Below are 115,343 nucleotides of genomic sequence, written 5' to 3'. Positions count from 1 at the left end.
AGAAATCTCCGCGTTTTGTGTGCCCGACGATCGGGTTGATCAGCAGGCCGTCGGCAAAGGTGCGTTCCATGGCCTGGAGTTGAATCATCTCGTGCCCGCGATGGACGAGATTGCGACTGTGGAACGCGACCACGCGGCTCCAGCCCTTGTGGGCAAAGACCGTTCGTAATTGCGACGGGGTCAGGTCATAGCGTCGGCAGGGCAAGTCCAGAGCTTGTGCAAGCGTGACGTGGCCGGCAAGAAAATGGCCACCGCGCGCAAGGACGCGGGCAACACCGGGGTGTTCGCGCGCTTCTGTGCCGAACCATTTGCGCGCCAGAAGATCAGGTCTGAATTCATAGGATTCTGACACATCGAGGACCGAATGTGGCGAGCCGCCTTGGTTGCATAAGAGGACACGGTCGCCTCTGGCGTAGCGACTTGCTGCTTCTTTCGGTACAGCGAGCAAAACTGGCATTGTCCAAATTGGTCCATTAGGCAGACGCCTCTCTTCCAGCACGCTCTCCAGGCAGGCCTTGTCCATGAAACCAGACAAGGGCGAAAACGTACCGCGGGCGATTTGCTCGACGTCAGTCAGTTCTTCATCAGCAACCGTGATGGTCGGCAACCGCTTGATGTCGGGAATTTCGAGCGGGCCGGCAGCCTGACAAACGAGACGCCCGCCATGGGGCTCGACACCCGACATCAGCACCGAGGGACGCACACGGATGGGCCGCCCACCATTGGTCGTGTTCCGCAGAAATTGCAGGGAGACCTTTGCCACCATCCGTGCGCAGTTGACCGGATATTGACCGATGGCCGTCTCCGCCGCCAAGACGAGACCGTCTGCGCCATCCGCCAGCGTGTTGTAGATATCGTTGACCTCGGCCCGGGTGGGCGTTGGTGCACTTGTCATCGACTCGAGCAGGTTGGTCGCAACATAGGCCTTGGCACCATGCGCTTTCGCCTGGCTGATGATCATCTTTTGTATTGCAGGGATCTGCTCGATCGGAACCTCTCGCGAGAGGTCGCCACGGTCGATAAGGATTGCCTCGGACTTTTCAGCGATGGCGGCCAGATACCGTAACCCGCTCAGGCACTCGATCTTGGATATGATCGTTGCGTCGTTGCCGGCGTGGGAGCGGATCACATCCACATCGGAGGCCCGGTGGGCGAACGAAAGTGCGAAGTGCCGGACGCCCATGCGCCGACCGATGGCAATCGCAGCGACGTCCTTCTTGGTGAGCGGCGGCATATCGATCGTCCGCTGCACCGTCACCGCCTTGTTTTGCCCGATCTCGCCTCCGTTCAGCACCCGAAGGACGACCTCGTCGTCGCGCTTTTCGACGACCTGACAGAGGACGGCATTAAAGTCGATGCTGACGAAGTCGCCAACTTCAAGCTTACTGACAATATAGGCCGGGTAGAGACTGATGGCGGACTGATTGCCTGTGACCGGCCGGGCGTGAGCGGTCAGGAACCGGTTTTCCCGCACAGTTATCTTGCCGTCGGCAAGCGGCCCGGTGCGGATCTGGGCACCTTCTGTATCAAGGCAAAGCGGTACGGACGTTCGCTGCTGGATGAAGCCGACGATCCGCTCGATATCCTCGACCTTCGTGTGCGACAGATTGAGGCGCAGCAGCGAAGTGCCTGCCCGTTCCAACCAATGGATGACCCTGTCGTTGAGGGATGCCGGACCGAGCGTGCAGAGGAGTTCGACTTGTCTGGCTTTCATGGTTTCACCTTTGATCGTGTTCATTGCATTGATGGGATCAAGATTTGCCCGAAGCGCATGTCGCGCGAGGTGCGCAATCGTCACAACTCGTCGTCGGGGAACCGGGGAACGTCTGGGTGGGCGCGGATCCATTGCTGGCGAGCCTTGTGCCAGAATTCGCGTGCCTCGTTGCCGCTCAGCACGTCAAATCCTTGGGAGGGAAGCGGCAACTCTGCTGGTATCGGTTCGTCCGGCAGCCACAGAAGCGTGTTCCCATGGCTTTCAAGCAGTCTCTGCCAGGTGCGCTCCATCCGTCGAAATCCCCGCATCTTCGGCGATGAGAATGCAAAGACCGAATCTGTAATCTTCAATGTCGGAGATACGTCGGAGGCTTTGACGGGCACCTGATGGACCACTTCGCCTTTGGCCAGGTAGGGTTGCATCCGGATCAGCGAACGCTCTATCGCCACGACCTCTTTGCTGCCGTCGCGGGCATTTGATGCCGGGTCGAGACTTATCCCCGAAAAGCAACCATCCAGCAGGCAATCATCGATGACACCGCCGAGAAGGTGATCGTCTTCAACGGCATCGTCCCTGACCTCGCTTAGCCAGCAACTCTTGATGAGAAAGCCTTTCGCCTCGTCGGTCAGGCGGACGCCATCCCAACAACGGCGGACCCGCAGACCCTCGATTGTCGGCCGCCTCGTTCCGCCTTTGACGAGTAGACCGGCGCTGTTGCAATAGGTTGGCGCCCAGTCCGATTGAAGCGGCACTTCGCCGTTGATGCGCCCTCCCAAGAAATGGACATCAGGGCAATCGCGAAGGACGACCGGATAGGGATTGACCGGCCGCATGCCGATTTGGCAGCCAAGGAGTGCATTCGGAGCGGTATTGCGGCTGTTGGCAACTGTGAAAAGAGCCCGCCTGGCATCGACCGTGGTTTCGGGCGGAAGGTCGCGGATGGTCTTCTGCATGTAACCATATTCGCCGATCAACACGACACGCGTACCGACCAAATCGTCTTCATCGGTCGGCGCCGGCCGGTCACCGATGACACTCGAACCGCTCAAGAGTGCTACGGCCGGACCAACTCCAGCAAGGCACATGAATGACCGGCGATCCAGTTCCACGATCAGTGAACCTCCGGCTCGATAGCGTTGTGCCTGCGCTGATAGGCCAGAAGCACTGCCTGCAGCGTCTTGTCGGCCACGGTCTCGGGCGAGGCCGAGGCTGTCATATCCACGACTGCGAACATCGGCATGCTGCGCGGCGCGTTCTGTCTCTTCCACAGTTCGGCGGCGATCGTGCAATAGGCGCTCTCCGCCTTGGTCCAGAGAGACCCCTCACTCGTCGAAGGTTCGCGCTGCATCCGGGAAGCGCGGTCGCCTCGGCCTTTAATCCGTTCGCGTGCGAGATCGACGCCACCACGCAGATCGACAAAGACGATGTCGTCCAGTCCAATGGCAGACATCACATCCAGCCAACTCTCGGAGGTACCCCGATGCCGGCTTTTCAGCAGAATCGACCAAAACCCTTGTAACAGTCCCTGGTCGAGGATCGTGACGCAGCCCCCCTTGGACCGCTGCTCGGCAATGTATGCAGCAACCGAGCAGAGCCCCCAAGTCCATCGCAGCAGATCCACAGGCGACTCCTGCCCGTCCTCAGCAACAAATCTCGCAATGCGCGACGCTATCGAGCGAAATTCGCGGTTGCGCAGCCTTGGCAAGACGAGACTCAGCCGATTCAACTGCCGTTCAAGGAGCGCCTCTTCTTCCCATGTCAACCGCTTCTCGTAGACAACAGAACCGGCGCGCTGCAGCTTTTCAGCCACAAGGCGGGAGGCTGTCGTCTTTCCTATGCCTGGAAGACCGAAGAACTCGATGAAACGAATATCCGCTGGCAGGGGGTGCGTGCCGGCTTGCTGCCGATCACCGCCCGCTATTGCGCTAATTCGCTGTGGTGGTTCAGGATCAGGATCCAAGGCGGCCACCCTCATGTTCCCGACGTCTGCGCTGCGTGCGGCGCGACGCTATGGTAAGCTACACGGCCCTGATCCAGTTGCGGCACGGACGATCGCTGCATGCTGCGATAGGCAATCAAGAGGGCCAGCGGAATCCAGAAGAACGGCGCCGTAGACGGACCGAAGGAATCGCTCATCTGGTTCGCGACGAGATAATTCCAAGTGCAAACGGCAGATCCGAGAACCATGACATTGGTTTTGGTCGCATACCTGCTTTTGCCTTTACCTCTCAAGGTCGCAACCACAGAGCTGATGAGGAAAATGACGACGAGCAATACCATAATGGTAATCAGCCCGGCGCCGGGAACGCCCAGGGTGCGGAAGTATTCGATGAACAGGTTGTGGCTATGGGGCGCGATCTCTCCGATCGGCTGGCCGGCGCCGACGCCCGCGAACGGGTGGGCGAGACCCAGGTCAATCGAGATGCTCCACAACCGCTCACGCGAGACCATCGAATGGGCTTCTCCGCCGGACAATTGCATCATCAATAACCGATGCGCCCGTGGATTAAGGGCTTGCAGGATAAACACAGCCGCCTGGAGCACCAACGGTGCTGCGATCACGCCAGCGATGACTGTCAAGGGGCGCTGCCTTCTGACCACGAGATAGGTCGCGTACAAGGCGAAAAAGAGCCCGAGGCCTGCAACGCCAACGACGAAATTGGTCTTGGATCCGGACTTCACCAAGCCGAGAAGTACGGCGACCAGGCAGCCAGTGAGCAGCATTCGGTGTTTTCGCACGGTAACCAGCCGAGCGGCGACAAGTGGCAGGCCAGCAGAAAGCGCTATTCCCAACTGGTTCGCGTGTTTGAAGTAGCCTTCCGCTCTATCCGCGAATTTGGCACTACCGAGCCCGAGGACAACGAGACACGCTGTAGCAACGCTCATGAAGATCATCGCCGATACCAATCTGTCGATCGCAGCCAAGCCATCTGGCCTCGTGGAAATCGCCGCAATCGCTGGGATCGTGGCGAAGCCGAAAATCTGTGCAAAGACAGCCCGCATGGCTCGCGTCGGATTGTCGGCGTGCAGCATCGACAACATCGACAACATGATGATCAGTGCGGCTGTAGCGAGCAACGCCATCGCCAAGGTCGCCTCGGTGCGGTAGACGCGTTTTCCGAGCGTGCCGTACGATGCGACGCCGACGGCAGCACAGAACAGAGCCAGAAGAAAGGAAACCGAGCCGTCTGTGCCGGCAAGCCGCGTGGCGCCCGGAAACCAGATCGATACAATCAGCAGCAGGAGGGAGACTTGCAGCAAAGATCGCTCCGCCGCCGAAGGAACGTAACTCGATCAAGCGTGAAACTTGCGGATTCGAACCCTGCGGAGGGTGCCTCTACAGCGGATGACATCCGCTCCGACCGATACCCATCAACACGCCGGACCTAGTAGGTCTTGAGATTGTTATGGAAAGGTAATTCCAGATACGCTGCCGCACTGCAGGTGAGTTTCCCTGCATTCCAGTGCTTTTGTCGCTCTGAGCGCTGGTCGGATATCTGTTCCAAACACGCTCACGCTAAACTACCCGAAAGCTTGAGAGTAAACGGAAGCCTTTGCTTATGCAAGCGGTGTGCGCCAGAGCCGGTTCTTGTCACTCGAAACAACGCAGCCAGCCCTCCGCAGGCTGCATCAGCTATGCGGCGCCGTCTGACGAACTGTCGCCAGGAAACAGGTCATTTATCTTGTATGCAACCTCGGTCCTGTTCGTTGCCTTGATTTTCTTCATGATGTTGCGGATGTGAACCTTAACTGTGCTCTCGCGCAGATTGAGTTCATAGGCAATGATCTTGTTGGCCTTTCCGCGCCGCAGCGCCTCCACAACCTCCGCCTCTCGAGCGGTGAACATGCCGGCAAGCGGTCGCTTGGCCGCATTGCTCGTTTCCAGCAGCTCGCGCATTGCGAACACACTGCTGGCGGGGACGAATATACCGCCCGCCAAAGCAAGGTAGACGGCCTCGATGCAAACATCGATGCTGACAGAGGAAGGTATGTAGCCCTTCGCCCCACATTCAAGCGCCCTCATGATTTGACTGAGCTCGTCCGTGTCGGCCAGCACGATGACCGGTCCTGGTCCAAATTCCGACGACAGCCTGCGAATGTCTTCAGCAACGGCCTGCTCAGAGAGCTTTCTGCCGCCTATGTTCAACAGGATCGCGGACAATCGCGGCCATTGACTGCGCCGCTGTCGCCATTCGTCAATTGAACCGAGGGCCAGAACCTGCATGTCCGACTTGAGGGCGACGATGCTCTGCGCCAGGCATTGTCGGTCGAGCGCCCGACCGTCGATGATCAACAGCAGGCGCTCCTGCTGAGGCGACAGCGCTGTGCGCAAATCGCCACCTTCGAAGTGTTCTTTGGACAAGTTGTGTGCGTTACTACCAGCTATTTGCTTTCCGTTGGCCGATTTCAAGATCATACCTACGTTGCTCCTAGAACCGAAAATATTAAGGCCATGCGCTGCAATGAACCCATCAGGGTTGCGCAACTCGGCTACACAAAATACTTCGGAAAATACTTAGAGAGCGCACCGGAACACCAACTTGAACGCAGCTCTCCACTACTGCGAAACACGCAGACTTTACAGCTTTCGCATGCGGGAGCCTACTACAAAGGCCGCCTTCAGAATACGATCAAATTGCTGTGCCGCGTATCAAAAAAGAGGTAGGCAGTGCGTATTTGCTCCTATGAAATAGCTATTGGATATCGCACCTAAGTACTATCCGGCCGCTCCGACAGTCATGACCGCCCACCAGTTCGTTGCGCCCCGACAAACAAGAAGCCGACACAACAATTCGGGACGAGAGCAACCTAGGCTAGAGGACTGAGAAGTAACGTTCTCTTCGCCAAGCGGAATGGCAGGAAACAAGCAGCAGCCGCTTTCGTCCGCGCTCATGCAGCGGCACCGCCAGATTGAGGCTGGCGTCAGCCAAACAAAGCGCCCAAGCTGGCCGCGTTGACATCGTGATTGTCGAAATCATGAAGGAGCTGGCGGCCATCAGTCACGTCCACGATATGGATATTATGCGGGCCGCGCATAACAAACGCACGGCTGATGCTCCGGACAAGTGACCGTGATCGGCGCTACGCCCTTCGCATAAGCGGATACAGCGATGATCCGACTGCTAGCGTCTGAACCGCCTGTGTCGGCGTGAAATCCACGAACCGATTGAAGTGGGTTCCGGCGGCCGATCATGACGTCACAACCTCAGTATCGAGAGTGCCGCTCGCGGCGTTGGATCGCTGGCGAGCGAATGGCGTTGCAACGACTCAAGTCACAGGTCGGCAGCGGCCCTCCACCGGATGGACATTAGCTCTAAAAAACCGACAACTGATTGGCGCGGTTCAAGAGTGCTTTCGCATTTGCTTATCAGGCGATACTGTATTTTTCTGGCGGAGGGGCAAGCGTGGAACGTCGCCTTACCACAATAATGGCGGCCGATTTGGTCGGCTATTCTCGTCTCATGGCGGCGGACGAGGAGGGCACCATTTCGCGGCTGCGCGACGCGCGAACCTGCGTGATTGACCCGGCGATTATCAAAGGCGGTGGCCGCATCGTCAAAACCATGGGCGACGGGCTCCTAGTCGATTTCCCATCGCCAGTGTTGGCGGTAAGAGCGGCTCTTCTAATGCAGCGTAGCTTGATCTCGCGCGAATCTCCTCAAGGGGAAGACCGACGTCTGCGTTTCCGAATCGGTCTTCATCTCGGAGACGTGGTGGTCGATGGGGACGACATCCTCGGCGACTGCGTCAACATCACCGCGCGTTTGGAAACCATCGCACCCGCCGGAGGCATCTGCATATCTCGTGCAATCTACGATCATGTGCAAGGCAAGATAGAGGCTGGGATGACGTGGCTCGGCCCGCAGTCCGTTAAGAACATCCCCGAACCAATTGACGTGTGGCAGGTCGAGGTGGACGGCACGGCGCCGAGCCCGGTTCGGCTCTCTGGGCAGGAACGTGCTTCGATCGCGGTTCTCCCATTTCAAAATTTCTCTGCCACCCCCGATCAGGACTTCTTTGTCGATGGACTGGTCGAAGACGTCATCACGGAACTAGGTCGCTTTCGATGGCTGTTCGTGATCGCTCGCAATTCAACTTTCGCCTACAAGGGAACAGTCAAGGACGTACGCAAGATCGCCCGAGAACTTGGTGTGCGCTATGTCGTGGAAGGATCGGTTCGGCGGTCAGGTGATCGGTTGAGGATCACCGTACAGCTAATCGACGCGCTGTCCGGAGTACACATCTGGGCCGAGCGGTGGGATCGACCGATCGCGGATTTTTTTGATGTGCAGGATGAGATAACCCGCCGGATTATCGCGGGCATCGAACCAGAACTGGGAGCGCACGAACGGGGCCTCGCTCTCGCCAAATCGACCGACAACCTTACTGCTTGGGAACTTTGTCACCGCGGCCTTGCTGAATTGCTTTCCTTCGAAGCAGGTTCTCAAGCCACTGCCGAGAAATTCCTGCGACAAGCGCTCGAACACGATCCGAATTTCGCGCTTCCCTACGCCTATTTGGCTCGTCACCGATACGCACTCGTCCTTTGGGGACGTGCCGCAGACGTGCCCGTCGCTGTCAAGGAAGGATTATCGTTCGCCATGAAGGCATTAGAAATCGACAGGCGGAGCGATATCGCGTACGCGATGATGTCGCTCCTTCTGACGGTGGCCGGGCGAGCGGCTGAGGCCATGCCTGTCGCTGAACAGGGCCTTGCATTAAATCGCAACTACGCGTTTCTTCACTTCGCACATGGAATGGCAGCCGTGCGGCTCAGGGACGCCGATACGACGATTAGAGCCGCACAAAATGCCATCGATCTCAGTCCTCACGATCCATCCACGTTTGCGTTCAAGACACTGCTCGGTATTGGCTTGATGCTGAGGGGCGAGCCCGATGACCTCTCAACGGCCCGGATGCACCTAAGGGAGGGCGCGTCCTTCGAACGCACAACCTATTATCCATTCATTGGGGCAGCGTTGCTCGCCCTCAGGGCGGGCAATACCGATGAAGTAAAGATCTGGATCTCTGACGCTTTGAAGAAGTTTCCAAACCTGAATGCGGAATACGTCCGAGAGGCGGCCCACCCATTCTATGAAGGCAGTCCTTACTGCGACTACCTCGACAGGTTGATCGAGCATGGGCTTCCCCCGGGAGAGAAGCGTCGTATCGAAGAATAATCGCGTCGAAATGCCAGCACAAAAGCACCGACGAAATCATCAGGCGGATGCCGGACCAGCACCGCTATCCCTGACCAACCGCTGAAGCCGCCTTCCTCATGCTTCGCCTAAGCCCCCATCTCGGTCTCCGCCTCGTTGATGACGCGCAGTTCGTTTCGCACGCCCCCGATCCCGCATACCGCTTCCGCTGCAACACGAGCAGCCAGGCGTTTGACCCCGCTTTCGACACTGCCGCGCAGTGCAACGACACCGCCCTCCACCCTGACGTCGATAGCGCCTGCATCAAGATTGAGATCGGATAGGAGGCGCGCCAGTACTGCACGCCTGATGGCTTCGTCACCGGTGGCAAACCGTTCGGGCTTGGGAGAAACGACAACCTCGAGAATGTCGCGACGGCTGACGATCCCAATCAGGCGGCCTCGTTGAACAACGGGCACACGCTTAATGGAGCGGGCCGACATCAGCGCTGCAATTTGGTCTACCGTTGCGTCCGTTTCTATCGTCACCGGGTCTTTGGTCATCACGTCTCCGACGCGCCAGCTGCGTGCCTTGATGTAAGTTTGGGGATCCCGTTGATTACGGTTGCCTGTTTCGTTCAGCGTTGCCGATCCCAACTCGGAGCGGCGCAGCAAGTCCCCCTCGGACAAGATACCAACGAGGTTTCCCTCGTCATCGCAGACTGGCAAGCCGCTAACCCGATTGTCGAGCATCAGTCGCGCGGCATGTCGCACGCTATGGTCCGGTCTTATGGTTAAGACCCTTCGGGTCATGATGTCCGCAGCATGCATTTGCGACCCCGTAGGAAGACCGGAACCTAGACAATATAACTCAACGGCTGGCATCGGAGATTGACGCCGATCAAGGAACGATGAGCCCCTTCGATCGTCACCAAATGAAGAATCTTTGATCGGCATCAAGGACGAAGATGGCGGGTTTCGATAGGTTCCAGATGTAGTTTCCAGGCCGTTTTGGCGTCCTGTTCAGCCACCGGGACTGAGTCTTTTCAGCAACTGGAGCGATGCCCATGCAACGAGCAAATCCGCATCAATCAAGCACGCCTTTTTGGTTCTTTCCCTCACCCGCAATTCCCTCGGTCGAAGTGAGGGGCACCTTGTGGCCGCTCGGGCATATGCAGGCGGCGGCCATTGAGGCCACCCTTCGTTATCAGATTGAGGCGTTGAAGTTCTTGCAAAATCGTCTCAACAGCGACTTACGCTTTTTGGAAGACTGTCAATCGCCAGATCACAAAAACGATCTGTTCGACTTATGGTGCACCTTCTGGCAAGACGCGCTGCTCGACTATGTCAATGGAGGAGCGCGCTTCGCAGAGATGGGCTCGGTCTCCATGCGGAAGACGACCAAACGTCTTCACGACGACGAGAAACGTCTCGTCGAAAACATGGCTGCACAGGTGGTAATGTAAATGCCGGCCTTACCATGGGAGCGAACCAGGGTTTTGCAGGTTGCCGCCGTCTTATTGTTGCTGCACAGCGGTCAAAGCGGCGCGGCCGATCTCGCGCGCGGTCGCGCCATCGCCAATCGATGGTGCAGTGAATGTCACGTGACAGCTCCCGGACAGCTACGTGGATCAGACAACGTTCCGACATTCTCCGAAATGAAAAAATCGGGAAAATTGGATGCTGCCCGTTTGTCGACATTTCTGTCGGCGCCGCAGCATTCACGGATGCCGGATCTCTCACTAACGCGCGCAGAAATTGCCGATCTGACCGCCTACATCATGTCGCAGGGACAACGACCGTGAGGCCGAGAGCCTGACGATGAGATAGGCGGGCGTCCCAACGCTCAGGCAAATGCTCGTCGCAAACGATGGCGGTGTAGTGCGGCCCATCCAGATCCAACGTCGACGCAGATGCAGAGATGCAGAGGACCCGAATGCGAAGAGCAGCCTGCGCTCTCCGCTCGGCACTCTGGCGCAAACCGGTGGCCGAAGACGGGGCTAGCCGACTGTGAGTTGGTCACCGACCGACTTCACCTCAGCGGCGGACCATGCCGCGCGTTCCGCAGCTTCTCGCTCGGACCACGAATTGACCCGCCCTGCCAGCTAAATCCTTCCGCCATCAAGGATATCCACCTTGATGGCGTGCGCCTCGATTTCCGCATTTCGCTTCAGAGCATCCGCGATGCGCTTCTTGACGTCGGCCGCGAAAGCGCGCGGATTGATTTCGATCCGGTTCGTGACACCAACGACGCCAGCAAGGGCGCGAGCGAAATGCTCCGGCCCTTTGATGTTGCCAATCGACTCTCCCAGACCGGGTCAGCCAGCCACTTTGAACCTGGATCTGCGCGCTATCGGTCCCACTCAGTTCAGCAAATCTGGCCGTGAAATGCTGTCAGCGAATTCAATACCTCCCGATCCAAGAGCAGAGTGGCCTTGCAGTGGCCGCTGCAACTGAGGCGCGCCCGACGGATTCCGGGTACGATTTCAACGACAGTCTCGACTTGAACAGGATGATGCTCGGGTTCGACGACCTCTATGTCCAGGATGATGTGGTCGTGCACGACCGAGCGATGCCACGGAAACCGGGGCGTCAGCGCGATGCCGGTCAACGCGAGGAGATGAGAGCCAAGGGGCAGACGCGGACCGCCCAACGATTGGTTATAGCCCGTGCTTCCGAGTGGCGTCACCAGCGCCAAACCATCGCCCGCAATCGTCGCCGGGGCGCTCCCTCCGTCTACTGTCAGCTTGAAACGCGCCTGTTGCAGGCGCTGTCGAGTAAGCACAATCTCGTTGATTGCAAAGACAGTCGTTCGCTCGCCTCCCAATCGTTCGACATCGGCTTGCAGCACCGGCAGATCAACGGGGATGGCTTTGATCAACCGGTCCATGAGATCGGACAACTGCAACGGATTGCAAAGAGACCCGATCGAGCCCTGCGTCCGCATTGGGAAGACCGGCTTCGCCGACCCTTCGAGCAGCGCATGAAGGGCTTTCAGAGCGGTACCATCGCCTCCTATGGCTACGACATAGTCGGCACCCGAAACCGAACTCTGACCGTACCTGCAGACGAATTGCTCAAGCGCCTCCTGTGCAGCTGGTCTCGGAGAGGCAAGAAATGTGATCTTCATGGCCAAACCACAAGCAGGATTCTGTCTTCAACTTAACGGGCAGGCATGTCGGTGCCCCACCTTTACAGGCTCCAGGATCTCGTCAACCATCTCGCCAACCGGCTGCTGCGCATCGATCAAGCGCCAGGCAGGTGGCCTTTGCTCACTTGACAGCTGCCTGGCCAGAACGCGCAGATCTGCATCGGAGGGCCCCTCGTGCCTGCTGGATATGCGCTGCTGCAACACCTGCGCGTCGGCTTGCAGCCAGACGGCCTCGCACCTGGTACCTGCAGCCGCAGATGCAACCTCGATAAGCCTGCGGTTTTCCAGACGGTCGAACACGGCATCGGCGACAACAGACCCGCCGGCCTTCGCTATAGCCAGACTGCGGCGAACTATTTCGGAATAGACCTTGTCAGAGACTTCTGGCCGATAGGCATCCGCATCAAGATGCACCTCAGCTGCAACGCCGTGCAACGCCTTGCGAATGCGATCACTCTCGATAATGCGCGCGCCGGGAGGGGCGCCAAGCCGAGCGGCTAGCGCATCGGCTACGGTCGTCTTACCCGAGCCGCTGAAGCCGCCGATCACGATGAGACGTGGTTGAACCTTTGTGAGGAGCGAGCGTGCCAACTCAAAGTAGGAACGTGCTTCAGAGGTAAGATCAGCCGCGTTTCCGCCCTCGGCAACCTGAGTGGCGATCACGTGAGCCCTGACGGCCGCTCTTATGGCCATGAAGAAGGGTAAAAGCACAAAGCCTTTTTCATCATCCGTTTCATCAAGATAGCGGTTCATGACCAGGTTGGCGAATTGTGGAAATCCTCTGTGCCACAGGTCCATCAAAAGGAACGCCAGATCATAGAGTGTGTCGACGGTCGCAATCTGATCATTGAACTCGATGCAATCGAATAAGCGAGGTTCTCCCTCAATAAGACATATGTTGCGCAGGTGAAGATCACCGTGGCAAAGCCTGACTTTGCCAGCTGCCTCTCGGCTATCGAGAAGCGCCGCATTCTCTTTCAGCATTTCTTCGAAGAGCTGAGTGATCTTGGCGACTTCGGTTTCTTCGAACACGCGGCTTGTGGCAAAACCAGCTCTGTTGATGGCGAGCACTGCGCCAATGTTTGCAGATCCTGAACTCCGATGAACGACAGGTGCGCTCTGGTGGTAGCGGGCAATCATGCGCGCCGCTTGGGTCAGCAGCGTCGCGTTCAGCCGTCCCAGCGTGGCCATCCGATCAAACAGCGCATCCTGCTCGAAGCGAACCATCTCGACAACCGGCTCGACCAGCTCGCCGTCGCCGAAGCGAAGTCGGCCCGCCAAGTCGCGCGAGATCGTCCGGATGCCCCGATATAGGCCGGGAGCCGTGGCCGCATTCAGGCGAACCTCGCGTTTGCAGGCTTCCAGCCGCAACTCCGGCGTCGAGAAATCAACGTACGGAAGCTTGACGGCGCGTTTCATCTTGAAAGCGCGATCGTCAGTGAGAAAAATATGGGAAATATGAGTCTCGATGTGTTCGATCTCATCGCTTCCGTGCGTTTGCCGGTCGCTCAAGAATGCGATTGCGTTGGTCTGGTCCTGAACGAGCATGTTGCCTCGCTTGCGTGGCGAATGGCGGCGACCCGCGATGAACCGCGCCGATACTTCTGCAATCATGCGCGTCATCCGCCCTTGTCGCGTTGACGCTGATCAATCCTTCCTGCGAAATCTTCAGGGCCAAGAGGGATATTCCTCCCAACGTCCTGGCCACTTTGACGGTCATCAAAGCGTTCCGGTGCCAGCCTGCGATTATGAACACGAACGTTTGGCCGCTGAACTGAGCGCTGTGACAAGACGAAAGTGGGCCATTCGGCAAGCTTGGAGAATTCAGATGACCAGAACCTGGGACCTGTCGATCTCGCCCGATACAGTTTGCTATCTCATCATCAAGGCGCGCGAATTCGACGCCAAGGATGTTGCTTCCGACGTTGACCCTGCCTCCAATGCCTCTGACGACAATATGATCTCCGTGCTTGAAGACCGACCGGATGATCCCGTCGAATCCGAGCTGGAGAGCACGATCTCCGCAATGAACGAGGACGAGCAGATCGACCTCGTCGCCCTTTGCTGGCTCGGCCGCGGAGACGACACGGTGGGCGACTGGGAGCGAATTCGCGCCGAGGCCGCCGACGCTCACAATGAACACACGGCCGCCTATTTGATCGGAACACCGCTTCTTGCGGATTACCTGGAAGAGGCGATGGCTGAGTTCGGAGAGTCTTGCCAGGAGTACGAGAAGGGACGCCTGTAGCGTTTGAATGGCGTCTGCGGTCCACGCGCAAACTTGAGCGATGCGAGTAGGAGGACGTTGTGGCGAGAAAGACCGGTCCGATCGCCCAGGATAAGCTCCGGAACGACAACAGGGTGATCGCTGAGCAACTGCATGAATACGCAGGCTTGCTCGAGGAACAGGGAGAGGAAGACTTCCGATCCCGTGCCTATCGGCGCGCCTCCGACGTTGTCGCCGCGCTCAATCGACCGATCGCTGCAATTCTTGAGGAAGGGGGCCGGGAAGCCGTCGAAGCTTTGCCTGCGGTCGGAGAGGCAATCGCCGGCGCCATCATTGAAATGGTCGCAAGCGGCCACTGGGGGCAGCTGGAAAGGCTGCGTGGCCAACTTGCGCCGGAGGTGCTCTTTCGCACCATACCCGGAATTGGGCCGCGATTGGCTGGCGTATTGGCGGAGGATGGAACGCTTAAGACCCTGGAAGATCTGGAGCACGCCATCCATTTCGGCAACTTCGTTTTTAAAGGCATCGGGCCCAGGCGAAAGCAAATGATCGCTTCCGCACTGTCTGAGCGCCTCGCACGGCGATCAACTGATTACCTTTGGAAAAAAAGCGAGCCCACCGCCTATTGCGCTTTTGCTCGAAGTCGACCGTGACTACCGAGACAAGGCTGCTTCGGGCGCGCTACGCCTGATAGCCCCCAAGCGTTTCAACCCGAAACATGAACACTGGCTTCCTGTCATGCACTCCCAAGTGGGCGACTGGCATTTCACCGTTCTGTTTTCCAACAGCAGGCGTGCCCACGAACTGGGAAAAACGAAAGACTGGGTGGTCATTTACCATCAACGGGACGACGAGCCTGAGGGGCGGAGCATCGTGACGACGAGCACGCATGGGCCGACGGAGGGAAAACGCGTGGTGCGGCGCGATCTGTTGCAGTGCGACGCCGAGCCGACTGAGCCGTTCGCGCCAGCATGACCGCAAGCTTTTCCGAGCAAAAGTTTTGGATCCTTGACCATCGTCAATGAGCGTCGGGACACCATGCATCATGCTAGCTCTCATGAAGATTTTCGCACTCAATGGAACGATGGCTCTTGGAAGAGCCATCGCGAAAGAACTCGAGATCCCCCTTGCCGAGCACGAAGAGCGTGACTTTGAAGGCGGGGAGCACAAGGCACGTCCGCTTGTCAGCGTGCGCGGCAACGACGTTTTCATCATACATACCTTGAATGGTTCGCCTCAAGGTTCGGCGAATGACAAGCTGTGTAAATTGCTCTTTTTCGCAGCCACGTGCCGCGAACACGGCGCGGCGCGCGTAACCGCCGTCGCACCCTATCTCGCTTACTCTCGCAAAGACAGGCAGACCAAGTCAGGCGACCCGGTGACGACACGATACGTGGCACAACTGTTCGAGGCAGTGGGCATCGACACGGTCGTGACTTTGGACGTCCACAACCTTTCGGCATTTCAGAACGCCTTCCGCTGTGCAACGGTTCACCTCGACACCCGGAAACTCTTCAGTGAGACCATTGCAAGCCTCTCCGGTTCCGAGCGCACAATGATATTGTCGCCCGATGCCGGCGGCATAAAGCGCGCGCAACTCTTGCGGGAATATTATGAGCGCCTGTCCGGCAATGAGGCTCAACTTGCGATCATGGAAAAGCGTCGCAGCGGTGGGATCGTCTCGGGACACCTGTTCGCAGGTGACGTCGAAGGGGCGAACGTTTTTATTGTGGACGACATGATCGGGACGGGCAGAACGATGCTCAGAGCAGCCGAAGCCTGTCGCCAGCGGGGCGCGAATTCAGTTTATGCCCTTGCTGCCCATGCGCTCTTCGACCGGGGCTGCGAGGCGGTTCTCGCTCATCCTGCGATCGACAGGACGATCGTTACGGACTCAGCTTCTCCATTCCATATACCGGAAGACCTCCTGCGCAACTGTGTGAAGGTCGTGAGCAGCGCACCGCTTTTTGCCGAAACCATTCGTCGCCTGCATACCGGCGTTCCGCTTGCCGCACTCTCAGGAGACGACCAGTGACGAGCGAAGCCTTGCCACCTTGAGGTAGGTGAGCGCGAGATTGTTTCATCAAAGCACCAATCGATCGGCTTCGCCTTGACCGCCGTCAAAGGTGCGACGGCGTGAATGAAGAAGTCTTTGACGCCCATCAAGGCCGCATCCCTCCTCCCGTGCTAGACGGTAGTTGACGGAGGGCCGGAACCATGGCGCACAAGCAAGTTCTTTTCCACTCAGCGGCGCGCGAAAAGATCCTGAAGGGAACTGCTCAGCTCGCCGACGCGGTTCGGGTTACACTCGGACCTCGATCCAAGGCGGTGCTGATTGAGAGAAAGTGGGGTTCGCCGATCGTCTGCAATGACGGTGTGACAATCGCCAAGGAATTCGATCTCAAGGACCCGGAGGAAAATCTTGGTGCGCGGATGTTGCGGCAAGCCGCAGAGAAGACCGGCGAAATCGTCGGCGACGGAACAACCACATCGACCATTATTGCCCACGCGATCTTTGCCGACGGCCTACGCAATGTTGTGGCCGGCGCAAGCGCAATCGATATCAAGCGGGGCCTCGACCGAGCGCTCAAGTGCGTCGTTTCCGAACTCAAACGAAAATCGCGCCCCGTTTCTTCGAAGCGCGAAAAAGAACAGGTCGCAACCATCTCGGCGCACAATGACACGCACATCGGCAGCCTGATCGGGGAAGCAATGGAGCGGGTCGGCGACGAAGGTGTCATCAGCGTCGAAGAGTCTAAATCTACGGAGACGGTCCTTGATGTACTCGAAGGCATGCAGTTCGATCGCGGCTATCTTTCGCCCTACTTCGTCACTGACACGGAGCGGATGGAAGTGTCGCTTGAAAATCCTGTCATTCTGCTTCTTGACCGGAAGATCACGTCGCTAAAGGACTGCGTCGGCCTGCTCGAGGCCGTCGCCAAGTCCGGAACCCCGTTGCTGATCATCGCCGAGGACGTTGAAACGGAAGCGCTGGCCACGCTGATCGTCAACCAGATGCGGGGAACGCTTCGAAACTGTGCCGTGAAGACACCCGGTTTCGGCGACCGGCGAAAGGCGCTGCTTCAGGACATAGCCATACTCACGGGCGGTCAGCTTATTTCCGAAGAATTGGGCATCAAACTGGAAACGGTGACAGCCGAACAATTAGGTCGCGCCGAACGGGTGGTCATCACAAAAGATACGACGACGATCATCGGCGGCGCGGGAGATAAGAAGGCGATAGCCGGCCGCGCCGACCAAATAAGGCGGGAAATCTCCACGACGACGAGTGACTACGACCGAGAAAAACTCGAGGAGCGACTGGCAAAACTTTCAGGCGGGGTTGCCGTCATAAAGGTGGGTGCTGCCACGGAAGCGGAACTCAAGTCGAAGAAGGAAGCGCTCGACGACGCCATCAGCGCAACCAAGGCGGCGGTGGCCGAAGGTATTCTTCCCGGAGGCGGCCTTGCCCTCTTGCGATGCGTAAATGCCCTTACCGATGAGGAAAGGGCTTGTGAAGGCGACGAGCGCACCGGCGTGCAGATCCTGAAGCGCACGCTCGAACTCCCGGCACGCCAGATCGCGGAGAACTCGTCCACGGATGGCGGCGTCGTCGTGGCGAAAATGATGGAGGCGGAAGGCAATTACGGTTTTGACGCCGGGCGGAAGGAGTATGTCGACCTGATGTCTGCCGGCATCATCGATCCCACAAAGGTCGTTCGCGTAGCGCTTGAGAATGCGGTGTCGGTCGCAAGCGTTCTATTGCTCACCGAAGCCACCATGACAGAAATACCGGAGCCGGCAAGGGACGGCCTTGTCGAGGCCGGCATGCAAGCTTAGCCCCCAGAAGATGTCGGAGCATCATGATGACCGCATTGAACGAACGTCAAAAAGCGCTCGAAGAGAAGTATTTCCTGGATTTCGAAAGAGCAATACGAGTTCGTGATCGACGCAATCGCATCCTGGCGAGGTGGGCGGCGCAGGTTATCGGTCGCGCGGACGTATCGGGTTATGTGGAAGAGGTGATCACCGCTGGCCAAACCGATCCGGGAGATGATGATGTCTTGCTGAAGGTTCTCGACGATCTGCGCGCTGCCAACGTGGCGGCCGACAAGGCCATGCTACAGGAGAAAATGCGCGCGCTCCTTTATGTGGCAGCCGAGCAGCTCGAAGCCGAAGAATGACGCTTTACGCTCCGTTCGCCTCGATCCCCTACCCTTTCACCTGTTTCGCTTCCACAGTCGCGACCATTCGTTTGACAGCAACGAAACTGTCGGGCGTAACGGAGATTGAATCAATTCCGCAGTCGACGAGGAAGGCGGCGAATTCGGGATGATCGCTCGGTGCCTGTCCGCAAAGCCCGATCTTGGCGCCCGCTGCCTTTGCATCGCCGATGACCTTGCGGATCATCCACTTCACCGCAGGATCTTGTTCATCAAAGACGGCGGCGAGGTCCTCGCAGTCACGGTCGATGCCAAGCGTCAATTGGGTCAGATCGTTCGAGCCGATCGAGAACCCGTCGAAGTGCCGCGCGAAATCGGCTGCCAGAATGACATTGGAAGGGATTTCGCACATGATGTAGATCTCAAGCCCGTTGCCCCGCTTCAATCCATTCTCGGCCATGGTATCCAACACCTTTTCCGCCTCGTGCGGAGAGCGGCAGAAGGGGATCATGAGCGCGACATTCACAAAACCCATCCTCTCTCTCAGGCGCCTTATGGCACGGCACTCCAGCACGAACCCATCCCTGTAGCGGGGTGAATGGTAGCGGGAGGCTCCACGAAAGCCGATCATCGGGTTTTCCTCTAGCGGTTCAAACTGCGTTCCGCCGCAAAGACCGGCATATTCGTTGGTCTTGAAGTCGCTCATGCGAACGATGATCGGTTTCGGAAACGCGACAGCGGCAAGTCGCGCCAGCCCGGCTGAGAGCTTGTCCACGAAGTATTCTGTCTTGTCGGTGTATTCCCTCGTCAGGCTTTCGATCATCTCCCTGGCGGCTTGATCCCGCAAGCCGGCGAAGTGGACTAGCGCCATCGGATGGATCTGTATGGTATTCGATATCACGAACTCCATGCGCGCCAGCCCGATGCCGTCGGCCGGCAACCGCCACCACCTGGATGCAGCTTGCGGATCGGCCAGGTTCAGCATCACCTTTGTTCGCGTCTCAGGTATGTCGGAGAGGTTAGTTTCCTCGGCGGCGAAGTCCGCCCGTCCCTCGTAGATCGTGCCCTCATCACCTTCGGCACAGCATACGGTGACCACCTCCCCCGGGTGAAGCAACTGCGTTGCGTTTCCAACGCCGACGATCGCAGGAACACCGAGCTCCCTGCTGACGATTGCGGCATGTGACGTCCGGCCGCCATGGTCGGTGACGATAGCGCAGGCACGTTTCATCAGCGGAACCCAGTCCGGATCCGTGGTCGCTGCAACCAGAACAGCGCCGTCGACAAAGCGATCAGGGTTGCCCGCATGTTTGACAAGGCATACGGGCGCCGACGCTATGGCGTTGCCGATCGCAAGTCCCCGAGCGATCGGTCGTCCCTTGGATTTGATGCGGTACGTCGACAACAAGTTGGTCGCCGCCTGGGACTGCACCGTCTCCGGGCGCGCCTGGACAAGCCATATCTCCTGGTTTTGACCATCTTTCGCCCATTCGATGTCCATGGGACATTCATAGTGCGTCTCAACTGCAACGGCCCACTGGGCCAGCTTGACAATCTCCTCGTCGCTCAAGACGAGCCCCGCCCTCTCCTCGACGTTCGTCAAGACGCCTTGCGTCGGGGATGACCGATCGCCGTAGACGAGCTTGCGTTCCTTGGAGCCACGTCTCTTTTCGATTATCGGCACAACGTCAGGAATGCCGAGCAACGGTTTGAAGACGCGATATTCATCCGGATCGACGGTGCCCTTCACGACATACTCGCCAAGTCCCCAGCTGGCATTGATGACGGCAACCTTGTTGAACCCGGTCTCCGTTTCGATCGAAAACATGACGCCGGCTGCGCCAAGGTCGGAGCGTACCATCTGCTGGATGCCGATCGAGAGCGCCACTTTCATCTGATCGAAAGCGTTTGCCTGGCGATATGCCATGGCACGATCCGTAAAGAGGGAAGCGTAGCAGCGGCGGCAGGCATCCATGAGTGCTCGATCGCCGGCGATGTTGAGGTAGCTTTCCTGTTGCCCTGCAAAACTCGCCGCTGGCAGATCCTCAGCGGTGGCGCTCGAGCGCACCGCGACGGACGCGGCCTCGACGCCAAGCCTTTTCGACAAATTGCGATAGGCTGATATCAGGTCTTCCTCGATGTCGGGGGGCCAGGCACCCTGCAGGATAAGGGCGCGGATCGCCGTACCGGTTTGGGAAAGGGTGTCGCGTCCGGATTCCCATGCGGCCACAAGCGCGCGGATTGGTTCGCGCAAACCGTTGAAATCGATGAAGCGCCAATAGGCTTGCGCCGTCGTGGCAAATCCGCCTGGAATCTTGATACCGCTCCCGGTGAGCCCGTAGATCAATTCGCCGAGCGAGGCATTTTTACCGCCAACGTCACCGATGTCGCCTCGTCTGACGTTTTCGAGCCAAATAACGGATCTCATCCCAAAGCCTCCAGCATTCAGAACCGGCAAATCCTAAACCCCGAGGTGGGGTCTGACCTTGACGGCCGTCAAAGCGCATTCGGCGGACTTGCGGCACAATCTCGTGAACGACATGGGAGGACCTGCGGTGGGCAAGTTGGCGCGTCAGGCAATCGTTGCGGAGATAGGCGAAACACACACACGCCTTGCGGTCACAGATTACGACCGGCTATCGATCGACCACTACGTACAGTTCGACAACAACGCCTTTTCGTGCGTGACCGACGCGCTGGCCGCCTATATCCGGTCCACGCCCGTAGCGACTTCGGCAATCGGCATCGCGGTCATCAACGGCGGCCCGGCTGCCGACGAAGATCGCCTTCATCATGATCTGGCAGAACAACTCGATTGGGGCACTTCCCCCTCGCGAGTTTTCAAGGTCGAGGCGCTCGACGCGCTGGCATTGGTTCTCCCCCATCTGACTTTACACGACACAAAATTGATCAGCGGACAAAAGGTCGAACCTGACACGTCGAAGGCGATCATCAGCGTCGGGCAGGCGCTTGGCGTTACGTCGCTGACGTCGAGCGATGGCGCATGGACCGCGCACCAAACCCATGCGGGAAGTATCTCCTTTGCCCCCCAGACGCGTGGGGAATTTGATATTTTCGAGCGCATCCGCTGCGCGACCGACTACGTCTCGGTCGAGAACCTCCTGTCGGAGGCCGGTCTTTGCCATCTTTATGAGTTGCTGCTCGAAAGTGCCGGTCAGGCCGTGCGCGGCTCGCCGGCCTCCAGCATTATCGACGCGGCACTAAGCGGGAGCGACGCGGTGGCCGCGAAGGCCGTGGACAATTTCGCCACCTGGCTGGCCAGGTTCGCTGGTGACATAGCTCTTCTCTATGATGCTAGGGGCGGCATTTATCTCTGGGGGGCCATTCCGCGAAAAATGGAACGACGGTTGAAGGCCGATCTGTTTCGAGCAGCTTTCGAAGCGAAGGGCCGACGGTCCGCCTGGCTTGCGGAGATACCAATTTTCATCATCCGCAGCGACGAGGCGATCTTGAAGGGCGCGGCTTTGGCACTCGCCGGGCACCTGGATTGAGCCACTGCCCAATTACGAGGCAACGGGTTCGGCGATGAACGGAGTCTCCGCTTTCAGGAAGCCTGAACGGTGCAACAAGAGGCGACCAAACCTTGAGGCGGCTCGACGCTTACCTGTTTCTCCTTGAGAAGACCCCCTTTTATCAGGAGCACACTGAAGACCGAAGCGATCATGAGAACGATCAGGATCAGCAGAATCCAATTCAACAGGACCGCCTGTATCATGTGCCGTATGTCACGCCCGGTCATTTGGAAATCCCTGAACGTCGCTCTTTGGGGAACAACAACACGAACGGCAATGCCTTGCATTGCTCTGCGTCAAAGCAGCGACGGGGCCAGCTTTGACGGGCGTCAATGCGCCAGCTTGCAGATCGCGGTCTAATTGTCCGGTCTACTGGTCGAAGGCCAAAGGAGGCGAGCGGGTCAACGCGTCTCTTTCTCATGTCCTTTGTCGGTCGCCGGCCAGGCCCCACGTTTACTCAAAGGAGAACCCAGTCATGACCGAGACAGCGACGAAACTCCCCATCAAGCAGGACGAACAGGCCCCTCGTTCCCGCGCGCAATCGTGGATGCCCTTTGAAGGTTTGCGGGCCGAAATCGACCGCCTGTTCGACGACTTCACTCCGAGCTTCTGGCGCCGTTCGTTTGACCCCGTGCATATTCACAGCTCAACCGTCCTGCCGACCTGGGCCCTCGCGCCGGCCATTGATCTCGTCGAGAAAGAGGCGAGCTACGAGATCACCGCCGAGTTGCCCGGGATCGAGGAAAAGGACATCGAGGTTAAGGTCTCGAACGGAAACCTGACGATCCGCGGCGAAAAGCTGGAGGCCAAGGAAGAAAAGGACAGGGAATACGTCCTGTCCGAGCGGCGCTATGGCTCGTTCCAGCGCACCTTCAAGATGCCTCAGGGCGTGAAAGCCGAGGATATTGCGGCGACGTTTTCGAAGGGCGTGCTGACGGTCACGTTGCCAAAAACCAAGGAGGCTCAACAGAACGATCGCAAGATCCAGGTGAAGGCCAGCTAACGGGCTCGGCGCTCCGCTTCGCAGGGGCTCAAGCGCCTTGCGGAGCGCTGACCGCCAAAGGGAGGATATCATGTCATTCAAGACAATTTTGAACGTGCTCGCAGACGATGGAGCCGCCGATGATCTGGACATCGCGACGAACCTGGGCGGCGAGGTGAGCGCACATCTCAGCACCCTGGTCGTCACCATGGCCCCCGTGCCTACCGGACGCTATCAGACGCTGTCGCCGAGCTGGCTGGAAGTGCGCGAGCGCAACCTGCAGCGGCTTTCCGATCACATTGTCAAGATCCGCGAGCGTCTCGCTACGGCCGGATTGTCGTTTGATGTCGACAGCGTGTACGCGGAGGTCGCAGGTCCCGCCTATGATATCGGCGAAAGAGCCCTCTACGCGGATCTGATCCTCGCCGGCCCCGGCGTATTTGCGAACGACGAGTTGAAGTCTCAGGTTGTCAGCGGCGGACTTTTCCAAGCGGGTTGCCCAGTCCTGTTCGTTCCGCCCGGTGCGATCGCGACATTGCGGCCGAGGACGATCCTGCTTGCCTGGGATTCGCGTCCGAGCGCGGCCCACGCCGTAAGAGATGCGCTCGAAATGATGAAGATGGCTCAGTCCGTTCACGTCACCATGGTCGACCCGGTTGCGGCCTCGAGGGTGAGCGGTGGCGAACCGGGCGCCGATATCGCAACGTATCTCGCGCGCCACGGCGTCAATGTCTCGGTGGAGACCCTGCCGAGCGCAGGTCACTTTGTGACCGAGACGCTGCAAAGGCATGCAATGGACATCAACGCCGACATGATTGTCATGGGCGCGTACGGGCATTCCAAGCTGTTGGAGCTCATCCTCGGGGGTGTTACGAAATCCATGCTCAACGAGGCGAAGTTGCCAATCCTCATGGCACACTGAACGGTCGGTTGCTGAGCCGAGCATCGCAGATGGAGAGGTGAAGCGACGAAACCAAGAAATCCGCACGATTGCTGGGTTTTGGCCTGCGACGGAGGCCGTGTCCTTATGATGCGCAACGCCGGGGGCTCCGAACTCCTCAATCTGATCGTGATCGAGTCTGTCGCAAATCCAGGGGCACCGGCGCACATGCTGGGAAGTGAGCGCGAGGGAACGGCCTTTCAATCGGTCGGCGAAGCGCAAAGCAAGGTCGAGCAGACCGACTTGCACCGGCAGGCCGAAGAAAGGTTCGTCGCCAATGTTGCGGAAAGGGTATCGGCCCTTGTCCGCAACGAACGTATCCAGCGCCTCGTGCTGGCCGCGCCCCCACGCGTGCATGGCCAGTTGCGCACCGAACTCGGCCCCCACACGCGGTCCGTCATCAGCGGAGAACTGGGAAGGACCGCGTCAGTTTCGAGGTCGCGGATATTGAAAGGTACCTTACCGATTAGGGCACAGACGGAATGCCGGGCGCACGATGGTGCAATCTGAAGGGATGGTCAGTGGGAAACGGAAAAAGGGTCATCGCACTTTCGGCGCGCGACCTGACGAAGATCTATCGAATGGGCGCAGTTGAAGTTTCTGCCGTTCGCGGCGTCGATGTCGATTTTTTGCAAAGCTGAACTCGTGGTGCTGCTCGGACCGTCCGAAAGCGGCAAATCCACCTTGCTCAATATACTGGGCGGTCTCGACACACCCACCTCAGGCCAAGTTCGCTTCGGCGATCATCCGCTTTCGCTGGGCAGTGAACGTGCGCTCAACCAATACAGGCGAAACCACGTCGGCTTTGTGTTTCACTAACGTTGTCATCAATTTCGCCGATGCACCGGTCCCTGGCGGCCGCTTGGGCACGGTTATCGCGCCGACGTTCAGATCATCCTTTTTGAAGGTGAAGTCCTCAAACTCCCATTAGGCACATTGTTCCGGGCAGAAAGACGAATGGGCGGTTTTCACAGTTTGAGGAAGGCGCGAACAAAAACGGTCCATGTGGGGCAACGCAACAATCTGGAAGTGGAGATCCTCAATGGCCTGGTTTCGGGAGAGAGGGTCATTCTTTATCCGAGCGATCGGATCGCGGATGGGGTCGCAGTCGTTGAGCGAAAGAAATCAACTCGGAATGTTTAGGGCGAGCGGCGAGCGCGGCGGCCGGGACGAAAGCGTTCATCGGCGTTGCGAAGCATCATCAACTCTCCAATGGTCTCATAATTCATGAGACCGACAACGCGCTGGCTGCAATCCACGATGGGTACGGCGGGCGAACGGGCATCCTGCATGAGCTTCATGCTGAAATCGATCGGGGACTGCTCATTCACTGTGGGGACATCTCGACGCATCACTGCGCTTACGGGAGCGCCCGCCCCTCTTTCTTTCATTGCTTGGACGATACTCCCGCGGGTCACTAGCCCTTCGAACCGGCCGGCCTCGTCAACAACGGGAAACTCGCTCTGGCTCGTGGCCAGCAAGAGCTCTACGGCCTCGCCGACACGGGCCTGGGGACCGAGCGTCGCGAAATCTGTGATCATTACGTCCGAGAGACTCGTGCCGTCCGAGATCGCCTGAAGTTCAATGCCTTGCGCTTCAGTCTCCGCAGCGAAATAGACGAAGATGGCAATCAGGATAAGCAATGGACTGAAGAAGATGCCAAAGATTCCCATGACCACCGCGATGGATTGTCCGATCCGAGCCGCAAGCGTGGTGGCCCGCGCCCAGGGCAGACGCCAAGCAAGAATTGCCCGGAGGACGCGCCCGCCATCCATGGGGAAGGCAGGGATCATGTTGAACAAGACGAGGAAAATATTGACCCCCGCGAGCCGCGCCAGGAAATCAACGCGGGGATCTTGCGGCGCCAACAGCTGTTCCAAGCCCAAGGCGCCCCCGACGGCCATGACGATAAGGCCAGCGATCACGACGTTTACGAGCGGGCCTGCGATGGCGATCACGAACTCCTCAAGCGGCCCGGCGGGGTTGCGTTCCAATCGCGCTAGACCGCCGATTGGCAAAAGAGTGATATCCGGTGTCTTGATGCCGAAGTGGCGGGCGGCTGCGATGTGCCCGAATTCATGAAGCACCACACAGAGGAAGACACTGATGACGAAGGCAACGCCTTCCCAGGCGGCAGGCGGACCGCCGATCCGGTAATGCATCACCCAGATCCAAATGAGCAGAAGGGCGAATGTGACGTGCACGCGGACTTCGGTCCCCGCGACGGTGCCCAGTTTCAAGGACCATTTCATGGTGTTCTCGCTCCGATATTCTTTTCCCAAAGCCGATCGTCGAAGAATTGCGTCTACGGAACCACAAATCGATACGCCGTGCCTGCGCGCAGGATATCGAACGAAACGTTGCCATCTACGGTGTCCAACAGGTCCTGCATCCGAGCCGCCGAGACGGCCGGCTCACCATTGATCGATGTCAGGTAGTCGCCCGCTCTGAGCCCAGCTGCATACGCTACGCTATCGGACGGCACCTCCAGGAGCACCGGCCCGCTGGGCGTACACGCGCGCGAAGCCGATGAATCCGGCAAGGCAAGGGTCACCGAGTCCAGGGCGCTATTGACCGGGACGCCGTGCATGCTCGCGGGATCGTCAAGCTTCAGTTCCAGCCGCTGCGTCCTCCCCTCCCGGCGGATATCGAGAGTGACCTTCATACCAGGCCCCAGCAGGTTGAGCGCATTTCTGAAGGCGGCCTCGGTCGAGACCGCGTGGCCGTTGAGCGCAGTCACGGCATCGCCGAGCCTCACCCCTTGGCGTTCGGCGGCCGAGTTGCAGGAGAGCCGGTCAACGACCAGATCCGCCATCGCGTCGTCGCCTGCCTGCGAAAGGATGACGGACACGCCGAGCCGTCCGCGCCTAATTTCTCCATCCTTTATGAGAGCGCGAACGATCTTGGACGCGAATTCGGAAGGGATGACAAAACCAACGCCTTGGGCGCCTTCGTTTGGCGGCGGTGCCCCCCGTACCACTCCCAGAAGCTCGCCTGCTGCATTGACAAGCGCGCCACCAGAGTTTCCCGGGTTGAGTGCGGCATCAGTCTGGATATAGTCCTCATAGTCGTCGATCCCGAGACCGGACCGGCTGAGCCCGCTTACGATTCCGAAGCTTGCTGTCTGCTCCAGGCCAAGGGGACTGCCCACCGCTACCACGAAATCGCCAACCCTCAGAACGGACGATCGCCCCCAGTCAAGGGCGACGAGGCCCGGCGCCCCAATCCTGATCACGGCAAGATCGGTTGGCGGATCGCTGCCGACAATTTCGGCCGGCAGAACGCGGCCGTCGTTGAGCGTGACGGCGATGTCATCGGCATCGGCGATCACGTGGCTGTTTGTAACGATGTAGCCCTCTTCGGCGTCGATGATGACGCCGGATCCCGTAACGGTAGCACCACTCTCAACGATGAGGACATGTTCGGGCAGGCCCAGGATCTTTCGAACGTTCGCATCGTCCAGCAAGTCGTTCGTCAATACACGGTTGGCGGTACTGCTGATACCAACGACCGCTGGGGTTACCCGAGCCAGGGCGTCAGAGAACCCGACGCCACCACTTGCCGAGGCTGGCGAAGTGGTGACCGCATAGATCATGGTGGCAAGCAGGAAACATGGGAGATTCTGCATATCCTGCACTCCTGACTAAGGTGTCAGGATCTCATCTCTCTGTGCGGGTGCATTGATGCGCATCAAGAAATATCGAATGTCAGTAGGCGAGCACCTGGACGTCCGCTGCAGCCAGACGACGATAGAGCCGGCCGCGTCGCATGATTGGCCACCAATCGTAGAGAAAGATCTCCAGCGCCCGCCAGTTTGCCACCCAACCGAAAATCACCAGGCTTTCGCTGGCGACACGCGAGAACGCGCCCTCACCCGAAAGATTGGTCACGAGCTGACTTGCGATCAAGCTGAAAGCGAGGATCGGCACGCCGATGAACAAGGCGCGCCGCCCCTCCCTTAAAAGCTGCCGCAACTCGCGACTGGCTTGCTTGGCGCGGCTTTCAAAATTGTAGCGTATCGCGTCCTGGACAACACGCTTCACCGCCGTGTCGGCTTCTCCCGAAGGCAACTGCACGACAATCGCAATTGGTCCATCATCGGGGGCCTCCTCAGCCCAATCGACAATGAAACGCTCGGCATCCTCGTCCAGATCCCGCTCATGAAAGGGTGTAGGATCAAGCGAATTGAAGAGCCGAGCCAACTGATCGATGCGGATCGGGATCGTATGGCGCTCGCCGGTTGATGATATCGCGTCCAACATGCCTGCTCCAGGTCGATTCACTTCGTCGCTGGCATGAGCGACGGCTCAAGCGTCCTCGTTCAGTGCCCGCCGCACGCGGCGAATGACCACGCCCCGGGCTTTGTCGTCGGCTGCCTTCGCCAATTCCGCCTGCAAGTCGAGCACCAGCGATTGCAAATCGTTGTTCCAGTCCGTCCGCCCCGCGCGAAATGGGTCGATGCGTGGCGGGGCGACGCCTTCAACTATCTCGACGGCTCCCTTCGCTTCCAGTCGGAACGAAGCATCCAATCGGGGACGAACCACCTTTTCCTCAGTCAGGAACGTCTGGAGTCGCTGTCTCATTCCTTGAAGAGCCGCATCCTCCCCGTGGACAAGAAAGACGCCGGCGCCGATCGGCTCGCGCGCCCGCACCCATTCCGCAAGCTCCTTGCCATCGGCATGCCCGCTATAGATATCCAGCTTCCTGATACGCGCGCGCACGCGAATGTCATCGCCTTGGATGCGCACCACCGATGCCCCGTCTTCAAGAATGCGTCCCAAGGTACCGGCGGCCTGGTAGCCGACAAGGAGCACCGTTCCCTCGTCCCGCCAAAGCCAGTTCTTCAGGCGATGCCTTATCCGGCCGGCCTCGCACATTCCGCTGGCGGCAATGACGATGTGAAAGCCTTTCATGAAATCGATTGCTTTCGATTGCTCGGGGGTCTCCGTGAACCGGACGTTCTTCGCTTGCAGAGCCTTGGCAAGCAGTTCCCCGTTCTCCAGTTCCCGAGCATGCCGTCGAAAGATTTCGCTGGCGCGTGTCGCCAGAGGCGAATCGATGATGATCGGACATCTTTCGATCTTGCCGGTGTCCATCAGGTAAACGAGATCGGTGAGGAGCTCCTGGGTTCGTTCCACCGCGAAGGATGGCACGATCAGGGCGCCGTTTGGATGGGTCGCCTCCAGAACTTCCGTGCGCAAAATGCGTCGCCTCGTTTCGTCGGTTGCATCTTCCCTCTCGACGTCGCCGTAAGTGCTCTCGCAAACAACATAATCCCAGCCAGTCGGCGCGACCGCGTCATATTGAAGAAGCTTGTGGCGCGGGCCAATGTCCCCCGAAAAAAGCAATCTGAGCGGCGTTGGGGACGTGTTGAGCTCGACTTCAACGGACGCCGAACCCAGCAGGTGGCCCGCGTTCCAGAACCGAAACCGTACTCCTTCGGACGCCGTCTCCCATTTGCCGAGCCGCACCTGCCTGAACAGAGTGACCGCAACAGCTGCGTCACGAGCGCTGTAGATAGGTGTCACCGGTTGCCGCCCACGTCTGAGGTTCCGGCGGTTGAGTTGATCGACTTCGCTCTCCTGGATATGGGCAGAGTCGGGCAGCATGACGGAACACAGATCGGCCGTGCCCGGCGTTGCGAAAATCGGGCCCCCGTACCCGAGTTTGGCGAGCTTCGGCAAGAGGCCGGAGTGGTCGATATGCGCATGCGTAAGGATCACGGCGTCGATGCTGTCGACATCGAAGGGGAACGGACGATAGTTGAGTTCCTTTTCCGTCTTGGACCCCTGGAACAGCCCGCAATCGATCAGAACTTTCGATTCGCCGAACTCAATCAGTTGGCATGAACCGGTGACGGTGCCAGCGGCTCCATGAAAATGAAGGAGTGGTTGATCGATCATTAGCATAAACCTCGTTCTGGTCGTCGTGGTGTAGGCCCCGGAAACTGGTTCGCGTCAATCGCAAAGCTCACAGCTCGCAGGCGCTGTTGCGATCGCAGCGATCAATCGGCAAGCGTGGCTACAAGAAGCGCCTTGATTGCGGGCATACGGTTCTCTGCCTGATCGAAGACGATCGAGGATTTGGATTCAAAGACACCATCGCACACCTCCATGCACTCGACGCCGAAACGCTTCGCGATACGGGCGCCCGCCTCGTCTTCCCGCCAGTGCCAGGCGGGGAGACTGTGCATCAGCTTCGTTTGCGGGTTGTCGGTCGCCTCCATAACATTCTCTCTGACGGCAAAGGGCGCGAGCTGCCTCACCCGCTCGGCCCAACGCACGTCTCCCTCCCCAAACCACGGCGCCGTGCAGATAAAGTCTGCCCCCAGAATGCCGGTGCCGACGTGCTCAAGGACCGTTACCCGGCCGCCGCTATCCCTTGCAGCCGACGTCACACATTCAATGAAGGGCGCCTCCGGCCAGAAAATCGGCGGTGAAACGATGCGAAGGTCGATGCCGAGTTTCGAGGATGCCAATGCCAGTGATCGAGCGACGTTGCTGCGTCCATCGCCAAGGAAGGCGACGATCATGTCATCGAGAGGCTTGTCGCTGCATTCCTGCATCGTCACGAGGTCGGCCAAGGTCTGCGTGGGGTGTGACGTGTCGGTCATTCCATTCAAGACGGGGACATGCGCCCATTTGGCGACCTCTTCCACGGTGGATTGGGAATGCCCGATGTATCCAATGGCATCATACAGCCGGCCGAGAAAACGGGCCGTGTCCTTGACCGATTCCCGATAGCGGGTGTGACCGGTTGATGGTCCGATCAAGGTCACATTGGCACCTTGGTCGTAGGCTGCGACTTCAAAGGCGGCGCGCGCATGGATCGAATCTCGTTCGCAAAACAGCACGACGTTCTTGGTGCTCAATTGCTTGAGCTCAGTTCCAGTCCGCTTTTCTCCCTTGAGGTCAACGACGAGCCGAAGCAGGTAGTGGATTTCCTCGGCAGTCAGGTCATCAAGGGTGAGCACGCTGCGACCGCGCAGATCAACCGTCATGGTGCTCCCCTCCTTACTGAGGCGCTCTTTCAAACAAATAAAAGACAGATCTCGGTTGTCGGCATTGATGCTCGTCAATGACGACTTCCCTGTTCACGGGAAAACTACGGTCACAGTGAACCTTACCAACCCATCCTGTGTGGCGAGCCTGCAATCGCACGGCACAAAACTCAGAGTTTGGCCGGTCCGTTCAATCCGATCCAATCATCGGGAAGAATATCATGGCTTTCGCCTATGCCGTCGCCCCAATCAAAGCAGCGCAGATCGAGCGGGCTTATTGCCTGATCGTCGCCGTGGGCTACGACATCGCGCTCGATGCCTGGCGACAGATCTGCACAGCGGCTGTCATGCGTAAATATCCCTCCCCTTTCGTCGAGGAGATCGCTGTTGCCGAAAATTCGCTCGGTTACATCAGGGGTATCGCTGTCCTGCGTGCCAGGCATAGTGAACGACGGGGCAGATACCTCTCCATCCCCGTTTTCGCCATAACCAGCGCCGGCGACGCACATGGCGTCTGCGATGCCCTGCTTCGATATTTGAGGGCGCGGGCGCTCGATCAACATTGCGTCGCCATGCATATCGCAAGCATTGAGCCGCACCGATGGCCGGCTGCCAACGGAGCGCTTGATCGGGAGGAGGACGGGGTATTTATCCCGCTACGCTGAAAGCCGCTGCAGGACTTGACCGCGCAAGCCGAAAGCCTAAGCGTCCTCTTTCACCGTCCGCGCACTGAACACGTAGCCCACGCCTCGGACCGATTTGATCAGCTCCGGACGGCGCGGGTCCTTTTCGATTTTGCGGCGCAATCTCGCGATCTGGGCATCGATCACACGGTCGTAGGCCTCCAGAGATCTGCCGCGGGTCAGGTCCATCAATACGTCCCGATTGAGGACACGGCCGGCATGCCTCACCAGGGCGCAGAGCATGTCGAACTCGGCCGTCGTCAAGGCGATCTCGCGGCCGTCCTTAGCTGTCAACCGTCGACAAGCGACGTCGAGGCGCAGTCCTTCGAAACAAAAGATTTCGCTCGATTGAAGCTCCGGAACGAACGCGGCCGGAGGACGCCGACGGCGAAGCGCGCCCCTCACCCGTGCAAGAACTTCACGAAGGTGGAAGGGCTTCGTGACATAGTCATCAGCGCCGATTTCTAGGCCAACAACACGATCCACCACGTCGTCTCGGCCGGTCAGCATGATAATGGGAATCTCGGAATGGGCGCGAAGCTCGCGGGCCAGCGACAGCCCATCTTCTCCGGGAAGCCCCAGATCCAGCAAAACGATATCCACAGGGGCCTTATCGAGCCTGTTTCGCATTTCCCGACCATCGCCGGCGAGGCTTACCCGATAGCCTTCCCCTTCGAAATAGCGTGCCAACATCTGCCTGATACGTGGATCGTCGTCCACGACAAGCACCAGTTCCGGCTCGTTTCGAGCGTTTGCCATAACCTCCCCCGCAGTCTGGTCGGCCGCGAAATGCTGTTACATTCCGTCACAATATAGCATCAATTGTTGCACGTGCGTCGATGGCCGTTCACGCACAGATGTTGAAATCCTCCCTACTCGGCGTCAGATGGAGGATGTGCGATGCCCCTTCAATCAGTCGCTTTTCAGGGCGGTCTTGGAGCATTCGAGTGTTCCCTTGCTCCACCGGATCTATCGTCCGTCTTTAGTCTTCAACCCATGATCGATGTTGCGCCGGGCCAAGCGCTTTTCTGGGAAGGGGACGATGCCAAATACGTGTTTCAGGTTGAAGACGGCATGCTGCGCGCATTACGCCTGCTTGCCGATGGTCGCAGGGTCATCGTGGGGTTTCTCCATGCCGGTGATCTCTTGGGCGTCTCACTCAAGGACCGTTACCTCTATACTGTCGAAGCGATAACTGAAGTCAGGCTGCGTCGATATCCTCGCCGTCGCTTCGAAGATGAAGTGGCGCGCCGGCCGCACCTTCGCGAGCAGCTCTTTTCCAAGCTATGCGACGAAATGACTGCAGCCCAGGACCAGGCGGTATTGTTGTCACGCCGCAGTGCCGACGAAAAGGTTGCAAATTTTCTGCTTCTTATGGCGAAAGACAGAGACGCCGAACCGGTTACCTTCGTCGATCTTCCAATGACCCGGCTTGATATTGCCGACTACTTGAACATGACCATCGAGACCGTATCTCGCACCATAACGAAATTCGCGAGCAACGGTATCATCGTTGCGCCCGACCGACGCTCGATCATCATCTTGAAAAGGCATATGCTTCAATCGATCGCGAATGGCGACGGTTGCGATCTTCGTCCAGTTGCGGTGTCGAATAGGATTAGGCGAACCGGTTTCGCCTGAGAACGTGGTAGTGGATGATGGCGCAAACTGCGATCGGGAAAATCGTTGGTCTCCTTAAGGACGCGAACCTGATCGTGCATGAGACCGGCGGAAGGATCAGTCACTGGAGCAAGGGCTGCGAGCGACTTTACGGTTGGCCCGGGGCGGAGGCGCAAGGTGAAGTGATCCATCACCTGCTTGCCACCACATTCCCCGAGCCCATTGAGGACATCCACGCAAAGGTTCAACGACACGGGTCATGGTCCGGCGAACTGGCGCAAAAGCGCAAGGATGAAAGCAAGGTCTTCGTTGCGAGCCTCTGGATCGGTCTGCCAAACGGTCAAAGCGATCATATCATGCGGTTTGACAGCGATATCACCAACTTGAAACACGCCCAGGCCGACCTCGCCTCGCGAGAAGCCCATCTAAGATCAATCCTCGACACCGTGCCCGAAGCGATGGTGGTGATTGACGAGACGGGGCTGATCACCTCTTTCAGCGCGGCGGCTGAACGACTTTTCGGCTTTAAGGAGAACGAGGTCCGCGGCTCGAATGTGAAGATTCTGATGCCGTCTCCCGATCGCGAGGCACATGATCGCTATCTCAACAATTATCTCACCTCAGGCGAGCGGCGGATCATTGGAATGGGGCGCGTTGTAACTGGCAGGCGCAAGGACGGCACGACATTCCCGATGGAATTGTCTGTGGGAGAAGCCCGATCCGCGGGGGGGCGGATCTTCACCGGCTTCATTCGGGATCTGACCAGCCGTCAGCGCATCGACGAGGAACTGCGTCAGGCACAGAAGATGGAGGCCATCGGCCAACTCACCGGCGGGCTCGCGCACGACTTCAACAATCTGTTGACTGTCATTACCGGCAACCTCGAAATGATCGAGGGGCTTGTCGACGATCAGAGCGTCACGGACCTCCTGAAAGAGGCGCAGGCGGCGGCGGACGATGGCGCAAAGCTCACCGCTCAACTGCTTGCCTTCGGCCGGCGTCAGCCCCTTACTCCAAAGCTCGTCGACGTGGGCGGTCTCATCGGCACCTTCGCAAATCTTCTCGGACGCACACTCGGCGAGACAGTGGAGCTGTCAACCTTGGTTCGTGGCGCCGACAATGTCGTTCTGGTCGATGTCGCACAATTCCAGAACGCGCTCTTGAACCTCGCATTGAATGCGCGCGATGCAATGCGAGCGGGCGGACGGCTCACCATCGAGGTCTCGAAGGCGAACCTGGACCAGGATTACGTCCTCATGTATCCGGATTCCAGGATGGGGCGCTATGTGCTGGTCTGCGTCAGCGATACCGGTGTCGGCATGTCGGACGATGTCAGGCGCCGTGCGTTCGAACCTTTCTTTACCACCAAGGTCACCGGAGCCGGTACCGGCCTCGGCCTTAGCATGGTCTACGGTTTCGTCAAGCAGTCGGGCGGCCATGTCCAACTGTATAGCGAACCAGGCCGCGGCACGAGCGTGCGGCTTTTCTTGCCGGCAGCGAAGGAAAAAAACCAGACCGGCGAGACAGGCGAGCCAAACGATCCGCCGCCGGAGCCGCTAGCGCGAGGACACGAGACCATTCTCGTTGTCGAGGACGACGCCCGTGTCCGCCGCATTGTGGTCGCGCGGCTTTTGAACACCGGCTATGGCGTCGTTGAGGCCGAGACCGGTGCTGAGGCTCTTCAGCGCCTCGCCGACCACCCGGAGATTTCTCTTGTGTTCACGGACATGGTCATGCCCGGCGGCATGACCGGTAACGAGCTCGCGCACCACGTCCGCAGATTTCGTCCTGAAACAAAAATACTCGTAACCTCAGGCTACGCGGCTCCGAGCCAAATGTTGCCGGAAGGCGCCTTGTGGCTGCTCAAACCCTACACGGCGAGAAAACTCGCAAAACGCCTGCGAGACCTACTCGATTGATGCGCTCACTTGCATGCAAGTCCTATGCAGTACATTGGGCGGATGAGGGTTCAGGGCGGGTATGTCCCTGAAACACCAAGACGGCAACCTGTGCCAGACGGCGGCTTCTCCATCGCCGATCATCTCTTCGATACCCGCTTGAGAACACGGGCACTCCAGTCGAGCTCCTGAGGATGATCTTTGATGGCCGTCAATGCCGTTTGCCACGCCGTGCGTAGATTGACTGATGGCCCAAACGTCAATTCGGGAGATGGAGCGATGACATACAAGACTGTGCTCTTGGTTGCTGATGCCGAAAACTATGATATCGATTTGAGAACCGCGGCCGATCTTTGCGTGGCCGGGAACGCGCATCTGTCGGTTCTTCTTGTGAAGCTTGCCGCCCCTGTACCGCTGGGCGACTACGCAGCGATGTCGGTCGCGTGGCTGGACGTGCGCGCCGGCGATACCGAGAAACTCGGCGACGCCGTTATGAATTCCCGCGCAACCCTGGAAGCACTTGGTGTCTCGTTTGATGTCCACGGCTGCTACCCCGAAGAAGCGTGGGTGGAGGATGAGATCGGAGAACGCGCACGTTACGCTGATGTGACCCTGATTGGGGCAAGCCTGAAGGCGAGTTCGCGGCTTCGTTCGCACGCCATCGAGGGTGCGCTCTTCCGTTCAGCCCACCCGGTCCTTGTCTCTGGCAACCGCCAATCGGTGACGCTGGCACCGAAAAAGGTCCTGCTTGCATGGAACTCAACGATCGAAGCGACGAGAGCCGCACGCGAAGCGCTTGAAATGATGAAGAACGCCGACAGCGTCAACGTTGTGCTTGTCGATCCCAAAGCTGCGCCGGCAAGGAACGGTGAAGAACCTGGGGCGGATGTCGCGACCTATCTCGCAAGGCATGGCATCGAGGTCATAGTCGACAGGCTGCCGAGCGCTGGGCGTCAGGTCAGCGAGGTGCTTTTGCAGCATGCACTCGACACCGCGGCCGACCTGATCGTCATGGGCGCCTATGGCCATTCCCGTGTTCGCGAACGCATGTTCGGGGGGGTAACCAAGGCCATGATCGAGTCACCGGCAGTGCCGGTGTTGATGGTTCATTGAGCCACCGAATGTTGACAAAGAGGTGCGCCGCTGTCGAGCGGCGCACCTGTCTTGGTTCAGGTCTCATTATCACAGGACGCCCGCCCGGTCATTTCGAGTATATCGATACTGAAGAACAAGTGCGGATAGTGGCCGGATATTTCTTGCGGAACTGGCTTCAGACCACCCGGTTCCCACCAATTTGATCGCTTTTCGAGAAGAGACCAGGCGTGCAGGTACTCCCGGTGCCACTGCCCGGTCGGCGCTAGTTCCTGATAGCGTCCGTAGATCACAACGCTTTTCCACTCGCTCCCTGAAACTGCGTCAATCTGGAGGCAGACATTGGGATTCTTGCGCATCCAGTCGATTTTCAGGCCGGGCATGGAAAATGCGTAAAGGCAGTTTCCGGCGTAGGCGTATGTGATTGGAACGACATAGGGGTGGTCGTCCAGGCAACAGGCTAGACGCGCAACATGGCCACCCTGAACGACGACGCTGCATTCGTGGCGGGACATTTCCTTGACGATCATGATCCACCTCCGTGAACTGTTATTTCGAGATTAATTCCTTGTGCGCCGGGGCGCTTTGACGTCCCTCAAAGACCGATGGGCGACGATCAAGCATACTGTTGGCACAAACTGCATGAGGAGACTTTTGGAGGATGGCCATGAGCGACATCAATTTACGACAGGATATTCTCGACGAACTCGAGTATGAGCCCAGCATCGACGCCGCAAACATCGGCGTCACGGTTGAGAACGGGATCGTGACCCTGACCGGTCATGTTCACAGCTTTGCCGAAAAGCACACCGCCGAGCACGTTGCTCGACGCATCAAAGGCGTCCGGGCGATCGCGGAGGAAATCGCCGTGCGGTTGCCCGCGCACAAGAAAACCGCCGATGACGAGATTGCAAGCCGTGTCTTGAAGATCCTCGACTGGGGTGCGGCTATTTCCGATCCGAGCGATATTCAGGTGAAGGTGGAGAGCGGGTTCGTTACACTCGCCGGCACTGTCGATTTCTATTTTCAACGCTCGGCGGCCGAACATTCCGTTCGCCAACTCTCCGGCGTAACGGGCATCGATAACCAGTTGAGGATCCGGCCGCGGATGGATGTCGTCGACATCCGCCAGGGCATCAAGCAAGCCTTGAGGCGGAATGCCGAAATAGAGGCCGATGACATCGAGGTCGAAGTTTCCGGCAGCCATGTGACCTTGCGCGGGAAAGTCCAAAGCCCACGAGAGCGTATCACGGCCGAGCAGGCTGCCTGGTCCGCAAAAGGGGTGAGCGGGGTAACCGACTATCTAACGGTGTCCGACAAGTAGGCACTTTTCGCAGCTTTCCTCTAAGGGGCTCATGATGGCCGAACCGATGCCGCTCAGCTTCGCCCGGCATCAAATGGAAGATAGCGGCTATGCGGGGCTGACAAGCGAGGAGGCCCTCAGCCGGTTGGCCAAGTGTGGTTCAAACGCCCTGCCCGAACCAAGGGCAGGGTCGGTGGCCGAAACATTCGTGCGCCAGTTTCGCAGTCCACTCATTTACATTCTGCTGGCCGCGGTGCTGGTGTCATTTCTTCTGGGCGATGTGCGGGACGCCTTCTTCATTGGGGTCGTTCTTGTTGCAAATGCCATCGTCGGAACCATTCAGGAACACAGTGCCGGCCGAGCAGCATTGGCATTGCGCAAACTCGCGCAACCAAAAGCCAATGTTGTGCGAGACGGGCATTTGGTCGAGCTCGACGCTCGGCTGATCGTGCCCGGCGACCTGGTGGCTCTGGAATCCGGCGGGCGCGTGCCGGCAGACATGCGGCTGACCGCGGCTGATGGTCTCCTGTGCGATGAGTCCCTGCTAACGGGCGAGTCGTCGCCAGTTGCAAAGTCGCCAACCCCGGTTTGCGCCACAGGCGAAGAGCTACGACGCTGCATGGCATATGCCGGCGCGCTCGTCACACGCGGCCGCGCCCGTGGCGTCGTCTCGGCGACTGGCAAGAACAGCGAGATAGGCAAGATTGCAAGCGACATCGGCAAGACGCCCCTTGCAAGATCGCCGTTGCTGATCCGGTTGGAGGGCTTTTCAAAACTCATTGCCCTGATCGTCGCAACCGTCGTGGTCTTCCTGATCCTTGTCGGGGTCGCCCGCGACATGCCGGCGACAGATCTGTTCATGATGGCGGTCGGGTTGGCCGTGAGCGCGATCCCCGAGGGCCTCCCGATTGCGATCTCGGTCGCTTTGGCGATCAGTATGCGTCGAATGGCCAGGAAACACGTCATCGTTCGCCGGATGCCCGCTGTCGAAGCTCTCGGGTCATGCACGATAATCGCAACCGACAAGACCGGAACGTTGACGCTGAACGAGCTGACGGTCACCGACATTCGCCTGCCTGACGGAACCGACCTTTTCTGCGACACGCATGCCGATATCGAGTCCTGCCACATCCGCGGGAAGGATGCGTCTCCCGACCAGGCACGTGATCGTGCGACGGCCCTTCTGCGGGCCGCCTCTCTACCCAATGAAGGATCGCTCGTAAGGGGTGAAGATGGGTGGACCAGTGTTGGCGACACGGTCGATGTCGCGCTCCTGGCCGCCGCCCACAAGGCGGGCCTGCCGAGAGAGTCCATTGAGGATGATTATCCCTTGATTGCCCGAATCCCCTATGAGCCGGAGATCAAATATGCCGCATCGTTTCATCGACATGGCGATGTGGTGCGTATCTTCGTGAAGGGAGCGGCCGAAACCCTCATCGCAATGTCGGATCGAATGGAGATGAATGGCCGCGCGGTAACGATCGACCGCGACAGGCTTCTGCGCCAGAAGGAAGAAATGGCCGCCCAAGGTTTGCGCGTATTGGCGTTTGCAGAAGGCGAAACGACGGTCGAGGACGATGGCGGATGTGGCCGGCACCTTCTCGTCGACCTGGTTTTTCTCGGACTGGTCGGAATGCGGGATCCAACCAGGCCGGAAGTGCCCAAGGCAATTCGCGACTGTCACGACGCGGGTGTCCAGGTGGTCATGCTCACCGGTGACGATCCCAAAACGGCGTCGGCGATCGCGATTGATGCAGGATTGACATTCACGATTGATCAGCTCGTCACCGGCGAAGAGGTGAGCCTGGCCGAGGCGCGGGGGCACGCAAGCCTCGACGCGCTCGCCCGCCGGGGGCGCATCTACGCACGCATCGCCCCCTCGCAGAAACTGGCGATTGCTCTTGCACTTTCGCGCAACGGGCACTTCGTTGCCGTCACGGGTGACGGGGTTAACGATGCGCCTGCGCTAAGACACGCGCACATCGGGGTGGCGATGGGGCGCAAGGGCACGGATGTGGCCAAAGAGAGTGCCGATATTATCATCACGGACGACAACTTCGCCTCGATTGTAAGCGCCATCAAGGAAGGTCGCGTCGCCTATGCCAACATCCGTAAGGTCATCTTCATGCTCGCTTCGACGGGAGCGGCGGAGCTCGTGCTATTCCTTTTGGCCACCGCTCTAGCGCTGCCAATGCCACTTCTCCCGGTGCAGCTCCTCTGGCTCAACCTTGTCACCAACGGCATCCAGGATGTTGCGCTTGCAAGCGAGGGACCTGAGGGTGATGAACTCTCACGCGCGCCGCGCAGGCCGAATGAACCGATCTTCGATCGGGTGATGATCCGCCGTCTCTGTCAAACGACGCTCGTCATGGGAGGCGGAGGTTTCGCGATGTTCTACCTCGCTCTACAACAGGGCTACAGTGAAAGCGATGCCCGCAACATGCTCTTGCTGCTGCTTGTTCTCTTCGAAAATTTCCAGACTTTCGCAAGTCGCTCGGAGCGGAAGTCCATTCTCGCGCTCGGCATGTTTGGCAATCCACTCCTGCTCTTCTGCATTGCCGCAGCCTTGGGTCTCCACATCACCGCAATGCACGTTCCGCTCCTCAGCACTACCCTTCAGGTTTCAGCGATGAAACCGGCCGAATGGGCAATGCTCTTGATTGCTGCCTCTTCGGTCCTTTTCGTTATGGAATTCGACAAGTGGCGGCTGCGTAGAAAATCTACTGCATAGTCATGACGTAGGTGCTTACGCCAGTTGCAGCAGCAGCGAGCGAGACGAGGCCGAGTGGCACCCAGTACCCTGCTGTTCCGGACAGGATCGCCACGGATATTCGCCCCCCCGCATTGACGAGCGCGGCAGCCAGGACCGCGGCGCCGACTGTTGGCAAGGGCATCGCACCGCCGACGGAGCGTAACGCGGTGAGTACGGCAACATCGACATCGAAGATGCCAGATGCGGCCGAAATGCCGATCAAGCTGTTGTTGCCAATCCTCGCCACCACCGCGGCGCCAAGTGTCGCGGTGGCGGCAAATAGGCTGGCAAAGACAAGGAGCGGCATCAGTTCAAAGGGATTTCGGGCTTCGACGTCTTGGTTTGCACCGGGCGCCCTCTTGGCCATCAAGAGGCCTCCGCACGCGACGAATACGACGGCTGCCGTCAGCAGCGGCGCCACAATGAGCGGAAGAAGCCGGGGGGACAGTGCAAGAACGATCACGAGTACGCGCAGCAGTGAAATGGCCGCAGCGACACTTGCTGCCCCAGCGAGCGGCCGAGCCGGCTCCCCGGCACGCACTTTCTGTCCAAAGCTTGCCGTGACCGCAGTGGACGAGACGATTGCGCCCGTAACACCGCTGACAAGAAGTCCGCGCGTCGATCCCAGCAAGCGCGTTGCCACATATCCGGCAAATGAGATGGTCGCACTCAGTACGGTCAGAAACCACACCTCGCGGGGATTGAAGCCGCCCCAAGGGTCGATCGTCCGGTTCGGCAGAAGCGGCAATACGATGGCGGTCATCACCGCAAGCACGAGAGCGGAACGCAGTTCCGGCCAGGTTAGCCGCTTGAGGAGATTGTGAAGAAGTTCTCTGCTGGCAAGAACTGCTGCAAGAGCCGCGCCGCCTGCAGCGGCAGCCTTGTAGTCGCCCGCAACCGCCAGCCCGCCCAGCGAAAAAACGCACAATCCGGCTACCACGCTGGTCACGCTGAAATCCTCATCGCGCTGAGCCTCACGCAACTTGAACCACGTCAAGCTCATCGTGAACCCCAACAGACCCGCAGCAAAAACGAACTCGTTCTGCTGAGCTTGTGACACAGCCGCCACGATACCGCCGAGCAGGCCTGAAATCCCGAAGGTCCGAATGCCGGCTGTTCGGCTGCCTTCCGGCGCATCCCTCTCGCGCCATCCCCGCTCCAACCCGACGAGAAGGCCAATTGCGAGTGCGAGCCCTAGACGAAGGATAAGCGGTTCCATTTGCACTGCTCCCAAGGGTCGTACACGCGCTGAGCTCAACCCATCTCATTTCTGGCCAGTTAACTTCGAACCTGTCTTTGACGACGATCAATGCTTGCGGATTGACAATGCATGACGCTGCTTTGAGAGGAGTTTTCCATGGATGACCACATCCTTGTTGCAACCGATGGATCGGACAACGCGCGCGACGCCGTCGCAATGGCAATAAGGCTTGCCGAGGCGATTGACGCGCCCCTGACAGTACTCCACGTTGCCGCACCAAATTTTGCAAGCGCAACAGACCGCCTACCCGGTTCCGGGCGGGTCTTTCCCATCGGCAACATGATCCCGGGCATGCCGAGGCCGGCAGAACTCTCACGCACGTCCGGCGATGGCATCGATGACAGCGCCCTGGCGCTCGGCAAGACAATTGTGGAGCAAGCTCGAAACGAGGCACGCGGGCTCGGCGTCGCGAATGTCACTGCACGATTGGAAGTGGGGGACTGCGCCGAAACCGTTCTCGACACTGCAAAAGAGATCAAAGCAAGCTTGATTGTCGTTGGAAGCCGGGGTCTTGGGCGCCTGAAGGGGATGGTCCTCGGGAGTGTGTCGAAGAAGGTAGCCCGGGATGCGCACTGCTCGGTCCTTGTCGTACGCTGAAGCTTGCGAAGAAGAAGCGGTCGGCCTGACACTTAAAGGCCTCTGCGAGATTGACCGCGTTGTCGAATTAAGGAACCTGGCTCTTGAGCGCGCAGCACACAATTGCTCTTCGGTGGCAAGAAGAAGTAACGCCGAAACGTGCGCTTCTTGCTGTGAGCGCTGTCTCCCTGGCTGTGGGCGCGCTTGCATGGTTCGCCAACCGTCCCGACCACAGCGCATGGATATGGGGAGTGGGCACGGCAATTATCCTTGCGAGCCTGGTCACGGAGATTGCGACAGGCCTGGCAAAGGCAGAATTTGGCCTGGATTTGATTGCAGCTCTGGCCATGAGCGGCGCGCTTTTGCTGGGCGAGTATTTCGCCGGGATCATCATCGCAATGATGTTCGCCGGTGGCGAAGCGCTTGAGGATTTTGCCCAACGGCGAGCACGCCATGAACTGACCGCGCTACTGGACCGGGTACCGCGTACGGCGGCCCGTTTCACCGGCAAGCAATTCGAAGAAGTCGCGATCGACGACATAGAGCCTGGTGACCGGATTTTTGTGCGCAGCGGTGAGGTCCTGGCGGTTGATGGTCGCTTGGCAGACAGCTCAGCAATGCTCGACGAGGCCGCTCTGACAGGCGAGGCCCTGCCGGTCCTCCATCGATCCGGAGAGTACTTGATGAGTGGCTCCATCAATCCGGGAGATCCCTTCGAAATGGTCGCCTCGCGGGTTGCGAACGAGAGCACATATGCGGGTATTGCAAGATTGGTAGAGGCTGCGAAAAACGCCAAGGCGCCGATGTCTCGTCTCGCGGACCGCTACGCCCTTGGCTTTCTCGCGGTGACGCTTCTTCTGGCAGCGCTCGCATGGGCACTTTCAGGAGAGGCGACAAGGGCACTGGCGGTGTTGGTGGTTGCCACCCCCTGTCCGCTCATACTCGCAGTTCCGGTCGCCCTCATCTCAGGCGTGTCTCGCTGCGCGCACAAAGGCATCCTCGTTAAGGGCGGCGGCGCCCTCGAAATGCTTGCACGCGCGAGGACCGTTTTGCTCGACAAGACGGGGACGATAACGGACGGACGGGCCCGGCTGTTGGAGACAAAGGTTCGCAGCGACCTTGCCCCACAAGAGGTTCTACGGCTGGCAGCCTCGATCGACCAGGCGTCCCGTCACGTCGTCGCCTGCGCCCTTGTCGCCGCCGCCCACGAGCGCGGGCTCGCCCTTTTATCACCATCCGAAGTCAGAGAATCTTCTGGCTCCGGCGTCACAGGCCGGATCAAGGGGCGGCAGATAGCCGTCGGCGGGTGGGACTTTATCCGTCCCATTATCGATGAAACCGATTTCTCGCGCGAGATCGAGATCTGGATCAAGAGGGAGGGCACGGTCGCGGTCGCAGTGGCGGAGGAAGGCGTCCTTGCAGGGGCATTTCTTCTGGCCGATGAGGTCAGGCCGGAATCCGGCACGGTTCTCAGGCAGTTGCGCGAAGCCGGCATTGGACGAATTGTGCTTGCTACCGGCGACCGGTCTGATATCGCCAAAAGTCTGGCCGCGTTTCTGGGCATCGACAACATCGTCGCTGAAATGAAACCGGAAGATAAGACACGGTTGGTGGAGACCGAGAGGATTGCCGGGCCGGTCATGATGGTGGGCGACGGCGTCAACGATGCGCCCGCCCTCGCCGCAGCCGATGTCGGGGTCGCAATGGGGGCCCGGGGGGCCGCAGCCTCGACGGAAGCGGCCGACGTTGTCATTCTGGTTGACCGGTTGGATCGTCTTGTCAGTGCGGTCCATATAGCAAAGCGATCCCGGCGCATTGCGCTTCAGAGCGTCTATGTCGGGATGGGGCTGTCAACTACCGGGATGATTGCTGCGGCGCTCGGTTATCTCGCGCCGGTCGAGGGCGCCCTTGTTCAGGAGGCGATTGACGTCGTCGCCATACTTAACGGCCTGCGTGCGCTCACTCACCCGTTTCGCCGATGGGGTCGAGCCAATCGACTGTCACAACAAGAGCTCCTGGAACTGGAAGCAGAACACCGCAACCTCATGTCCGTCATCGACGAGATCAGGCACACGACCGAAAGGATACAGCATCTCCCTGAACCGGAAGCCCGCGAACGCCTGGCCAATTTGGATGCCCTGTTGCGCGACAGACTGCTTCCCCACGAGCGCCAAGACGACTGCGTGTTGTATCCGTTGCTTCGCCGGCGTCTCGGCGCGTCGCATGCCCTCGCCGGCATGAGCCGCACCCACATGGAAATTCAGCGCCAGGTCCATCTTCTGACCTCCCTTCGCCAGGCGATCGATTTTGCCGGTCCAGATCCGCAGCAACTCTACGAGATCCAACGGCTGCTCCATGGGCTGGAAGCGGTCGTGAGACTGCACTTTGCCCAGGAACAGGAAATCTACCGTGCCCTTGAAAGCGACTAACGAGAGGAAGCCCAACCGGCGAGGCCATCAGGACCGGTTAAGTGCGCCTTTGATCTCTTCCATGCGGCGATCGAGGGTATTGTGTCCGGCTTGCATGATATCGATATCGAAAAGGTGGCCGACAACCGCCAGTTCTTTCATGAGATCACCAATAATGAGATCGATACGTCTCGTAGCTCCCGCTCCCACCAATGTCCGGTCAACAGCATGATCAGTTCCGTGCTCAAGCGCGCGGTTGAGTTCCATGGCCGCAGCCAGAAACCTCTTTTGACATTCCCCAATGTTGGTCACCGATGCGGCACCACCGCACGCCACGGTCAGCCGAACAGCCTTGTTCTGAAATTCGCTCATGCTTCGATCTCCGATTGGGTAGGCTAAAACGTGACAAATGAAGCTAGACTGACGGCCTCGATCTTCCTGTGAACGCCGAAGCAATCGAATCGCCAGGTTGGCGGTCCGGGGAAACAAAGCCAGAGCATTGCGCTGGTGCCGACTGCGTACGCCAGCACCCGGCGGACAAGACCGGGTTGAAGACGCGACGCCCGCGCGCGCCACCCAAAGGCGTTGCAACGAAGAGGTTCTGTCCGGCCTCGACGCCGATGTTGAAGGTGACGAGGCTCAGTTGCACATCCGATTGCGGTAGGGCCGGTTTCCTTCAGCGCGCCAGAGAAGCCGAAGCCGTGCAGCAGGCAGAAGGCGAAGGAAACAACCCAAGGATAGGCTTCGGAGAGGCGCATTTCGTTCGTTTGCCTTCAGCACTTCGTCGAGGATGATGCTGCTCGACCTTCGAGGCAATGACGCCGATTGTTTCTCATTGCTTTCCCCTCCGTGCGGCAAGGCCGCTCCGCGATAGACCAACTACCTGCTCTTAACAATCACATAGTCTGGCAAGCTCCTCTTTGACGCAGGTCAAAATCACGCCGGCAGGCCCAATGTGCCGGCTAGTTGTCGTTTTGTGAACCTCAGACCAGAGGGGTCGACGCCTCGGCTTGAGCGCTTCACGCATTCGGCTCTGCCAAGCTAATATGCGGTCGGCGACCGCTCTAGCTAGCCAGCTCGCTGCGAAGTGAGCCCTGCGGAGGATATGTTCATGTGGAAGTTTCAACAAGCATTTCGCTCTGATCCACACCGGTCTGACCCGGCGGGTTCCTCCGTCGAAAGGGCGTTCTGGGAATCGGAGAACGAAGCCGAATACACCATCGGATGGGTTCGGATCACAGTGGGTCTTGCCTTGTTTGTGAGTGGCTTCCTCGTCTCCTCTGAAACCGCCGGCTTCGCTCAAGAGTACAACTTGACGCAACTGCGCGTAACGGCTCTGACCACGGTTGCGGCCTTTCTGGCTCTCGGCATCACGTCATTCCTGCTTGTGATCAGGCGTCACTTCAGGCCCTGGATGGCCTTTGCCCTCGTTACCGGCGACGCATTGATTATAGGAGCCAGCCTCTATTTTGCCCTGAACGACATCGGCCTGGCGGGCAACTGGGTGGTGACCATACCAACTATCTGGGCCGTGCCCCTGCTCCTGGCGGTCGGCGCGCTTCGATACAGGCCAATCGTTCAACTATGGGCCACATCGGCAACAATGATCGCCGTGGTCGGCGTTGCAGCTGGGCTTGGCTTTAGCCCGACAGGCGATGCGAACCCCGCTGAGACACAGGGAGTAAGCCGCCTTCTTTCGCTTCCTCCCTATATCATGCGGACCATTATGCTGTTGCTGATGGGTCTTGTAACGGCGTTGGCAATGGCGCGTTCTCGCCGCCTTCTGATCCGTATTGCGCGCGAGACAGCCAAGCGCGCAAACCTTGCTCGCTTCCTGCCAGCAGAAATCGTGCCATTAGTGGGGGACAATGATGTTGCTACGTGGCGGCAAGGCCGCCGCCAGCAGGGCGCGATTTTGTTTGTCGATATACGCGGGTTCACCGCTTACGCAGAAAAACTGGATCCCGCGAGACTGTCCGTCTTTATCTCTTCCTTTCGGCGACGAGTCATGCGTGCAACCGAGGCATCAGAAGGTGTGATCGACAAATTCATAGGTGACGGCGCTCTCATAGTCTTCGGCATTCCAGAGCCACGGGAGGATGATTGCGCTCGTGCCATCGCCTGCGCGCATCGGATTCTTTCGCTTGTCGACCAATGGAACATCAAGCGCGGTTTCGATCCGCCGATCCGCGTCGGGATAGGCATTCACAGCGGCGAGATGTACTACGGGCTAGTCGGTGACGAACACCGCCTTGAATTCACCGTGCTTGGCGACACAGTCAATGTCGCTGCCAAGATAGAACAAGCGACCAAGCGTTTCGACGCCACGCTGCTTGCCTCAGAGACAGTGGTGATGCAGGCAGGACAACAACACGCCTGGGTCGCGGTCGGCTGGGAGCCATTGGGCGGTCGCGGGGAGCGTGTGGGGCTCTTTGCGTTCGCCGGGACCAAGCCATACGAATGAAGGGCTTCTGTAACTATCCTGCTAGTTTTGATGGTGGAAATATCTTGCTCAGACTTGTACAGGCCCCAATGTCTCAATCGAACATGCAGGGCCAATTCGTTGGCGCGGAAAGACCGGGCGGCAGCGTCGTGAAGGCGTCGCCGCAGGCTATGTCAATTTGAGATTGCCGCAAACCGCTTGCTCGTGACAAATCGCTTCCCTCAATTCGCGTTAGGAAGAGAACAGCACGGTCAAATGCAGTCGTCCCCGCGAACGATGTTCCGGTGAAATCGGCTCGAGACAGATTTGCGAGCGAAAATCGAACGTTTTCGAGTTTCGCGCCGGTGAATCTGGCGCGGCCAAGCTCCGCTTTCTCGAAGTTGACATCGATCAGCCGCGCGAGGCTGAAATCGGCGCGCTGCAATTCGGAGCTGGTAAATGAGGTACGTTCAGCTGAAAAGCGAACGAAGCTCGCGCGGTGGCCTTCCACGCGCGTAAAATTTGCTGTCTTCGCGGTGGCCCCGGCGAGCGAGGCTCGCACGAGCTTCGCCTTCTCAAGATTGGCTCTGCTTAGGTTAGCACCACGAAGATCTGTCAGGCTAAAATCAGTGCCGGATAGGTTTGCGCCCTCCAGATCGGCTCGTTCGAGCATGAGGTGGCTCTTATTGCAGTCACTCCAGTTCAAACCAGGCATCGGCCAACTCTTGCAGTGCGACGCTTGTGCAGTGTCTCTGGAAACAAGAGCCACCATTGCCAACGCGAGCATCAAGGTGAGCGACGTTGGCATCAAGCCCCGGCGCGTTCGCAAGATGCGCCCCGACGTCATTCCGACGCAACGGGTGGGCGCGGTTTCGATCTTAAAGTTGTGCTGTCGCATCACGATCCCAATCCCGTCGCTCGTGCCACATCCCGCGCCCTCGAATCGACCGGGATAATCCAGAACCTATTTAGCGGACATCGACCCACTTCTTACCGTTACCAAGCTTCGTTCGCTTGGACATTGACGCGGATCAATGGGCCCGATCGGCCAAGAGTGCCATAGCCGCCTGCCGCGCAATGCCCGCGCTTCATCCGGTCTTTGATGCGCGTCAAACCCGGTTCACGGAGGCGCGTGCACAATTGCCGATGTTCGCGGCAGGCAACGAAGGAGATATCGATGACGGCACTCGTCTACGAAGGACCGGGACGCAAATCGCTCGTGGAGTGGTCGATACCGACGATCGCGGCGGCAACCGACTCCATTGTGAAGATCACGAGGACGACGATCTGAAGGACGGATCTGCATATTCTGAAAGGAGAAGTGCCGAGTTGCACAGCCGGCCGCATTCTCGGTCATGAGGGTGTGGGGATCGTGGAAGAAACAGGGCCGCGGTGAGCCAGTTCAAGAAGGGCGACCATGTCCTGATTTTCTGCATCTCGTCTTGTGGCAAATGCGACTCCTGCCGTCGCCGAATGTACTCCCACTGCACGACTGGCGGATGGATGCTAGGTAACACGATCGACGGCACCCAAGCCGAATACGTCCGCATTCCGCATGCCGACTCAAGCCTTTACCCGATCCCGATTTGTACATAGAAACCATCGAACCAGATGAAGCGAAGCGCGATTGCCGCGCTCTGTAAGGCTGAGATCACGTCGATGGGACGGTATATGCAAGCGCATGCTGGTCCGCCCGTCACGAGGTCATAGTACCTGTTGAGAGCCTGCTGCACGATCAGGGGGAACGATAAACGGCATGCTCGCGAGCGCACCTTGTGGCTTGGCCTTGTCATCCTTGCACTGGCAAATCCCACAGAGACGGGCGATGCACACCTTTCCGGACGATTTTGTCTCAGTCTTCGTGCTGTTTCCTGTATATCAGGACGGGGATGGTCGAATGCGTAAGAACTTTGGCGGCGACGCTGCCGATGATCAAGGCGCCGACACCGCCGCGGCCGTGCGAAGCCATGATGATCAGATCGGCGCCGATATCCTGCGCTTTTCTGATGATCTCGAGGTAAACCTCATGAGCGCTGGTTTGATCGGTCACACAGCGAACCCCGGCCGCCTCGGCCCTGGTCCGAGCGGCGCGAAGCGTCTCGGCAGCATGCACTTCGGAAAGCGCCTCATATTGCGCCCGGGTGTTGCTGAGTTGCTCCGCATCCAGAGAAACGAGATGAAAGGGCTCCGTCACGATAAGGATGGTGATTTTCGCGCCCACTTCCTTTGCGAACGTGATGGCGGCATCCACGGCCAGCGTCGCGAGCGGTGAGCCATCGGTAGGTATGAGGATGTTGCTGAACATGAAAGCCTCCCGATTGAAGTCGGAATCAAGGTAGCCGCATCGCCCTGAGCCGCCTTGACCCAGATCAATTAATTTAGCTTTATCTTATTTATTCGATGAGCAAGCAAAAATGAGCGAATGACCAGCTCCGGTCAAGGGCATGGGTTTCAGCGAACAGCGAGCGAACTTCCGAAAATGAACGACACACCGACGACGTGATACTTGGCCAATGTTTATGATATGCGCCGCCCCGAAGGCCAACACCTGGCGCCGCGAATTCCTCCCCTCGGGGCTGTAGGGACCTTATCCCGCCAGCATACGTGCAAGCATATTTCTGATGTGGTCCTGCGCGCCGTAGAAAATTGCCGCGACCATGATTGTGCTGCAATGTTCTACCGGTAGAAACCAAATAGCCGCCCTGTCCCGCCGAAGAAACCGAATCCCGGGATGAATATCGGGCCGCGGACTCCCGATATAGGGCGTATCGACGAGACGATCGATTTCGACACGCAATTTGCGGATCCGTTCAGCGGTACGCTCCACAGCATCGTCGGGCGAGTCCCCGAGTTCGACATAGGCGTCGAACAGATGATCGAAGATCAACTCGAAATCGCGTTCGGCATCCTCAGAATATTCAAGAGTCCACACGGACAACTCGTCGCTTCCGCTCAATCATTGCCGCGACGCGGCTTTCCATTTCCGTCGCAGAAATCATCGGTCCGTTCAATCGCCGCTGGACCAATTCGCGAAGCGCTGCCGTTTCAACGGTCTCAGTTTCGGTCTTTTGGCGAAGCAGTTCGAGGCCCTGCTGAAGAACGGAACTCATGCTGGAATACCGGCCGCTCTCCACTAGCGAACGCGCAAACGCATCCTGCTGGTCGGTCAGTGAGATCGACGATTTGACACTCATCGGTTTAACTCCTATGAGCCTAACTTGCTACTCAGTAGCACATTTGTCAATGACGAGACTCTGTCAGGTCGACAGAGTCAACGACGTCGGTGCAGAAGTAGATCGACCATGCGAGACGCCTTGAACATTCACAAACGGAATTAATTAAGCCGTATACTTCTCATGCAGACGCCGATTTCCATGCAATATCACTATAGGTAGACACCAAGTATCGTTATTCAACATTATACACGCACAATCTGAACCGCTACAATTCATATCCATCACAAAACTACTTCAGAAATCCGATCAATAATTGATCAACAAAAGATTAATACTTATCGCCATCAAACATGATCGAGGTTTTTCGGAGATCTAGCCGGAGACCAAAGGCAGGCAACTACCCCGTTGGGCCGATTGGACCCTTATGAGAAGCCAGCGCCAATCACCCTTCGCGGCCGGACGCAAACACCGCATGCTGCTTGGCGAGCAGTTCGACCACTTGGTCGATGAAAGCGGGCTCGACATCGGCGGCAAACTCGATGCGGGTATTCTTGCCGTCACGCTTGAGTTTGGCGAAGGCGCGCCCGCCGGCGTCGACCAGCATCTCCGGCTTCGCCGTTTCCGCCTTCGGTTTGCGCGTAAGTCGGGTGAATAGAATCTGGAACCGGTGGTCGCTTTCCGCTTCGAGGAAGCGGCGCGTGCGGCATTCCTCCTGCGCCAGCTCCACAGCGGCCATGTCTTCGAGCAGCGCGCCAAACGCCATCCAGCGCTCGCGGCCGACCTTTGGCGCCGGACCGATGGCCCGCGCGATCGCCGGCGGCACGCCTTCAGCCACCTGGATGAGGCGCGAGAGCTCGCTCTTTTGCACGGCGAGCGCCTCGCCGATCACCTTGCGGTCGAAACCGCGATCGGCAAGGGCCGAGGCAAACATCGCCCGCTCGATAAAGGAGAGGTTGCGTCGCTCGGCATTTTCCTTGCCCTGCGCCAGCACCAGCTCGTCATCGGAAAGCGGCCGAACGATCGCCTTGACCTTGATGCCGAGGCTGCGCACGGCGTTGAGGCGCCGGTGGCCATAGGCCGTCTGGTAGCGGCCCTTCACCTGCGGGTGCGGACGCACCAGGATCGGCGACTGCTGGCCGCTGTCTCGGATGCTGTCGGCAAGTGCCAGGAACTCCGGGTCGTCGGTTTCACCGTCGGTCAGGCGGTCGCCGATGAAGGACGCGTCGATCAAGTCCGGATCGAGCTCGACCACGCGTTCGCCCTGGTGCAAGGCCTCGCGCAGCGCACGCGCCTCCTCCGCTTCGCGGGTGATGCTGCCGAGCGAAAGGCCCATGGCCTTGATCGCGCCGGAAGCCGCACGTGGCACGTCGGCAGCGGGCGCGTTGATCGCGACCGGCTTGGCGGGCTGAGCGTTGATCGCCGCGGGCGCCTTCCCGCCACCTTCCGGCGCGGACGCCGCCGGCGCCACGTTACCGGAGAAAAGGGCGCGCAGTTCGTTCTTGCGGTTACCAGCCATGATCAGCGCCCCCATGCCGCATGAATGAGTGCTTCAATCTCGCCGTTGACGGCGTTGAGCGATTCGACCGCGCGGTCATAGGTGGCGCGGGTGAAGTTCTCGCGGCCGACCTCGTAGAGTGTCTGTTTCGTCAGGCCGGCGTCCGAGACTGCCGTCGATTTCACCATCGCCGACGTCAGCACGCGGTCACCGAACAGCGAGCGCATGAAACCGACGATCTGCGCCTGCGGGCCGTCGTTCGGCTCGAAGCGCGTGACGAGGTAACGCAGGAAGTCGAAGTTCAATTCACCGCCAGCCTCGCGCACGACGCTGAGGAGGTCCGAGGTCATGTAAAGGAACTGGTTCATCGACGCGACGTCGAGCATCTGCGGGTGCACAGTGACGACGACGGAGGTGGAAGCGCAGAGCGCCGATAGCGTCAGGTAGCCGAGCTGCGGCGGGCAATCGATGATGACGACATCATAGTCGTCGGCGACATCAGCAAGGGCTGCCTGGACGCGGGCGAAGAACAGCGGGCCGGCATCGGTGCCGTTGTGACGGGCACCCAGAGCCTGCGGGGTCGTGTGCTCGAACTCCTGCAGCTCGAGATTGCCGGGCACGAGATCGAGGCCGTCGAAGTAGGTCTTGCGGATGATGTCCTTCAGCGGACGCGCTTCGGCGTCGTAGCGGATCGCGCCATAGAGCGTGTCGTTGCCGGTAAGGTCCAGCTCCGGCTGATAGCCGAACAGCGCCGACAATGAGGCCTGCGGGTCGAGGTCGACGGCCAGAACCCGATGTCCGGTCATGGCAAGATATTGCGCGATGTGGACCGACGAAGTGGTCTTGCCGGAGCCGCCCTTGAAGTTGGTGACGGAGATGACCTGCAGATGTTCGCCCGCTTCCGGATCACGCCACTTCAGGTAGCTTCGCGCCTTGGCGGCATTGCCCTTGGCAAGCGCCTGCTCGGCCAGATGCCGGCGAAGCGCGTTGATGTCGGACAAGGAATAGGAGCGGCGACCGCCAAGCCCCGTGTCCGGCTGCGGTCCTTCTCCGGCGAGCGAAAGCTGGCGCAGATAGCCGTCGGAAACGCCGATCAGCTTGGCTGCCTCACCAGACGTGAAGCTACGCAGCGTCTTCATCGCCGTCGGCGCGAAGAGCCGTTCGCGCATGGCCTTCAACTGTTCGGATAGCGCCCGCGCATCAGCCGCGATTGCTTCGTCGGCTGGACGGCGGGTCTGGGAGAGACCCGCATCCTGCCTTGCCTGCGTTGCCGTGATGTTCATTCCGCCATACTCCTTGCATGCATCAGACGGCCCGACGGAGCCGGAGCGCATTAACAGCGATTCAATTCAAATACGGCCAATCAGCACTTATTCGAAAAACTCCGTAACAGAGATGCCGGAGCTTCTGATTCGCGTCAAGAGTGCGCCGGACGATCGCAGGCATTCGCCAGCGACACCGCGCTTCGGAAGACGCAAGCAAAAACGCCCGCGAGCGTGACGCGGGCGTTTTTTTGGCAAGGCCGATGAATGAGGATCAGAGCTTGGGGCTGACGTGATCCGGGATCGGGCACTGATAGGGCTTGCCCTCCGTCTTTTCACGCCACTCGGCCTTTGCGCGTGCCAGGAGATCGGCATCGAGAATGAGGTCGAGGCCTGTCGCCGCCAGTGACTTTGCCGCATGGGCGAAGGCCTTGTGGGCGGCCGAACTCTTGCCCTGCGCCACCACCTGCCAGGTATGCGGCGCAGTCCCGATCGCCCATGCCGGCGCCCAGCATTGCGCCGTCGGGGTGATCCAGCTGACATCGCCGACATCGGTCGAGCCGGCGCGAAAATGCGACTGCCCCTCGAAGTCACGAAGACCGAGATGCAGGCCGGTCGAGCCGTCCATGCGGCTGTTGGCAAAGACATCGCCCTTGATCTGGTAGAGCCGCATGCTGCTCGAAATCGCCTCCGGCGTCAGCGTCTTCTGGATCTCCCTGGCAAAGGCAATGTCCGCCTCGTCGAAAGGCACGGGGCCAAGCGCCGCCATGTTTTCGTGGATCGCCGTTTCCAGCGCGATGTTGGGCAATAGATTTGTCGCGGCGCGATCGAAGACGATCTCGACCTCGGTCTCCGTCATCATCGCCGCGCCCTTGGCGATCTTGTCGATGCGGGCGGCGAGCGCTAAGGCCTCGGGCATCTGCGGTGCCCGCACGAGATAGAGCGCCTCGGCGCGGGATTGAACGACGTTTGCCGCCTTGCCGCCGGCATCGGTGATCGCATAGTGCACCCGGCAATCCTGCGGCATGTGCTCGCGCAGGAAGTTGACGCCGACATTCATCAGTTCCAGCGCATCGAGCGCGCTGCGGCCGAGATGCGCGCCGTTCGAGGCGTGGGCCGCAACACCCTTGAAGCGGTAATAGATTTCGAGAACAGCAAGATTGTTGGTCGAGCGCACGCCGTTGAAGGGTGCCGGATGCCAGGTGAGCGCCGTATCGACATCGGCAAAGACGCCGGCACGCGCCATGAAGGTCTTGCCGGAACCGCCTTCCTCGCCGGGGCAGCCGTAATAGCGCACCGTGCCCGGCAGCTGGTTGTCCTTGAGGTGTCGGGCAAGCGCCACGGCGGCAAGCATGGACCCCGTGCCGAGCAAATTGTGGCCGCAGCCATGACCGGTGCCGCCCTCGACCTCTGCCCGGGCTTCGCCAACACCAGCCACCTGGCTCAAGCCCGCAAGCGCGTCGAACTCGCCGAGAAAGGCGATTACCGGACTACCCTCGCCCATTTCGCCGACAAAGGCGGTGTCGATCTCAGCGAGCCCCCGGGTCACCCGGAACCCGTACTTTTCCAGCATGGCGATCTGGGCCGCCGCGGACTTTTCCTCGTGAAAGCTCAGTTCCGCATGCTCCCAGATGGCATCGCTCATCGCGGCGAATTCGGGCTTCAGCGCCTCGATGGTTTCGACAAGGGCGGAGAGTGCGGGTGACTTGGGCATGAATCTTCCTTTTGCGACGCGCGGGCGCGACCGCATCGGCATTTCTGTCATTGGATGGAAGATGGCGGCTGACCGCCGCCATCATCGTCGAAGGACCTGTGGACGGATCAGTCGTCGAGCGTCACTTCCCAGAGGCGGGTGTTGGACTGCCAGACCGGTTCGCCGTGCAGCTTCTTGGTGGCGCCCCAGATATCGACCATGTCGTACATGAAGATGCCGGGGACTTCGTCGAGCATCAGCTGGTGGAATTCGTCGAAGATCGCCTGGCGCTTGGCCTGATCCGCCTCGACATAGGCCGCCTTCATCAGTTCGACCGCCTTCGGATTGTCCCACATCAGCGAAGCGTTCTTGTCCTTGTTGCCGACATAGAAGCTGTACATCAGCGCCGGGTCGAGACGCGGCGAGACCGACTGCGAGATCACCTGATAGTTGCCCGAACGACGGCGATCGACCTGGGTGGCGTAGTCGAGCACTTCAATCTGCACGTTGAGGCCCACCTGTTGCATCATCGCCTGGGCGATGACGGCGGCCGGGAAGCTCGGCACGTTGCCGCGCTTGTTGGCGATGATGGTGATCGGCTCACCGTTGTAGCCAGCCTCGGCAAGATTCTTCTTCGCCTTTTCGGGATCCATCGGGATCTTCTTCTTCTGCACATCCGAATAGAAGACCGAGTCGGCCGAAACCATCGAGGCATTGGCTTCGCCGGTACCGTTGGAGACGGCGGCGACGAGTTGGTCGAGGTCGAGCGCCTCGGCCATGGCGCGGCGGACCGCGACGTTGCTCAAAATCTTGTCGCGGGTCTGGAAGTACAGCAGGTTCTTGCCGTTGTTGCGCTTGACGATGAGTTGCATCGTGTCGCTGTCCTTGAACTCGGCGATGAGATCGGCCGAGACTTCGGCGGTATCAAGCGCGCCTGAAAGCAGTCCCGTCTTCACGGTCGAGGCGTCCGGGATCACCATGAACTTGACGCCGTCGACGAGCGGGCGCTTCGAGCCGACCATGCCGTCCGGCTTGCCGTCATTTTCGGGCGAGACGTAGTCGGCGTTCCTTTCCAGCCGCACATACTCACCCTTCTTCCACTCGGCCCACTTGAACGGGCCGGTGCCGATCGGGGCGACGAAGGCGCCATCGGCGCCGACCGAATCCTTGGAGACAATGCCGGTGTAGCCGCATTCAGGACGCGCCATCAGGCCGAGGAAGACGGCCGACGGCTTCTCGATGCTCATGGTGATAGTCGCGGCATCGGCGGCAGCGACGTTCGTCACCTTGATCGACTTGCTGCCGTCGAAGTCGCCGGCGCAGGTCCACTTGGTCTCCGGCTTCATGTAGCGGTTCCAGTTCCACACCACGTCCTCGGCGGTGAGCGCCTTGCCGTTGTGGAACTTCACGTCGTCGCGCAGCTTGAAGGTATAGGTCAGGCCATCGGGCGAAACCTCTAAGCTCTTTGCGAGCAGAGGCTTCACCTCGCCGTTTTCGGCGTAACCGACGAGGCCCTCGACGATGTGGAAGATCACCGAGTCGGTGTTGCCGTCGCGGTTGACGCCAGGCTCGTTGCTGCGGATGTCGGAGCTTTGCGCCACCGTCAGGTCGCGGGCATGACCGAGCGCAATCGCGCTCATCAGCATGGTACCGGCGAGCAGTATGGTTTTCATGGTTCCTCTCTCTTTTCTCTTTGTTGGTTGTCGGTTCAGAAGGCGCGCCAGCAGGCCTGTGACAGCTTGCCAATGGTTTCGAGCGCGATGGTGTAGCCGGGCGTGCCGTCAGGCATCAGCGCGGGCACGTCGTCGGTAAAGGCGGCAATCGCGTAGAGCGGCTTGCCGTCACGATAGACGACGCCGGCATCCATGCGGCCGCGCTTTCCCCGACCGCCTTTGCAGGCGGCCACCGTATCGAAGGGCAGCCGCGAGCGCAGGCCGTAGCGCAGCACCTGGTTCTTCAGGGTCTTCAGGGCGAAGGCGGCGAGCTCAGAGGAGATGCCGAGCCGCGCTGCCGCAGCGGCGTCGTCCTGCGCTGCCAAGATCAACTCCAGCAGCATCACCTGGTCGGCCGCCGTCGTCGTGGTCACGTCGGCCAGCGAATGATCAGGCTTCAGCGCCAGCGGTGGAATGAGGAAGCGGTGGTGCGTGCCCACCATGCCGAGCGCCTTGCAATAGCCGTCGACCTCTTCGAGCGTCAGCCGCTCGAACACCATCTTGGTGCAGACGTTGTCGCTCAGCACCATCATGCCGACGATCGCGTCGCGCAGAGAAATGACGATGCCCGGCGTCAGGTAGCGGAACATGCCGCTCGCGACTTCCTGGGCCAGCCGAGCCTCGTAGGTGATGCGCTCATCGAGATCGAGCCGTCCCTCGGCCACCGCCTTCAGCGCTGCCATCATGATCGAGGTCTTGCGGGTGCTGGCAGACGGCGTCTCCTCGCTCTCACCCCGGCCGATTGTTTCGCCGGTCACGAGATTGCGCACCAGAAAGCGCGTGACGAAAGGCTGAGCGTCGGCGATCGCGTGGAGTTCGGCAGCGATGGCGCCGGCCTTGAGGTCATTCGTCATCTCAGGCCTCCAGCCGCCACTTGAGGGAAACGCCGCCGGTCTGATTGAGATCGAGCGCCGGGATCGCGGAGAGCAATTTGCGGGTATAGGCCTCCTTCGGCGCATCGAAGATGCGGTCGCGGTCGCCCTCCTCGACGATGCGACCGTCCTGCATGACGATCACCCGGTCAGCGACCTGTTCGACCACGCCAAGATCGTGACTGATGAACAAGCATGAGAAACCGTAGCGCTTCTGCAGATTGGAGAAGAGCTCAAGCACCTGAGCGCGGACGGTGACGTCGAGCGCCGAGACGGGCTCGTCGGCGATCAGGAACTTCGGACGGCGGGCGATGGCACGGGCGATCGCCACGCGCTGGCGCTGGCCGCCCGAGAGCTCGTGCGGATAGCGGTTGGCGAAATCGGCGCTAAGACCGACCTCTTCCAAAGTTTCGAGCGCACGCAGGCGCTTGGCGGGCGTATCGAGATCCCGCACCAACCGCAGGGCTTCCTCGACCAGCGCCTGGATGGTCATGCGCGGATCGAGCGATGAGTATGGGTCCTGGAACACCATCTGGCAGTTCAGCCGATAGTCGCGCCAGTCGGCGCTGCGCTCGCGGCCCTGGAACAGGATCTCGCCCTGGCTCTGCTCGACGAGCCCCGCGATGGTGCGGCCGAGCGTCGTCTTGCCGGAGCCGGAGCCGCCGACGAGCGCCACCATCTCACCGACATGAATGTCGACGCTGACGCCATGCAGCGCCCGCTTCGGCTCCTGCCTTTTGAAAAGCCCCTTGCGGCCCGGATAGTCGACGACGATGTTGCGCGCCGAAACCATGGGGGTGCGGGTCGTGTCGAGCTTGCGCGGCGCACCCCGGAAGGGCAGCGAGGAGAGCAGCCTGCGGGTATAGGCATGCTGCGGCGCCTGCAGGATCTTGTCTGTCAGTCCCTGTTCGACCACCACGCCTTTTTCCATCACCACGAACCGGTTGGTGTAGCGGGCCACCATAGGCAGATCGTGGCTGATCAGGAGCACCGCCGTGCCCTCGGCTTGCGTGAGTTCGACCATCAGTTCCATGACGTCGCGCTGGACGACGGCATCGAGTGCCGTCGTCGGCTCGTCGGCGATCAGCAGTGCGGGTTTCAACAGCATCACCGAGGCGAGCATGATGCGCTGGCGCATGCCGCCCGAGAATTCGTGCGGATAGGCGGTCAGCGCCCGCTCCGGCTCACGGATGCCGACACGCTGCAGCATCGACAGAACCGCCGTGCGACGCTCCTCCACCGTCATCTTGGTGTGGAGGATCAGACCCTCTTCGAGCTGACGGCCGATGGTCATCGACGGGTTGAGCGAGGTCATCGGCTCCTGAAAGACGACGCCCACCTCCCCGCCGCGAAGCTGGCGCAGATCGCGGTCCTTCATCGCAAGCACGTCACGCCCCCGGTAGAGGATCGTGCCGCCGGTATGACGGACGGCCGGCGGGATCAGGCCGATGATGGCTCGCGTCGCCAGCGTTTTGCCGGAACCGCTTTCGCCGACGATGCCGACGATCTCACCGGGCGCGACATCAAAGCTGACGTTCCTGACCACCTGGTTGCCGGAATGGGTGACGGCAAGCGAGAGGCATTGCACGCTCAGAAGAGGTGCACTGGGTAGAGTTTTTCCGGTCATTTCAGGCCTCGCATGCGGGGGTCGAGCCGGTCGCGCAGCGCATCGCCAAGCAAGTTGATGCCGAGCAGCGTGAGCGCGATGCAAAGACCGGGGAAGAAACCAAGCCAGACGGCCTGTTCGATGAAGGGGCGGCCGGCGGCAAGCATATTGCCCCAGGTGGGCGCTGGTGGCGGCACGCCGAGCCCGAGGAAGGAAAGCGCACTTTCCGACAGGATCGCCCAGCCGAACATCGAGGTCGCAAGCACGGTGATCGGCGCCACGCAGTTCGGCAGGATATGGCGCAGCATCGTATAGATCTCGCCATTGCCCATGACCCGAGAGGCCTCGATGAACTCGCGTTCGCGCAGCGACAGAACGGCGCCGCGCACGACACGGGCCATCGATGGCGTATAGGCGATGCCGAGCGCGAAGATGATGCCGTACTGGTTGGCGCCGAAGACAGCGAGCAGGCCAAGCGCCAAGAGGATGCCCGGAAAGGCGAGCAGCGCGTTGTTGACCGCCATGATCACGCCGTCGATCCAGCCGCGGGCGTAACCGCTGACGATCCCGATGAAGGTGCCGCAGACGACGGCGAAGGCGACGGTGAGGCAGCCGATCCACACACTGGCGCGGGCGCCGACCATCAGCCGACTGGCGACGTCACGGCCGAACTCGTCGGTGCCGAGCCAATGCGCAGCACCCGGAGCGGCAAGGCGCGACGTAAAGCCGAGCGCCATCGGGTCATAGGGCGTCCAGACGAGACCAATGAGCGCGATGAGAACAAGCAGGCCGATCAGGCCGCCGCCGATGACGCCATTGAACGTGAGCTTTCTCATTCTGCCACCACCCGCGGATCGAAGAGAGGATAGAGAAGGTCGACCACCAGGTTGACGACGACATAGGAGAAGGCGACGAGCAGCAGGCAGCCCTGGATCACCGGGTAATCACGCTGGAAGATCGCGTCGACCATCAGCCGGCCGAGGCCGGGGATGGTAAAGACCGTCTCGATGACGGCGATGCCGCCGAGCAGGTTGCCGAGGATCAGGCCGATCATCGTCCAGGTCGGGCCGAAGGCGTTCTTGAACGCATGCCGCCAGAGAACGGCGCTTTCCGAAAGCCCCTTGGCGCGGGCGTGGGTGATGTAGTCGAGGCGGAGCACTTCGAGGGTCGAGGCGCGCGCCATGCGGATGATCACGCCCATCTCGTGGATGACGAGCGTCATGACCGGCAGCACCAGATAGACAAGCCCGGCCTTCCAGTTCTCCGAGATCGGCACGTAGCCGAGCACCGGCAGCCAGCCGAGTTTCAGACCGAAGGCCAAGAGCAGCAGCAGGCCGAGCCAGAAGGTCGGGATCGACAGAAGCACGGTGGCGGTGCCGACCAGCGCAAGATCGGTGAGGCTATTCTGCCGCCAGGCGGCGATGACCCCGGCCGGAACCGCAATCAGGCTTGCGAGGAACACGGCGATCACGACGATTTCGGCGCTGACCATGAAGCGGCTGAGAACCAGATGCAGCACCGGCTCGCCTGTCACGATCGACTGGCCGAAATCGCCTGAGAGGATATTGCCGGCCCAGACGACGAATTGCTCCGGGATGCTGCGGTCGAGACCGAGGAGGTTGCGCATCTCGGCGATCTGATGCGGCTCGGCCATATCGCCGAGCATCAGCGCTGCCGGGTCGCCGGGAATGAGGCGGATGAGCGTGAAGACGGCTACCGAGACGATAACGATCGTCGGTATCGCCATCACGAGGCGATTGAGAATGAACTTGATCATGGGTTCCCCGTACTGAGGCTGGCCGCACGCGTTACCGCGATTCTCCCGCCCGTCGGCTTTTGTTGAGGGAACTATGATCGATTGGAAAAAATCGCGCAATATTATGAGTATTCGTCATACGCCTATGACAAGGGCATGACACGTCAGGCGAGCACAGGTGGCCCGCTGTCGCTTCCAAAAACGTTATGAAACAGGATGTTATGCGCTGACGGAGCGCAAAATCGGCAAGCCGCTACGCTTCGTGGACCGCGGCCACCTGCCGCTTCAGGCAGTCGATCATCGCCTGGGCCGCAAGCGACAAGGGAACGCCTGATGCCGTTGCAACACCGAAATCCTGGGTGAGATGCGGCGAGAACGGGCGGATTTCGATCGGCAGATGGCGGTGCAGGTTGGCAAAGAAGCTGCTGATAATGGCGACGCCGAGGCCGTACGCCGCGTAGGCGCAAGCGGAACTGTTGCTGTGGGTCTCGATCTTGACCTTCTGCGGCACGCCCGCTTTGCGGAAGATCTCATCGAGCATGACGCGCGTCGGCCGCCTGCGGCCAATCAAGATCAGAGGCACGCCGCGCAATTCCTTGGGGGTTACGGTCTCGTGTTCCGAAAGCGCGTGCCCCTTCTCCATGACGCAGACACTGACGCCCTTGGCCACCGGCTGCATCTCGATACCGGCGCTCAATTGCCCCTCATAGCGCAGGAACCCGAAATCGATGATGCGCTGCTCCACAAGCCGGGCAATCGCAACCGTGGTGTCGAAGAAGGTCTCAATCCGCACGCCCGGAAAATCCTTGGCATAGTCGGCAAGCATGGCCGGAGCGAATGTCTCGGACATGCTGTTCGGCAGCCCGATGCGCACGACCTCGGGGCCGACGGCGCCGCTGCGCAGGTCCTGCGCCAGATTGGTGAAACGGTCGATGCCCAGCAAGATATGCTCGGCATCTTCGGCAAGCTTCATCGCCTCCGGCGTTGCGATCAGCCTTCCCTTGTCGCGGGCAAAGAGTGTCAGCGACAGGTCTTCTTCGAGCTGTTGCAGCAATCGGCTCACGCCCGATTGGCTGAGCCCCATGGTCTTGGCAGCGGCGATCGTCGATCCAGTCGCAAGCAACGTGCGCAACACTTCGAGTTGTCGAAAATTCACCCCGCCCTCGCCCCCGCTTCGCTTGAATTACAGCTTTCTCCCGTGTTTACGGGATGAAGCGTCTTCAAGGAAGGGTGTGCGGGGTGCACGAGATCGCGCATCTGGATCGCGAGGCGCGGAAGGGTCCCGACGATGAGCGGTCCCGGGCAGGGAGCGCGCTGACGCGCTCCCTGGATTGCAATCAGGCGCCGGCGCTCAGCGGCTGGCTGAAGCGCTTGGCGAAGACCTCGATCGATCCGCGACCGAAGCGATGCAGCTGGCGCCTCGTCATCACCGACATCACGCGCGCCGCCGTCGAGAACGTCATCTCGTCGAGTGGCCCATCGCCGCTCCAGGGCTTGTTCAGCCGGTCGGTGACGATGCCGATCAAATTTGCCGGCATGATATCCGTGCAGGGTTTCATCCAATCAAAGACCTCGCTGATCGCAATCAGCTTGCCTTCATAGGAAACAACCGGTTCGGGCATGCCTTCACCCCAATCGTCATAGGCTTCCAGAGCGTCGCGAAACAGGTTCTGGAGAGTGATCGGGGCATGCCCTTCATGGAGAGCAGGCAGTAAATTCGTCATTTGTGTCTCCTTCAGTGGTTAAGGCCGGGAAACGCGAATGGCCAATTCTGTCAGCATGTGTTTGTGTTCGTGCCGGGCGGCCGTACTCTGAGACCACGCGACTGGTTAAACTACAGGCCACGACGCAATGCACAAGACGGGTAATGGTTCCCTGAGCCGCAGTCTTTTTGGGCGGGAAGTTGGCACGCATACTCGGCGTGACCCTTGGCCTGACGCGCACGTCATGCCTTCCCCTGGTGCGATCTTACCGATCCAGCCACGAAGGTAAACACCTGGCCTTCAGGGCGGCAGAAACGAAAAACTAACATCGATAATTTCTATAGAATATACTATCTTACCCGATCTGGCCAGATAATCCACTGATATGCACCTCAATCGATAGGGAGCAATCATATGGGAACGATCTCGCGGCTATCCGAGAAAACACGGGCCCCGGCGCACCGGATCGAAAGCGAGGAGGAAGCACTGTCGATCGCACGCGAGCTGGCCGCGGACTTCGCCCGCAATGCGAGCGAGCGCGATACGGATCGCATTCTGCCCTTCGACGAGCTTGATGCGCTGGCTCAATCGGGCCTGCTCGCGATCACCGTGCCGCCGGAATATGATGGCATCGACGTCTCCAATGCCGTCCTTGCGGACATCACCGCGATTCTTTCGGAAGCCGATTCGTCGATCGGGCAGATCCCTCAGAACCATTTCTACATTCTCGAGGCGCTCCGCACCGACGGAACCGAGGAACAGAAGGCATTCTTCTACGAAAGGGCGCTTGCCGGCGACCGTTTTGGCAACGCGTTGTCTGAACGCGGCACCAAGACCGTCGGCGATTATGCCACCCGGCTGACGCCCGACGGACTCGGCTTCCGGCTCAACGGGCGCAAGTTTTATTCCACCGGCGTGCTCTTCGCCGAATGGGTCGTGGTCTTCGCACTCGACCCGGATGACAAGCTGACCATGTCCTTTGTTCCGCGCGACGCCGAGGGCCTGCAGATCATCGACGATTGGGACGGCTTCGGACAGCGCACCACCGGCAGCGGCACCACCGTGCTGCAGAACGTCTATGTGACGGCCGACGCCGTGGTGCGGCATCATCGCGGCTTCGAGCGCCCGACGACCATCGGTTCCGTCGGCCAGATCATTCATGCGGGGATCGATCTCGGCATCGCCCGCGCCGCCTTTGCCGAAACGCTCGATTTCGTGCGAAATCATGCCCGTGCCTGGATGGACAGTGGCGTCGAGCGCGCCGCCGACGATCCGCTGACGATCGCCCGCATCGGCCAGCTTGCAATCCGCCTGGAAGCGGCAGCAGCCACCGTCGATCGCGCCGGCAGGAAAGTCGACATCGCCCAGGTCAACGGCACCGAGCAAAGCGTCATCGAAGCGACACTCGCGGTGGCGGCTGCCAAGGTGCTGACGACGGAGATTGCGCTCGAGGCCAGCAACACGCTCTTCGAGCTCGCCGGCACCGCCTCGACCCGGATCGGCCTCAATCTTGACCGGCATTGGCGCAACGCCCGGACCCACACGCTACATGATCCGGTCCGCTGGAAGCATCACGTCGTCGGCAACTACCACCTCAACGGGGTCAAGCCCCCGAAGAATGGCGCGCTCTGACCCGCATGCAAGCATCCGGCCCGACGCGTAAGCGCGCTTCGGGCCGTGACCAACTGTGCGCGAAGGAGAGCCACATGAGCCGTGAAATCCGACTGAATGCCTTTGACATGAACTGCGTCGGCCATCAGTCGCCGGGGCTGTGGACGCACCCGCGCGACCAATCCTCGCGCTACAAGGACCTCGATTACTGGGTGCATCTCGCAAAAACGCTCGAGCGCGGCAAGTTCGACGGCCTGTTCATTGCCGATGTGCTCGGTGTCTACGATGTCCTGAACGGCAACACCGAGGCGGCGCTGCGCCACTCGGCGCAGGTGCCGGTCAACGATCCGCTGCAACTGGTGCCGACCATGGCCTACGAGACCGAACACCTGGGTTTCGGGCTGACGGCGTCGCTCTCCTTCGAGCACCCCTACACGTTCGCGCGCCGCATCTCGACGCTCGACCACCTGACCAAGGGCCGGGTCGGCTGGAACATCGTCACCTCCTATCTGAATAGCGGCGCCCTCAACGTCGGCCAGGCGCAGCAGACGCGCCACGACGACCGCTACGATCTCGCCGAGGAATATCTCGAGGTCTGCTACAAGCTCTGGGAGGGAAGCTGGGAAGACGGAGCGGTCGTGCGTGATCGCACCAGCGGCATCTTTACCCATCCGGAGAAAGTCCACCCGATCGACCATCGCGGCCGCCATTTCACCGTGCCGGGCATCCACCTGAGCGAGCCGTCACCGCAGCGCACCCCGGTGCTCTACCAGGCGGGCGCCTCGAGCCGCGGCAAGGATTTCGCCGGCCAGCACGCCGAATGCATCTTCGTCGCCGCCCCCTCGAAGACCGTGCTCAAGCGCTACGTCGCCAATGTCCGCGAAGCAGCGGCGCGCGCGGGGCGCAACCCGCGCGAAATCCTCGCCTTCAACCTGCAGACGGTCATTCTCGGCGAGACCGATGCCGAGGCGAAGAAGAAGTTCGACGAGTACCGCAAACATGTCTCCTACGAAGGCGCACTGGCGCTGATCTCCGGCTGGACCGGCATTGATTTCGGCCAGTTCGCCCCGGACGAGCCGTTGCGGCACCGCTATACCAATGCGGTGCAGTCCGCCGTCGAGACCTTCACCACGATCGACCCCGATCGGGTGTGGACCGTGCGCGAGATGGCCGACTGGGTGGGCATTGGTGGCTTCGGCCCCGTCTTCGTCGGCTCGCCGGCGACAGTCGCCGATCTCCTGCAGGAATGGGTCGAGGACACCGATGTCGACGGTTTCAACCTGGCCTATGCGGTCACGCCGGAGACCTTCGATGATGCGGTCGACCTGCTGGTGCCGGAATTGCAGAAGCGCGGCGTCTACAAGACCGACTACCGCCAGGGCACGCTTCGGGAAAAACTGTTCGGCGGCGGGCCGAGGCTGGTGGCGCCGCATCCGGGCGCTGGCTATCGCGACCTTGCCCGCCAGCGACAGGCACTTGCCGCTTCCGCCTAAGCGCAACAAAATAAAAAAACGCCGCCGGGTTTGTCCCGGCGGCGTTTTTCTTCTGGGCGACACCAATCCCGACGGCAGGTGCGGTTCAGCTGTAGAGGCTTACCGGCGGAATCTGCCCGTTCAATGCGAAGTTTCCCACCTCGCGCGCCTTGTAGGCGACCGGATCGTGCAGGGTGTGGGTGCGGACATTGCGCCAATAACGATCGAAGCCATGGTGCCCCGCCGTCGAACGGGCCCCCATCAGTTCAAAGACCTTTGACGTGACGTCGAGCGAGACGTGGGTGGCGTGAACCTTGGCGGCATAGGCTTCGATCGCGGCTTCGCCGCGCGCCTGAGCCGTCACCGTCCTGCCTTGCGACAAGGCTGCCTCGACAGCGCTCGCCGCGGCATCGGCCAGGGCCACGGACGCTTTCAGGCTCGCCTGAAGCTCGCCGATGCGCTCGAGGATGTAGGGGTCCTCGCTCGCCCGCTCTACGCCGGACGTGATCCAGGCGCGTGTCGTGCTGCTAACATAATCGAGTGCTGCGGCGAGCGCGCCTTCGGCCGTCCCGAGATAGAAGTTGACGAAAACGAGCTGGATCAACGGGGTATTGAACGTCGCCTGGACCGCTGGCGGATCGGAGGGATCGGCGAGTGGCAGGATGAAATCGCGCTCATAGACGGGGAAATCGCGAAATTCGACGCTGCCGCTATCCGACAGCCGCTGGCCGATATTGTCCCAGTCGTCGTTGACGATATAGCCCGGACGGTCGGTCGGGACGACGAAGTTGGCGATCTTGCCGTCGATAGCGGCGTTGACATTGATGCGGGCGGAGACATGCGCGCCCGTCGAAAACGTCTTGCGGCCGTTCAGCACATAGTGAGCGCCGCGCCTCTCGAGCGTCAGGCCGGGATCGCGCGGGTTGACCGCAGCGCCCCAATAGAGTTGCCGTTCGACGGTTTCAGCGCCAAGGACCCAGGCCTGCTTCGGATCGGCAGCGGCCCAGTAGACATATTGGCTGTTGACATAGTGATAGCCGAGCAACTGCCCGATCGAGCTTTCGCCGCGTGCGATGATGCGCACCAGCCTGAGCCCGTCGACCCAGCTCAAGCCGCCACCACCGACCTCCGGCGCGTGCAGCGCCGTCAACAGTCCCGCCTGACGAAGCGCCTCGATCTCCTCTCGCGGCGGCGCCCCCACCCGGTCAAGCTCGGCACCGCGCCGCGCAAGATCCTTCGACAGCGTTTCGGCGCGGGCGAAAAGATCCCGCCGCCTCTCTTCGTGCTCGCTGTTGGCCGGTGTCGGTTCTCTGAGGAAATGCACGTTGCTCATCCGCCGTTCTCCATGGATCGATGCGAAATAGTGCACTTATTCTATGGACAATAACAGCAAATGATTTGCGACTTGGGCGGGCAGCCGGGAAAGTCCTACCCGTCCTTCACGAGCGGCCGTGGCGCATTGCCAGAAGTGACGGGGTGGCTCAGCCGACGTCTGCGTCCCGCAATGCAACGATCTCGGAAGCGTTGTCGTTTGCGGCAAACTGGGCGAGCGTCATGTTGTCGAGGATTGATGCGATCGCATCGCGCACGTCGCTCATCGATTTGCGCACATGACAGTTGACCGGATCCGCGCAATCGTCACAGGCCTCAAACGCCGTGCGGCTCGCGCAGCGGATCGGCGCTAAGGGCCCGTCCAGAGTGCGGATCACCTGGCCGATGCGAATGTCGGACGCCGGTCGAGACAGGGAATAGCCGCCGCCGGGGCCCTTCTTCGAGCGCAGAATGCCGGCATTACGCAGTTCGAGAAGGATCGCATCGAGGAACTTCTTCGGGATATTGTTCCGCGTGGCGATCTCGGTGATGAAGGCGGTCTCCCCGGGCTCCAGTTGAGCCAGGTCGACAAGGGCCTTGAGCCCGTATTTTCCTTTTTTGGTCAACATGCCACTTCGCTTTCCTGAACAACGAAGGCCGCCACAATGCCGCTACCAGCGGCATTTGCCGGGAACAACGGGTTGTGACGGCCGCACTCTTTCGCTTAGGATGTCCTACACCCAAACCGCACTATTCTCAAGAAATTACGTCAGTTACTGCATAGATTTAGTGATTTTTGTTGGCGCCTTTATGGCAGGGAGCGATTTTCCCTGCCCGGCCCACGCCAAGGCCCGTGTCAAACGAGCGAAAACGAATGTTGGGACTTTTAGTAAAACGCCATTGTTGAAGGCACGCGCGCTCACACCGTGAGATGTCTCCGTGCCTCGGTGGTGTCCAGCGTCTCGGGCGGTCCTTCGTGAACTACCGCACCGCGATCCAGGATGTAGACGTGGTCGGCAAGCTCCCGGCAGAAATCGAGATATTGCTCGACGAGCAGGATCGCCATGCCGGTAGAATCCCTGAGGTAGCGGATCGCCCGGCCGATATCCTTGATGATCGAGGGCTGGATGCCCTCCGTCGGTTCGTCGAGCACCAGGATCTTCGGCCGCGTGACCAGCGCCCTGCCGATCGCCAACTGTTGCTGCTGGCCGCCGGAGAGATCGCCGCCACGACGTCCGAGCATCGAGCGCAGAACCGGAAACAGGTTGAAGACATCCTCCGGTATCGAGCGGTCGCCGCGTTTCAGCGGGGCATATCCGGTCTCAAGGTTTTCCCGGACCGAAAGCAGCGGAAAGATCTCACGCCCCTGGGGCACGTAGCCGATGCCTTCTTTTGCCCGTCGATAGGGTGCCATGCCGGCGAGTGCGACGCCGTTGAAGCCGATCGCGCCGGCGCTGATCGGATGCTGACCGGTGACGGCCCGCAACAGGCTCGACTTGCCGACACCGTTGCGGCCGAGCACGCAGGTGATCTTGCCCATTTCGGCCGTGATCGACACGTTGCGCAGCGCCTGCGCGGCGCCATAGTGCAGATTGACGTTTTCGACGCAGAGCATGGCGCGTCCTCCTTAGAGATTTGCGGTTTGGAAGATCACCGGCCAAGATAGTTCTCGATCACTTTCGGATCGCTGCTGACAAAATCGATCGAGCCTTCCGCCAGCACCGCACCCTCGGCAAGGCAGGTGACCTTGACGCCGAGCTCACGGATGAAACCCATGTCGTGCTCGACGACGACGACCGAACGGGTCTTGGCGATCTCCTTGAGCAGGATGGCCGTTTCGGCGGTTTCCGCATCGGTCATGCCGGCGACCGGTTCGTCAACGAGCAGCAGTTCGGGCTCTTGCGCGAGCAGCATGCCGATCTCCAGCCACTGCTTCTGCCCGTGCGAAAGATTGGCGGCGAGGTCGCTGCTGCGGGCAGAAAGCCGGATGGTCGCAAGGATTTCCTCGATCCGGGTCTTGTCCTCGGGCGTCAGCCGATAGAAGAGCGTCGGGAAGACGCCGCGCTTGCGGTTGAGGGCGAGTTCGAGGTTGTCCCACACCGTGTGGCTCTCAAAGACAGTCGGCTTCTGGAACTTGCGGCCGATGCCGAGCGAGGCGATCTCGGCCTCGTCCTTTTTGGTGAGATCGATCTCGCCCTTGAAGAACACCAGCCCTTCGTCGGGTCGCGTCTTGCCGGTGATGATGTCCATCATCGTCGTCTTGCCGGCGCCGTTCGGGCCGATGATGGCTCTGAGTTCCCCCGGCTCGATGACGAAGGAGAGCGCGTTCAGCGCCTTGAAGCCGTCGAAAGAGACGGAGACGCCGTCAAGATAAAGCAGGCTTGTCGGCTTGGTCTGGCCGATGGGTTGATTCATGTCGCTTACTCCGCCGCCATGGGTTCAGCGGCCAGTCTGTCCGATGTTTCTTGAGAACGTGCCCGGCTTTTGGCGCGACGGCCGGCGAAATAGGCTCCGGTGGTGCCGACAACGCCCTTTGGCAGAAACAGGGTGACGAGCACGAAGAGGCCTCCGAGCGCAAACAGCCAGAATTCCGGAAAGGCGGCGGTAAAGATGCTTTTGCCCCCGTTCACAAGAACGGCACCGACGATCGGGCCGATCAGCGTGCCGCGGCCGCCGACCGCCGTCCAGATCACCACCTCGATCGAATTGCCAGGCTCGAACTCGCCGGGATTGATGATGCCGACCTGCGGCACGTAGAGCGCACCGGCGATGCCGGCCATCATCGCCGAAACGGTGAAGGCAAAGAGCTTGATGTGTTCGACCCGGTAGCCAAGGAAGCGCGTGCGGCTTTCCGCATCTCTGACAGCCACGAGCACCTTGCCGTATTTGGAACGCACGATCGCTGAAGTCAGGATCAGGCAGAGCGCCAGCATCAATGCAGAGATGGCAAAGAGAGTGGCGCGGGTGCCGTTTGCCTGGATGTTGAAGCCGAGGATGTCCTTGAAGTCCGTAAGACCGTTGTTGCCGCCGAAGCCCATGTCGTTGCGGAAGAAGGCGAGAAGCAGCGCATAGGTCATCGCCTGGGTGATGATCGAGAGATAGACGCCGTTGACGCGCGAGCGGAAGGCGAACCAGCCGAACACGAAGGCAAGCACCCCCGGCACCAGCACCACCATCAATGCTGCGAACCAGAACATGTCGAAGCCGTACCAGAACCAGGGCAGTTCCTTCCAGTTGAGGAACACCATGAAATCAGGCAGCAGCGGATTGCCGTAGGAGCCGCGCGCGCCGATCTGGCGCATCAGATACATGCCCATGGCATAGCCGCCGAGCGCGAAGAAGGCCGCATGGCCGAGCGAAAGGATGCCGCAGAAGCCCCAGACCAGATCGAGCGCCAGCGCCAGCAGCGCGTAGGTCAAATACTTGCCGAACAGCGAGACCAGGTAGGTCGGCACGTGCAGCGGATGGTCGGGCGCGGTCAGAAGATTGAGCGCCGGAACGAGGATGGCGAGACCGACAAGGATCGCCACGACAACGAGGATGTTTCGGTCCAGCGATTTCATCAGAAACGAGGTGATCATGCTTCCACCGCCCTTCCCTTGAGCGCGAAGAGGCCGCGCGGCTTTTTCTGGATGAAGAGGATGATCAGCACCAGCACGAGGATCTTGCCGAGCACGGCGCCGGCGTAAGGCTCGAGGAACTTGTTGAGAATGCCGAGCGAGAAGGCACCGACAAGCGTGCCCCAGAGATTGCCGACACCACCGAAGACCACGACCATGAAGCTGTCGATGATGTAGCCCTGGCCGAGATTGGGTGAGACGTTGTCGATCTGCGACAGAGCCACGCCAGCCATGCCGGCAATGCCGGAGCCGAGCGCGAAGGTGAGCGCATCAACCCAGGGCGTACGGATGCCCATCGAGGAGGCCATACGTCGGTTCTGCGTGACCGCCCGCATGCGAAGGCCCATCGGCGTCTTCTTGAGCAGGAACAGGAGAGCTGCAAACACGGTGAGTGCGAAGATGATGATCCACAGCCGGTTCCAGGTGATGGTCAGCCCGCCGAGATCAAAGGCGCCGGCCATCCACGAGGGGTTGCCGACCTCGCGATTGGTTGGACCGAAAATCGAGCGCACGGCCTGCTGCAGGACCAGCGAGATGCCCCAGGTGGCAAGCAGTGTCTCGAGCGGCCGGCCGTAGAGAAAGCGGATGACGCCGCGCTCGATCGCCAGGCCGACGGCGCCGGTAACGAGAAAGGCGAGCGGCAGAGCGATCGCCAGCGACCAGTCGAAGAGGCCGGGATAGGAATTGCGTATGACCTCCTGCACCAGAAAGGTCGTATAGGCGCCGAGCATGACCATCTCGCCATGCGCCATGTTGATGATGCCCATGACGCCGAAGGTGATGGCAAGGCCGATTGCCGCCAGAAGCAGGACCGAGCCGAGCGACAGCCCGTACCAGACATTCTGACCGGCGTTCCAGAGCGCCTGGGTCTGCTCGATGCGGGCGATCGCCGCCTCGATGTCGGGCTTGAGCGTTGCGTCGGCCGTGGCGAGCGCGGAGGTCAGGACCGCAAGGCCGGAGCGCCCGCTGCCGTCTGCAAGAAGCGTGATCGCCTGGCGCTTTTCATCACCAGTCCGGTCCGAAACAAGCAATGATACCGCCCGTGCCTCGTCAAGGACCTTGCGAACAGCCTCGTCCTTTTCGGCGGCAAGCGCCGTCTCGATCGCCCCGAGCGCCTCGGCATTCGGGGACTGGAGCATGGATTGGGCCGCCTTCAACCGCGCGCCGGCGTCATCGCTGAAGAGCGTCAGGCCGCCGAGCGCGCTGCGAACCGCGCGGCGCACAGCGTTGTTGACCTTCACCTTCTGCATCGCCGCTTTCGGCGCTTCGCCGGCCTCCGCGCCGGTCACCGGATCGACCAGAAGCAGGTTGGCGCCGCTCGACTTGACGAGGAAAACCTTGCCGTCGGATTTGCGCTGATAGAGCTCTCCCTCGCCCAACGCCTCCAGGACGGGAACAACTTTGGCATCGCCAGTTCTTGCCAGCGCCGATATCCGCTCATCCATGTCGGCGAGTTTCGCGGCGCCGAGCTGATCGACCAGCGCACCAAGATCATCTGCCGCACGAAGCCCGACCACATGGGTCGATATCAACAGGCAGAGCGCAACCAGCAGAATTTGCAGAAATCGGTACATCACCCTCTCGCTCGGGTCTTGCCCTGTCGCGCGGCGACAGGCGCTACGGTCGAGGTTTTCGCGATAAGCCCCCTCCGCCCGGCCGCATCAGCGGACGGAGGGATGCTGGCCCCCAAATTTCGTCATGCAAGGATTGACCGGGCGGACTGCCCGCCCGGTCTAAGATTACGTGATGAAATCAGGAGCCTTTACCGCCGCACTTGCCGGTGGCGACGTTGAAGTTGCCGCAGGACATTGGTGCGCGCCAATCGGAGATCAGGTTCTTGGAGTCCGGCAGATAGTCGGACCATTCGTCGCCGACGACGAGGCCGGGCGTTTCCCAGACGGTTTCGAACTGGCCGTCGCCCTGGATCTCGCCGATCAGCACCGGCTTGGTGATGTGGTGGTTCGGCATCATCGTCGAATAGCCGCCCGAAAGGTTCGGCACCGAAACGCCGATCATCGCATCAAGAACCGCGTCCGTGTCGGTCGTGCCGGCCTTTTCGACGGCCTTCAGCCACATGTTGAAGCCGATATAGTGCGCTTCCATCGGGTCGTTGGTCACGCGCTTGTCGTTCTTGGTATAGGCCTTCCAGGTCTTGATGAACTCGGCATTGGCCGGCGTGTCGACCGACTGGAAATAGTTCCAGGCAGCAAGGTGGCCGACGAGCGGACCGGTATCGAGACCGGCCAGTTCCTCTTCGCCGACCGAGAAGGCGACGACCGGAATGTCCTCGGCCTTGACGCCCTGGTTCGCCAGTTCCTTGTAGAAGGGCACATTGGCGTCGCCGTTGATGGTCGAGACGACGGCGGTCTTCTTGCCGGCCGAACCGAACTTCTTGATGTCGGAAACGATCGTCTGCCAGTCGGAATGACCAAACGGCGTGTAGTTGATCATGATGTCTTCGGGCTTCACGCCCTTGGCGATCAGATAGGCCTCGAGGATCTTGTTGGTCGTGCGAGGATAGACGTAGTCGGTGCCGGCCAGCACCCAGCGCTCGACGCTTTCGTTCTCCATCAGATAATCGACGGCGGGAATTGCCTGCTGGTTCGGTGCAGCGCCCGTATAGAAGACGTTGCGCTGGCTTTCCTCACCCTCGTACTGGACGGGATAGAACAGAATTGAATTGAGTTCTTCAAAAACCGGCAGAACCGACTTGCGCGACACCGAGGTCCAGCAACCGAAGACCGCCGAAACCTTGTCGACGGAGATCAGCTCGCGGGCCTTTTCGGCAAAGAGCGGCCAGTCCGACGCCGGGTCGACGACGACGGCTTCAAGCTTCTTGCCGAGCAAGCCGCCCTTCTTGTTCTGCTCGTCGATGAGCATCAGCATGGCGTCCTTCAGCGTCGTCTCGGAGATCGCCATGGTGCCGGAGAGCGAATGCAGGATGCCGACCTTGATCGTATCGTCGGCGGCAAAGGCGCCGTTGAACGCCGTCGATGACAGGATGGCGGCGAGGAATGCGCCGGTGACGCGTGCCTTGATATTCATCTGATTGAACCCCTCTCGTTCTGAAGCAGTGCGGCCTTCGTGCTCTTTTAGCCGTTGCTTGAGGGATCATCGGGCAGTCTCGCTGCACTGCACATACGTCATTCTACGTAGATGCCGGGGGCAAAGAGGAAGCGGCGCGGATAGCAGCGGCGCCAAGCGGCCAGAAATGGCGATTGAAGGCGACTTCTCCGGCGCTTGACCTTGCCATCGTTGGAAGCCCTAGACAGAGACCTCATCCGGAGTGAACGGAGCGGCAGCCATGCCACATATTCGACTCGAATCGGTTGGTAGCAGGTCGGGCAACCGGTGGCCTGCTCCAGTAGCGAACAGACAGAGCAGCCTCACGTCTCAAGGCCAAAAGACATGACGTCCTCACTTCACCCGCAATGGGATTTTGCTCGCGAGAAGCGCTCGCTCGTCCTGCGCTTCGTCGCCTTCGCCATCCTGCTCGCCAGTCTTATGCTTGGGGGCAACGAGGGCGCTGAACGCATGCATGCGGTCGTCGTCATCAGCTATCTCGCCATCAGCATCGCGTCCGTTGCCACGACGCGCCACCTACCCGGTCAGTCGTGGTTGAAAACCGTGTTCGTCGTGCTCGATGCCCTGCTGGTCGCCTTGCTGCGTACGCGCACATCCTCGCCGGACCGGTGACGGAAAACCACAATCTGACGACCACAAGCCTCGTCGTTGCCTTCATCCTGCTTGTCCATGTCGGCCTGAAACTCGAACGGCGGCTTGTTCTGATCTTCTCGAGCATCGTGCTCGTCGCCTGGGTGACGATGCTTGCGGCAACCGCCGCGCGGCATCAGGCAGCCGGTACGCTCTCCCTGCTCGGATCGTTCTTCAACCAGGATCTCGGCCTGACCGTCAGCTTCGGCTTCACCGCCTTTGCAATCTATCTTCTGGCGCGTGACCACGATCGTACGCGCAAGGAGGCGCTGAAGGCCGACCAGCGACGCCAGAACCTCTCCCGGTTCTTCTCGCCCCTGGTGGTCTCGGCTCTGCAAGAAAAGGGCGATGCGCTTGGCCTCGAACGCCGCGACGCGGCGATCATGTTTGTCGATCTGCGCGATTTCACCCTGTTTTCGGAGACAGCGCCCGCTGCGGAACTCGCCTTCGTTCTGGCCGAGTACCGGCAGCTCGTGTCGCAGACGATCTTCGAACATGGCGGCACCGTCGACAAGTTCATCGGCGACGGGGTGATGGCGGTGTTCGGTCAGCCGAGGCCCATGGAAGACGATGCCGATCGCGCACTCGTCTGTGCGCTTGATCTCGTCGATGCCCTCAGCGACTGGAAGAGCCACAATCGGTTGAACGGGCACCCGTCCCTCGATGCCGGCATCGGGCTGCACTACGGCACCGTCGTCGGCGGCGTGCTGGACAGCGGCTGCCACAGCGAATTCACCGTTATCGGCGATGCGGTCAACGTCGCCCAGCGCCTGGAATCCCTGACCAAGACGCTAGGCGCACCGCTTGTGGTCTCGGCGGCGCTGATGGCGCGTCTGCGGGCTCCGGTGCCGCCCGCTCTCTGGATGCCGCAAGAGGGGGTCATGCTCCCCGGCCGGCGGCTTCCCGTCGACGTCTGGTACTTGTGCCGAGAGCCCGAGCCGATGCATTCCGCAGAGCCGGCAGGGGTCGACACTTAGGCGTCGGCACAGTTCCGGCGGCTGGCCGTTGCGGCGACTATTTCCGGTCGGCGAGGCTGAGCCTGAACCGCGTGGTAAAATCACCGCCCCACCACATGGGAAAATTGGTGCCCCATTTGTTGTTGTGGATGTTGAAGCGGACGCCGGCCGAGAAGTCCGGCAGATCCGCGCAGAACGTCATGAACGGCCAGGACTGAGGGGCTACCAGCGGCGTATCGAGGTTTTCGACGGTGAGTTCGCCCCCTTCGGCCATTTGTCCCCGAACACCGGTAACCGCCTGCAGTTGCGCGCCGCCAGCGCGGGCGAAATTGTCGGTCGCATGCCACTGGCCCATCTTGCGCACGCTCCAGGCCGAGCGCCCCTCGGGTGTAAACGAAAGGAAGCTCGCCTCGGGCATGCGGTTGGCATTCTTGCCATAGAGCGCCAGCCGGATGTCGAGGCCGTTCGCTCCGGCGGAAAACTCAAGCGCAATTTCGGTCGGCGCACCCAAGTGCTCCACAGCCTCGATGGGCATCTCCGCGACGATCGATGTCGCCGTCGTACCCCGAAGCTTGGGAGAATAGGTCTGGGAGCGGGCCTCCGCGACATTGGCAAGGCCCGGCTTGTCGTGGTCGAGCACCGCCCAGTCCATCCACTGGGTCAGGTAGGTGTCCATGTGTCGCCGCACGTCGCCGGCATCATAACTTTCATAGCGGTAGGCGATCAGCGAGCCCTCGGCGCCTCGGATGGTTCGGCCGTCCGGCGCGGTCAAGGCGACAACATCGCCCGTTGTCGGATCGAGGTCGATGATCCAACCGCCCACCTCCAGCCGAGCGGCCGAAACCGCTGGCTCGGGCCGCGGCGGAACGGCAAGCTCGACAAGGGCCGCCCCGGCACGTGCGGCGTCTTCCCCGTCGAGTTCGGCTACAGCCTGTTCGAGATAGGCGTGTTGTTCAGCCCAGGAGGCCTCGGTGTAGTGGAAGCGCGGGTCCGTCTTTCGTGCCGCCTCGAATGCCGGTCGCGCCCAGGCCTTTTCGTCGCGCAGGAAGGATTTGATATCGACGCCGCAGGTATGCTCGGCCACCAGCGCCAGCTTGCGGCCGAAAGCCTGACGCCGTGCCGTCATCCGTTCTTCGGCGAAGCTGTTGTAGAGCCGCTGCAGCGCCAGATAGCGAGCGATCTTTTCCGGATCGGTCCCGCTGCCATGAATCCAGCTGTCGCCAAGCTCCTTCTCGACAACCGGGAAACGCTCTCGCGCCTCCCACATCAGCGCACCATAATCTTCCAGTGTCGCGGCGCGCACGGTCGCATCGGGCTCGTGCTTCAGGATCTCGCGGTAGGCTTCGGCTGCCTGCGACACGCTCTGCGGGCCGATGTTGTCGCTGGTGTGCGCAAAGCTCAGCCCGTCAGAAAGTCCCGCGGGGAAGTAGGTCTCTCCATAGGAGCGCTGATACATGACAACGATTTCGTCGCCGCCCGGCGCCCGCCAGCGGAAAACGTCAGGGATTTCCGGCGGCGGCGAAGCCGAGTTCACGCCGATATGCAGGAAACGCACGCCGGCTTCGGCCAGCAGCGGCACCATGCCGAGCGTATGACCCGGCACGTCGGTCATCTTGGCGGCGATCGTCTTCAGGCCGAAGCGGCGGTCGAGTTCCTGTGCATAGGAAAGCCCGGCCCGGAAAAGGTCCGGCGACATCAGTTCCGTATGGGTGGTGAAGGGAAGCGCGTGCCAGCGGATCAAGCCGCGCTCGATCGCCTGCTCCAACCGATCAACTTCTTCCTTCGAGCGCGAATTGAGATGATCCCAGATCAGCCAGGCGCCGGTCGTCCAGACAAACAGCGGTTCGTCTGGGTTCTCCTTGTAGAAATGCGCACCTGTCTCGATCGCCTGCGGAATGAAGCGCTCGTGATACTGCTTGCGGATCTTCTCGGCGTGATCGGTAAAGCCGATATCGAGATGGGTCTTGAAGACGACGTGGATGCGTTTTTCGGTCATGTTCGCTACCTTCAGCCGACGGTGCCCCGCACAATCAGGCGGGTATTGAGTGTCTCGGTGAGCGGCTCGGAATCGGGATCCCGAAGCCGCATGAGGATGAGGCGGACGAGCGCGCGCACGCGCTCTTCGAGGTCGATGCGCACGGTGGTGAGGTTGTAGCTTTTCCAGTGCGCCTGCGGGATGTCGTCGAAACCGACCACTTTGACGTCGTCAGGCACTGACAGGCCGAGTTCGTGGCGCAGCGCATCGATCGCCCCGAAGGCGCCGACGTCATTGGCCGCGAAGATCGCATCGGCACCGTCACCGACCCGGAAGAGGTCGAGCGTCGCCTGATAGGCGGTGTCATAGGTGTAATCACCGGCAAGCACGACCGGCGCATCCATGCCGCGCTCGGCGAGCGTCTCCTTGAGCGTGCGCTCGCGCTCGGCATTGGCAAGCGACTGCGCCTTGCCGCCGAGATAGGCGATGCGGCGCGCGCCATAACCCTGAAGCAGCGCCACCGCCTGCTCGATGCCGTTCTTCTGCCGCACGAGCAGCCGGTCGTAGAGCGTGCCGGATGCTGCGCCCGCAAACTGCTCGACGTCGTCGTAGATCACGTAGATCGGCACGGCGCGATCGAGAAAGCTGCAGAGAACGTCGGGCAGGATGTTCTCTGTGAAGGCGATCACCGAATCCGGATTGAAGCCGCGCATATAGGTGAGCAGGCGCGGATCCATGCTGAAATCAGCCTTCACCTTGAAGAGCAAGGTCGCGAAGCCTTCCGCCTGCAGTGCCGTCGTCAGCGCATCGATCTCCTGGCTCTCCCAGGGGCTGCAGACATCGGGCACGATCATGCCGACGAGATGCGAGCGGCCGGTCACAAGCGACCGCGCCGCCATGTCGGGCGTATAGTTCAACGCCCGCGCCACCTTGAGGATGCGGTCGCGTTTCTCCGGCTTCAGCGAGGCATTTGGATTGAAGGCGCGAGACACGGCCACCCTTGAAACATTGGCCTCGCGCGCCACCTGGTCGGCGGTGGCTCGGGCAGCTTTCTTGTCGGCGCGATCGTTCATTTATCCGTCACAAAATGAAAACGTGTTCATTAGCAAAAGAAATCAACGTGGCGATTTCGTCAAGTGAAATAAGAATTCCAGCGGCATTTACAGAAAGAACGCGTGGTCCATGTTGACAAAAATGAAAGCGTGTTCATTCTTGACCACTGTCGGGACGCCGGACCTGGAGGAGGGCCGGACTGTCGCAACCAGACACATAGGTCTTTGAGAGGACCGCCCGGGAGGAGAAAACATGCGTACCAGGTTTCATTCCCTATTGCTCAGCGCCGCTGCGGCCATTGCCTTTGCCGCGCCGGTGAGCGCCACCGAGCTCAACATCACCTGCCGCTGCGTCGTCGGCGGCGTCAACAGTGGCATGGCCGAGTGGATCGAGAACAAGGTCATTCCGGCCTTCACCGAGAAGATGAAGGCCGCGGGCAAGGACGTGACCGTCAAGCTCACGCAGTTCGGCGGCGAGGACGAACAGTTGACGCAGCAGCTCGCGCTCGACTTCTCGACCGGCTCCGGCCCTGACGTCTCGGGCTTCGACGGCTTCCTGATCCCGAGTTTCGTCCAGGGCAATCTCTTGAAGTCGCTCGAAGAGGTGGCCGGCGCAGACGTGCCGAAGTGGGAGGGGTGGCAGCACATCTCCGACGGCACCAAGGCGCTGATGAGCTATCAGGGCAAGCCCTACGGTATTGCGCTCGGCACCGACGCCCGCATGATCTTCGTGCGCAAGGACCTGTTCAAGGCGGCCGGCCTCGACGCCGACGGCTGGCAGCCGAAATCCTGGGAGGAGCTGCTGGAAGCCGCCCGCAAGATCAAGGCGGCAGCACCTGAGAGCTTCCCGCTGCAGCTCAACGCCGGTGTTTCCATGGGCGAAGCGACGACCATGCAGGGCTACTGGATGGCACTGCTCGGCACCGGCGAACAGGTCACCGACGAAACCGGCAAGTACATTGTCGAAAGCCAGGGCATTCTCGACACGCTGAAGCTCTACAAGACCATCTATGTCGACGAGAAGCTCGGCGACCAGCGCGCCCAGCTCTTGGCCGACGGCCGCAATCGAACCTTTGCCAACTTCCGCGATGGCAAGACAGCAATGCTGGTCGAGGGCGACTGGTTCTATCGCTCGGTGACAGCACCGGGCGCAGAGTTTGCCGTTGCGGACCGCGACAATGTCATGACCTGGAAGAAGATGCCGGCAACAGCCCCTGGCAAGGGTCTGCGCGGCCAGGACTTCGTCACCGTCTCGGGCGGCACCGGCTTCGTCATCAACCCGCATACGGACGCGCCCGCGGAATCCTGGGCGCTGCTTTCCTTCATGAACAGCAAGGAGCAGCTCACTGCCTTCCAGGAGATCCAGCCGGCAATCCGCATCCGTGACGACGTGGCGATCCCGAACTCGCCGTTCCTGACGGAGACGGCAACGACCTTGCTGCCGATCACCACCGCCCGCCCGAATGACGCCAACTACAACAAGGTCTCGACCGAGATCCAGCGCATGACCGAAAGCGTCGTTTCCGGCGAGCTCTCGCCCGAGGATGCGATGGCGCAATACAAGGCGGCCGTCATCGCCATCGTCGGCGCGGAAAACACCGTCAGCACGCTCTAAGATGATGTGCGGGATGCGGGCTCGATGGCGCCTGTATCCCACCGCCGATCCAGCGACCAGATTGCCCGGCCGTGTCTGCCGGCCGGGTGAACGTTCCAGGACAAGGGCCATGACACCAGCATGAAGACGTTCTCCCTGCTTTCGACGCGCGCCGGCGCACTCTTCCTTGCGCCCGCGGCGGCCCTCGTCGGGGTCTTCGTCATCATCCCCTTCTTCTGGGTGATTTTCGTTTCCTTCACCAACCGCACCCTGCTCGGACGCACGGCCGTCGATCCTGATTTCGTCGGCCTGCAAAACTACTTCGCGCTGTTCAATCCCGCGACCTTCTTTACCCGCGGCCAGTTCGGCTTCTCGCTGATCCTGACGATCCAGTTCGTGCTGCTGTCGGCGCTGATCGGCCAGGCGCTTTTGGGCCTGCTGCTCGCCTGGCTCAGCCAATCGGTGACGCCGACGCTGAAATCCTTCCTGCAGACCGCCGTCATCGCGGCCTGGATCCTGCCGGAAGTGGTGATCGGCTTCGCCTGGTTCGCTTTCCTCGACTACGACAACGGCACGCTCAACATGATCCTGCGCGGCCTCGGCCTGCCGCCTGGAGACTGGCTTTTGCAACAGCCTTTCTGGGTGATCGTGTTCTTCAACACCTGGCGGGGTGCCGCCTTCTCGATGATGCTGTTCAACTCGGCCTTCCAGTCGATCCCGCCGAGCTATTTCCAGGCTGCTGACGTCGCCGGCGCCACCTCCTGGCAGAAGCTGCGCGATATCGCCCTGCCGCTGATCCGCGGCCATGTCGTCACCGACCTGATCCTCATCACCATGTGGACCTTCAACGTCTTCACGCCGTTCCTGCTCACCCATGGCGGGCCGTCCTACCGCACCGAGATTCTCTCGATCTACACCTATCGCATTGCCTTCAAGGACTTCGAGTTCGGCAAGGGTGCTGCCGTCGGCGTCGTCATCATGCTGATCAACCTCGCCTTCGCGCTCGTCTATCTTCGCCTTGCCCACAAGAAGCCGGTGGAGGCGGAATGATGCGCAAGAGGACCCAGAACATTTTCGTCCGGCGCACGGTCTTTGCGGCCGCCGCCACCTTCCTCGGCACGGTCTTTGCTCTGCCGCTCGTCTGGTTCGTCTTCGCGCCGTTCAATGCGCGCGCCGAGCTTGGGCTTGCCATCCCCTCGCCCTTCACACTGTCCAACTTCGCGACCGTCTTTGAGAACACCTTCGCGATGCAGGCGCTGTTGAACAGCCTGATCCAGGCGGCGGGCGGCGTGGTGCTGGTCGGAGGGGCGGCTACTCTTGCTGCCTACGCACTGTCGCGCTCACCGATCCCCGGCAAGGGTGCGGTCACCTACATCCTGCTCCTGTTCTCGTCGGTCGTATCGGGGTCGGCGGCGATGGTGCCGATCTTCCTGATCATCTCGGCAGCAGGGCTGATCGACACCCATCTTGCTGTCATCCTCGTCTTTGCCGGCGGGCTGCTGCCGACGGCGATGTTCATCCTCAGGGACTTCATCGACGCCATTCCACGGTCCTACGAGGAGAGCGCCATGGTCGCCGGCGCCTCGCCGCTGCAGGCCTTCTTCGACGTGGCGCTGCCGGTCATCCGGCCCGGCATCGTCGTGGTCGTCGTCTGGGCCTTCGTCAACATCTGGGGCAGCTTTCTCATTCCCTTCATCCTCCTGCGCAGCGACAAGCTGATGCCGGCTTCGGTCGCGATCTACTCCTTCTATTCGGAAGCCGGTACGCCGATCGTCACGCTGCTGGCCGCCTATTCGCTGATCTATTCCCTGCCCGTCATCGCCCTCTATCTCTTCGTGAATTGGAAATTCGGTTTCCGGTTCTTCGGTGGCATCAAGTCGTAATCGGAAACTCCCATGGCCTCTGTCGAATTCCAGAACGTCTCCAAGAGCTTCGGCGCTTTCGTCGCCGTGCCCGACATCAGCTTTTCGATCGCCGACGGCGAGTTCATCTGCCTGCTTGGCCCCTCCGGCTGCGGCAAGACCACCAGCTTGCGTATGATCGCCGGCCTTGAGACGCCCTCTTCCGGCCGGGTGATGATCGGCGGCCGCGACGTCACCTACCTGCACCCGAAGGATCGCGGCATCTCCATGGTCTTCCAGGACTATGCGCTCTACCCGCACATGAACATCGCCGACAACATCGCCTATCCGCTGAAGGTTCGCGGCGAGCAGGAAGCAAAGCGCCACGCGCGGGCCAAGGACGTGGCCGATGTCTTGAAGATCGGTGACCTCCTGAAACGGCTGCCGAGCCAGATTTCCGGCGGCCAGCAGCAGCGCACGTCGCTCGCGCGTGCACTCGTCTATCCGAGCGAGGTCTATCTTTTCGACGAACCGCTTTCGAACCTTGATGCCAAGCTCCGCCTCGAAGCCCGCGGTTTCCTCAACCACCTGCAGCGAGACATGGGCATGACCGCCGTCTACGTCACCCACGACCAGGCCGAAGCCATGGCGCTTGCGACCCGCATTGCGGTGATGGACAAGGGCCGGATCGTGCAGTTCGCCCCGCCGATCGAAATCTATCGCCGGCCAGCGACCACCTTCGTCGCCAATTTCGTCGGCAACCCGCCGATGAACCTCGTCCCGGTCGCGGCATCCATTGGCGAGGGCGCGCTGCACCTTCGCGCCGAGGGCCTGCAACTGGCACCCATCGCCCCCACCGACGCCATCGCCAAGGCGGCGAAGGCAGGGAAGATGACGCTCGGTGTCCGCCCGGAGCACCTGCGCATTGCGGGCGCCGGCGACCAGAATGTCCTTTCCGGCGCGCTCTTCGCCAACGAGAACATGGGGCCGGAGAGCCTCGTCACGCTCGAGCGCGGCGACAATGGTCGCGTGACAGCGCGCATCTTCACCGACGACGAGATCAAGGTCGGCGCCTCCGTGCGCCTCGCCTTTGATGCACGCCACATCGCACTCTTCGATGAGACCGGCGCACGCATCCCGGCAGCCGACGAGCGCTGAGGACGCCATGCAGGAATTCGCCGTGCGGATTACCCGCGACCATCAAGCCGCTGATCCCTACTTCTATGTGCCCTTCGACGTGCCCGAAGGCGTCACCCGCATCGACGTGACGCTCAGCTACCCCAAGTCTGAACAGTGCATCATCGACCTCGGCGCACTTGATCCGCGTGCGACCGACTACCCGACCGAGAAGGGATTTCGCGGCTGGAGCGGCGGCGCGCGCGACCGCTTCTTCGTCGCGACGGACGACGCCACGCCCGGCTATATCCATGGCGAGACTCCATCCGGGCTATGGAAGGTCATGCTCGGCCTCTACAAGGTGCCCGAGGACGGCGTCGATGTGCTTGTCACGGTCGCCTATGACAGCAACCCGCGCCCCGTCGCCCCACAGCCCGAGCGAAAATTCCCGGTCCGCAAGCAAGCCAGCTGGTATCGCGGCGATCTTCACTGCCACACGTTTCATTCGGACGCTGCCGGCGCACCGGAACTGCTGCATGCGGCCGCGCGACAGGCAGGTCTCGATTTCCTCGCGGTCGCCGACCACAACACCATCACCCAGCGACGTTATTTCCACCCGCACTCGTCTTCAGATCTCGTCTTCGTGCGGGCCATGGAGGTCACCACCGCCGTCGGCCATGCCAATGTCTTCGGTATCGACGACTGGATCGATTTCCGCATGACCAGGCCCGAGCATGCCCATACGCTTGAACGTCTCGTGCACGATCGCGGCGGCCTCTTGTCGATCAACCACGACAAGCCGACGATCCCCTGGGATTACGATCTGCCCGAGATCGACTGCATGGAAGTCTGGCAGTCCCATTGGCTTGCCTGGAACTGGGTGTCGCTCGAGCGCTACCAGCAGCGGCTCGCCTTGGGCCTGAAGATCTCCGCGATCGGCGGCAGTGACTTCCATCAACCAGCCCGTCTGATGCCCGAGGGGCCGCTGGTGCTTGCGCGCCCGACGACGGTGCTCTGGCTGGACGAACTGTCCGAGGACGCTGTGCTCTCTGCCATGAAATCCGGCCGCGGCTACGTAACGGAAAGCCCAACCGGGCCGCATCTTGAGCTTACCGCCAATGGCGCGCCAATGGGATCGACTGTCAACGGGCCGATCGAGGCAGAGGCTCTGGTTCGCGGAGCCGGGGGCGACAAACTCTTGTGGCTCGACGCCTCCGGCCTCGTCAAAGAAGAGCGCATCGAGACCGACAATTGGACCGGCCGCTACGCCGGCTCCCCAAAACGCTTCCTGCGAACCGAGATTGTCGCCGCCGCCAGCCGCGACACGATCATTGGCGATTTCCGCGGCGCGCTCTCCGGAAAGAGTCTGCCCTGGCAACTCTCCGACGACGATCTCTCGCGGCGCACCATTCGCCGTGCCATCAGCAATCCGGTCTATTGCCACCCTGCCTGAGGGCCACGTCGACCAAGCCCCCGCAACATTCCGGATGCACAACGCTTCGGCCAAAGCGCGAGCCGGAGCCGGATGGTGCATTTTCTTTGCTGCCCTGCACAATTTGATCACTGCAGCAATTTTAAGCAGAAAACTTCCGTGCTAAGAAAAAAGGCAGAGACCCTTTTGACCGCACGTTAGGATCCCCATGGCGGCACGCCAGCGCATCATTCCCGTCAGACGTGAATACAATCGCTGGGTCGCCAACCAGACGCTGGAAGACTATGCGCTGCGCTTCACTGCCAAGAGCGCGCGGCGCTTTTCCTCCGAGCGCATCTCCCAGACCGCGATCGGCGCGATCTCCTTCCTGGCGCTTGAAGCGATCGGCGGCGCGATCACCATGTCCTACGGCACGACCAACGCGATCGTCGCGATCTTGGTTGCAAGCCTGATGATCCTGACGGTGGGGCTGCCGATCAGCCGCTACGCCATCCGTCACGGGGTCGACATCGATCTTCTGACCCGCGGCGCCAGCTTCGGCTATATCGGCTCGACGCTGACCTCGCTGATCTATGCGAGCTTCACCTTCATCCTCTTTGCCATCGAAGCCTCGATCATGTCGGGCGCACTCGAACTCGCGCTCGGCATCCCCTTGTGGATCGGCTACATCGTCAGCGCCGTCATGGTCATTCCGCTCGTCACCCATGGTGTGCGGCTGATCAGCAAGTTCCAGTTGGTGACCCAACCCTTCTGGATCGTGCTCAACATCCTGCCCTTCGTCTTCATTGCCTTCGCCGATTGGGAGAAGGTCGGGACGTGGCTTGCCTATTCCGGCATCCATCATGCCTCGGGGCCGCCGGGAACGATTGCCCCATTCGACCTTGTCGAGTTCGGCGCAGCTTCCGCCGTCATCTTCGCGCTGATGGCGCAGATCGGCGAGCAGGTCGACTTCCTGCGCTTCCTGCCGCCGGATGGCCAGCGCAAGCTGCACCATCGCATCGCCGTCTTCCTTGCCGGCTCCGGCTGGGTGATCGTCGGCGCGCCGAAGCTGCTGGCCGGGTCTTTCCTCGTCGTGCTGGCGCTTTCGGCGGGCGTGCCCTCGACCAAAGCGGCCGATCCGGCGCAGATGTACTACACGGCCTTTGGCTACATGATCCCGTCTGAAACGGCAGCGCTGCTTCTGATGGTCGCCTTCGTCGTCGTGTCGCAGCTGAAGATCAACGTCATGAACGCCTATGCCGGGTCACTTGCCTGGTCGAACTTCTTCTCGCGGCTGACGCACAGCCATCCGGGCCGCGTCGTCTGGCTGATCTTCAACGTGGCGATTGCGCTCCTCCTGATGGAGCTTGGCATCTACCGGCTGCTCGAGGAAACGCTCGGCGTCTTCTCGATCATCGCCATGGCCTGGCTCTGCACGATTTCGGCCGATCTCTTCGTCAACAAGCCGCTCGGCCTGTCGCCACCCGGAATCGAATTCAAGCGCGCGCATCTCTACGACATCAATCCGGTCGGACTTGGCGCCATGACGATTTCGGCGACGGTGGCGCTGACGGCGCATTTCGGCGCCTTCGGCGACATCGCCGCCTCGCTTGCGCCCTATATCGCCCTCATCGTTGCCTTCATCGCATCGCCGGCGATCGCCTGGCTGACCGACGGCAAGTTCTACCTCGCGCGCAAGCCGCGTCGAAGCTGGGCCAATCAGACCGAAATCACCTGCTCCATCTGCGAGCATCCGTTCGAAGCGGAGGACATGGCCTGGTGCCCGGCCTATGCGGCACCGATCTGTTCGCTCTGCTGCTCGCTCGATAGCCGCTGCCACGACATGTGCAAGCCGAAGGCGCGCTTCAACGCCCAGGTCGCCACCGTCGCCAATACCCTGCTGCCGCGCGCTGTCACGGAAAAGCTGGCGACACGCCTCGGCCGCTACGCGATCTCGGCGGTGCTGTCGATCGCCGGCATAGGCCTGATCCTGGCAATGATCGCACACCAGACGGCTGGCACTTCGCCGGAGACGGCTTCCGTGGTCGAGCGCACGGTTGCCGTCGTCTTCTTCGTCTTTGCCGTTCTCGCCGGCATCGTCTCCTGGTTCTATGTACTCGCCCATGACAGCCGCGTGGTGGCGGAGGAAGAATCCTCGCGTCAGAACACGCTGCTGCTGAAAGAAATCGCCGCCCACAAGAAGACCGATGCCGCTCTGCAGCAGGCCAAGGAGACGGCGGAAGCTGCCAACCGCGCCAAGAGCCGCTACGTCGTCGGCCTCAGCCATGAGCTAAGAACCCCCCTCAATGCCGTACTCGGTTATGCGCAGGTGCTGGAGCGCGACGAGACTATTCCGCCGGCGCGCCAGGGCGCGATCAAGGTCATCAAGCGCAGCGCCGACCATCTTTCCGGCCTCATCGACGGCTTGCTCGACATCTCCAAGATCGAGGCCGGCAAGTTGCAGGTCTATTCCAACGAGATCAACATTCACGATTTCCTCGACCAGATCATCGAGATGTTTCGGCCGCAGGCGCAGGCGAAAGGCATCGCCTTCGAGCACGTGCGCGCCGCCAGCCTTCCGCGTTATGTGAAGACTGACGAGAAGCGCCTGCGCCAGATCCTCGTCAATCTTCTCTCCAACGCGCTGAAGTTCACCGAGCGCGGCGGCATCCGCTTCGATGTCGGCTATCGCAGCCAGGTCGCAACCTTTAGCGTGGCCGACAGCGGCCGCGGCATCGCCGAGAAAGACCTGCCGCGCATCTTCGATCCGTTCCAGCGCGGCGAAGCCGAACATCTGCGCAGCATGCCGGGCCTTGGCCTCGGCCTGACGATCACCCGCCTCTTGACCCAGACGCTCGGCGGTGAAATCGCCGTCACCAGCACCTTTGGCGAGGGCACGAGCTTCCGGGTCCGACTGATGCTATCGGCTGTCGACCGCCCCGCCCCCTCGGCTCCCGTGCGGCGCATCACCTCCTATCTCGGGCCGCGGCGCACCCTTGTCGTCGTCGACGACAATGCCGACCATCGCGACCTGATGCGCGAAATCCTGGTGCCGATGGATTTCTCGGTTCTGGCCGTATCGTCAGGCGCCGACTGCCTGGCACTCGTCGAAGACGTCCGGCCGGATCTCTTCGTCATCGACATTTCCATGCCGGGCATCAGCGGCTGGGAGCTCGTCGATCGGTTGCGCAAGATGGGCCAGACGGCGCCAATCATCATGCTTTCAGCCAATATCGGCGACGGGTCGGTAACATCGACATTTGCGGGCCACAACGACACGCTCGCCAAACCTTTTGCCGTCGGACAGCTCGCCGACAAGCTAGCCATACATCTCGGCCTGACCTGGATCCATGAGGGTGAGGCGAAGCGCGAGCGGGATATGCCTGTCGCCAAACCGATGACACGCCCGGGCGACCACCACCTGGAGGAATTGATCCGCCTCGGGGAGATCGGCTACATCCGCGGCATCGAGGCCAAGCTGACCGAGATCGCCCTCGAGCCAAAGCACCAACCCTTCGTCGACGCGGCGCGCAGCTATGTCCAGGCCTTTGACCTTTCGGGCTACGACGCTTTCCTCAAAGACAAACCTCAGAACGGAGACGATGCGCGTGGCTGAAACTTACGATCGGCGCGACATCGTGCTCCTGGTGGACGATTCGCCGGAGGCGCTCGGTTTCCTGACCGAGGCGCTGGAGCAATCGGGCTTTTCCGTGCTCATCGCCACCTCGGGCAATGCCGCCCTTTCGATTGCCGAACGCATCACCCCGGATGTCATCCTGCTCGATGCCGTCATGCCCGGCATGGATGGTTTTGAGACCTGCCAGCGGCTGAAGGCCAATGCCGCCATCGGCCAGACGCCGGTACTGTTCATGACCGGCCTGACCGAGACCGAGCATGTGGTCCATGCGCTTGACGCCGGCGGCGTCGACTACCTGACGAAACCGATCAACATAGACGAACTGAGAGCACGTATCCGCGTTCATCTCTCCAATGCGCGCTCGGCCCAGAGCGCACGCGTCGCGCTCGATGCGGCCGGCCGCCACCTGCTTGCCGTGCGCAGCGACGGTGGCGTGCGCTGGTCGACCCCGCAGGCAACCCGTCTCGTCAATGCCGCAACCGGCCGCGACGACGGCCTGGCGACAGTGACCAAACGGATCGCCAGCTGGATGGAAGGCCGTGACCAACGGGCACCGCCGCGCGAAAGCAGCTTCACGCTCGATCAGCCTGGCCAGTCGAGCCTGCAGATATCGTTTCTCGGCGCCATCGGCCCGAACGAGTATCTCTTCCGCCTGACCGCCGAAAGCCGTCTTGCCGACGACGAGATGCTGCGCCAGCACTTCTCGCTGACGCAGCGCGAATCGGAGGTGCTGCTGTGGATCGCCAAGGGCAAGGCGAACCGCGACATCGGCGAGATCCTCGGGCTTAGCGCCCGCACGGTCACAAAACACCTGGAGCAGATCTATGTGAAGCTCGGCGTCGAGAACCGGGCGTCGGCCGCCGTCAAGGCGACGCAGGTGCTGCACGGCCTTTAGCGCAATTCCGGCATGCGCAGGAAATGTGCCTCCGCCGGAATTGCGCGGGCCACAAGGGCTGGATCATTTCACTGCTTATGATCCAGCCCTTGTGGGCAATGCTTGGGTCGTCGCCGGTCAGTTGCCAGTCGAAGTCTTTGCTGCCTGCCGCGCGCTCAGCGCTGCATGGGCATCCGCGAACCCTTGAAGCGACAGGGCAATCGGGATCGCCTTGCCTTCGGGCGTCGCAACCGTCACCGTCGCTTCCGCCTTGGCCTCCATTGAACCGAGCAGGGCCCGCTCGGCCGGACCTTCGACGAGGCAGCCCTGCGGTGTGCAGCGGCTGACCGGCATCGTCGCGCCATAGCCATCCTTGACCTTGAACTTGACGCCATCCTTGAGCGCGATGCCGAGCGGAACAGCCATCTGCATGGCGACCGATTTTCCATCAGGGCGATAGGCGAGGCTCATCACAAGAATCACCTGCTTGCCGTCGGCCGACAACGTGCTGGACGAGATCTGGCAGCGCACCGGCTGCTTGTCCAGTTCGATGCATTGCAGTTCCCACTCCTTGAAGCGGTTGGCCGCGGCCTTCTCCGGCTGCGCCGGCTTGGCCTTCTGCTCCGCTGCCGGACGCGTGTTGGCACGACCGGCAGGCGCGCCGATGATCCCGCCATTGTTGTCGGCTGTGGGATCGATCAGAATAGGTGCCCCCGTCGTCGAGCGCTCCGCCGGTGTCGAGAACAACGGCGCTGTCGAGTTTTGCGCCGCAAGCGGCGCGGGCAAAAAGAGCATGGCCGCAGCACTGAAGCCGAGCAGGAGTGGCTTCGCGTTCCTCCACGTCATGGATAAGCCTCCAATATATATTTGTCGGTTTTGTCTTTCACGGAACATTATCCGAGTCAAACGGACCTTGCAGATTGTGGTTTCATGAAGAAATGCCTATGCATCATGTGTAATCGACAATTTCAGCTTTGGTGAAGAAGATGAGAACGACACTGATATCGCCCGTCCGGATCTGCGCCCTGCTGAGCCTGTCAGTGCTCTTTCCCGAGGTTGCGGCCGCGCAGGCCTATGTCGATCAGGTCAACCGAAACGGCGGCAACAGCGCCTATGTCGAACAGATGCCTGCGGGCGCAAAGCCAGTGATCCAGAAACAAACTTCACCTTCAAACAGAAAGACTTACAACCAATCCTCAAGAGCATCGAAGCCATCGACGGCGAATGCCGCCGAGGCCGCCCGCAACGATGTTGTCCCGTCGGTCGGCGCCGGATCGTCGGCGATCGTCAAGCTGAGCGCAGAGGAAACCGAATGGCCGACGGTCGGCCGCGGAACGGTCAGCCGGTAATCCAGAACGGGCGCTGTTGCATGGTTACCATCCCTTTAACCAGTTTGTCCAAAACTGCTACTTTTTGGGGCATTTTCCCGAATTCACCCAAAAATGGGGCTGCGAACCCATAAAACTTCAGTGGTAGGGAAGCACTGCAATAATTCGCACGGGCTAGCTGGGGCTACGGTCGGCCCGTGTGGATCGTAGAGGGAATTTAAACAGTCTCATCATGCTTTGGTTCGGAAGCTATAGCTTCCGGAGAAGTATAACTGCGCAACTATAGTTCCGACTGGGGTCTCAGCCGGAAAGCGATGGCCTATGGCCTGCTGCAGCTTTCGCAAGCGGCCAAACGGGGGAATGATGAAGGTCAAACTGGCAGCTCTTTGTATCGCGGGCGGGCTCCTTGCTGGATGTCAAAGCGGTCAACAACTCGAAACGCCGGCAGCAACCCTGACGGCGCCGACCAAGACGACGCCCAAGGTCCGTGCGATCCCCCTTCCCGCCATACCGGTCGATGTCGCGGTCTACGACTTTCCTGACCTCACCGGTCAGGCCAAGCCGAACGAGAGCTTTGCCGAATACAGCCGTGCGGTCACGCAGGGCGGCGCAGCCATCCTCGTCGACGTGCTGAAGAAGACCGGCAGCGGTGAGTGGTTCCGCGTCGTCGAGCGCTCAGGCCTGAAGAACCTGGTGCAGGAACGCACGTTGATCGAGAACACGCAGCGCGCCTATGGCCGCCCAAGCGGCCTGCCACCGGTGCGTTTCGCCGGCCTTCTGCTCGAAGGCGGCATCGTTGGATATGATTCCAACGAACTGACTGGCGGCGCCGGCGCCCGCTATCTCGGCATCGGCGGCGACGTCCAGTACCGATCCGACGTCGTAACCGTCAACCTGCGTGCCGTCAGCGTCCAGACCGGCGAAGTGCTCGCATCCACGACCACGACCAAACAGGTCTACTCGGTCCAGGTTCGCGCCGGCGCCTACAAATTCGCGACTGCCGACGAACTGCTCGAAATCGAACTTGGCCAGTCGCGCAACGATCCGGGTTCGCTCGCCGTGCGCGAAGGTATCGAACTTGCGGTTTATTCGCTGACCGTCGACGGCGTTCGCCAGGGGCTCTGGCACCTGAAGGACCGCGCCCGCGAGGCGGAGTTCATTCGCGACTACGACGAGAAGTACGGAAATATCTCGCTGCCGTCGACGTGAATAAAACTATGAGTTTTTAATAACAATAACTCGGCAATTACGAAGTAAAGCGCGACGCTGAATCGTACATGATTCGCTGTTGCGCTTTTTTTGTTTTCTAATTGATGATTTTGACTCACCCATTTTTGGGTGTATCCCGTTTGTTGATTAACTATTACTTAATTCTTCTGTATGAGCGCCTTGTTCGGATACAGAACACAATGGTATTAAACGAATTGTTAACGCTCTAATTGAGTGCGGTGCTTCGGGGCGACCAAGACGCCGGCGCCGAACAAAAGGGAGAAGTCCATGAAATTCTCAGCAAGAAAAACATTGCTGCTGACCGGCGTTGCCCTCGTCGCCATGTCGAGCGGCGCCCTGGCGCAGGAAGCCGGCTCCGCCAACACCGGTTACATCGGCCAGCGTGACGACAGTAACTTTGCCTACCTGTCGCAGGCGGGGGCCAACCAAGGCTTCATCTATCAGCATGGCCAGCAGAACGTCTTCCTGCCGCTGACAGCAGGCGGCGCCGCCGGCGATGCACAGAAGGGCCAGAACACCCTCGGCGTCATGCAGCTCGGCAGCCAGAACGTTGTCGGCGGAGACTTCCTCCAGGATGGCAAGAACGTCGGCGGCATCGCCCAGTTCGGCACCAACAACCTCGTCGACAGGTTCCGCCAGACCGGCGAGAACCGCGGCACCGTCTTCCAGGGCGGCCACGCCAACATTGCCCGCAACACCCAGGAAAAGGGTGCGAGCAGCAACGATACCGGCATCATCCAGCTGAACGACGACCCGAGCAAGCCCGGCAACTATGCCGAAAGCAACCAGCTCGGCGCCACCTCTGGCGGCAATTTCTCCGGCATCCTGCAGAGCGGTTCCGGAAACGCTGCCGTCAACAACCAGACGGGTGGAACCTCGTCCGACGCGATCATCGCCCAGGGCGGTACCGGCAATGCCGGTGTCAACAACCAGACGAACGGCACGAAGAACAAGGCCGGCATCCTTCAGGTCGGCAACGGCAACGGCGCGATCAACACCCAGACGGATTCGGCTGATGCCACGGCTGTGGTCGCCCAGAGCGGCGAAGGCAACAATGCCGTCAACACCCAGAGCAACGTCGATCCGACATCGGCAACCGTGATCCAGAGCGGTACCGGCAATGCGGCGCTCAACGCCCAGACCTCGGTCAACAACTCGAACGCCTTCATCGTGCAGGACGGCAAGAACAACATCGCCTCCAACTTGCAGTCGCCGGGCACCGCAACCGGCTCCGCCGACAAGCTGAACGCCTCGATCGCCCAGAAGGGCGAGGCCAACAAGGCGGCCAACGTGCAGGCCGGCGGCGCCGGTGGCGGCAAGAACAACGTCGCTGCGACCGTCCAGTACGGCGAGCGCAATACCGCGCTCAACAGCCAGATCGGCACGTACCACAACAACGGCTACAACAACGACAACACGGCAACGATCGGCCAGACCGGCAGCGACAACCTTGCTGTCAACACCCAGGACGACGGCCGCAAGTCGACCGCAACGACCCTGCAGGCCGGCAAGGGGAACGACGCGTTCAACCTGTCACAAGGCGGCACGAGCCACAGCTCGGCCATCGCCCAGGTCGGCGACGACAACGTTGCGCTCAACGCGCGCAACCGCGGCGGCAATCCGACGGCAGGCAATGACGCGGCAATCCTGCAGATCGGCAACGGCAACGCTGCTGCCAACTACCAGAACGATCTTGTCGGTTCGGAGCAGTTCACCAAGAACAGCGCCACGATCGGACAGTTCGGCGCGGGCAACAATGCCACCAACTACCAGGACACCGGTCATGACAACAAGGCCGGCATTGCCCAGCTCGGCGCAGGCAACGTGGCGGCCAACGCACAGGTCGGCGGCGGCGTAAACAACACTGCCAATACCCTGCAGATCGGCGACGGCAACCTCGGCACCAACGCCCAGTCGGGCGGCTCTGACGCGACAGCAACCATTGTCCAGGTCGGTTCCGGCAACATTGCTGCAAACGCCCAGACCAATGTCGACCCGACCAGCGCCACGGTCCTCCAGGCAGGCACCGGCAATGTCGGCGCCAACGCCCAGACAAACCTGGTGGATTCCGACGCCCTGATCGCACAGGACGGCACCGGCAACGGCGCGAGCAATGTGCAGACCAACGGCACGGAAATGACGACCGTCATCCTGCAGAAGGGCAACCGCAACAGCGGTGCAACCGTGCAGTCCGGCAGCGAGAACGTCGGCGCCTTTATCGCGCAGACCGGTGACGACAACATTGCCGGTAACGGTCAGGTCAACAGCAACTCCGCCAGCGCTTCGATCATCCAGAGCGGCAGCCGCAACGCCGGCGCCAACCTGCAGACGGGCGTGACCGGCAGCAGCGCCAGCATCCTGCAGGACGGCACCGACAATGCCGCGAGCAACCTGCAGACCGCAGGAACCGGCCTCGACGCAACGATCATCCAGGGCGGCCACGACAACGAAGCGCTGAACAGCCAGACGGCATCGTCCCTGTCCAGCGCCTTCATCATCCAGGGTGCCGGCGGCTTCAACGAAGCAGCCAATCTCCAGAACGATGTCACCAACGCCACGGCTCTGATCGGCCAGTTCGGTTCAGGCAACACGGCCGGCAACGTCCAGCAGGCCGACAGCAAGAACGTCGTCGCCGGCATCCTTCAGGTCGGCTCGGGCAACACCGCCTACAACACCCAGGGCGCGACGCAGACGGTGACTTACAACGTAACACCGGCAATCGACCTGTCTTTGACCGGACCGGCGATCGGCGGACGAATTTGGTCTCCGGAAACGCAAGGCCCGTTCCGCGTCGGCAAGTACTTCGGCGTCGGCTCGGTGACCGGTTCCGGATCTGCTCCGGCTGAAGATTCTGTCGCTGTGATTGCTCAATTCGGCGACGGCAACTCTGCAGCCAACTCGCAGATTGGCCAGCTCATTCTTCCGGCAACAGGTACGTTCAACCAGACCAACACGACATATTGGGTCTCGTCGACGGGCTCCTTCGTCAACCCGCTCCAGCAGAAGCTGAAGTGGAAGCAGGAATCCAAGCTGGAGAATGTCTCCACTCCGTTCACCAACCCGCTGGGTGAAGTGAACGTCCCGACCGTCGCTTCGGCAGCCGGCATCGTCCAGGTCGGCAACGACAACGACGCCTTCAATTTCCAGACCGTTGCGGCCGGTTCGCTTGCCGCCACGGTTCAGGTCGGTGACAACAACGGTGCCGTCAACATGCAGACGGCAACCGTGGGCGCTGCCGCAGCGATCGTCCAGTCGGGCAACGGCAACAATGCCAGCAACCTGCAGAACGGCGCCATCCTGTCTGCCGCCGGTATCATCCAGGCCGGTGAAGGCAACGTGGCAACCACCACGCAGATCGCCAGCCTCGGCAACGCGGCGCTGACGGTCCAGAGTGGCAAGAACAATGTCGCCGGCACCAACCAGTCGAACACGGCAGGCAACACCTCGCTGATCGTCCAGTCGTCGAACAACTCGCTTGCCCTCGTCGACCAGACGGGCGCTGGCGGTCATTCGTCCGCGGTCGTCCAGGCTGGCGCCTACTCCAACGCCTGGATCAGCCAGACGGGTTCGGCCTCCACCTCGGTGGTTCTGCAGTACGGCACAGGTTCCAGCGACGCCGAGCGCAACTACGCTGTCGTCAACCAGGGTGGCAACGGCCAGAACTCGCTGGTCATCCAGGCCGGCCGTTCGAACGTCGCCTTCGTCAGCCAGAACTAAGCGAAACAGTGGGGCGCTTTCGGGCGCCCCACCCAACGTGCGGAGGATCAGACCATGCGGCAGGCAGTTTGGCTTCTCCAGGTTTTCACAACGACAATCGCCTTCGGTTTTCAAGCGAGTGCATCTTCGATGAACAGTCAGACCATCCTCGGCAATATCAGTGATGCGCGCATCACCGCATGCGGCTTGAGGATCGAAGGAGAGGAGATGGCAGTGCTCAGACCCTTCATCGAAGCCGCAAGAGACCTCGAGGGAACCTTCGCCTTGAACATTGCTGCGCAATCTGAGGGCCGAAACAGCACGACCAGCCAGAGGAACAGCTTTTCCGCCGGTTCGCTTGGCCAGACACAGGTGGCAATCAACCGCTCCGGCCGGGTCCGCGTCACGCTCGTGGTGACCGATGGGGCCGGTAAATCGCTTTGCGATCTCGACCAGACAATCGAGCTCTCGCTTCCGACCACAAAGATTTGACCGAAGAAACCAAAGAAACGGGTAGAAGACAGATGAAACGCTCCAAGCGCCCATTCGGCAAAGTTCTTCGCAACGCAGTCATCGCTGCAGGTCTTACTGCGTTGGCCGCGCCGGCCGCGGCCGAGGACCTTCTGGTCAAGGATTACAGCACCAATCCGGCCGCCGTGAACACCCTGATGGAGCCGATCCAGCCTTTCCTCGGCGGCGACAGCGGTTCGACCACCTCGATCATCCAGCTTGGCCAGGGCAACAATGCCCACGCCGGCATCGAGGGAACCGGAAGCCTGGCGCTGATCCAGCAGGCCGGCAGCAACAACCGCGCGGTCCAGGCGATCGAGGGCAACAGCTCGGCCCTGCTTCTCGTCCAGGGCGGCACCAACAATTCGGTGGTGCAGGCCAGCCGCGGCGACAACAACTTCCAGCTCGTTGGCGTTTCCGGCGAGAACAACCAGATCGCCTACATCCAGCACGGTAACAGCCTTGCCGGCGTGCTGGACGTGCGCGATTCCAAGAATTCGACGGTGGTTGCAATCCAGACCGCGCAAAGCGGACGCTACATGATGCCGACAGGCCTGCGCGGCCTGGAAAACAAGACCGTTGTCGTCGTTCCTGGCCGGATGTACGTTTTGCCGAAACGTTGATCTGCCACGAAATACTAGAAGGAGAATACCCAATGAAGTTGCTTCATTCCGCACTTCTCGCAGCAACGTTGACCCTCGCTGCCGCGGGCTCGAGCGCCGCATCGGAGCTCGTCTACCGCCCGATCAATCCGTCTTTCGGCGGCGACCCGCTGAACGGCAACTGGCTGCTGTCCCAAGCGACCGCTCAAGGCGAAGCTGCAGGCTCCTCCGGCGGTCCGGGCTTTACCATCGACTTCCCGGATTTCGGCGGTGTACCGCAGCCCGATCCGGATCCGGTCGAACTGCCGGATGTCGACAACAACCAATAAGCAAAATGCAAGAAGGAGCCCGCGCCGCAGGCTTCTTCCCTTCAAAGAACGTTGCGAGCGTGTCTGTCCCGGGCGCGCTCGCGATGCCGTTTGGCCATTAGCGCTGGCTGATGATCGCGACGTTGTTGCGACCCTGCTGCGAGATGAAGGCCTGATGGCCGACACCGGTCTGGCTGATCGTGGCGGAGTTCATGAAACCGATCTGCTGGATCAGGCCGACATTGCGGCTGCCGCTCTGCTGGATCGAGGCGGTGTTGAAGTCCCCGCTCTGGTAGACGAAGGACAAGTTGCCGGCCAGCGTCGAAGTATTGACACGCGGCGTGGCGACGACCAGGTCCATGACCGGTTTCATGATCGCTGCCGTGTCGAGCGAGGCAAAGCCCGCGTCGCCGGTTGCCTGCTGCACGAAGGCTGGCGATGAAAACTCTGTGCCGGCCATAGCCGCCGAAGCGGACGCCAGCGAACCGAACAATACTGCGGAAATTACTGCGATGTTCTTCATTTATTGTCTCCCCGTTCTTGGTGAGGCAAGTTATATGCGTCGCAAATTAATCAATGACCGTATATACTTGGAAAAAATTTCGGCAATCCGACCATTAAAAACCGATCAATGGCGTTAACTGATCCGCAAGGATGTTTGCGGGTTGGCCACGCTACCTTGCCCGCGTCATCGCCCAGGAGAAGGCTTCGTCGAGAGCCTGGAATTTGACGGCCTGCCAGTGGCGGTAGTCGTCGATCAGGCAGCGCGAGATCCACAGAGGACCGCGGCTGCCTCCCCCTTCCCAGCCAAGGATTCCAAGTTCGCGCGCCCTTGCGAAGATCCTTTGGGCATGACTGCGTGAAATGATGTATCGGTTGGTGATGTCGCTGAGCCGCAGCGGGCCCACCGAAATCCGCTCTCCGCAAAGCACGCCGCGCGGCAAGCGGGCGACCAGGTCGTGCAGGATGTTGCTGCCCGACTCCGCCCAGACGAGGGTTGCAATGCTTTCGGGCGGATCACACCAGGCGGGATCAGCGAGAAGGCGGCGCGTTGCACGTGGAAGGGCGTAGTACATCAAAGTCGGTTCGTGCTTCGACCGCATCAGCCGCTTTCCCTGATCAAGGGCGTCGAGCGACACGAGGTGCCCCTCGAACCATTGCCGGATGAGTTGCTCGGCGGTGTCGGCCACGACGAGAGGCCTGGTTCGTTTGTCGCCGAATTGCTTGGCGTCGACCAGCAGCCGATAGTTACGCATTTCGGCCAGATGGGCGATCGCGGTGTTCTTGCTGGCGACGTTGCTGGCGACGATGAAATCGACCAGCTTGGCGGCCGTCAGCCCAGCCCGCGTCGGGTCGGTCAGGTGCTCGTAATGCAGCGTCAGAATGGCCTGAGTCAGCAGCCATTTTCTCATGCTGGCGGTGTATCGCACGATGCGCGGATTGACGTCGTGCATTGCAACCATATGCAGGGCCGCCTGACGCAGCGCCTCCGCAAAGAGCGGGTTACCGACAATCCCGGCAGACGCCGGGTGCGCTTCGAAGTCAGCCTGGGGCACAATTTCAAGTCGAGCCGTCACGGGCAGGTACCCGACGGCACCGAAACGGCACGGAGCTTAACGCCATTTCGGAGGAAACAACCGTTCTCATGGACATCTGTACAGGCTGGGGAAGACACGCTTGGAGCGAAAAGCAACAAATATGTGACGTCGAACATAATCTGGATCCCGCGCGATCCGGCGCACAATAGTTTCTTCTGAGGCTCTCTTATTACAGATGGAAATACTTTCCTATTAACAAAATCTTTACCGCCTCTTACCAGCATGCACCATAGATTCAGCGTTTATTTTCGAAGTCAAAGTTAACGCGCAAACGGCAAGAGGCAGCGGGCACTGCACGCGGGCCAATGGCAACAACACCATACTCCATCTAAAATTGAGCTCCTTGACGCCGGGCAGCCTGGCCAGTCCGGACTCATTCGACGGCGAAGACGGAGGCGGAGGCGGAGGCAGGCACGAATGCGGGAACTTCGACCCGCATGACACGTTGACGCTCCTGTGCGACGATGGGTTGCTTGGCATCCAACCAGAGATGGGAGGCCCACGACATGTGGCGATGGTTGTTGATGACTTTACTAGCAGCGATACCCGCCGGCAGCGCGCGGGCGGATGAGGGGGCATTCCTGAAATCTCTGGGCGGAAGCTGGGCGGGGGCCGGGACGGTCCGCATTCGCACCAACATGTCGCCGATCAACATATCCTGCAACTTCAGTTCTGAGGCCAACGGCCTTGCCCTGTCGATGGAGGGCGTCTGCCGGGGAATGCTGCTGATCTCGCGCAGCATCGACGCGCAATTGCGCTACAGCGGCTCGACCTATAGCGGCTCCTATCTCGGACCTCGCGGCGGGCGCGCAGGTCTCAACGGCAGCCGGCGCGGCGATGCGATCAATCTCACCATCCGCTGGGCAAAGGAGGTCAACGGCGACCGCAGCGCCGACCTGATCCTGCGCAAGGTCGGCGCCAATGGCATGCGGCTGACGACACTGGACGTCGACCCCGCTTCGGGCAGGAGGATCGTCACGAGCGAGATCAACCTCAAGCGAAAATAGTCAGCCCGCGTCTGCGCAAGGGGCGAGCCCGGCGCCGTGAACAGCGCCGCACCCCCCCCTTTTCTTCAGGCCGCTGCCGCCGTGCGAGCATCAAAATCGGCCGTCCACTGTAGCGACGGGCGCTTGCCGCAGCGCTCGACCCAGGCCTTGATGACGGCGCTGTCCGGCGTCGCGGCGGGATACCAGGCAAAGGGCGAGTGCAACAGCAGATCGACGGCCGAGTAGTGCTCGCCCATCAGATAAGGGCTATCCGTCAGCGCCTTTTCGAGCCGCTCCGCCATTTCCCCCGGACCGCGGAAGGTAAAATCCAGATAGGGATGCGAAAGCCCCGCGGCCTGCATGATGAGCACCGGCTCGACGACACCGGCGTACCACGCAAGCCAGCTCAGGTAGCGGCCGCGCTGCGGGTCGCCGGCAGATGGCGCCAGCTTCTTTTCCGGGAAGAGATCAGTCAGGTACTGGATGATGGCAATGCTTTCCCAAAGCACGACGCCGTCATGGACGAGCAGAGGCACCTTGCCTTCCGGGTGGGGGTTCCTCGGATCCTTGCGGCCACTGCCGTCGCCGCGTGTGATGTCGACGATCTCGATCTCCACCTCGTCGATGGCGTCGAGTTCGCGAAGCAACGTCATGATGCGCGATGAGCGCGAGCGCGGGGAGTGAAAGAGCGTCAGCATGGTCAGGTCCTCGGTTGCGTTTGCGGATATGGGTCTTATACAGTCGCACAACTGCCAGTTTTCGTCAGTAGGTTTCAGTTACTCTTCAAGTCATGGCTCGTAGCGCTCGTCTCTTCCGCCTGCTCCAGGCGCTCCGTACTCTCCCCTCCCCGGTCACGGCTGCCCGCCTTGCCGAGGAGACCGGCGTATCGTTGCGATCGCTCTATCGCGACATCGACAGCCTGCGCGCCGCTGGCGCCGTTATCGACGGCGAGCGCGGCTTCGGCTATCGGCTGACCGAAGACATCGCGCTGCCGCCGCAGACTTTCACGCGGCTCGAGATCGAGGCCTTGGTGCTCGGTCTTGCCGAGGTGCAGCACATGGGCGAGCCGGAACTGGCAGCAGCGGCCGGCGCTGTACTTTCCAAGATAACGGCGACACTGCCCGATCGGTTGCAACGCCAGGCGCTTCATGCGGTTTCGCAGGTCTATCGCTTCGACAAAAGAGAGCCGCCACCGATCGATGTCTCTCTGCTGCGCGAGGCCTCCTGGCAGGAACGCGCCGTCGTCATCGGCTATGTGGATGCTGAAAGGCAGCGAACCGATCGCAAGGTGCTGCCGCTTGCCATCGTCTATCTGGAGCGGGTGCTGGTACTTCTCGCCTGGTGCTACCTCAGGGAGGACTATCGCAAGTTCCGTGTCGATCGCATCGTCGATGTCAGAATGACGGAGGAGAGCTTCCGCCCTCGCCGCGTGCCGATGCTCCGGGAGTTCATCGCCTTTTTGAACGCTGGCGCACCTGACACATCGAAGATGACGTTGAGCGGTCAATAGGCCCAAACGACGACGCGGCCCGTGTTGCCACGAGCCGCGTCTGGACCGCCGTAGAGCGCCGCGCGTTCCTATGAACGCGCAAAGGGCGCTCTAGCACCTTGATTCTGGAGCATCTTGTCCGCTTTCAAGGATTTGAATGCGGGATGCTCCAGGGCAGTCATGCCCTGGGAGGCAACTTTATTCGGCCGGCTGCAACGCAGGCTCAGGCAGGGCTTCCGGCGTGCGCCCGCCAAGCACGGCTGCCATCTGCGCTTCGTCCAGCTCGCCTTCCCACTTGGCCACGACGATGGTTGCGACCGCATTGCCGACGAAGTTGGTAAGCGCGCGGCATTCCGACATGAAACGGTCGATGCCGAGGATCAGCGCCATGCCAGCGACCGGGACGGCCGGCACGACCGAGAGCGTTGCGGCCAGCGTGATGAAGCCGGCGCCGGTAATGCCGGCAGCGCCCTTGGAGCTCAGCATGGCAACGAGCAGCAACAAGACCTGGTCGCCGAGCGACAGCGGAATGTCCATCGCCTGGGCGATGAAGAGGGCGGCCAGCGTCATGTAGATGTTGGTGCCGTCGAGGTTGAAGGAATAGCCGGTCGGGATGACGAGGCCGACGACCGAGCGCTTGCAGCCGGCCTTTTCCATCTTGCTCATCAGGCCCGGGAGGGCTGCCTCCGACGAGGAGGTGCCGAGGACCAAAAGCAGTTCTTCCTTGATGTAGCGAATGAGCGCCACGATCGAGAAGCCGTTGTAGCGAGCGACCGCGCCGAGAACGATAAACACGAACAGGAACGAGGTGATGTAGAAGGTGCCGATCAGCATGGCAAGGTTCGCGATCGAGCCAACACCGTACTTGCCGATGGTGAAAGCCATGGCGCCGAAGGCACCGATCGGGGCGGCCTTCATCAGGATGCTGACAAGCTTGAACACCGGCAGCGTCAGCGCGTGCAGGAAGTCGACGACCGGCTCGGCCTTCTTGCCGACCATGGCGAGCGCGAGACCGAAGAGCACGGAGATGAACAGCACCTGCAGGATGTCGCCGTCCGCGAACGCACCGACGAGTGTCGTCGGGATGATGTTCATCAGGAAGCCGGTGATCGTCTGCTCATGTGCCTTTTCTGCATAGGTCGTCACCGCCTTGACGTCGAGCGAAGCGGGATCGATGTGCATGCCGGCGCCCGGCTGCACGACATTGGCGACGATCAGGCCGATGACGAGCGCAAGCGTCGAAAAGGTCAGGAAGTAGATCATCGCCTTGCCGGCGACGCGACCGACCTTGGCAAGATCGGTCATGCCGGCGATACCGGTCGCGACCGTCAGGAAGATGACCGGGGCGATGATCATCTTGACGAGGCGGATGAAGGCGTCGCCAAGCGGCTTCAGCTCCGTACCGAGCGAGGGATAGAAATGGCCGAGCAGGATGCCGGCTGCGATTGCGGCCAGAACCTGGACATAGAGATGACCATAGAAAGGTGTCTTGCCGCGCGGTTCCGCGGATTGGTCGATAATCATGAGATCCTCCACTGGACCCAGTCCGGCGTCATGCCGGGCCTCCCGGGTCAATTTCCGATGCGCGACAGCTCGGGCTGTCATGAGGATGTCATTTGCAACGGCCGTGCCAGTTCTCGTATCGACGTCGCAACCAATTGACTTCATGAAGATATTTTCTTGAACTGCGATCGCGCGCACGAAAATTTGAGCGGATTTCCGCACAAGACATCTGGAACCGTGAGCGGAAAAATGCACAATCCCGCCATGTCCAATGCCGCTTCCACCGCCTTCAATCTGGCTGATCTCGACAGATCCATGCGCCGCACATGGTTGATCTTCGCCGGCCTCGCGCTCGCCCTGATCGTCGCCGGACTTCTGGCTGCCGGCGCATATGGCCGCAACCGAGCGCTCGAAACGGTCGACGCCCAGAGCCGGATCGACGCCAACCTGAAAGCTTCGCTGTTGCGGGCCGTGCTGGAGCGCCAGCGTGCAACGCCGCTGGTGCTTGCCGACGATGTCGAGGTCAAGGACGCGCTTTCGAGCCGCAACGGCCATGCGCTGCAGCGATTGAACGAGAAACTCCAGGCGCTCGCGACCAATACCGATGCAGCCGTGATCTACGTTATCGGCCCCGACGGCGTTGCCGTTGCCGCCAGCAACTGGCGCGAGCCGACGAGCTTCGTCGGCAACGACTATGCCTTCCGCGAATATTTCCGCATGGCGATGCGCGACGGCAAGGCCGAGCACTTCGCCATGGGTACGGTGAGCAAGCGGCCGGGCCTCTACATTTCACGGCGGGTTCAGGGCCCCGACGGTCCGATCGGCGTCGTCGTCGCCAAACTCGAATTCGACGACGTCGAGGCGGAATGGCTGGCATCCGGAAAGCCCGTCTATGTGACCGACCGGCGCGGCATCGTCTTGATCACCAGCTTCCCGTCCTGGCGATTCATGACGACCAGAACCATCCCGCGCGATCGCGTTGCCGCCATCCGCGACAGCCTGCAGTTCGGCGATGCCTCACTGCTGCCATTGCCTTTCCGCGACATCGAGCCGACCACCGACGGGTCCAGCGAATTGCGCGCACTGCTGCCGGGCGACAGTGAGCGGCACTACCTTCGTGTCGAAACCATGGTTCCGACGACAAGCTGGCGGCTGGAACAGTTGGCGCCGCTCGATGGCGCGATCGCTGCGGCGGCACGCGAAGCACGGCTGCTGGCAATGGCGGCCCTGGTGCCGCTGCTCGCCCTTGCGGCCCTTCTCTTGCGCCGACGCCAGACGCTGGCCCAGACGACGGCAAGAGATCGCGCCGCCCGCGACGAACTGGAGCGCCGCGTGACGGAACGCACGCGTGACCTCAGCCTCGCCCGCGACCACCTGGAAACGGAAATTGCCGATCACCGGCGCACCGGCGAGAAGCTGCAGGCCGTACAACAGGAGCTTGTCCAGGCGAACCGGCTGGCGATCCTCGGCCAGGTTGCAGCCGGCGTCGCCCATGAAATCAACCAACCGGTCGCCACGATCCGCGCCTATGCCGACAATGCCCGCACCTTCCTTGACCGCGGCCAGCAGCAAACGGCGGTCGAAAACCTCGTGAGCATCGCCGAGCTGACCGATCGGGTCGGCACCATCACCGACGAATTGCGCGGCTTCGCCCGCAAGGGCCGCTTTGTCGCCGAACCGACCCCCATGCGCGAAGTGATCGAGGGCGCCCTGATGCTTTTGCGCAGCCGCTTTGCCGGCCGAATGGACGCCATCATCATCGACCTTCCCGAAAATGGCCTCAGCGTCTTCGGCAACCGCATCCGGCTGGAACAGGTGCTGATCAATCTGTTGCAGAACGCACTCGAAGCGCTGGGCGAACGCGCCGACGCCGAGATCCGCGTGCACTGCGAACACGGCCCCGACGACAGGCTCTTGCTCGTCGTCGCAGACAATGGCCCCGGCATCCGCCCGGAGATCCTCGAAGATCTCTTCACCCCCTTCAACACTTCCAAGGACGAGGGGCTGGGCCTCGGCCTTGCCATCTCCAAGGAGATCGTCGCCGACTATGGCGGTGAGATCTTCGTTGAAACCAGCGACAAGGGCACCGTCTTCACGGTACGCCTGAAAAAGGCCTGAACGATGCAGCCGTCCGTGTATCTCATCGACGACGACAATGATCTGCGCAAGGCGATGAAGCAGACGCTCGAGCTTGCGGGCTTGAGCGTTACGGCCCATGCGAGCGCCGCCGAGGCGCTTGAGACGCTTGATGCCGATTTCGACGGCATCGTTGTCAGCGATATCCGCATGCCCGGCATTGACGGGCTGCAACTTTTTCGCCGTGTCGCGACTTTCGACAAGGACCTGCCCGTGATCCTGGTGACTGGCCACGGAGACATCCCGATGGCAGTGCAAGCCTTGCAGGACGGCGTCTACGACTTCATTCCCAAACCCTTTGCGGCCGACAGGCTGGTGCAGAGCGTGCACCGCGCGCTCGAAAAGCGCCGGCTCGTCATGGAAAACCGCGCCTTGAAGCGGGCAGCCGAGACCGCCGGCGACAGCCTGCCGCTGATCGGCCAGACGCCGGTGATGGACCGCCTGCGCCAAACGATCAAACATATCGCCGATACCGATGTCGACGTGCTCGTCGCCGGTGAGACCGGCAGCGGCAAGGAAGTGGTGGCCACGCTGCTGCACAATTGGAGCCGTCGCCGCGACGGCAACTTCGTGGCGCTGAATTGCGGGGCACTTCCGGAGACGGTGATCGAGAGCGAACTCTTCGGCCACGAAGCGGGCGCGTTCACCGGCGCGTTGAAAAAGCGCGTGGGACGGATAGAGCATGCAAGCGGCGGCACGCTGTTTCTTGACGAAATCGAAGCGATGCCGCCGGCCACCCAGGTCAAGATGCTGCGGGTTCTGGAAGCTCGCGAGATCACGCCGCTCGGCACCAACCAGGTGCGCCCCGTCGATATCCGCGTCATTGCCGCCGCCAAGATCGACCTCGGCGACCCGGTCCAACGCGGAGACTTCCGCGAGGATCTCTATTTTCGGTTGAATGTCGTCACCTTGTCCATCCCGCCACTGCGCGAGCGTCGCGACGATATCCCGCTGCTGTTTTCGCACTTCCTGACCCGCGCGACCGAGCGCTTCAAGCGCGACGCGCCGGTCGTCTCGCCGGCGGTGCAACGACATCTGATGACTCATGCCTGGCCCGGCAATGTGCGTGAACTCTCGCACTTTGCCGAGCGGGTCGCGCTTGGTGTCGAAGGCTCGCTGGGCCAGACCGCTGCGGCAACCGATCAGCCGGGTTACGCGCTGCCAGAGCGGTTGGAGCGCTACGAAGCGGAGATCCTGAAAGAGGTGCTTCGCGCTCAGCGCGGCGACGTCAAGGCAACGATCGAAGCGCTCGGCATTCCACGCAAGACCTTCTACGACAAGCTTCAGCGTCACGGCATCAACCGCGCCGATTACGCCGAACGCGGCGCACCGGAAAAGTCCGGCCGCTAGGCTTTCCGGAGAGACCGAAAATTCCCGCATAGGATGCATCTTGATCGACGAGCGAATTCACGCTTGACGACGCAGGCCGATCGATGGCTATCTTCTGGGCATTCACCAGGGGGGTCCCGCCAAGGGGCTGAGATACTGCTGGATGGTCGGCTTGCCGGCTGTGGCGCAGTGACCCGTTGAACCTGATCCAGTTCATACTGGCGTAGGGACGGTGCAGATATCGAAGCCACGACTCCGCTTAGTCGGTCGTCCGGCGGCGCGTCTTTCATCCTCTCGGCATCAGAACTGGGTCTCCAACCGCAACTTGGAGCCTCGTCATGAATATTGCCACCAAACCTGCAGCCCTCTCGGTCACACAAGGGCCGCTCCCCGCCTCCCGCAAGATCCACAAGCCTGGTGTCCTGCACCCGGACATCCGCGTGCCGATGCGCGAGATCGCACTGCACCCGACCTCCGGCGAGCCGCCGGTCACGGTCTATGATTCCTCCGGCGCCTATACGGCCGACGATGCCGAGATCAGCATCGAGGCGGGCCTGCCGAGGCTGCGCCGCAACTGGATCCTCGCCCGCGGCGACGTCGAGACTTACGAGGGACGGATCGTGCGGCCGGAGGACAACGGCTTTGCGACCGGCGACCGACTGACGCCGACCTTTCCGCTCCAGCACACACCACTGAAGGCGACCGCCGGCAAGGCCGTGACCCAGCTTGCCTATGCGCGCGCCGGCATCATCACGCCGGAGATGGAGTTCGTGGCGATCCGCGAGAACCTCGGCCGCGATGCGGCGCGCGCGAAGGTCCGCGATGGCGAGAGCTTCGGCGCCCATGTCCCTGATCATGTCACCCCCGAGTTCGTCCGCCAGGAAATCGCCAGCGGCCGGGCGATCCTGCCGGCCAATATCAACCATCCGGAATCCGAACCGATGATCATCGGCCGGAACTTCCTGGTGAAAATCAACGCCAATATCGGCAACTCCGCCGTCACCTCGTCGATGGCCGAGGAGGTCGAGAAGATGGTCTGGGCGACCCGCTGGGGCGCCGACACGGTCATGGACCTGTCGACCGGCCGCAACATCCACAACATCCGCGAATGGATCATCCGCAACTCGCCGGTTCCGATCGGTACCGTGCCGCTCTATCAGGCGCTGGAAAAGGTCAACGGCATTGCCGAAGACCTCAACTGGGAGGTCTACCGTGACACGCTGATCGAGCAGGCCGAGCAGGGCGTCGATTATTTCACCATCCATGCCGGCGTGCGGCTCCACTACATCCCACTCACCGTCGACCGCGTCACCGGCATCGTCTCGCGCGGCGGCTCGATCATGGCCAAGTGGTGTCTGCATCACCACCGCGAGAGTTTCCTCTACGAGCATTTCGAGGAGATCTGCGCCATCTGCCGCGCCTATGACGTCTCGTTCTCGCTCGGCGACGGCCTGCGCCCTGGCTCGATTGCCGACGCCAACGACGCAGCGCAATTCGCCGAACTGGAGACGCTTGGCGAACTCACCCAGATCGCCTGGGCAAAAGACTGCCAGGTGATGATCGAAGGCCCCGGCCACGTGCCGATGCACAAGATCAAGGAGAACATGGACAAGCAACTGAAGACCTGTGGCGAGGCGCCGTTCTATACGCTCGGGCCGCTGACGACCGACATTGCGCCGGGCTACGACCACATCACCTCGGGTATCGGTGCTGCCATGATCGGCTGGTTCGGCACCGCCATGCTCTGCTATGTCACGCCGAAGGAGCATCTGGGCCTGCCCGACCGCAACGACGTCAAGGTCGGCGTCATCGCCTACAAGATCGCTGCCCACGCCGCGGATCTCGCCAAGGGTCATCCGGCAGCCCAGGTGCGCGACGACGCGCTGTCGCGCGCCCGTTTCGAGTTCCGCTGGGAGGACCAGTTCAACCTCTCGCTCGATCCGGAGACCGCCCGAAACTTCCACGACGAGACCCTGCCGAAAGAAGCCCACAAGGTCGCGCATTTTTGCTCGATGTGCGGCCCGAAGTTCTGCTCGATGCGGATCTCGCACGACATTCGTGCGGAAGCACAGAAGGAAGGCTTGGAAGCGATGGCGGCGAAGTACCGCGAGGGTGGAGATCTCTACATGCCGGTCGCTGAGGTCGAAGCTACAAGGTAAGGCGCAATACGTCGGGAGGGATGACTCGCACTCCCTCCCGACCGCGAGCCGGATGCTGGAGCCTGCCCTTGGGCAATCGCTTGCCCCCTGATCGGTTGAACGATATGTAAGGCTCACGCAAAAGTCGCGGCCGCCGAACCCGTCATTCACGCCAAGCTGCGTCTTCTGCGGCACTCTTGTAAGACGACGAAACAACGCCGTTACACAGGGAGAAAGCCTTGAGGACACGCCGGCTGAGACTGACGGCCCTGTCGATGGGCGGCCTTGCGGCACTCGCTGGAGATCTGCCACGCCTCGATGACAGCGGCAGTTTTGCCGCGGGTTTTTCCTGGATTGCCTCGGCCCATGCGGACGACGCCGATGGCGGCGGCGGGAATGGTGGAAATGGCGCTGATAGCACCGACCAGGGTGGCGAAAACGTCGGGAGCGGCGGAAGCAACGGCACAGAGGGCGGCGGCGATGGGGGCGGTGGCGATGGGGGTGGCGGCGATTGGGGCACCGGCGACGGTAGCGGCGTAGGCGGTGTGCCCGGCGGTGGCGGCGCAGGCGGCGGAGGTGGCGTCATCGACAGCGGTAGCCGTAGTGTGCACCAGTCATCCTCGCGCGACTCACGGGATTACGGACCAAGCGGCGACGATTGGCACGGCGGCAACAATTTCCTGAACCTTTTCCGCCAGGCGCCGGAAAGGCGTTTCGAACGGAGCCAACCTGAACCTTCCGCCCGGCAGAAGACCGTTCACACCAAAAGAGAGCCTTGAAGAGAGCCAACCTCGTCGCAACGAGGGGGGACCTGCGCTATTCCTCGAAACCGGACGCCGGATGTGCGCGTAGGAACGGGTTCTGATGCGCGAGGACCAGCTCAATTGGTGTAGGCGCTTACATTCGAGAAATGTCTATCCCGACCACGACCTGCCGGAGTGTGCCGGCGGAACTACGGATACAGACCGTTGGATTTTCTCGCCCCAATTGGCTCTCTAGCCACGACCAACCATCCGTTCGACCACGTCCAGCAGCACATTCGCGCCGGCGACCAGATCATCCGGTTCCGTGTGCTCACGCGGATTGTGGCTGATGCCGTCGCGGCTCGGGACGAAGATCATCGCCGTCGGCGCAATGCGGGCGATCATCTGCGCATCGTGGCCGGCGCCTGAGGTCATGCGCCGGTTCTTCAGGCCACGCGCATTCGCCGAAGCCTCGATGGCCGCAACGATGCCCTGGTCAAAATCGACCGGCTGGAAGCGCGCAAGGCGCTCGACGGAAATCTCGACCGCCTCTTCTGCACCGACACGCGTCAGGAAATCTGAGAGCGTCGCCTCCAGTGCCTGCAACCGGCCCTCGTCCGGGTCGCGCAGGTCGACGGTGAAAATGGCGCGTGACGGGATGACGTTGATCGCGTCCGGTTCGTATCGCATTGTGCCGATCGTCGCCACGCTTGGCGCATTTGACCGGGCGATATGCTCGCGCAGAAACAGGCCGACGCGGGCGGCAGCGAGCCCTGCATCCCGACGCATCGCCATCGGCGTCGTGCCGGCGTGGTTGGCATCGCCGTTGATGGTGATGCGCTGCCAGGAAATGCCCTGCAGGTTCTCGACTGCGCCGATCGAAAAGCCTTCGCGCTCCAGCACCGGGCCCTGCTCGATATGAAGTTCGACATAGGCATGGGGTGTCCGGAAACCCGGATCGACGTCACCGCCATAGCCGATCCGTTCAAGCTCCTCGCCAAGCACCGAGCCGTCGGTACCAACGGTCGCCAGCGCCGCTTCGACCGAGAGACCGCCGACATAAACGAGCGAACCGAGCATGTCGGGCGCGTAGCGAACACCTTCCTCGTTGGTGAAGGCGGCAACGACGATCGGGCGGTTGGCCGCAATCGCGCGCTCCTTCAGCGTCTCGATCACTTCGAGCGCAGCGAGCACACCATAGCAGCCGTCATAAACGCCGGCATTGATGACCGTGTCGATGTGAGAGCCAAGCATGACCGGTGCCGCGTCGACATTGTGCTCATCACGCCAGATGCCGAAGATGTTGCCGATGCGGTCGACGACGACGTCCAGCCCCGCTGCTTTCAGCCAGCCAAGGAGGCAATCCCGCCCCGCCCTGTCGTTGTCGGACGCGGCGAGCCGCGTCAATTGGCCGTGCGGATCGCGGCCGATGTCGCCGAGGTCCCGAATACGGGTGAGGAGACGGTCGGCATTGATGATTTGCATTGATGTCATTGTCCTGTTTCAAGCCTGTGCGTAATCGGCCGGCGCCAATCTTTGCCTGATAACTTCCGCATGGAACCGCGCACCAAAAATCAGGGCGTCGTCGTTGAAGTCATAGCGCGGGTTGTGCAGCGGTGCGGAACCTTCGCCATTGCCGATGAAGACAAAGCACCCCGGCACGTGTTCAAGGAAGCGCGCAAAATCTTCTGAACCCGTCATCGGCTCCGCCGCGGTCGCGACATTGTCCGCACCAAACACTGTTTCGGCGGCAGCGAAGGCATGGCCGGTCAGAACGGGATCGTTGATCAACGGCACGAATTCGCGCGTATAGGTCACCGCGACCTCGCAGCCATAGGCATCGGCCGTGCCCTTGGCGATAACACGCATCTCCGCCTCGATCCTGGCGCTGACCTCCGGACGGAAACTGCGGGCGTCGCCCAGGATGCGCGCAAGGCCGGGCAGCGCGTTGCGGGTGCCATCGGTTAAGAGTTCGGTGACTGAGACAACGGAAATGTCGGCCGGAGACAGGCGGCGCGACACGATGGTCTGCAGATTGACGACGGTGGCGCAGGCGGCAACCAGCGTCTCATTGCCTGAGTGTGGCCGCGCCGCATGGCCGCCGACGCCTTTCAGCACGATCTCGAAATTGTCCTCGGCCGACATGATTGCGCCGGTGCGGGTCTCGAAGCGGCCGACCGGTAGCCCCGGCATGTTGTGAAGACCGTAGATCTCGTCGAAAGGGAAGCGTTCCATCAGACCATCGGCAAGCATCGCCTGCGCACCCTTGCCCCATTCCTCGGCCGGCTGGAAAATGAAGCAAACGGTGCCATCGAAGCCGCCGTCCTCGGCCAGCATCCTGGCTGCGCCCAAGAGCATCGCCGTATGACCGTCGTGGCCGCAAGCATGCATCGTGCCGAGTCGGGTCGAGCGATAGGGCACATCTCCCTGCTCCGGAATCCGAAGCGCATCCATGTCGGCGCGTAGCGCTATGGCGCGATTGCCGCTGCCGCGCTTCAAACGCCCGACGACACCGGTGCCGCCGACATCTTCCACCACCTCATCGAGCCCGAATTCGCGAAGCTTCGCTGCAACGAAGGCGGAGGTGCGCTGCTCTTCAAAGCCAAACTCCGGATGCGCGTGCAGGTCGCGCCGCCAGGCGGTCATGTCCTCGACAAGCCGACCCAAGTTCGCTCCAATCATGGCTCCTACCTTTCGTTCGATGTCTTCGCAACGGCGTCTGGCGCCAGGCCAACCAGCGCGGCATAGCGCTCCGGATCGGTCGCGCCCTCGGTATTGATGACAAAGACACGCGACTGGGCGGTCAGCCCAAGAGCCTCGCGCCATGCGGGATTACGGGCAGTGACCACCAGACCGGCAAGCCCGACACCACCACTCTCGCCGGAGACGATCGCCGGATCACCGCCGACCGGCCGCGCCAGGCGGTTCATGATCGACACGGCATCGTCCTCATCGACCGTCATGAAGGCGTCGGCAACGCGCGACAGGATACGCCAGGCAACGAGCGACGGTTCATAGCATTCGAGCATCGCCATGATCGTCGGCTCGCCATGGGGGACCTTGACGACATGGCCCGCCTTGGCTGTCTCGTAGAGGCTGGCGGCCCGCGCCGGATCGACGACGACGAAACGCGGCCGATCCTTCCCGTAGCGCAACGCCAGATGCCCCGCGCTGGCGGCGGCTATGCCACCGACACCTGCCTGGACGAAGACATGGGTCGGCGGCCGATCCATCTGGCGCAGCGCTTCGCTCAAGAGCGCGGTATAGCCCTGCATGACCAGACTGGGAATGTATTCGTAACCGGGCCATGACGTATCGGAGACCACGGTCCAGCCGCTCGCCTCACAAACACGCGCCGCCTCATGCACCGTATCGTCGTAGGTTCCGGCGACACGGACGATCTCGGCGCCATAGTGGGCAATCGCGTCGATGCGCTTTTGGCTGACGCCCGAATGAACGAAGATCACAGACCTCGCGCCAACGAGTTGCGCCCCCATGGCGACCGATCGGCCATGATTGCCGTCGGTGGCGCAGCCGAAGGTCATCTTTTCGGCGATCGCACGGACCTCTGGACGATCGAGATCGGCTATATCGAGGCTTTGCCCAAGCAGCCGTCCCGCCTCCTCGAGCACAAGGCGGATCACCGCATAGGAACCACCGAGCGCCTTGAAGCTGCCAAGCCCGAGGCGATGGCCTTCGTCCTTGACGAAAATGCCGGCAACACCGAGTTCGCCGGCCAGTGCCGGCAGGCTGTGCAGCGGCGTCGGTCGATGATCCGCACGCAAGGCGAGCTGACGCTCGACGCTTTCCGCTGCGGCAAGCGACAGCAGGTCGGCGTCGCCAGGCAGCAGAGGTTGGCCAAAATCGGCGTGAGTGTTGGCAAGGAACATGTTGCAATCTCCGTAAGCAGCGAAAATCTATTTCATTACGGACGAGAAATGCGCTCTAAATGATGCGTGCAATTGCAAGTTTGTAAAGCTGGCACCGTAAGGAAAGAGCGCGGCTTCCGCGCCTCTGCCGTTCCAGAACGTAAGGGATCCCCAGACACCAGATGGCCGTTCCTAAAAAGCCGACGACCGACCTCGATCGCTTCGACCTTGCGATCCTCGCCATCCTGCAGAAGGACAATACGACGCCGCAGCGCCAGATCGGCGAGGCCGTCAATCTCTCCGCGCCCGCCGTCCAGCGACGGATCAAGCGCATGGAAGAAACCGGCGTCATTCGCGCCAACGTCGCGCTGATCGATCCGGTCAGCGTCAACCAGGCGCTGACGATCCTCGTCGAAGTGGAAGTCGAGAGCGAGCAGCTCGCCCTGCTCGATGCGGCAAAGGCCGCCTTTACCGCCGCGCCCGAGGTGCAGCAATGCTACTATGTCACCGGTGACATCGATTTCATGCTTGTTGTTATCGTGCCGACCATGGCCGACTATGAAGCCTTCACCCGCCGCATGTTCTTCGGCAACCCGAACATCAAGCGCTTCCGGACCTTCGTGACGATGGACCCGGTCAAGGTCAGCCTCACGGTACCGATCGAGACCGCGCGCTGAACAACCCCTGGCTACTTCAAGCCGGCAAGCGCCTTCTTCTCCGCATCCGCATCGAGCGGTTCGCCGGCGCCGGCTTGTGGCCTGATGATGGCAAGCCGCGTCTGCCATAGGGAGGCGTCCCGGCAGGCGATCGAAACAAGGTCCGGCTGTCCGGCTTGCGTCAGCTCGTATTCGCGAGACGCGCCTGCGTTTATTTCCGCGCGAGGGCATTTTTCGTTGGCCATCGTGTCACGGGAGGCAACCGTGGGGCGGACACCAGCCAAACTTGAGCGAGATCAATGCCGCTGCCCCTGATCGGCAGAGACTGACGGCAGCTATGACCTTTTTTGAAGGAGAGCCTCATGTTGATCAGGGAAATGACGCGACAGGAATGTCTCGACCTCGTCGCACAGAACCATGTCGGCCGTCTCGGCTGTGTCAGCGATGGCCAACCCTATGTCGTGCCCATCCAGTATGCCTTTGCCGCGAACCGGCTCTACAGCTTTTCCATGCCCGGGCGGAAGATCGACTGGATGCGCGCCAATCCATGTGTGTGCGTGCAGATCGATACATCAACGGACCGTCAGAGTTGGCGCAGCGTCTTGATCTACGGCCGCTACCAGGAGCTACCGGACACAAAGCAATGGCACCGCGAGCGCCTGAACGCCTGGTCGTTGCTCGAACAGCGCATCAATTGGTGGGAGCCGGGTGGCCTGAAGCCGGGTGAACAACCCATAGCCGGCGCATCCCCGCATCTCTTCTTCGAAATCGAGATCGAGGAAATGACCGGACGCGCGGCCTCTGCCGACTGAATGCCGTCGGCGCGCAGACGAATGGCTGCGCGCCGTGCCAGGCCTTGCGGTCAATGCGCCATGAGAACGGGAACCGAAGCGCTTTCAAGCATCGAGCGGGTGACGCCGCCAAAGACGCGTTCGCGCATCCTGGAGTGGCCGTAGGCGCCCATGACGATCAGATCGGCCGCCACATCCGAGGCAAACCGATTGATCACGTCGTCAACCCGACGTCCGCCACTTGGCAGTCTCTCGACGGTGACGGAAACGCCGTGCCGGGCGAGATGGCCGGCAATATCGGCACCCGGTTCCTCACCGTTCCGGCCGTAGGCGGAACGAGGGTCGACCATGGTGACGTAGACGATCTCCGCCCCGATCAGCATGTCAAGCGCTTCCCGCGCGGCTCGGGCAGCTTCCAGCGTGGAGTTCCAGGCAAGGACCACAGTCTTCGGATCAAGCCGCGCGGGCTTGCCCTTGGGAATGATGAGGACCGGATGAGCCGAGCTGAACAAGGCCCCATCGACGGTGCGCGAGAGCAGTTCCGGATCCAACATCAGACCATCGCCAACCAGCGTCAGGTCGGCATAGCGGGCACGTTCGCCGATCTCGTCATCGGCCCAGGCGGCCTCGGCATATTTCGTTTCGACGCTGAACGATATGCCTTCCTTGGCAAGAACGTCGGTCGCTCTTGCCACGCAGGACTCGAGCTTGTCGACATCACGTTGCCGCTCGTTCAACCAATCGATCGAAATGGCGGCGGCAAAGTCGCCAATCGGCGGAGCGGCGGCGAGCTTTACGATCAACAGGCAGAGATGGGCGTTGGCAGACGCACAGACTTGTGCGGCGGCACGCAGATGCTCCACGGAATGATCGACGCCAACGACGGCGAGAATTGTCTTGTATGTCATCGCGCTTTCTCCTCGCGACCAGATTTGGGGTCTGGATTAGCGTAGGTAGAAGCCCGCGCGTCGGCATTGATCCCCGTCAACTGAGATCACGGACATGGGCGTATGATTCCAAGAGAGGCCTGCGCTCTCATGACGACGATCTTTTGCAGCAAGAACTGATGGGATGGGCGCACCGTTCCGGCAATGAAGGACGCGACGCAAAATGGCAGCCGGTCGTCGCCCCCTGCTTGCGATGATCAGCCTCAAGGAGGAAGCACGCGGTCAGGCACTCCGGCGCGCGACAACGGGCACGTAATGCTCGAGCTCGGGTGCTGGGAACTGAAGCGTCGCGTTGATCTCCGCCGAGCGATAAAGCCCCATCAGCATCTCGACGACCGCGAGACCATCCTCGAAGGTTTCGAGCGGCTTTTCGCCCTTGCGGAAGCACTCGACCATGTGGCGGTTTTCGTCGGTGTATCCATAGACCCCGGCCTCGTCCTCCAGCACCGGCATCAACCCCTGCTCGGCATTCTGCTTCTCGACGAGGTCCTCGCCTTCCGAACCCTTGACCTCACGCGACATGAAGATCTTCAACCCCGTGGAAAGCGAATTATACTCAAGCGCATATTCCGGCCCGAGCAGTTCCAGCTGAATGCGTAAGCCGGCGCCGACATAGGCCCAGGAGGTCGTCGCCTCGATCATCAGTTCGTTGCCGTCCTGATCCTCGAGCGTCACCGTGGCGCGCGCGAAATCCTCCGACGGACGGTTGCGGTAATCGACCTCGCTGCCGAAGCGCTTGCGCAACTGCTCGGCATAGTTCGGCCGCGTCCATTTGAGGTTGGCGACCGTGCCGTTCACCGCCTTGATTTTCAGCGAGTTGCGCGGCGCACCGGGTGCCGTGAGGAGATAGCGCGCCACCTCGACGCTGTGGCACATCATGTCGGACAGCACGCCGCCGCCCTGCTTGTCGCCCTGCCAGAACCAGGGTTCATGCGGGCCGGAATGCTCCTCTGCTGCCCGCGCGAGATAGGGGCGGCCGGTGGTGGAGGCAGCGCGACGCCAGATAATCTCCTTGCCGCGCAGCACCGGCGTGCAGAAGACCTGGTTTTCGAGATAGCCGTGATTGAGGCCGGCATCTTCAGCAAGCGCCAGCATCTCGCGCGCTTCCGCGACGGTCCGGGCAAGCGGCTTCTCGCAGGCGACCGCAAAGACCTTGCTGCGA

98 protein-coding genes, 4 pseudogenes and 1 riboswitch (2 of these 103 only partly in view) are annotated in these 115,343 nt (G+C 60.9%); of the genes and pseudogenes, 48 read left to right on the top strand and 54 right to left on the bottom strand.

The genetic code is table 11. The features are described from left to right. The 5 genes from MKZ91_RS05075 to MKZ91_RS05055 all read right to left on the bottom strand — a co-directional run. Positions 1-1,738 carry the 5' portion of a pyruvate kinase gene (locus tag MKZ91_RS05075; protein WP_336168566.1) on the bottom strand. Its footprint begins 467 nt before the window's first position, so 1,738 of the gene's 2,205 nt are visible here — the first part of the coding sequence; its start codon is at positions 1,736-1,738; its stop codon lies beyond the left edge, outside the window. Between the two features lie 56 nt (positions 1,739-1,794). Beyond that, on the bottom strand, positions 1,795-2,823 hold the full coding sequence (locus tag MKZ91_RS05070; RefSeq protein WP_336168564.1) for a hypothetical protein: 1,029 nt from the start codon (positions 2,821-2,823) through the stop codon (positions 1,795-1,797). A 2-nt stretch (positions 2,824-2,825) separates the two neighbouring features. Further along, entirely contained in the window at positions 2,826-3,683 is an 858-nt protein-coding gene (locus tag MKZ91_RS05065) for a hypothetical protein (RefSeq protein ID WP_336168561.1), read from the bottom strand. A gap of 2 nt (positions 3,684-3,685) precedes the next feature. After that, on the bottom strand, positions 3,686-4,975 hold the full coding sequence (locus MKZ91_RS05060; RefSeq protein ID WP_336168559.1) for an O-antigen ligase family protein: 1,290 nt from the start codon (positions 4,973-4,975) through the stop codon (positions 3,686-3,688). Between the two features lie 373 nt (positions 4,976-5,348). Beyond that, the gene (locus tag MKZ91_RS05055; protein ID WP_336168557.1) at positions 5,349-6,131 is read right to left on the bottom strand and encodes a response regulator transcription factor; all 783 of its coding nucleotides are present in this window, start codon (positions 6,129-6,131) and stop codon (positions 5,349-5,351) included. A 988-nt stretch (positions 6,132-7,119) separates the two neighbouring features. Between MKZ91_RS05055 and MKZ91_RS05050 the strand changes: the two genes are divergently transcribed. After that, positions 7,120-8,895: an adenylate/guanylate cyclase domain-containing protein gene (locus tag MKZ91_RS05050; RefSeq protein WP_336168556.1), complete on the top strand. Its 1,776-nt coding sequence runs from the start codon at positions 7,120-7,122 to the stop codon at positions 8,893-8,895. Positions 8,896-9,002: 107 nt separating this feature from the next. Here MKZ91_RS05050 and MKZ91_RS05045 read toward each other — a convergent pair whose 3' ends face one another. Together MKZ91_RS05045 and MKZ91_RS05040 are read right to left on the bottom strand one after the other, a co-directional pair. Beyond that, positions 9,003-9,527, bottom strand: a complete 525-nt coding sequence (locus tag MKZ91_RS05045) for a BON domain-containing protein (protein ID WP_336168628.1) — start codon at positions 9,525-9,527, stop codon at positions 9,003-9,005. 48 nt (positions 9,528-9,575) lie between these two features. Then, positions 9,576-9,665 (bottom strand): annotated as a pseudogene (locus MKZ91_RS05040) (CBS domain-containing protein); the annotation flags it as partial. 254 nt (positions 9,666-9,919) lie between these two features. Here MKZ91_RS05040 and MKZ91_RS05035 point away from each other — a divergent pair. Next, positions 9,920-10,318: a hypothetical protein gene (locus MKZ91_RS05035; RefSeq protein ID WP_336168555.1), complete on the top strand. Its 399-nt coding sequence runs from the start codon at positions 9,920-9,922 to the stop codon at positions 10,316-10,318. Positions 10,319-10,351: 33 nt separating this feature from the next. After that, a complete protein-coding gene (locus tag MKZ91_RS05030; protein WP_336168553.1) occupies positions 10,352-10,657 on the top strand; it encodes a c-type cytochrome in 306 nt (101 codons plus the stop codon). A gap of 195 nt (positions 10,658-10,852) precedes the next feature. Here MKZ91_RS05030 and MKZ91_RS05025 read toward each other — a convergent pair whose 3' ends face one another. From MKZ91_RS05025 to MKZ91_RS05015, 3 genes are all read right to left on the bottom strand, one after another. Further along, positions 10,853-10,957 carry a BON domain-containing protein gene (locus tag MKZ91_RS05025; RefSeq protein ID WP_336168625.1) on the bottom strand — a complete coding sequence of 35 codons (105 nt, stop codon included), beginning with the start codon at positions 10,955-10,957 and terminating at the stop codon, positions 10,853-10,855. A 263-nt stretch (positions 10,958-11,220) separates the two neighbouring features. Beyond that, positions 11,221-11,982, bottom strand: coding sequence for an ATP-NAD kinase (locus MKZ91_RS05020; RefSeq protein ID WP_336168551.1), 762 nt, complete (start codon positions 11,980-11,982; stop codon positions 11,221-11,223). A 27-nt stretch (positions 11,983-12,009) separates the two neighbouring features. Further along, positions 12,010-13,551: a bifunctional aminoglycoside phosphotransferase/ATP-binding protein gene (locus MKZ91_RS05015; protein WP_336168623.1), complete on the bottom strand. Its 1,542-nt coding sequence runs from the start codon at positions 13,549-13,551 to the stop codon at positions 12,010-12,012. 280 nt (positions 13,552-13,831) lie between these two features. Between MKZ91_RS05015 and MKZ91_RS05010 the strand changes: the two genes are divergently transcribed. From MKZ91_RS05010 to MKZ91_RS04985, 6 genes are all read left to right on the top strand, one after another. Further along, positions 13,832-14,251 (top strand): DUF3775 domain-containing protein, encoded by a 420-nt coding sequence (locus MKZ91_RS05010; RefSeq protein WP_336168549.1) that lies wholly within the window; start codon positions 13,832-13,834, stop codon positions 14,249-14,251. A gap of 59 nt (positions 14,252-14,310) precedes the next feature. Next, positions 14,311-14,883: a hypothetical protein gene (locus tag MKZ91_RS05005; RefSeq protein ID WP_336168547.1), complete on the top strand. Its 573-nt coding sequence runs from the start codon at positions 14,311-14,313 to the stop codon at positions 14,881-14,883. After that, the gene (locus MKZ91_RS05000) at positions 14,864-15,205 is read left to right on the top strand and encodes a hypothetical protein (protein ID WP_336168545.1); all 342 of its coding nucleotides are present in this window, start codon (positions 14,864-14,866) and stop codon (positions 15,203-15,205) included. The genes MKZ91_RS05005 and MKZ91_RS05000 overlap by 20 nt, the downstream gene beginning before the upstream one ends. Before the next feature lie 70 nt (positions 15,206-15,275). Then, positions 15,276-16,265 (top strand): ribose-phosphate diphosphokinase, encoded by a 990-nt coding sequence (locus MKZ91_RS04995; protein ID WP_336168543.1) that lies wholly within the window; start codon positions 15,276-15,278, stop codon positions 16,263-16,265. Positions 16,266-16,447: 182 nt separating this feature from the next. After that, the gene (groL, locus tag MKZ91_RS04990; RefSeq protein WP_336168542.1) at positions 16,448-18,070 is read left to right on the top strand and encodes a chaperonin GroEL; all 1,623 of its coding nucleotides are present in this window, start codon (positions 16,448-16,450) and stop codon (positions 18,068-18,070) included. Positions 18,071-18,096: 26 nt separating this feature from the next. Further along, the gene (locus tag MKZ91_RS04985; protein ID WP_336168541.1) at positions 18,097-18,414 is read left to right on the top strand and encodes an ATPase inhibitor subunit zeta; all 318 of its coding nucleotides are present in this window, start codon (positions 18,097-18,099) and stop codon (positions 18,412-18,414) included. Positions 18,415-18,442: 28 nt separating this feature from the next. Here MKZ91_RS04985 and ppsA read toward each other — a convergent pair whose 3' ends face one another. After that, positions 18,443-20,821: a phosphoenolpyruvate synthase gene (ppsA, locus tag MKZ91_RS04980; protein ID WP_336168539.1), complete on the bottom strand. Its 2,379-nt coding sequence runs from the start codon at positions 20,819-20,821 to the stop codon at positions 18,443-18,445. A 58-nt stretch (positions 20,822-20,879) separates the two neighbouring features. On the opposite strand from ppsA, the gene MKZ91_RS04975 reads away from it, so the two are divergent. The 5 genes and pseudogenes from MKZ91_RS04975 to MKZ91_RS04955 form a co-directional block, all read left to right on the top strand. Beyond that, positions 20,880-21,905: a glucokinase gene (locus MKZ91_RS04975; RefSeq protein ID WP_336168537.1), complete on the top strand. Its 1,026-nt coding sequence runs from the start codon at positions 20,880-20,882 to the stop codon at positions 21,903-21,905. A 496-nt stretch (positions 21,906-22,401) separates the two neighbouring features. Beyond that, a complete protein-coding gene (locus MKZ91_RS04970) occupies positions 22,402-22,929 on the top strand; it encodes an Hsp20/alpha crystallin family protein (RefSeq protein WP_336168534.1) in 528 nt (175 codons plus the stop codon). 70 nt (positions 22,930-22,999) lie between these two features. Further along, the gene (locus MKZ91_RS04965) at positions 23,000-23,830 is read left to right on the top strand and encodes a universal stress protein (RefSeq protein ID WP_336168533.1); all 831 of its coding nucleotides are present in this window, start codon (positions 23,000-23,002) and stop codon (positions 23,828-23,830) included. Positions 23,831-23,908: 78 nt separating this feature from the next. Then, the gene (locus tag MKZ91_RS04960) at positions 23,909-24,358 is read left to right on the top strand and encodes a host attachment protein (protein ID WP_336168532.1); all 450 of its coding nucleotides are present in this window, start codon (positions 23,909-23,911) and stop codon (positions 24,356-24,358) included. A gap of 71 nt (positions 24,359-24,429) precedes the next feature. Beyond that, a pseudogene (locus MKZ91_RS04955) lies at positions 24,430-24,661 on the top strand (ATP-binding cassette domain-containing protein); the annotation flags it as partial. 326 nt (positions 24,662-24,987) lie between these two features. On the opposite strand, the gene MKZ91_RS04950 reads toward MKZ91_RS04955, so the two are convergent. The 5 genes from MKZ91_RS04950 to argF all read right to left on the bottom strand — a co-directional run bounded on the left by MKZ91_RS04950 (position 24,988) and on the right by argF (position 30,926). Continuing rightward, on the bottom strand, positions 24,988-26,100 hold the full coding sequence (locus tag MKZ91_RS04950; RefSeq protein WP_336168531.1) for a site-2 protease family protein: 1,113 nt from the start codon (positions 26,098-26,100) through the stop codon (positions 24,988-24,990). A 53-nt stretch (positions 26,101-26,153) separates the two neighbouring features. Beyond that, on the bottom strand, positions 26,154-27,476 hold the full coding sequence (locus tag MKZ91_RS04945; RefSeq protein WP_336168528.1) for a trypsin-like peptidase domain-containing protein: 1,323 nt from the start codon (positions 27,474-27,476) through the stop codon (positions 26,154-26,156). 79 nt (positions 27,477-27,555) lie between these two features. Then, the gene (locus tag MKZ91_RS04940) at positions 27,556-28,110 is read right to left on the bottom strand and encodes a hypothetical protein (protein ID WP_336168526.1); all 555 of its coding nucleotides are present in this window, start codon (positions 28,108-28,110) and stop codon (positions 27,556-27,558) included. Between the two features lie 45 nt (positions 28,111-28,155). Continuing rightward, a complete protein-coding gene (locus MKZ91_RS04935) occupies positions 28,156-29,751 on the bottom strand; it encodes an MBL fold metallo-hydrolase (RefSeq protein WP_336168525.1) in 1,596 nt (531 codons plus the stop codon). A gap of 101 nt (positions 29,752-29,852) precedes the next feature. Continuing rightward, entirely contained in the window at positions 29,853-30,926 is a 1,074-nt protein-coding gene (argF, locus tag MKZ91_RS04930; RefSeq protein WP_336168524.1) for an ornithine carbamoyltransferase, read from the bottom strand. Between the two features lie 143 nt (positions 30,927-31,069). Between argF and MKZ91_RS04925 the strand changes: the two genes are divergently transcribed. Further along, positions 31,070-31,513 carry a hypothetical protein gene (locus MKZ91_RS04925; protein ID WP_336168522.1) on the top strand — a complete coding sequence of 148 codons (444 nt, stop codon included), beginning with the start codon at positions 31,070-31,072 and terminating at the stop codon, positions 31,511-31,513. 36 nt (positions 31,514-31,549) lie between these two features. Here the strand turns inward: MKZ91_RS04925 and MKZ91_RS04920 are convergent, their stop codons facing one another. After that, positions 31,550-32,290, bottom strand: a complete 741-nt coding sequence (locus MKZ91_RS04920) for a response regulator (RefSeq protein WP_336168519.1) — start codon at positions 32,288-32,290, stop codon at positions 31,550-31,552. Between the two features lie 141 nt (positions 32,291-32,431). Here MKZ91_RS04920 and MKZ91_RS04915 point away from each other — a divergent pair, with 141 nt between their 5' ends. The 3 genes from MKZ91_RS04915 (at position 32,432) to MKZ91_RS04905 (ending at position 36,162) form a co-directional block, all read left to right on the top strand. Beyond that, the gene (locus MKZ91_RS04915) at positions 32,432-33,172 is read left to right on the top strand and encodes a helix-turn-helix domain-containing protein (protein ID WP_336168517.1); all 741 of its coding nucleotides are present in this window, start codon (positions 32,432-32,434) and stop codon (positions 33,170-33,172) included. A 17-nt stretch (positions 33,173-33,189) separates the two neighbouring features. After that, positions 33,190-35,070 carry a hybrid sensor histidine kinase/response regulator gene (locus tag MKZ91_RS04910; RefSeq protein ID WP_336168515.1) on the top strand — a complete coding sequence of 627 codons (1,881 nt, stop codon included), beginning with the start codon at positions 33,190-33,192 and terminating at the stop codon, positions 35,068-35,070. 258 nt (positions 35,071-35,328) lie between these two features. Continuing rightward, positions 35,329-36,162 carry a universal stress protein gene (locus MKZ91_RS04905; protein ID WP_336168621.1) on the top strand — a complete coding sequence of 278 codons (834 nt, stop codon included), beginning with the start codon at positions 35,329-35,331 and terminating at the stop codon, positions 36,160-36,162. Between the two features lie 56 nt (positions 36,163-36,218). Here the strand turns inward: MKZ91_RS04905 and MKZ91_RS04900 are convergent, their stop codons facing one another. Continuing rightward, positions 36,219-36,671 carry a pyridoxamine 5'-phosphate oxidase family protein gene (locus MKZ91_RS04900; protein ID WP_336168513.1) on the bottom strand — a complete coding sequence of 151 codons (453 nt, stop codon included), beginning with the start codon at positions 36,669-36,671 and terminating at the stop codon, positions 36,219-36,221. A 137-nt stretch (positions 36,672-36,808) separates the two neighbouring features. On the opposite strand from MKZ91_RS04900, the gene MKZ91_RS04895 reads away from it, so the two are divergent. Continuing rightward, the gene (locus MKZ91_RS04895; protein ID WP_336168511.1) at positions 36,809-37,465 is read left to right on the top strand and encodes a BON domain-containing protein; all 657 of its coding nucleotides are present in this window, start codon (positions 36,809-36,811) and stop codon (positions 37,463-37,465) included. Positions 37,466-37,538: 73 nt separating this feature from the next. Continuing rightward, positions 37,539-40,175, top strand: coding sequence for a cation-translocating P-type ATPase (locus tag MKZ91_RS04890; protein ID WP_336168615.1), 2,637 nt, complete (start codon positions 37,539-37,541; stop codon positions 40,173-40,175). On the opposite strand, the gene MKZ91_RS04885 is transcribed toward MKZ91_RS04890, so the two are convergent. Beyond that, a complete protein-coding gene (locus MKZ91_RS04885) occupies positions 40,165-41,415 on the bottom strand; it encodes an MgtC/SapB family protein (protein WP_336168509.1) in 1,251 nt (416 codons plus the stop codon). The two genes, MKZ91_RS04890 and MKZ91_RS04885, sit on opposite strands and share 11 nt — an antisense overlap. A 138-nt stretch (positions 41,416-41,553) precedes the next feature. Between MKZ91_RS04885 and MKZ91_RS04880 the strand changes: the two genes are divergently transcribed. After that, positions 41,554-42,054, top strand: coding sequence for a universal stress protein (locus MKZ91_RS04880; RefSeq protein WP_336168507.1), 501 nt, complete (start codon positions 41,554-41,556; stop codon positions 42,052-42,054). A gap of 83 nt (positions 42,055-42,137) precedes the next feature. Continuing rightward, a complete protein-coding gene (locus MKZ91_RS04875; protein ID WP_442892195.1) occupies positions 42,138-44,462 on the top strand; it encodes a heavy metal translocating P-type ATPase in 2,325 nt (774 codons plus the stop codon). A gap of 27 nt (positions 44,463-44,489) precedes the next feature. Here the strand turns inward: MKZ91_RS04875 and MKZ91_RS04870 are convergent, their stop codons facing one another. After that, positions 44,490-44,813 carry a hypothetical protein gene (locus MKZ91_RS04870; RefSeq protein WP_336168505.1) on the bottom strand — a complete coding sequence of 108 codons (324 nt, stop codon included), beginning with the start codon at positions 44,811-44,813 and terminating at the stop codon, positions 44,490-44,492. 739 nt (positions 44,814-45,552) lie between these two features. On the opposite strand from MKZ91_RS04870, the gene MKZ91_RS04865 reads away from it, so the two are divergent. Continuing rightward, on the top strand, positions 45,553-46,905 hold the full coding sequence (locus tag MKZ91_RS04865; protein ID WP_336168503.1) for an adenylate/guanylate cyclase domain-containing protein: 1,353 nt from the start codon (positions 45,553-45,555) through the stop codon (positions 46,903-46,905). A 73-nt stretch (positions 46,906-46,978) separates the two neighbouring features. On the opposite strand, the gene MKZ91_RS04860 is transcribed toward MKZ91_RS04865, so the two are convergent. After that, positions 46,979-47,650 (bottom strand): pentapeptide repeat-containing protein, encoded by a 672-nt coding sequence (locus tag MKZ91_RS04860; RefSeq protein ID WP_442892200.1) that lies wholly within the window; start codon positions 47,648-47,650, stop codon positions 46,979-46,981. Positions 47,651-48,163: 513 nt separating this feature from the next. Between MKZ91_RS04860 and MKZ91_RS04850 the strand changes: the two are divergent. Then, positions 48,164-48,459: pseudogene (locus MKZ91_RS04850) on the top strand (alcohol dehydrogenase catalytic domain-containing protein). Between the two features lie 256 nt (positions 48,460-48,715). Here MKZ91_RS04850 and MKZ91_RS04845 read toward each other — a convergent pair. The 13 genes from MKZ91_RS04845 to MKZ91_RS04785 form a co-directional block, all read right to left on the bottom strand. Further along, positions 48,716-49,168, bottom strand: a complete 453-nt coding sequence (locus tag MKZ91_RS04845) for a universal stress protein (RefSeq protein WP_336168498.1) — start codon at positions 49,166-49,168, stop codon at positions 48,716-48,718. A gap of 282 nt (positions 49,169-49,450) precedes the next feature. Beyond that, entirely contained in the window at positions 49,451-49,801 is a 351-nt protein-coding gene (locus MKZ91_RS04840; protein ID WP_336168496.1) for a type II toxin-antitoxin system RelE/ParE family toxin, read from the bottom strand. Beyond that, complete coding sequence (locus MKZ91_RS04835; RefSeq protein WP_120709413.1) at positions 49,782-50,057, bottom strand: type II toxin-antitoxin system ParD family antitoxin; 276 nt, start codon at positions 50,055-50,057, stop codon at positions 49,782-49,784. The genes MKZ91_RS04840 and MKZ91_RS04835 overlap by 20 nt, the downstream gene beginning before the upstream one ends. A 424-nt stretch (positions 50,058-50,481) precedes the next feature. Beyond that, entirely contained in the window at positions 50,482-51,555 is a 1,074-nt protein-coding gene (gene repB / locus MKZ91_RS04830; RefSeq protein ID WP_336168492.1) for a plasmid partitioning protein RepB, read from the bottom strand. Between the two features lie 2 nt (positions 51,556-51,557). Further along, positions 51,558-52,817, bottom strand: coding sequence for a plasmid partitioning protein RepA (gene repA, locus MKZ91_RS04825; protein WP_336168491.1), 1,260 nt, complete (start codon positions 52,815-52,817; stop codon positions 51,558-51,560). Positions 52,818-53,070: 253 nt separating this feature from the next. Beyond that, positions 53,071-54,510 carry a M20 family metallopeptidase gene (locus MKZ91_RS04820; RefSeq protein ID WP_336168489.1) on the bottom strand — a complete coding sequence of 480 codons (1,440 nt, stop codon included), beginning with the start codon at positions 54,508-54,510 and terminating at the stop codon, positions 53,071-53,073. A gap of 107 nt (positions 54,511-54,617) precedes the next feature. After that, positions 54,618-56,162, bottom strand: a complete 1,545-nt coding sequence (locus MKZ91_RS04815; RefSeq protein ID WP_336168488.1) for an ABC transporter substrate-binding protein — start codon at positions 56,160-56,162, stop codon at positions 54,618-54,620. 35 nt (positions 56,163-56,197) lie between these two features. Beyond that, a complete protein-coding gene (locus MKZ91_RS04810; RefSeq protein ID WP_336168486.1) occupies positions 56,198-57,055 on the bottom strand; it encodes a serine hydrolase in 858 nt (285 codons plus the stop codon). 1 nt (position 57,056) lies between these two features. After that, entirely contained in the window at positions 57,057-58,700 is a 1,644-nt protein-coding gene (locus tag MKZ91_RS04805) for an ABC transporter ATP-binding protein (RefSeq protein WP_336168484.1), read from the bottom strand. Then, positions 58,697-59,515 carry an ABC transporter permease gene (locus MKZ91_RS04800; RefSeq protein ID WP_336168481.1) on the bottom strand — a complete coding sequence of 273 codons (819 nt, stop codon included), beginning with the start codon at positions 59,513-59,515 and terminating at the stop codon, positions 58,697-58,699. Before MKZ91_RS04800 ends, MKZ91_RS04805 begins: the two co-directional genes overlap by 4 nt. Then, a complete protein-coding gene (locus MKZ91_RS04795) occupies positions 59,512-60,456 on the bottom strand; it encodes an ABC transporter permease (protein WP_336168479.1) in 945 nt (314 codons plus the stop codon). Before MKZ91_RS04795 ends, MKZ91_RS04800 begins: the two co-directional genes overlap by 4 nt. Before the next feature lie 232 nt (positions 60,457-60,688). Further along, positions 60,689-61,591 (bottom strand): LysR family transcriptional regulator, encoded by a 903-nt coding sequence (locus tag MKZ91_RS04790; protein ID WP_336168476.1) that lies wholly within the window; start codon positions 61,589-61,591, stop codon positions 60,689-60,691. A gap of 181 nt (positions 61,592-61,772) precedes the next feature. Next, on the bottom strand, positions 61,773-62,159 hold the full coding sequence (locus tag MKZ91_RS04785; RefSeq protein ID WP_336168474.1) for a hypothetical protein: 387 nt from the start codon (positions 62,157-62,159) through the stop codon (positions 61,773-61,775). Between the two features lie 393 nt (positions 62,160-62,552). Here MKZ91_RS04785 and MKZ91_RS04780 point away from each other — a divergent pair, with 393 nt between their 5' ends. Then, positions 62,553-63,770, top strand: a complete 1,218-nt coding sequence (locus MKZ91_RS04780) for an SfnB family sulfur acquisition oxidoreductase (protein ID WP_336168473.1) — start codon at positions 62,553-62,555, stop codon at positions 63,768-63,770. A gap of 74 nt (positions 63,771-63,844) precedes the next feature. After that, a complete protein-coding gene (locus tag MKZ91_RS04775) occupies positions 63,845-65,242 on the top strand; it encodes an LLM class flavin-dependent oxidoreductase (RefSeq protein ID WP_336168470.1) in 1,398 nt (465 codons plus the stop codon). Between the two features lie 85 nt (positions 65,243-65,327). On the opposite strand, the gene MKZ91_RS04770 is transcribed toward MKZ91_RS04775, so the two are convergent. The 7 genes from MKZ91_RS04770 to urtA form a co-directional block, all read right to left on the bottom strand. Continuing rightward, the gene (locus MKZ91_RS04770; RefSeq protein WP_336168468.1) at positions 65,328-66,554 is read right to left on the bottom strand and encodes an acyl-CoA dehydrogenase family protein; all 1,227 of its coding nucleotides are present in this window, start codon (positions 66,552-66,554) and stop codon (positions 65,328-65,330) included. 148 nt (positions 66,555-66,702) lie between these two features. Then, positions 66,703-67,161 (bottom strand): RrF2 family transcriptional regulator, encoded by a 459-nt coding sequence (locus MKZ91_RS04765; protein ID WP_336168466.1) that lies wholly within the window; start codon positions 67,159-67,161, stop codon positions 66,703-66,705. 290 nt (positions 67,162-67,451) lie between these two features. Continuing rightward, a complete protein-coding gene (gene urtE, locus MKZ91_RS04760) occupies positions 67,452-68,147 on the bottom strand; it encodes an urea ABC transporter ATP-binding subunit UrtE (RefSeq protein WP_336168465.1) in 696 nt (231 codons plus the stop codon). 35 nt (positions 68,148-68,182) lie between these two features. Continuing rightward, a complete protein-coding gene (gene urtD / locus MKZ91_RS04755; protein WP_336168464.1) occupies positions 68,183-68,947 on the bottom strand; it encodes an urea ABC transporter ATP-binding protein UrtD in 765 nt (254 codons plus the stop codon). Between the two features lie 5 nt (positions 68,948-68,952). Then, a complete protein-coding gene (gene urtC / locus MKZ91_RS04750) occupies positions 68,953-70,113 on the bottom strand; it encodes an urea ABC transporter permease subunit UrtC (RefSeq protein ID WP_336168463.1) in 1,161 nt (386 codons plus the stop codon). Then, positions 70,110-71,726 (bottom strand): urea ABC transporter permease subunit UrtB, encoded by a 1,617-nt coding sequence (urtB, locus tag MKZ91_RS04745; RefSeq protein ID WP_336168460.1) that lies wholly within the window; start codon positions 71,724-71,726, stop codon positions 70,110-70,112. Before urtB ends, urtC begins: the two co-directional genes overlap by 4 nt. A gap of 178 nt (positions 71,727-71,904) precedes the next feature. Beyond that, positions 71,905-73,197, bottom strand: coding sequence for an urea ABC transporter substrate-binding protein (gene urtA, locus MKZ91_RS04740; RefSeq protein WP_336168459.1), 1,293 nt, complete (start codon positions 73,195-73,197; stop codon positions 71,905-71,907). 363 nt (positions 73,198-73,560) lie between these two features. Here urtA and MKZ91_RS04735 point away from each other — a divergent pair. Next, a pseudogene (locus tag MKZ91_RS04735) lies at positions 73,561-74,843 on the top strand (adenylate/guanylate cyclase domain-containing protein). 37 nt (positions 74,844-74,880) lie between these two features. Here MKZ91_RS04735 and MKZ91_RS04730 read toward each other — a convergent pair. Next, positions 74,881-76,818: a DUF5054 domain-containing protein gene (locus tag MKZ91_RS04730; RefSeq protein WP_336168458.1), complete on the bottom strand. Its 1,938-nt coding sequence runs from the start codon at positions 76,816-76,818 to the stop codon at positions 74,881-74,883. Between the two features lie 11 nt (positions 76,819-76,829). Beyond that, positions 76,830-77,870 carry a LacI family DNA-binding transcriptional regulator gene (locus MKZ91_RS04725; RefSeq protein ID WP_336168455.1) on the bottom strand — a complete coding sequence of 347 codons (1,041 nt, stop codon included), beginning with the start codon at positions 77,868-77,870 and terminating at the stop codon, positions 76,830-76,832. Between the two features lie 232 nt (positions 77,871-78,102). Here MKZ91_RS04725 and MKZ91_RS04720 point away from each other — a divergent pair, with 232 nt between their 5' ends. From MKZ91_RS04720 to MKZ91_RS04690, 7 genes are all read left to right on the top strand, one after another. Beyond that, entirely contained in the window at positions 78,103-79,464 is a 1,362-nt protein-coding gene (locus tag MKZ91_RS04720; RefSeq protein ID WP_336168452.1) for an extracellular solute-binding protein, read from the top strand. Positions 79,465-79,584: 120 nt separating this feature from the next. Continuing rightward, positions 79,585-80,493 (top strand): carbohydrate ABC transporter permease, encoded by a 909-nt coding sequence (locus MKZ91_RS04715; RefSeq protein ID WP_336168450.1) that lies wholly within the window; start codon positions 79,585-79,587, stop codon positions 80,491-80,493. Continuing rightward, on the top strand, positions 80,493-81,326 hold the full coding sequence (locus tag MKZ91_RS04710) for a carbohydrate ABC transporter permease (RefSeq protein WP_336168448.1): 834 nt from the start codon (positions 80,493-80,495) through the stop codon (positions 81,324-81,326). The genes MKZ91_RS04715 and MKZ91_RS04710 overlap by 1 nt, the downstream gene beginning before the upstream one ends. A gap of 12 nt (positions 81,327-81,338) precedes the next feature. Beyond that, positions 81,339-82,442: an ABC transporter ATP-binding protein gene (locus MKZ91_RS04705; protein WP_336168447.1), complete on the top strand. Its 1,104-nt coding sequence runs from the start codon at positions 81,339-81,341 to the stop codon at positions 82,440-82,442. Positions 82,443-82,449: 7 nt separating this feature from the next. Next, complete coding sequence (locus MKZ91_RS04700; RefSeq protein WP_336168445.1) at positions 82,450-83,853, top strand: CehA/McbA family metallohydrolase; 1,404 nt, start codon at positions 82,450-82,452, stop codon at positions 83,851-83,853. A 187-nt stretch (positions 83,854-84,040) separates the two neighbouring features. Next, positions 84,041-87,427 carry a hybrid sensor histidine kinase/response regulator gene (locus tag MKZ91_RS04695; RefSeq protein WP_336168442.1) on the top strand — a complete coding sequence of 1,129 codons (3,387 nt, stop codon included), beginning with the start codon at positions 84,041-84,043 and terminating at the stop codon, positions 87,425-87,427. Then, positions 87,420-88,343 (top strand): response regulator transcription factor, encoded by a 924-nt coding sequence (locus MKZ91_RS04690; RefSeq protein WP_336168441.1) that lies wholly within the window; start codon positions 87,420-87,422, stop codon positions 88,341-88,343. The genes MKZ91_RS04695 and MKZ91_RS04690 overlap by 8 nt, the downstream gene beginning before the upstream one ends. A gap of 117 nt (positions 88,344-88,460) precedes the next feature. Here the strand turns inward: MKZ91_RS04690 and MKZ91_RS04685 are convergent, their stop codons facing one another. Then, a complete protein-coding gene (locus MKZ91_RS04685; RefSeq protein WP_336168440.1) occupies positions 88,461-89,168 on the bottom strand; it encodes an invasion associated locus B family protein in 708 nt (235 codons plus the stop codon). 140 nt (positions 89,169-89,308) lie between these two features. On the opposite strand from MKZ91_RS04685, the gene MKZ91_RS04680 reads away from it, so the two are divergent. The 6 genes from MKZ91_RS04680 to MKZ91_RS04655 all read left to right on the top strand — a co-directional run bounded on the left by MKZ91_RS04680 (position 89,309) and on the right by MKZ91_RS04655 (position 96,017). Beyond that, positions 89,309-89,671 carry a hypothetical protein gene (locus tag MKZ91_RS04680; RefSeq protein WP_336168438.1) on the top strand — a complete coding sequence of 121 codons (363 nt, stop codon included), beginning with the start codon at positions 89,309-89,311 and terminating at the stop codon, positions 89,669-89,671. Between the two features lie 342 nt (positions 89,672-90,013). After that, the gene (locus MKZ91_RS04675; protein ID WP_336168436.1) at positions 90,014-90,859 is read left to right on the top strand and encodes a CsgG/HfaB family protein; all 846 of its coding nucleotides are present in this window, start codon (positions 90,014-90,016) and stop codon (positions 90,857-90,859) included. 288 nt (positions 90,860-91,147) lie between these two features. Beyond that, positions 91,148-94,597, top strand: coding sequence for a beta strand repeat-containing protein (locus tag MKZ91_RS04670; protein WP_336168434.1), 3,450 nt, complete (start codon positions 91,148-91,150; stop codon positions 94,595-94,597). Positions 94,598-94,726: 129 nt separating this feature from the next. Beyond that, entirely contained in the window at positions 94,727-95,068 is a 342-nt protein-coding gene (gene csgH, locus MKZ91_RS04665; protein WP_336168432.1) for a curli-like amyloid fiber formation chaperone CsgH, read from the top strand. A gap of 32 nt (positions 95,069-95,100) precedes the next feature. Further along, the gene (locus MKZ91_RS04660) at positions 95,101-95,709 is read left to right on the top strand and encodes a hypothetical protein (protein WP_336168431.1); all 609 of its coding nucleotides are present in this window, start codon (positions 95,101-95,103) and stop codon (positions 95,707-95,709) included. A gap of 32 nt (positions 95,710-95,741) precedes the next feature. Then, a complete protein-coding gene (locus MKZ91_RS04655; protein ID WP_336168430.1) occupies positions 95,742-96,017 on the top strand; it encodes a curli assembly protein CsgF in 276 nt (91 codons plus the stop codon). 97 nt (positions 96,018-96,114) lie between these two features. On the opposite strand, the gene MKZ91_RS04650 is transcribed toward MKZ91_RS04655, so the two are convergent. Together MKZ91_RS04650 and MKZ91_RS04645 are read right to left on the bottom strand one after the other, a co-directional pair. After that, positions 96,115-96,519 (bottom strand): hypothetical protein, encoded by a 405-nt coding sequence (locus MKZ91_RS04650; protein ID WP_336168428.1) that lies wholly within the window; start codon positions 96,517-96,519, stop codon positions 96,115-96,117. A gap of 151 nt (positions 96,520-96,670) precedes the next feature. Next, the gene (locus tag MKZ91_RS04645; protein WP_336168426.1) at positions 96,671-97,573 is read right to left on the bottom strand and encodes a hypothetical protein; all 903 of its coding nucleotides are present in this window, start codon (positions 97,571-97,573) and stop codon (positions 96,671-96,673) included. A 545-nt stretch (positions 97,574-98,118) separates the two neighbouring features. Here MKZ91_RS04645 and MKZ91_RS04640 point away from each other — a divergent pair. Beyond that, positions 98,119-98,601 carry a hypothetical protein gene (locus MKZ91_RS04640; protein WP_336168424.1) on the top strand — a complete coding sequence of 161 codons (483 nt, stop codon included), beginning with the start codon at positions 98,119-98,121 and terminating at the stop codon, positions 98,599-98,601. 65 nt (positions 98,602-98,666) lie between these two features. On the opposite strand, the gene MKZ91_RS04635 is transcribed toward MKZ91_RS04640, so the two are convergent. Further along, positions 98,667-99,278: a glutathione S-transferase family protein gene (locus MKZ91_RS04635; RefSeq protein WP_336168421.1), complete on the bottom strand. Its 612-nt coding sequence runs from the start codon at positions 99,276-99,278 to the stop codon at positions 98,667-98,669. A 92-nt stretch (positions 99,279-99,370) separates the two neighbouring features. Here MKZ91_RS04635 and MKZ91_RS04630 point away from each other — a divergent pair, with 92 nt between their 5' ends. Then, positions 99,371-100,090, top strand: coding sequence for a helix-turn-helix transcriptional regulator (locus tag MKZ91_RS04630; RefSeq protein ID WP_336168420.1), 720 nt, complete (start codon positions 99,371-99,373; stop codon positions 100,088-100,090). Between the two features lie 177 nt (positions 100,091-100,267). Here the strand turns inward: MKZ91_RS04630 and MKZ91_RS04625 are convergent, their stop codons facing one another. Further along, positions 100,268-101,593, bottom strand: a complete 1,326-nt coding sequence (locus tag MKZ91_RS04625; RefSeq protein ID WP_336168419.1) for a dicarboxylate/amino acid:cation symporter — start codon at positions 101,591-101,593, stop codon at positions 100,268-100,270. Between the two features lie 228 nt (positions 101,594-101,821). On the opposite strand from MKZ91_RS04625, the gene MKZ91_RS04620 reads away from it, so the two are divergent. The 4 genes from MKZ91_RS04620 (at position 101,822) to MKZ91_RS04605 (ending at position 107,954) form a co-directional block, all read left to right on the top strand. Continuing rightward, positions 101,822-103,690 carry a sensor histidine kinase gene (locus MKZ91_RS04620; RefSeq protein ID WP_442892199.1) on the top strand — a complete coding sequence of 623 codons (1,869 nt, stop codon included), beginning with the start codon at positions 101,822-101,824 and terminating at the stop codon, positions 103,688-103,690. A 3-nt stretch (positions 103,691-103,693) separates the two neighbouring features. Then, positions 103,694-105,058 (top strand): sigma-54-dependent transcriptional regulator, encoded by a 1,365-nt coding sequence (locus tag MKZ91_RS04615; RefSeq protein WP_336168417.1) that lies wholly within the window; start codon positions 103,694-103,696, stop codon positions 105,056-105,058. Positions 105,059-105,155: 97 nt separating this feature from the next. After that, positions 105,156-105,285, top strand: a riboswitch (TPP riboswitch). 90 nt (positions 105,286-105,375) lie between these two features. Beyond that, positions 105,376-107,196 carry a phosphomethylpyrimidine synthase ThiC gene (thiC, locus tag MKZ91_RS04610; protein WP_336168416.1) on the top strand — a complete coding sequence of 607 codons (1,821 nt, stop codon included), beginning with the start codon at positions 105,376-105,378 and terminating at the stop codon, positions 107,194-107,196. Positions 107,197-107,414: 218 nt separating this feature from the next. Next, positions 107,415-107,954: a hypothetical protein gene (locus tag MKZ91_RS04605; protein WP_336168415.1), complete on the top strand. Its 540-nt coding sequence runs from the start codon at positions 107,415-107,417 to the stop codon at positions 107,952-107,954. Positions 107,955-108,170: 216 nt separating this feature from the next. Here the strand turns inward: MKZ91_RS04605 and MKZ91_RS04600 are convergent, their stop codons facing one another. From MKZ91_RS04600 to MKZ91_RS04590, 3 genes are read right to left on the bottom strand one after another with little or no spacing between them, the layout of a single operon-like run. Then, complete coding sequence (locus tag MKZ91_RS04600; protein WP_336168604.1) at positions 108,171-109,403, bottom strand: Zn-dependent hydrolase; 1,233 nt, start codon at positions 109,401-109,403, stop codon at positions 108,171-108,173. A gap of 18 nt (positions 109,404-109,421) precedes the next feature. Further along, positions 109,422-110,600: a M20 aminoacylase family protein gene (locus MKZ91_RS04595; protein WP_336168414.1), complete on the bottom strand. Its 1,179-nt coding sequence runs from the start codon at positions 110,598-110,600 to the stop codon at positions 109,422-109,424. Between the two features lie 5 nt (positions 110,601-110,605). Further along, positions 110,606-111,808, bottom strand: coding sequence for a diaminopropionate ammonia-lyase (locus MKZ91_RS04590; RefSeq protein ID WP_336168412.1), 1,203 nt, complete (start codon positions 111,806-111,808; stop codon positions 110,606-110,608). Positions 111,809-111,969: 161 nt separating this feature from the next. Here MKZ91_RS04590 and MKZ91_RS04585 point away from each other — a divergent pair, with 161 nt between their 5' ends. Beyond that, a complete protein-coding gene (locus tag MKZ91_RS04585) occupies positions 111,970-112,464 on the top strand; it encodes an Lrp/AsnC family transcriptional regulator (protein WP_336168410.1) in 495 nt (164 codons plus the stop codon). A gap of 11 nt (positions 112,465-112,475) precedes the next feature. Here the strand turns inward: MKZ91_RS04585 and MKZ91_RS04580 are convergent, their stop codons facing one another. Continuing rightward, positions 112,476-112,688, bottom strand: coding sequence for a hypothetical protein (locus MKZ91_RS04580; protein ID WP_336168409.1), 213 nt, complete (start codon positions 112,686-112,688; stop codon positions 112,476-112,478). Between the two features lie 117 nt (positions 112,689-112,805). Between MKZ91_RS04580 and MKZ91_RS04575 the strand changes: the two genes are divergently transcribed. Beyond that, positions 112,806-113,255: a pyridoxamine 5'-phosphate oxidase family protein gene (locus MKZ91_RS04575; protein WP_336168408.1), complete on the top strand. Its 450-nt coding sequence runs from the start codon at positions 112,806-112,808 to the stop codon at positions 113,253-113,255. A gap of 50 nt (positions 113,256-113,305) precedes the next feature. On the opposite strand, the gene MKZ91_RS04570 is transcribed toward MKZ91_RS04575, so the two are convergent. Next, positions 113,306-114,142 carry a universal stress protein gene (locus MKZ91_RS04570; protein WP_336168405.1) on the bottom strand — a complete coding sequence of 279 codons (837 nt, stop codon included), beginning with the start codon at positions 114,140-114,142 and terminating at the stop codon, positions 113,306-113,308. A 261-nt stretch (positions 114,143-114,403) separates the two neighbouring features. Beyond that, positions 114,404-115,343 carry the 3' portion of a Gfo/Idh/MocA family protein gene (locus MKZ91_RS04565; RefSeq protein ID WP_336168403.1) on the bottom strand. 305 nt of this gene lie beyond the right edge of the window, so 940 of the gene's 1,245 nt are visible here — the last part of the coding sequence; its start codon lies beyond the right edge, outside the window; it ends in the stop codon at positions 114,404-114,406.

This window comes from Ensifer sp. MJa1 (genome assembly GCF_037026475.1).
Lineage (GTDB): Bacteria > Pseudomonadota > Alphaproteobacteria > Rhizobiales > Rhizobiaceae > Ensifer.
This window is presented reverse-complemented; position numbering and strand designations above follow the sequence as displayed.

What these genes read in the sequence shown, in the direction of transcription:
- MKZ91_RS04970 (WP_336168534.1), top strand. Translation starts at nt 22,402, where the DNA reads ATGACCGAGACAGCGACGAAACTCCCCATCAAGCAGGACGAACAGGCC.
- MKZ91_RS04685 (WP_336168440.1), bottom strand. Translation starts at nt 89,168, where the DNA reads ATGACGTGGAGGAACGCGAAGCCACTCCTGCTCGGCTTCAGTGCTGCG.
- MKZ91_RS05010 (WP_336168549.1), top strand. Translation starts at nt 13,832, where the DNA reads ATGACCAGAACCTGGGACCTGTCGATCTCGCCCGATACAGTTTGCTAT.
- urtA (WP_336168459.1), bottom strand. Translation starts at nt 73,197, where the DNA reads ATGAATATCAAGGCACGCGTCACCGGCGCATTCCTCGCCGCCATCCTG.
- MKZ91_RS04820 (WP_336168489.1), bottom strand. Translation starts at nt 54,510, where the DNA reads ATGCCCAAGTCACCCGCACTCTCCGCCCTTGTCGAAACCATCGAGGCG.
- MKZ91_RS04770 (WP_336168468.1), bottom strand. Translation starts at nt 66,554, where the DNA reads ATGAGCAACGTGCATTTCCTCAGAGAACCGACACCGGCCAACAGCGAG.
- MKZ91_RS04650 (WP_336168428.1), bottom strand. Translation starts at nt 96,519, where the DNA reads ATGAAGAACATCGCAGTAATTTCCGCAGTATTGTTCGGTTCGCTGGCG.
- MKZ91_RS04620 (WP_442892199.1), top strand. Translation starts at nt 101,822, where the DNA reads ATGCACAATCCCGCCATGTCCAATGCCGCTTCCACCGCCTTCAATCTG.
- MKZ91_RS04705 (WP_336168447.1), top strand. Translation starts at nt 81,339, where the DNA reads ATGGCCTCTGTCGAATTCCAGAACGTCTCCAAGAGCTTCGGCGCTTTC.
- MKZ91_RS04585 (WP_336168410.1), top strand. Translation starts at nt 111,970, where the DNA reads ATGGCCGTTCCTAAAAAGCCGACGACCGACCTCGATCGCTTCGACCTT.
- MKZ91_RS04985 (WP_336168541.1), top strand. Translation starts at nt 18,097, where the DNA reads ATGACCGCATTGAACGAACGTCAAAAAGCGCTCGAAGAGAAGTATTTC.
- MKZ91_RS04600 (WP_336168604.1), bottom strand. Translation starts at nt 109,403, where the DNA reads ATGCAAATCATCAATGCCGACCGTCTCCTCACCCGTATTCGGGACCTC.
- MKZ91_RS04920 (WP_336168519.1), bottom strand. Translation starts at nt 32,290, where the DNA reads ATGGCAAACGCTCGAAACGAGCCGGAACTGGTGCTTGTCGTGGACGAC.
- MKZ91_RS04630 (WP_336168420.1), top strand. Translation starts at nt 99,371, where the DNA reads ATGGCTCGTAGCGCTCGTCTCTTCCGCCTGCTCCAGGCGCTCCGTACT.
- thiC (WP_336168416.1), top strand. Translation starts at nt 105,376, where the DNA reads ATGAATATTGCCACCAAACCTGCAGCCCTCTCGGTCACACAAGGGCCG.
- MKZ91_RS04710 (WP_336168448.1), top strand. Translation starts at nt 80,493, where the DNA reads ATGCGCAAGAGGACCCAGAACATTTTCGTCCGGCGCACGGTCTTTGCG.
- MKZ91_RS04945 (WP_336168528.1), bottom strand. Translation starts at nt 27,476, where the DNA reads ATGCAGAATCTCCCATGTTTCCTGCTTGCCACCATGATCTATGCGGTC.
- MKZ91_RS04785 (WP_336168474.1), bottom strand. Translation starts at nt 62,159, where the DNA reads ATGACGAATTTACTGCCTGCTCTCCATGAAGGGCATGCCCCGATCACT.
- MKZ91_RS04940 (WP_336168526.1), bottom strand. Translation starts at nt 28,110, where the DNA reads ATGTTGGACGCGATATCATCAACCGGCGAGCGCCATACGATCCCGATC.
- MKZ91_RS04595 (WP_336168414.1), bottom strand. Translation starts at nt 110,600, where the DNA reads ATGATTGGAGCGAACTTGGGTCGGCTTGTCGAGGACATGACCGCCTGG.
- groL (WP_336168542.1), top strand. Translation starts at nt 16,448, where the DNA reads ATGGCGCACAAGCAAGTTCTTTTCCACTCAGCGGCGCGCGAAAAGATC.
- MKZ91_RS04915 (WP_336168517.1), top strand. Translation starts at nt 32,432, where the DNA reads ATGCCCCTTCAATCAGTCGCTTTTCAGGGCGGTCTTGGAGCATTCGAG.
- MKZ91_RS04885 (WP_336168509.1), bottom strand. Translation starts at nt 41,415, where the DNA reads ATGGAACCGCTTATCCTTCGTCTAGGGCTCGCACTCGCAATTGGCCTT.
- MKZ91_RS04635 (WP_336168421.1), bottom strand. Translation starts at nt 99,278, where the DNA reads ATGCTGACGCTCTTTCACTCCCCGCGCTCGCGCTCATCGCGCATCATG.
- MKZ91_RS04570 (WP_336168405.1), bottom strand. Translation starts at nt 114,142, where the DNA reads ATGACATACAAGACAATTCTCGCCGTCGTTGGCGTCGATCATTCCGTG.
- MKZ91_RS05020 (WP_336168551.1), bottom strand. Translation starts at nt 11,982, where the DNA reads ATGAAGATCACATTTCTTGCCTCTCCGAGACCAGCTGCACAGGAGGCG.
- MKZ91_RS04795 (WP_336168479.1), bottom strand. Translation starts at nt 60,456, where the DNA reads ATGATCAAGTTCATTCTCAATCGCCTCGTGATGGCGATACCGACGATC.
- MKZ91_RS04815 (WP_336168488.1), bottom strand. Translation starts at nt 56,162, where the DNA reads ATGAAAACCATACTGCTCGCCGGTACCATGCTGATGAGCGCGATTGCG.
- MKZ91_RS04865 (WP_336168503.1), top strand. Translation starts at nt 45,553, where the DNA reads ATGTGGAAGTTTCAACAAGCATTTCGCTCTGATCCACACCGGTCTGAC.
- MKZ91_RS04590 (WP_336168412.1), bottom strand. Translation starts at nt 111,808, where the DNA reads ATGTTCCTTGCCAACACTCACGCCGATTTTGGCCAACCTCTGCTGCCT.
- MKZ91_RS05015 (WP_336168623.1), bottom strand. Translation starts at nt 13,551, where the DNA reads ATGCTCGTTCAGGACCAGACCAACGCAATCGCATTCTTGAGCGACCGG.
- MKZ91_RS04640 (WP_336168424.1), top strand. Translation starts at nt 98,119, where the DNA reads ATGACTTTACTAGCAGCGATACCCGCCGGCAGCGCGCGGGCGGATGAG.
- MKZ91_RS04695 (WP_336168442.1), top strand. Translation starts at nt 84,041, where the DNA reads ATGGCGGCACGCCAGCGCATCATTCCCGTCAGACGTGAATACAATCGC.
- csgH (WP_336168432.1), top strand. Translation starts at nt 94,727, where the DNA reads ATGAACAGTCAGACCATCCTCGGCAATATCAGTGATGCGCGCATCACC.
- MKZ91_RS04905 (WP_336168621.1), top strand. Translation starts at nt 35,329, where the DNA reads ATGACATACAAGACTGTGCTCTTGGTTGCTGATGCCGAAAACTATGAT.
- MKZ91_RS04675 (WP_336168436.1), top strand. Translation starts at nt 90,014, where the DNA reads ATGAAGGTCAAACTGGCAGCTCTTTGTATCGCGGGCGGGCTCCTTGCT.
- MKZ91_RS04870 (WP_336168505.1), bottom strand. Translation starts at nt 44,813, where the DNA reads ATGAGCGAATTTCAGAACAAGGCTGTTCGGCTGACCGTGGCGTGCGGT.
- MKZ91_RS04700 (WP_336168445.1), top strand. Translation starts at nt 82,450, where the DNA reads ATGCAGGAATTCGCCGTGCGGATTACCCGCGACCATCAAGCCGCTGAT.
- MKZ91_RS04900 (WP_336168513.1), bottom strand. Translation starts at nt 36,671, where the DNA reads ATGATCGTCAAGGAAATGTCCCGCCACGAATGCAGCGTCGTCGTTCAG.
- MKZ91_RS04935 (WP_336168525.1), bottom strand. Translation starts at nt 29,751, where the DNA reads ATGATCGATCAACCACTCCTTCATTTTCATGGAGCCGCTGGCACCGTC.
- MKZ91_RS04950 (WP_336168531.1), bottom strand. Translation starts at nt 26,100, where the DNA reads ATGAAATGGTCCTTGAAACTGGGCACCGTCGCGGGGACCGAAGTCCGC.
- MKZ91_RS04625 (WP_336168419.1), bottom strand. Translation starts at nt 101,593, where the DNA reads ATGATTATCGACCAATCCGCGGAACCGCGCGGCAAGACACCTTTCTAT.
- MKZ91_RS04890 (WP_336168615.1), top strand. Translation starts at nt 37,539, where the DNA reads ATGGAAGATAGCGGCTATGCGGGGCTGACAAGCGAGGAGGCCCTCAGC.
- MKZ91_RS04860 (WP_442892200.1), bottom strand. Translation starts at nt 47,650, where the DNA reads ATGCTCGCGTTGGCAATGGTGGCTCTTGTTTCCAGAGACACTGCACAA.
- MKZ91_RS05035 (WP_336168555.1), top strand. Translation starts at nt 9,920, where the DNA reads ATGCAACGAGCAAATCCGCATCAATCAAGCACGCCTTTTTGGTTCTTT.
- MKZ91_RS04780 (WP_336168473.1), top strand. Translation starts at nt 62,553, where the DNA reads ATGGGAACGATCTCGCGGCTATCCGAGAAAACACGGGCCCCGGCGCAC.
- repB (WP_336168492.1), bottom strand. Translation starts at nt 51,555, where the DNA reads ATGGCTGGTAACCGCAAGAACGAACTGCGCGCCCTTTTCTCCGGTAAC.
- MKZ91_RS04655 (WP_336168430.1), top strand. Translation starts at nt 95,742, where the DNA reads ATGAAGTTGCTTCATTCCGCACTTCTCGCAGCAACGTTGACCCTCGCT.
- MKZ91_RS04895 (WP_336168511.1), top strand. Translation starts at nt 36,809, where the DNA reads ATGAGCGACATCAATTTACGACAGGATATTCTCGACGAACTCGAGTAT.
- MKZ91_RS04575 (WP_336168408.1), top strand. Translation starts at nt 112,806, where the DNA reads ATGTTGATCAGGGAAATGACGCGACAGGAATGTCTCGACCTCGTCGCA.
- MKZ91_RS04965 (WP_336168533.1), top strand. Translation starts at nt 23,000, where the DNA reads ATGTCATTCAAGACAATTTTGAACGTGCTCGCAGACGATGGAGCCGCC.
- urtE (WP_336168465.1), bottom strand. Translation starts at nt 68,147, where the DNA reads ATGCTCTGCGTCGAAAACGTCAATCTGCACTATGGCGCCGCGCAGGCG.
- MKZ91_RS04730 (WP_336168458.1), bottom strand. Translation starts at nt 76,818, where the DNA reads ATGACCGAAAAACGCATCCACGTCGTCTTCAAGACCCATCTCGATATC.
- MKZ91_RS04845 (WP_336168498.1), bottom strand. Translation starts at nt 49,168, where the DNA reads ATGTTCAGCAACATCCTCATACCTACCGATGGCTCACCGCTCGCGACG.
- repA (WP_336168491.1), bottom strand. Translation starts at nt 52,817, where the DNA reads ATGAACATCACGGCAACGCAGGCAAGGCAGGATGCGGGTCTCTCCCAG.
- MKZ91_RS04995 (WP_336168543.1), top strand. Translation starts at nt 15,276, where the DNA reads ATGCTAGCTCTCATGAAGATTTTCGCACTCAATGGAACGATGGCTCTT.
- MKZ91_RS04720 (WP_336168452.1), top strand. Translation starts at nt 78,103, where the DNA reads ATGCGTACCAGGTTTCATTCCCTATTGCTCAGCGCCGCTGCGGCCATT.
- MKZ91_RS04680 (WP_336168438.1), top strand. Translation starts at nt 89,309, where the DNA reads ATGAGAACGACACTGATATCGCCCGTCCGGATCTGCGCCCTGCTGAGC.
- MKZ91_RS04580 (WP_336168409.1), bottom strand. Translation starts at nt 112,688, where the DNA reads ATGGCCAACGAAAAATGCCCTCGCGCGGAAATAAACGCAGGCGCGTCT.
- MKZ91_RS04775 (WP_336168470.1), top strand. Translation starts at nt 63,845, where the DNA reads ATGAGCCGTGAAATCCGACTGAATGCCTTTGACATGAACTGCGTCGGC.
- ppsA (WP_336168539.1), bottom strand. Translation starts at nt 20,821, where the DNA reads ATGAGATCCGTTATTTGGCTCGAAAACGTCAGACGAGGCGACATCGGT.
- MKZ91_RS04910 (WP_336168515.1), top strand. Translation starts at nt 33,190, where the DNA reads ATGGCGCAAACTGCGATCGGGAAAATCGTTGGTCTCCTTAAGGACGCG.
- MKZ91_RS04660 (WP_336168431.1), top strand. Translation starts at nt 95,101, where the DNA reads ATGAAACGCTCCAAGCGCCCATTCGGCAAAGTTCTTCGCAACGCAGTC.
- MKZ91_RS04725 (WP_336168455.1), bottom strand. Translation starts at nt 77,870, where the DNA reads ATGAACGATCGCGCCGACAAGAAAGCTGCCCGAGCCACCGCCGACCAG.
- MKZ91_RS04800 (WP_336168481.1), bottom strand. Translation starts at nt 59,515, where the DNA reads ATGAGAAAGCTCACGTTCAATGGCGTCATCGGCGGCGGCCTGATCGGC.
- urtC (WP_336168463.1), bottom strand. Translation starts at nt 70,113, where the DNA reads ATGATCACCTCGTTTCTGATGAAATCGCTGGACCGAAACATCCTCGTT.
- urtB (WP_336168460.1), bottom strand. Translation starts at nt 71,726, where the DNA reads ATGTACCGATTTCTGCAAATTCTGCTGGTTGCGCTCTGCCTGTTGATA.
- MKZ91_RS04805 (WP_336168484.1), bottom strand. Translation starts at nt 58,700, where the DNA reads ATGACCGGAAAAACTCTACCCAGTGCACCTCTTCTGAGCGTGCAATGC.
- MKZ91_RS04615 (WP_336168417.1), top strand. Translation starts at nt 103,694, where the DNA reads ATGCAGCCGTCCGTGTATCTCATCGACGACGACAATGATCTGCGCAAG.
- MKZ91_RS04810 (WP_336168486.1), bottom strand. Translation starts at nt 57,055, where the DNA reads ATGACGAATGACCTCAAGGCCGGCGCCATCGCTGCCGAACTCCACGCG.
- urtD (WP_336168464.1), bottom strand. Translation starts at nt 68,947, where the DNA reads ATGAATCAACCCATCGGCCAGACCAAGCCGACAAGCCTGCTTTATCTT.
- MKZ91_RS04925 (WP_336168522.1), top strand. Translation starts at nt 31,070, where the DNA reads ATGGCTTTCGCCTATGCCGTCGCCCCAATCAAAGCAGCGCAGATCGAG.
- MKZ91_RS04670 (WP_336168434.1), top strand. Translation starts at nt 91,148, where the DNA reads ATGAAATTCTCAGCAAGAAAAACATTGCTGCTGACCGGCGTTGCCCTC.
- MKZ91_RS05055 (WP_336168557.1), bottom strand. Translation starts at nt 6,131, where the DNA reads ATGATCTTGAAATCGGCCAACGGAAAGCAAATAGCTGGTAGTAACGCA.
- MKZ91_RS04835 (WP_120709413.1), bottom strand. Translation starts at nt 50,057, where the DNA reads ATGAGTGTCAAATCGTCGATCTCACTGACCGACCAGCAGGATGCGTTT.
- MKZ91_RS04765 (WP_336168466.1), bottom strand. Translation starts at nt 67,161, where the DNA reads ATGTTGACCAAAAAAGGAAAATACGGGCTCAAGGCCCTTGTCGACCTG.
- MKZ91_RS04715 (WP_336168450.1), top strand. Translation starts at nt 79,585, where the DNA reads ATGAAGACGTTCTCCCTGCTTTCGACGCGCGCCGGCGCACTCTTCCTT.
- MKZ91_RS04880 (WP_336168507.1), top strand. Translation starts at nt 41,554, where the DNA reads ATGGATGACCACATCCTTGTTGCAACCGATGGATCGGACAACGCGCGC.